The organism is Chryseobacterium sp. LAM-KRS1 (assembly GCF_013184525.1).
Taxonomy (GTDB): Bacteria; Bacteroidota; Bacteroidia; order Flavobacteriales; family Weeksellaceae; genus Chryseobacterium; species Chryseobacterium proteolyticum.
Window position 1 is genome coordinate 692,057 of sequence record NZ_JAAOIZ010000002.1, and the last position, 115,343, is coordinate 807,399.

95 protein-coding genes, 2 tRNA genes and 1 riboswitch (1 of these 98 cut by a window edge) are annotated in these 115,343 nt (G+C 34.8%); of the genes, 44 read left to right on the plus strand and 53 right to left on the minus strand.

The features are described from left to right. The first annotated feature begins 307 nt into the window (after nucleotides 1-307). The 3 genes from G9C87_RS20870 to G9C87_RS06980 all read left to right on the plus strand — a co-directional run bounded on the left by G9C87_RS20870 (nucleotide 308) and on the right by G9C87_RS06980 (nucleotide 2,049). Entirely contained in the window at nucleotides 308-406 is a 99-nt protein-coding gene (locus tag G9C87_RS20870) for a DUF6526 family protein (protein ID WP_262888814.1), read from the plus strand. Between the two features lie 46 nt (nucleotides 407-452). After that, complete coding sequence (locus G9C87_RS06975) at nucleotides 453-743, plus strand: DUF6526 family protein (protein WP_410499036.1); 291 nt, start codon at nucleotides 453-455, stop codon at nucleotides 741-743. A 202-nt stretch (nucleotides 744-945) separates the two neighbouring features. After that, nucleotides 946-2,049 carry a DNA topoisomerase IB gene (locus G9C87_RS06980; protein WP_172279495.1) on the plus strand — a complete coding sequence of 368 codons (1,104 nt, stop codon included), beginning with the start codon at nucleotides 946-948 and terminating at the stop codon, nucleotides 2,047-2,049. Between the two features lie 4 nt (nucleotides 2,050-2,053). Here the strand turns inward: G9C87_RS06980 and G9C87_RS06985 are convergent, their stop codons facing one another. After that, nucleotides 2,054-2,539, minus strand: a complete 486-nt coding sequence (locus G9C87_RS06985; RefSeq protein WP_172279496.1) for a hypothetical protein — start codon at nucleotides 2,537-2,539, stop codon at nucleotides 2,054-2,056. A 343-nt stretch (nucleotides 2,540-2,882) separates the two neighbouring features. On the opposite strand from G9C87_RS06985, the gene pruA reads away from it, so the two are divergent. Then, nucleotides 2,883-4,508, plus strand: a complete 1,626-nt coding sequence (gene pruA, locus G9C87_RS06990; RefSeq protein WP_172279497.1) for an L-glutamate gamma-semialdehyde dehydrogenase — start codon at nucleotides 2,883-2,885, stop codon at nucleotides 4,506-4,508. A gap of 73 nt (nucleotides 4,509-4,581) precedes the next feature. Here pruA and G9C87_RS06995 read toward each other — a convergent pair whose 3' ends face one another. The 10 genes from G9C87_RS06995 to G9C87_RS07040 all read right to left on the minus strand — a co-directional run bounded on the left by G9C87_RS06995 (nucleotide 4,582) and on the right by G9C87_RS07040 (nucleotide 14,444). Further along, entirely contained in the window at nucleotides 4,582-5,640 is a 1,059-nt protein-coding gene (locus tag G9C87_RS06995) for a diphosphomevalonate/mevalonate 3,5-bisphosphate decarboxylase family protein (RefSeq protein WP_172279498.1), read from the minus strand. 94 nt (nucleotides 5,641-5,734) lie between these two features. Continuing rightward, nucleotides 5,735-7,498 (minus strand): AMP-dependent synthetase/ligase, encoded by a 1,764-nt coding sequence (locus G9C87_RS07000; protein ID WP_172279499.1) that lies wholly within the window; start codon nucleotides 7,496-7,498, stop codon nucleotides 5,735-5,737. Next, nucleotides 7,499-8,512 (minus strand): NAD-dependent epimerase/dehydratase family protein, encoded by a 1,014-nt coding sequence (locus G9C87_RS07005; protein ID WP_172279500.1) that lies wholly within the window; start codon nucleotides 8,510-8,512, stop codon nucleotides 7,499-7,501. It lies immediately after the preceding gene. Between the two features lie 312 nt (nucleotides 8,513-8,824). Further along, nucleotides 8,825-9,832 (minus strand): MvdC/MvdD family ATP grasp protein, encoded by a 1,008-nt coding sequence (locus G9C87_RS07010; protein WP_172279501.1) that lies wholly within the window; start codon nucleotides 9,830-9,832, stop codon nucleotides 8,825-8,827. Beyond that, nucleotides 9,825-10,781 carry an MvdC/MvdD family ATP grasp protein gene (locus G9C87_RS07015; protein WP_172279502.1) on the minus strand — a complete coding sequence of 319 codons (957 nt, stop codon included), beginning with the start codon at nucleotides 10,779-10,781 and terminating at the stop codon, nucleotides 9,825-9,827. Before G9C87_RS07015 ends, G9C87_RS07010 begins: the two co-directional genes overlap by 8 nt. 90 nt (nucleotides 10,782-10,871) lie before the next feature. Next, nucleotides 10,872-11,075 (minus strand): microviridin/marinostatin family tricyclic proteinase inhibitor, encoded by a 204-nt coding sequence (locus G9C87_RS07020; protein WP_172279503.1) that lies wholly within the window; start codon nucleotides 11,073-11,075, stop codon nucleotides 10,872-10,874. 75 nt (nucleotides 11,076-11,150) lie between these two features. Further along, on the minus strand, nucleotides 11,151-11,402 hold the full coding sequence (locus G9C87_RS07025) for a microviridin/marinostatin family tricyclic proteinase inhibitor (protein ID WP_172279504.1): 252 nt from the start codon (nucleotides 11,400-11,402) through the stop codon (nucleotides 11,151-11,153). A 113-nt stretch (nucleotides 11,403-11,515) separates the two neighbouring features. Further along, entirely contained in the window at nucleotides 11,516-12,295 is a 780-nt protein-coding gene (locus G9C87_RS07030; RefSeq protein ID WP_172279505.1) for an alpha/beta fold hydrolase, read from the minus strand. A 79-nt stretch (nucleotides 12,296-12,374) separates the two neighbouring features. Next, the gene (locus G9C87_RS07035; protein ID WP_172279506.1) at nucleotides 12,375-13,094 is read right to left on the minus strand and encodes a pyridoxine 5'-phosphate synthase; all 720 of its coding nucleotides are present in this window, start codon (nucleotides 13,092-13,094) and stop codon (nucleotides 12,375-12,377) included. Nucleotides 13,095-13,181: 87 nt separating this feature from the next. Beyond that, nucleotides 13,182-14,444 carry a mechanosensitive ion channel family protein gene (locus G9C87_RS07040; RefSeq protein ID WP_172279507.1) on the minus strand — a complete coding sequence of 421 codons (1,263 nt, stop codon included), beginning with the start codon at nucleotides 14,442-14,444 and terminating at the stop codon, nucleotides 13,182-13,184. A 274-nt stretch (nucleotides 14,445-14,718) separates the two neighbouring features. Between G9C87_RS07040 and G9C87_RS07045 the strand changes: the two genes are divergently transcribed. The 3 genes from G9C87_RS07045 to G9C87_RS07055 all read left to right on the plus strand — a co-directional run bounded on the left by G9C87_RS07045 (nucleotide 14,719) and on the right by G9C87_RS07055 (nucleotide 16,987). Then, entirely contained in the window at nucleotides 14,719-15,906 is a 1,188-nt protein-coding gene (locus G9C87_RS07045; protein WP_172279508.1) for a carboxypeptidase-like regulatory domain-containing protein, read from the plus strand. Between the two features lie 91 nt (nucleotides 15,907-15,997). Continuing rightward, on the plus strand, nucleotides 15,998-16,489 hold the full coding sequence (locus G9C87_RS07050; protein WP_172279509.1) for a DUF456 domain-containing protein: 492 nt from the start codon (nucleotides 15,998-16,000) through the stop codon (nucleotides 16,487-16,489). A gap of 12 nt (nucleotides 16,490-16,501) precedes the next feature. Next, complete coding sequence (locus tag G9C87_RS07055) at nucleotides 16,502-16,987, plus strand: hypothetical protein (protein ID WP_172279511.1); 486 nt, start codon at nucleotides 16,502-16,504, stop codon at nucleotides 16,985-16,987. Here G9C87_RS07055 and G9C87_RS07060 read toward each other — a convergent pair. From G9C87_RS07060 to G9C87_RS07070, 3 genes are read right to left on the minus strand one after another with little or no spacing between them, the layout of a single operon-like run. Further along, complete coding sequence (locus G9C87_RS07060; protein ID WP_172279513.1) at nucleotides 16,974-17,615, minus strand: uracil-DNA glycosylase; 642 nt, start codon at nucleotides 17,613-17,615, stop codon at nucleotides 16,974-16,976. The genes G9C87_RS07055 and G9C87_RS07060 overlap by 14 nt on opposite strands. A 21-nt stretch (nucleotides 17,616-17,636) precedes the next feature. Then, the gene (locus tag G9C87_RS07065) at nucleotides 17,637-18,464 is read right to left on the minus strand and encodes a T9SS type A sorting domain-containing protein (RefSeq protein ID WP_172279515.1); all 828 of its coding nucleotides are present in this window, start codon (nucleotides 18,462-18,464) and stop codon (nucleotides 17,637-17,639) included. 37 nt (nucleotides 18,465-18,501) lie between these two features. Continuing rightward, nucleotides 18,502-19,035, minus strand: coding sequence for a GNAT family N-acetyltransferase (locus G9C87_RS07070; RefSeq protein ID WP_172279517.1), 534 nt, complete (start codon nucleotides 19,033-19,035; stop codon nucleotides 18,502-18,504). A 116-nt stretch (nucleotides 19,036-19,151) separates the two neighbouring features. Here G9C87_RS07070 and G9C87_RS07075 point away from each other — a divergent pair, with 116 nt between their 5' ends. From G9C87_RS07075 to G9C87_RS07085, 3 genes are all read left to right on the plus strand, one after another. Next, the gene (locus G9C87_RS07075) at nucleotides 19,152-21,299 is read left to right on the plus strand and encodes an endonuclease MutS2 (protein ID WP_172279519.1); all 2,148 of its coding nucleotides are present in this window, start codon (nucleotides 19,152-19,154) and stop codon (nucleotides 21,297-21,299) included. Between the two features lie 230 nt (nucleotides 21,300-21,529). Beyond that, nucleotides 21,530-22,330, plus strand: a complete 801-nt coding sequence (locus tag G9C87_RS07080; RefSeq protein ID WP_172279521.1) for a hypothetical protein — start codon at nucleotides 21,530-21,532, stop codon at nucleotides 22,328-22,330. Between the two features lie 55 nt (nucleotides 22,331-22,385). Further along, nucleotides 22,386-22,564, plus strand: a riboswitch (cobalamin riboswitch). 112 nt (nucleotides 22,565-22,676) lie between these two features. Next, entirely contained in the window at nucleotides 22,677-23,060 is a 384-nt protein-coding gene (locus tag G9C87_RS07085) for an acyl-CoA thioesterase (RefSeq protein ID WP_089027276.1), read from the plus strand. A gap of 37 nt (nucleotides 23,061-23,097) precedes the next feature. On the opposite strand, the gene G9C87_RS07090 is transcribed toward G9C87_RS07085, so the two are convergent. Next, nucleotides 23,098-23,688 carry an HD domain-containing protein gene (locus tag G9C87_RS07090; protein ID WP_172279523.1) on the minus strand — a complete coding sequence of 197 codons (591 nt, stop codon included), beginning with the start codon at nucleotides 23,686-23,688 and terminating at the stop codon, nucleotides 23,098-23,100. A 5-nt stretch (nucleotides 23,689-23,693) separates the two neighbouring features. Then, nucleotides 23,694-24,380 (minus strand): FG-GAP repeat protein, encoded by a 687-nt coding sequence (locus G9C87_RS07095; RefSeq protein WP_172279525.1) that lies wholly within the window; start codon nucleotides 24,378-24,380, stop codon nucleotides 23,694-23,696. A 293-nt stretch (nucleotides 24,381-24,673) separates the two neighbouring features. Between G9C87_RS07095 and G9C87_RS07100 the strand changes: the two genes are divergently transcribed. The 5 genes from G9C87_RS07100 to G9C87_RS07120 all read left to right on the plus strand — a co-directional run bounded on the left by G9C87_RS07100 (nucleotide 24,674) and on the right by G9C87_RS07120 (nucleotide 29,241). Further along, on the plus strand, nucleotides 24,674-25,003 hold the full coding sequence (locus tag G9C87_RS07100; RefSeq protein WP_089027279.1) for a PadR family transcriptional regulator: 330 nt from the start codon (nucleotides 24,674-24,676) through the stop codon (nucleotides 25,001-25,003). A gap of 11 nt (nucleotides 25,004-25,014) precedes the next feature. Continuing rightward, nucleotides 25,015-26,730 (plus strand): PspC domain-containing protein, encoded by a 1,716-nt coding sequence (locus tag G9C87_RS07105; protein WP_172279527.1) that lies wholly within the window; start codon nucleotides 25,015-25,017, stop codon nucleotides 26,728-26,730. 310 nt (nucleotides 26,731-27,040) lie between these two features. Beyond that, nucleotides 27,041-27,637, plus strand: a complete 597-nt coding sequence (locus tag G9C87_RS07110; protein WP_172279529.1) for a 1-acyl-sn-glycerol-3-phosphate acyltransferase — start codon at nucleotides 27,041-27,043, stop codon at nucleotides 27,635-27,637. A gap of 15 nt (nucleotides 27,638-27,652) precedes the next feature. After that, complete coding sequence (locus G9C87_RS07115; RefSeq protein WP_172279531.1) at nucleotides 27,653-28,081, plus strand: PaaI family thioesterase; 429 nt, start codon at nucleotides 27,653-27,655, stop codon at nucleotides 28,079-28,081. Nucleotides 28,082-28,266: 185 nt separating this feature from the next. Continuing rightward, the gene (locus G9C87_RS07120) at nucleotides 28,267-29,241 is read left to right on the plus strand and encodes a chorismate-binding protein (RefSeq protein WP_172279533.1); all 975 of its coding nucleotides are present in this window, start codon (nucleotides 28,267-28,269) and stop codon (nucleotides 29,239-29,241) included. A 113-nt stretch (nucleotides 29,242-29,354) separates the two neighbouring features. On the opposite strand, the gene G9C87_RS07125 is transcribed toward G9C87_RS07120, so the two are convergent. The 11 genes from G9C87_RS07125 to G9C87_RS07175 form a co-directional block, all read right to left on the minus strand. Then, on the minus strand, nucleotides 29,355-29,549 hold the full coding sequence (locus G9C87_RS07125; protein ID WP_172279535.1) for a hypothetical protein: 195 nt from the start codon (nucleotides 29,547-29,549) through the stop codon (nucleotides 29,355-29,357). A 5-nt stretch (nucleotides 29,550-29,554) separates the two neighbouring features. Further along, complete coding sequence (locus G9C87_RS07130; protein WP_172279537.1) at nucleotides 29,555-30,157, minus strand: MarC family protein; 603 nt, start codon at nucleotides 30,155-30,157, stop codon at nucleotides 29,555-29,557. A 43-nt stretch (nucleotides 30,158-30,200) separates the two neighbouring features. Further along, the gene (locus G9C87_RS07135; RefSeq protein WP_228456972.1) at nucleotides 30,201-31,901 is read right to left on the minus strand and encodes a BatD family protein; all 1,701 of its coding nucleotides are present in this window, start codon (nucleotides 31,899-31,901) and stop codon (nucleotides 30,201-30,203) included. Between the two features lie 32 nt (nucleotides 31,902-31,933). Further along, nucleotides 31,934-32,683, minus strand: a complete 750-nt coding sequence (locus tag G9C87_RS07140; protein ID WP_228456973.1) for a tetratricopeptide repeat protein — start codon at nucleotides 32,681-32,683, stop codon at nucleotides 31,934-31,936. 96 nt (nucleotides 32,684-32,779) lie between these two features. Next, on the minus strand, nucleotides 32,780-33,787 hold the full coding sequence (locus G9C87_RS07145) for a vWA domain-containing protein (RefSeq protein ID WP_172279541.1): 1,008 nt from the start codon (nucleotides 33,785-33,787) through the stop codon (nucleotides 32,780-32,782). Continuing rightward, nucleotides 33,787-34,779, minus strand: a complete 993-nt coding sequence (locus tag G9C87_RS07150) for a VWA domain-containing protein (protein ID WP_172279543.1) — start codon at nucleotides 34,777-34,779, stop codon at nucleotides 33,787-33,789. The genes G9C87_RS07145 and G9C87_RS07150 overlap by 1 nt, the downstream gene beginning before the upstream one ends. After that, the gene (locus tag G9C87_RS07155; RefSeq protein ID WP_373428024.1) at nucleotides 34,772-35,668 is read right to left on the minus strand and encodes a hypothetical protein; all 897 of its coding nucleotides are present in this window, start codon (nucleotides 35,666-35,668) and stop codon (nucleotides 34,772-34,774) included. Before G9C87_RS07155 ends, G9C87_RS07150 begins: the two co-directional genes overlap by 8 nt. 38 nt (nucleotides 35,669-35,706) lie before the next feature. Next, nucleotides 35,707-36,570, minus strand: coding sequence for a DUF58 domain-containing protein (locus G9C87_RS07160; protein ID WP_172279547.1), 864 nt, complete (start codon nucleotides 36,568-36,570; stop codon nucleotides 35,707-35,709). A 57-nt stretch (nucleotides 36,571-36,627) separates the two neighbouring features. Then, the gene (locus tag G9C87_RS07165; RefSeq protein ID WP_172279549.1) at nucleotides 36,628-37,119 is read right to left on the minus strand and encodes a GNAT family N-acetyltransferase; all 492 of its coding nucleotides are present in this window, start codon (nucleotides 37,117-37,119) and stop codon (nucleotides 36,628-36,630) included. A gap of 5 nt (nucleotides 37,120-37,124) precedes the next feature. Beyond that, a complete protein-coding gene (locus G9C87_RS07170; protein WP_172279551.1) occupies nucleotides 37,125-38,129 on the minus strand; it encodes an AAA family ATPase in 1,005 nt (334 codons plus the stop codon). 236 nt (nucleotides 38,130-38,365) lie between these two features. Further along, complete coding sequence (locus G9C87_RS07175; protein ID WP_172279553.1) at nucleotides 38,366-39,661, minus strand: hypothetical protein; 1,296 nt, start codon at nucleotides 39,659-39,661, stop codon at nucleotides 38,366-38,368. 116 nt (nucleotides 39,662-39,777) lie between these two features. On the opposite strand from G9C87_RS07175, the gene G9C87_RS07180 reads away from it, so the two are divergent. The 8 genes from G9C87_RS07180 (at nucleotide 39,778) to G9C87_RS07215 (ending at nucleotide 48,101) form a co-directional block, all read left to right on the plus strand. Beyond that, nucleotides 39,778-41,115, plus strand: coding sequence for a peptide-N-glycosidase F-related protein (locus tag G9C87_RS07180; protein WP_172279555.1), 1,338 nt, complete (start codon nucleotides 39,778-39,780; stop codon nucleotides 41,113-41,115). Nucleotides 41,116-41,295: 180 nt separating this feature from the next. After that, nucleotides 41,296-41,766: a DinB family protein gene (locus G9C87_RS07185; RefSeq protein WP_172279557.1), complete on the plus strand. Its 471-nt coding sequence runs from the start codon at nucleotides 41,296-41,298 to the stop codon at nucleotides 41,764-41,766. 1 nt (nucleotide 41,767) lies between these two features. Then, the gene (rlmB, locus tag G9C87_RS07190; protein WP_172279559.1) at nucleotides 41,768-42,526 is read left to right on the plus strand and encodes a 23S rRNA (guanosine(2251)-2'-O)-methyltransferase RlmB; all 759 of its coding nucleotides are present in this window, start codon (nucleotides 41,768-41,770) and stop codon (nucleotides 42,524-42,526) included. Nucleotides 42,527-42,529: 3 nt separating this feature from the next. Next, on the plus strand, nucleotides 42,530-42,775 hold the full coding sequence (locus G9C87_RS07195) for a hypothetical protein (protein WP_172279561.1): 246 nt from the start codon (nucleotides 42,530-42,532) through the stop codon (nucleotides 42,773-42,775). A 34-nt stretch (nucleotides 42,776-42,809) separates the two neighbouring features. After that, the gene (locus G9C87_RS07200) at nucleotides 42,810-43,856 is read left to right on the plus strand and encodes a DUF6263 family protein (RefSeq protein ID WP_172279563.1); all 1,047 of its coding nucleotides are present in this window, start codon (nucleotides 42,810-42,812) and stop codon (nucleotides 43,854-43,856) included. A 24-nt stretch (nucleotides 43,857-43,880) separates the two neighbouring features. Continuing rightward, nucleotides 43,881-44,102 carry a hypothetical protein gene (locus G9C87_RS07205; RefSeq protein ID WP_172279565.1) on the plus strand — a complete coding sequence of 74 codons (222 nt, stop codon included), beginning with the start codon at nucleotides 43,881-43,883 and terminating at the stop codon, nucleotides 44,100-44,102. A gap of 32 nt (nucleotides 44,103-44,134) precedes the next feature. Next, on the plus strand, nucleotides 44,135-46,678 hold the full coding sequence (locus tag G9C87_RS07210) for a YfhO family protein (protein WP_172279567.1): 2,544 nt from the start codon (nucleotides 44,135-44,137) through the stop codon (nucleotides 46,676-46,678). An 85-nt stretch (nucleotides 46,679-46,763) separates the two neighbouring features. Continuing rightward, nucleotides 46,764-48,101 (plus strand): glycosyl transferase family 1, encoded by a 1,338-nt coding sequence (locus G9C87_RS07215; protein ID WP_172279569.1) that lies wholly within the window; start codon nucleotides 46,764-46,766, stop codon nucleotides 48,099-48,101. On the opposite strand, the gene G9C87_RS07220 is transcribed toward G9C87_RS07215, so the two are convergent. Continuing rightward, nucleotides 48,086-48,730, minus strand: coding sequence for a hypothetical protein (locus G9C87_RS07220; protein ID WP_172279571.1), 645 nt, complete (start codon nucleotides 48,728-48,730; stop codon nucleotides 48,086-48,088). The two genes, G9C87_RS07215 and G9C87_RS07220, sit on opposite strands and share 16 nt — an antisense overlap. 65 nt (nucleotides 48,731-48,795) lie before the next feature. On the opposite strand from G9C87_RS07220, the gene G9C87_RS07225 reads away from it, so the two are divergent. After that, nucleotides 48,796-49,767, plus strand: coding sequence for a YpdA family putative bacillithiol disulfide reductase (locus G9C87_RS07225; protein ID WP_172279572.1), 972 nt, complete (start codon nucleotides 48,796-48,798; stop codon nucleotides 49,765-49,767). Between the two features lie 23 nt (nucleotides 49,768-49,790). Here G9C87_RS07225 and G9C87_RS07230 read toward each other — a convergent pair whose 3' ends face one another. Continuing rightward, nucleotides 49,791-51,821, minus strand: a complete 2,031-nt coding sequence (locus tag G9C87_RS07230) for a TonB-dependent receptor (RefSeq protein ID WP_172279574.1) — start codon at nucleotides 51,819-51,821, stop codon at nucleotides 49,791-49,793. Nucleotides 51,822-51,845: 24 nt separating this feature from the next. Beyond that, the gene (locus tag G9C87_RS07235; RefSeq protein ID WP_172279731.1) at nucleotides 51,846-53,024 is read right to left on the minus strand and encodes an MFS transporter; all 1,179 of its coding nucleotides are present in this window, start codon (nucleotides 53,022-53,024) and stop codon (nucleotides 51,846-51,848) included. Nucleotides 53,025-53,353: 329 nt separating this feature from the next. Between G9C87_RS07235 and G9C87_RS07240 the strand changes: the two genes are divergently transcribed. After that, a complete protein-coding gene (locus G9C87_RS07240; protein ID WP_172279576.1) occupies nucleotides 53,354-54,250 on the plus strand; it encodes a 3-hydroxyacyl-CoA dehydrogenase in 897 nt (298 codons plus the stop codon). Nucleotides 54,251-54,333: 83 nt separating this feature from the next. Here the strand turns inward: G9C87_RS07240 and G9C87_RS07245 are convergent, their stop codons facing one another. Next, entirely contained in the window at nucleotides 54,334-56,007 is a 1,674-nt protein-coding gene (locus tag G9C87_RS07245; RefSeq protein ID WP_172279578.1) for a glutamine--tRNA ligase/YqeY domain fusion protein, read from the minus strand. 158 nt (nucleotides 56,008-56,165) lie between these two features. Here G9C87_RS07245 and G9C87_RS07250 point away from each other — a divergent pair, with 158 nt between their 5' ends. Next, nucleotides 56,166-57,299, plus strand: coding sequence for an alpha/beta hydrolase (locus G9C87_RS07250; RefSeq protein WP_172279580.1), 1,134 nt, complete (start codon nucleotides 56,166-56,168; stop codon nucleotides 57,297-57,299). A 231-nt stretch (nucleotides 57,300-57,530) separates the two neighbouring features. On the opposite strand, the gene G9C87_RS07255 is transcribed toward G9C87_RS07250, so the two are convergent. Then, complete coding sequence (locus tag G9C87_RS07255) at nucleotides 57,531-58,535, minus strand: o-succinylbenzoate synthase (RefSeq protein ID WP_172279582.1); 1,005 nt, start codon at nucleotides 58,533-58,535, stop codon at nucleotides 57,531-57,533. Further along, on the minus strand, nucleotides 58,536-59,552 hold the full coding sequence (gene fbp / locus G9C87_RS07260) for a class 1 fructose-bisphosphatase (protein WP_172279584.1): 1,017 nt from the start codon (nucleotides 59,550-59,552) through the stop codon (nucleotides 58,536-58,538). A gap of 394 nt (nucleotides 59,553-59,946) precedes the next feature. Between fbp and G9C87_RS07265 the strand changes: the two genes are divergently transcribed. From G9C87_RS07265 to G9C87_RS07275, 3 genes are all read left to right on the plus strand, one after another. Continuing rightward, nucleotides 59,947-61,185 (plus strand): aspartate kinase, encoded by a 1,239-nt coding sequence (locus G9C87_RS07265; RefSeq protein ID WP_172279586.1) that lies wholly within the window; start codon nucleotides 59,947-59,949, stop codon nucleotides 61,183-61,185. A 22-nt stretch (nucleotides 61,186-61,207) separates the two neighbouring features. Continuing rightward, on the plus strand, nucleotides 61,208-63,049 hold the full coding sequence (locus G9C87_RS07270) for a lysophospholipid acyltransferase family protein (protein WP_172279588.1): 1,842 nt from the start codon (nucleotides 61,208-61,210) through the stop codon (nucleotides 63,047-63,049). Between the two features lie 108 nt (nucleotides 63,050-63,157). Then, a tRNA-Phe gene (locus G9C87_RS07275) sits at nucleotides 63,158-63,230 on the plus strand. A 252-nt stretch (nucleotides 63,231-63,482) separates the two neighbouring features. On the opposite strand, the gene G9C87_RS07280 is transcribed toward G9C87_RS07275, so the two are convergent. The 5 genes from G9C87_RS07280 to G9C87_RS07300 all read right to left on the minus strand — a co-directional run bounded on the left by G9C87_RS07280 (nucleotide 63,483) and on the right by G9C87_RS07300 (nucleotide 70,873). After that, on the minus strand, nucleotides 63,483-64,544 hold the full coding sequence (locus G9C87_RS07280; RefSeq protein ID WP_172279590.1) for an aldose epimerase family protein: 1,062 nt from the start codon (nucleotides 64,542-64,544) through the stop codon (nucleotides 63,483-63,485). A 4-nt stretch (nucleotides 64,545-64,548) separates the two neighbouring features. Next, complete coding sequence (locus tag G9C87_RS07285) at nucleotides 64,549-65,832, minus strand: galactokinase (protein WP_172279592.1); 1,284 nt, start codon at nucleotides 65,830-65,832, stop codon at nucleotides 64,549-64,551. A 49-nt stretch (nucleotides 65,833-65,881) separates the two neighbouring features. After that, nucleotides 65,882-66,931, minus strand: a complete 1,050-nt coding sequence (locus G9C87_RS07290; RefSeq protein WP_172279594.1) for a UDP-glucose--hexose-1-phosphate uridylyltransferase — start codon at nucleotides 66,929-66,931, stop codon at nucleotides 65,882-65,884. A gap of 16 nt (nucleotides 66,932-66,947) precedes the next feature. After that, on the minus strand, nucleotides 66,948-68,831 hold the full coding sequence (locus G9C87_RS07295; protein ID WP_172279596.1) for a beta-galactosidase: 1,884 nt from the start codon (nucleotides 68,829-68,831) through the stop codon (nucleotides 66,948-66,950). A 314-nt stretch (nucleotides 68,832-69,145) separates the two neighbouring features. Continuing rightward, a complete protein-coding gene (locus tag G9C87_RS07300) occupies nucleotides 69,146-70,873 on the minus strand; it encodes a sodium:solute symporter family transporter (RefSeq protein WP_317168541.1) in 1,728 nt (575 codons plus the stop codon). Nucleotides 70,874-71,118: 245 nt separating this feature from the next. On the opposite strand from G9C87_RS07300, the gene G9C87_RS07305 reads away from it, so the two are divergent. Next, complete coding sequence (locus tag G9C87_RS07305) at nucleotides 71,119-72,117, plus strand: GntR family transcriptional regulator (protein ID WP_172279598.1); 999 nt, start codon at nucleotides 71,119-71,121, stop codon at nucleotides 72,115-72,117. Between the two features lie 206 nt (nucleotides 72,118-72,323). Here the strand turns inward: G9C87_RS07305 and G9C87_RS07310 are convergent, their stop codons facing one another. From G9C87_RS07310 to G9C87_RS07320, 3 genes are all read right to left on the minus strand, one after another. Further along, nucleotides 72,324-76,136: a TIM-barrel domain-containing protein gene (locus G9C87_RS07310; RefSeq protein ID WP_172279600.1), complete on the minus strand. Its 3,813-nt coding sequence runs from the start codon at nucleotides 76,134-76,136 to the stop codon at nucleotides 72,324-72,326. A gap of 146 nt (nucleotides 76,137-76,282) precedes the next feature. Beyond that, on the minus strand, nucleotides 76,283-77,935 hold the full coding sequence (locus G9C87_RS07315; protein WP_172279602.1) for a RagB/SusD family nutrient uptake outer membrane protein: 1,653 nt from the start codon (nucleotides 77,933-77,935) through the stop codon (nucleotides 76,283-76,285). A 21-nt stretch (nucleotides 77,936-77,956) separates the two neighbouring features. Continuing rightward, nucleotides 77,957-80,833: a SusC/RagA family TonB-linked outer membrane protein gene (locus tag G9C87_RS07320; protein WP_172279604.1), complete on the minus strand. Its 2,877-nt coding sequence runs from the start codon at nucleotides 80,831-80,833 to the stop codon at nucleotides 77,957-77,959. Between the two features lie 861 nt (nucleotides 80,834-81,694). Here G9C87_RS07320 and G9C87_RS07325 point away from each other — a divergent pair. The 3 genes from G9C87_RS07325 to G9C87_RS07335 all read left to right on the plus strand — a co-directional run bounded on the left by G9C87_RS07325 (nucleotide 81,695) and on the right by G9C87_RS07335 (nucleotide 87,063). Next, nucleotides 81,695-84,814 carry a M60 family metallopeptidase gene (locus G9C87_RS07325; RefSeq protein ID WP_172279606.1) on the plus strand — a complete coding sequence of 1,040 codons (3,120 nt, stop codon included), beginning with the start codon at nucleotides 81,695-81,697 and terminating at the stop codon, nucleotides 84,812-84,814. Between the two features lie 674 nt (nucleotides 84,815-85,488). Beyond that, complete coding sequence (locus tag G9C87_RS07330) at nucleotides 85,489-86,835, plus strand: DUF3472 domain-containing protein (RefSeq protein ID WP_172279608.1); 1,347 nt, start codon at nucleotides 85,489-85,491, stop codon at nucleotides 86,833-86,835. Nucleotides 86,836-86,990: 155 nt separating this feature from the next. Further along, nucleotides 86,991-87,063 (plus strand) — tRNA-Phe (locus tag G9C87_RS07335). Nucleotides 87,064-87,291: 228 nt separating this feature from the next. On the opposite strand, the gene G9C87_RS07340 is transcribed toward G9C87_RS07335, so the two are convergent. After that, nucleotides 87,292-88,050: a response regulator transcription factor gene (locus tag G9C87_RS07340; protein WP_172279610.1), complete on the minus strand. Its 759-nt coding sequence runs from the start codon at nucleotides 88,048-88,050 to the stop codon at nucleotides 87,292-87,294. 372 nt (nucleotides 88,051-88,422) lie between these two features. Here G9C87_RS07340 and G9C87_RS07345 point away from each other — a divergent pair, with 372 nt between their 5' ends. The 3 genes from G9C87_RS07345 to G9C87_RS07355 all read left to right on the plus strand — a co-directional run bounded on the left by G9C87_RS07345 (nucleotide 88,423) and on the right by G9C87_RS07355 (nucleotide 92,179). Further along, a complete protein-coding gene (locus tag G9C87_RS07345; protein ID WP_172279612.1) occupies nucleotides 88,423-88,584 on the plus strand; it encodes a hypothetical protein in 162 nt (53 codons plus the stop codon). Between the two features lie 65 nt (nucleotides 88,585-88,649). Further along, complete coding sequence (locus G9C87_RS07350) at nucleotides 88,650-89,978, plus strand: hypothetical protein (RefSeq protein ID WP_172279614.1); 1,329 nt, start codon at nucleotides 88,650-88,652, stop codon at nucleotides 89,976-89,978. After that, on the plus strand, nucleotides 89,978-92,179 hold the full coding sequence (locus tag G9C87_RS07355) for a peptidase domain-containing ABC transporter (RefSeq protein ID WP_172279616.1): 2,202 nt from the start codon (nucleotides 89,978-89,980) through the stop codon (nucleotides 92,177-92,179). The genes G9C87_RS07350 and G9C87_RS07355 overlap by 1 nt, the downstream gene beginning before the upstream one ends. 49 nt (nucleotides 92,180-92,228) lie before the next feature. On the opposite strand, the gene G9C87_RS07360 is transcribed toward G9C87_RS07355, so the two are convergent. The 3 genes from G9C87_RS07360 to G9C87_RS07370 all read right to left on the minus strand — a co-directional run bounded on the left by G9C87_RS07360 (nucleotide 92,229) and on the right by G9C87_RS07370 (nucleotide 95,204). Beyond that, nucleotides 92,229-92,909 (minus strand): hypothetical protein, encoded by a 681-nt coding sequence (locus G9C87_RS07360; RefSeq protein WP_172279618.1) that lies wholly within the window; start codon nucleotides 92,907-92,909, stop codon nucleotides 92,229-92,231. A gap of 3 nt (nucleotides 92,910-92,912) precedes the next feature. Next, nucleotides 92,913-93,932 carry an alpha/beta hydrolase gene (locus G9C87_RS07365; protein WP_172279620.1) on the minus strand — a complete coding sequence of 340 codons (1,020 nt, stop codon included), beginning with the start codon at nucleotides 93,930-93,932 and terminating at the stop codon, nucleotides 92,913-92,915. A gap of 165 nt (nucleotides 93,933-94,097) precedes the next feature. Continuing rightward, complete coding sequence (locus tag G9C87_RS07370) at nucleotides 94,098-95,204, minus strand: helix-turn-helix domain-containing protein (RefSeq protein WP_172279622.1); 1,107 nt, start codon at nucleotides 95,202-95,204, stop codon at nucleotides 94,098-94,100. A 227-nt stretch (nucleotides 95,205-95,431) separates the two neighbouring features. On the opposite strand from G9C87_RS07370, the gene G9C87_RS07375 reads away from it, so the two are divergent. Genes G9C87_RS07375 through G9C87_RS07385 form a run of 3 tightly spaced genes read left to right on the plus strand, consistent with a single transcriptional unit; the run spans nucleotide 95,432 to nucleotide 97,459 of the window. Continuing rightward, nucleotides 95,432-96,607, plus strand: a complete 1,176-nt coding sequence (locus tag G9C87_RS07375) for a thioredoxin family protein (RefSeq protein WP_172279624.1) — start codon at nucleotides 95,432-95,434, stop codon at nucleotides 96,605-96,607. A gap of 8 nt (nucleotides 96,608-96,615) precedes the next feature. After that, nucleotides 96,616-97,248, plus strand: a complete 633-nt coding sequence (locus G9C87_RS07380) for a DUF3575 domain-containing protein (RefSeq protein ID WP_172279626.1) — start codon at nucleotides 96,616-96,618, stop codon at nucleotides 97,246-97,248. A gap of 4 nt (nucleotides 97,249-97,252) precedes the next feature. Continuing rightward, nucleotides 97,253-97,459, plus strand: coding sequence for a hypothetical protein (locus tag G9C87_RS07385; protein ID WP_172279628.1), 207 nt, complete (start codon nucleotides 97,253-97,255; stop codon nucleotides 97,457-97,459). Here G9C87_RS07385 and G9C87_RS07390 read toward each other — a convergent pair. After that, nucleotides 97,456-98,652 (minus strand): exo-beta-N-acetylmuramidase NamZ domain-containing protein, encoded by a 1,197-nt coding sequence (locus G9C87_RS07390; protein ID WP_172279630.1) that lies wholly within the window; start codon nucleotides 98,650-98,652, stop codon nucleotides 97,456-97,458. The genes G9C87_RS07385 and G9C87_RS07390 overlap by 4 nt on opposite strands. A 4-nt stretch (nucleotides 98,653-98,656) precedes the next feature. Here G9C87_RS07390 and G9C87_RS07395 point away from each other — a divergent pair, with 4 nt between their 5' ends. Next, nucleotides 98,657-99,886, plus strand: coding sequence for an ABC transporter permease (locus G9C87_RS07395; RefSeq protein ID WP_172279632.1), 1,230 nt, complete (start codon nucleotides 98,657-98,659; stop codon nucleotides 99,884-99,886). 124 nt (nucleotides 99,887-100,010) lie between these two features. Continuing rightward, a complete protein-coding gene (locus G9C87_RS07400; RefSeq protein ID WP_172279634.1) occupies nucleotides 100,011-100,994 on the plus strand; it encodes a PLP-dependent cysteine synthase family protein in 984 nt (327 codons plus the stop codon). 40 nt (nucleotides 100,995-101,034) lie between these two features. Here G9C87_RS07400 and G9C87_RS07405 read toward each other — a convergent pair whose 3' ends face one another. From G9C87_RS07405 to G9C87_RS07415, 3 genes are read right to left on the minus strand one after another with little or no spacing between them, the layout of a single operon-like run. Continuing rightward, nucleotides 101,035-101,559: a hypothetical protein gene (locus G9C87_RS07405; protein WP_172279636.1), complete on the minus strand. Its 525-nt coding sequence runs from the start codon at nucleotides 101,557-101,559 to the stop codon at nucleotides 101,035-101,037. A gap of 41 nt (nucleotides 101,560-101,600) precedes the next feature. Then, the gene (locus tag G9C87_RS07410) at nucleotides 101,601-101,903 is read right to left on the minus strand and encodes a chaperone modulator CbpM (protein ID WP_172279638.1); all 303 of its coding nucleotides are present in this window, start codon (nucleotides 101,901-101,903) and stop codon (nucleotides 101,601-101,603) included. Nucleotides 101,904-101,906: 3 nt separating this feature from the next. Further along, nucleotides 101,907-102,821, minus strand: coding sequence for a DnaJ C-terminal domain-containing protein (locus G9C87_RS07415; RefSeq protein WP_172279640.1), 915 nt, complete (start codon nucleotides 102,819-102,821; stop codon nucleotides 101,907-101,909). A gap of 94 nt (nucleotides 102,822-102,915) precedes the next feature. Between G9C87_RS07415 and G9C87_RS07420 the strand changes: the two genes are divergently transcribed. Next, a complete protein-coding gene (locus G9C87_RS07420) occupies nucleotides 102,916-104,121 on the plus strand; it encodes a dicarboxylate/amino acid:cation symporter (protein ID WP_172279642.1) in 1,206 nt (401 codons plus the stop codon). 71 nt (nucleotides 104,122-104,192) lie between these two features. Here G9C87_RS07420 and G9C87_RS07425 read toward each other — a convergent pair whose 3' ends face one another. Together G9C87_RS07425 and G9C87_RS07430 are read right to left on the minus strand one after the other, a co-directional pair. After that, entirely contained in the window at nucleotides 104,193-104,576 is a 384-nt protein-coding gene (locus G9C87_RS07425) for a DUF779 domain-containing protein (RefSeq protein WP_172279644.1), read from the minus strand. Between the two features lie 292 nt (nucleotides 104,577-104,868). Continuing rightward, complete coding sequence (locus G9C87_RS07430) at nucleotides 104,869-106,398, minus strand: aldehyde dehydrogenase family protein (protein WP_172279646.1); 1,530 nt, start codon at nucleotides 106,396-106,398, stop codon at nucleotides 104,869-104,871. A 177-nt stretch (nucleotides 106,399-106,575) separates the two neighbouring features. On the opposite strand from G9C87_RS07430, the gene G9C87_RS07435 reads away from it, so the two are divergent. Beyond that, the gene (locus tag G9C87_RS07435) at nucleotides 106,576-107,499 is read left to right on the plus strand and encodes a helix-turn-helix domain-containing protein (RefSeq protein WP_172279648.1); all 924 of its coding nucleotides are present in this window, start codon (nucleotides 106,576-106,578) and stop codon (nucleotides 107,497-107,499) included. A 27-nt stretch (nucleotides 107,500-107,526) separates the two neighbouring features. Continuing rightward, on the plus strand, nucleotides 107,527-108,468 hold the full coding sequence (locus tag G9C87_RS07440) for an alpha/beta hydrolase (protein ID WP_172279650.1): 942 nt from the start codon (nucleotides 107,527-107,529) through the stop codon (nucleotides 108,466-108,468). Nucleotides 108,469-108,652: 184 nt separating this feature from the next. Here the strand turns inward: G9C87_RS07440 and G9C87_RS07445 are convergent, their stop codons facing one another. After that, nucleotides 108,653-109,378: a hypothetical protein gene (locus G9C87_RS07445; protein ID WP_172279652.1), complete on the minus strand. Its 726-nt coding sequence runs from the start codon at nucleotides 109,376-109,378 to the stop codon at nucleotides 108,653-108,655. A gap of 23 nt (nucleotides 109,379-109,401) precedes the next feature. Continuing rightward, on the minus strand, nucleotides 109,402-115,343 hold the 3' portion of the coding sequence (locus G9C87_RS07450) for an RHS repeat-associated core domain-containing protein (protein WP_410499032.1). The gene runs 661 nt beyond the window's last position; 5,942 of the gene's 6,603 nt are visible here — the last part of the coding sequence; the start codon falls outside the window, past its right edge — the gene reads right to left on this strand; it ends in the stop codon at nucleotides 109,402-109,404.

Below are 115,343 nucleotides of genomic sequence, written 5' to 3' on the forward strand. Positions count from 1 at the left end.
AAAGTTACAAAAAATTTGAGCTTCCGGATTCAAATTATTAACCGTTTTTTCCCGAATTAAAGGTTATTTTTTATTTTTTCACTGATCATAAAACTGAGAGATTCTCATTCGTTTGACATAAAAGTTTCAATGTCCCGTCTACATCTGAATGATTCACAGCTAAAAAAATTTATGTAAGAAAAAAAGAATTTAATGAATACATAAAAAATAAATCATTTAAGCCAAAAACAAATACTTTAAAGCATGAAAACAACAATTATTATTAAAAATATTCTATTTTGGAAAGATTCTTGCTACATCATATCCTATGGGAAAGCAGAATTATAAAAACCACAGAAAATTTTATCCTCCACATCACTTCATTTATCTTCCTCTGCTGTTTATAGGAATGCGTAGGAATTTATAATATCTGGAATGATGGTGAGAACAAACTTACCTGGATCCTATTTTCTATAGTCATTTTTCTGATTCTCTATTTAGCCATTATGCTGCGGCAGCACTATGCACTCGGCAATCAAAACCGTATTGTAAGACTTGAATTCAGACAACGGTACTTTGAAATTTTTAATAAAAGATCCGATGAGGCTTATGAAAAATTAAGTTTCGACCAGATCGCCGCTTTGAGGTTCGCTGATGACGATGAATTTAAAGAGCTTTTGTATAAGGCTCTGAATGAAAATATTTCCGGAGATCAGATCAAGAAGTCTATCAAAAACTGGAGACCTGATCACCATAGAATTTAAATCAAACACTAAAAAAAACAATATGAAAAAATTACCCTTATACAGTATTGCAATATTCAGTTTATTGTTACTAACAAGTTGTGAAGCCGTCGAGACTATCTTTAAGGCTGGAATGTGGTGGGGAATTTTGCTCGTTGTAGCGGTTGTCGTTATTCTATTATTAATTTTTTCGAAGGGTAAAAACTCTTAACCATGCTTTATTATGGATAATGACGACTTTGAATTGATCTCCCACCTTAAACCTTCTAAGATTGTTAAGATCATGAAAGATCCGGTGGCTTCTGCAAAGGCAGTAAATCTTATTTACACCTCCGATACAGAAACCGCCGGAATTATTCGTAAAAGAAGGGGAAAAAAGTATTCGTACTTTAAAGACGGTGAACGCATTAAAGACAAAGATGAGATCACCAGGATCAATAAACTGGTAATTCCTCCTGCATGGGAAAATGTTTGGATCTGTGCCCTGGACAATGGACATCTGCAGGCTACAGGATTTGATATTAAGAAACGAAAACAGTATAAATACCATTCTTTATGGAGTGCCTTAAGGAACCACACCAAATTTTACAGGATGCTTCAGTTTGGATATGCCTTACCTGAAATCCGCCTGCATGTGGAAAAAGATCTGGCTCTGAGAAATTTTGAAAAAAGAAAAATCCTGGCTCTGATCGTAAGCCTTATGCAACGTACAAATATCAGGATTGGTAATAACGCGTATGAGAAACTATATGGCTCATTCGGTTTAACCACCTTAAAAGATAAACACGTAAAGATCAACGGGCAGAAAATGACCTTTTCTTTCAAAGGAAAAAAAGGGGTAATGCACAATGTCGATCTGAAAAGTAAAAGGCTGGCAAGACTTGTTCAGAAATGTAAAGATATTCCGGGGAAAGAGCTTTTCCAGTATTATGATGATGAGGGCAACAGACATTCCATTGATTCCGGAATGGTGAATGATTATATTAAAGAGATCAGCGGCGAAGATTTTACGGCTAAGGACTTCAGAACCTGGTCGGGGACCGTCAGTGCTTTAATCGCATTCAAAGAAATCGGCTATGCGGAAAGCAATACGGAATACAAAAGAAAAGTAAAGGAGGCATTGGATATTGTAGCTTCACACCTGGGCAACACCAGCACGGTGTGCAGAAAATACTATGTTCATCCGCTGGTGATCAACCTTTACGAAAATAATACGATTAAAAAATACCTTGACGAGCTGGAAGACATTGAAGTAAATGATGGCAAGGCGGATTTAACACAAGAAGAAAAATTAGTGCTGAAAATTCTTGAGAACGAAAAAATGTAATCCGCTACTGAGAAACAGAAGTACTCGGCGGATAATCATACTCTTTAATTTCAATAACAGACTCTTTTTCATCATATAGAACATCCAGATTACTTTCTAAGAAGGTGATCAGGCTTTCCATGCATTTTTGATTTGTTTGGGAATTTACTACAAACGGGCGATGACCAAAGGTGACTGCAATCTCTTCAGTTTTCCTGAGAATCTGATAAGTCCCTTTTACGATACTTTTACAGTCTTTCTGATTGATATTCATTTGGAAATTCTTAGCATCAACAAAGTATAAAACATCAGGCTTCATCTTATCTTTATCCAACAGGATGTGAGAATTATCAAGATCCTTTAAATTAAAATTCCATTTTGACTTTTTAAGAACATTATTCAGAAGTTCGTCTGTTGAAGATGAACTGCCAGACTGTTTTACATTTTTCTTGGTATGCTGAGCAAAAACAACCTGGGAAAAGCATAAAACGATAAAGAATATTATTTTCATAAGTTACTGCCTTAAAACACATTAAATATACTTATTCTTTCTCTTATACGGGTTTATCTTTTTGTAAAAACTCAATTCGATCATAGGATTCTGCATTATTTCAAACTGGTATAAGCCGTGTCCGGGCAATATTAATTAATATTCAAATGAGATACAAATCCTTCCCTCATTATAAAATCGAAACAAAAACCCCATAAAACGATTTATTTTCGTTGGTAAAATATCGCATTTATTATAGAGTATATGAATGTAAAGGATAATTTATAAAAACTATGGTTTATTTTTTCTTTGTCTGAATTATCGTAAATTTGTAGTACAGACTTAATTAAAACAATTAAAATATATGTCAAAAGCAATTTCGCAAGTTCCACTTGCAGTAAATGAGCCTGTAAACTCTTATGTACCAGGTTCAGCTGAAGTAAAAAGCCTTATTGCCACATACAAAAAAATGTGGGCTGAAAAGATAGAAATCCCAATGGTCATCAATGGAAAGGAAGTAAAAACTGACGAGAAAGTTCAGCTTCAGTCTCCACAGGATCATGCTCACGATTTTGGATTTTACTACAAAGGAACAATGCAACATGTGGATGATGCGATCAATGCTGCATTAGCTGCAAAAAAAGAATGGAACGAGCTTGGATGGGAGCAGCGTGCTGCAATCTTCTTAAAGGCTGCTGATCTGTTGGCAGGACCATACAGAGACGTGATCAATGCAGCAACCATGATCGGACAATCTAAAAATGTACATCAGGCTGAAATTGACTCAGCTTGTGAATTCATAGATTTCTTAAGATTCAATGTTGAATTTATGACGGAAATGTATTCTGAGCAGCCTATCTCTGACAGTGGGATCTGGAACCGTGTAGAGTACAGACCATTAGAAGGATTCTGCTTTGCAGTAACTCCGTTCAACTTTACTGCAATCTCAGGAAACCTTCCTACTTGTATGGCTATGCTTGGAAACGTAGTGGTTTGGAAACCTTCAGATAAGCAGGTGTATTCTGCAAAAGTAATCATGGATGTATTAACGGAGGCAGGTCTTCCTGCAGGGGTAATCAACATGATCTTTACAGACGGTAAGGAAACTGCTGAAAAAGTATTGGCACACCGTGATTTTGCAGGACTTCATTTTACAGGTTCTACAAAAGTTTTCCAGGGAATGTGGAAAATGATCGGAGATAATATCCATAACTACAGAACCTATCCAAGAATCGTTGGAGAAACTGGAGGTAAAGACTTTGTTATCGCTCACCCATCTGCTAACGTTGAAGCAGTAGCTACAGCTTTAGTAAGAGGAGCTTTCGAATATCAGGGACAGAAATGTTCTGCGGCTTCAAGAGCATATATTCCAAAATCTCTTTGGGCAGATGTAAAAAAAGTAATGGAAGCTCAGATGAGCACAATTAAGATCGGTTCTCCTGAAGATCCTTCAAACTTTGTCAATGCTGTTATCGATAAAAATTCTTTCGAAAAATGTAAAGGATACATCGAGAGAGCTCAAAACTCTAATGAAGCCAATGTAGTGATCGGAGGAAAATGTGATGATTCAAAAGGATGGTTTGTAAATCCAACCGTTATTGAAACTACAAATCCTCAATACGAAAGTATGGTTGAAGAAATCTTTGGCCCTATCTTAAGTATCTATGTTTACGAAGATAAAGACTGGAAAGAAACTTTACAGCTGGTGGATTCTTCATCTCCATATTCATTAACAGGTTCTGTTTTTGCTCAAGACCGTTATGCGGTAAATGAAGCTTTCAAAGCTTTAGAAAATGCTTCAGGTAACTTCTACATCAATGATAAACCAACAGGAGCTGTAGTAGGACAACAGCCTTTCGGAGGAGGTAGAGCTTCAGGAACCAATGATAAAGCAGGTTCTAAAATGAATCTTCTGAGATGGACTTCCGTAAGAAGTATCAAAGAAACTTTTGTTTCTCCTAAAGATTACAAATATCCATATTTAGGATAAAAAAATGAGTAATCATTAATATATAAAAAATGCCCGAAAGTTTTACTTCCGGGCATTTTTTGTATGATATATTTTAAAACTTCATCACATCTTTTACCACTCCGTTCTTTTGGGTATGTGGCAATAGTTCAGATTCAATAAAGGTCTTGATCTTTTCTTCAGCACCATTATTCGGAAATAACAGATGAACATTTGCTCCTGCGTCCAAAGTAAAAAATAAAGGTAACCCCGTCTCCTTTCTGAAATCCCATATTTTATTGATGACTTCCAGAGTTCCTGTTTTCATCAAGATAAATGCAGGATCGCTCATCATCATCATTGCATGAAGGGTAAGGGCCTCATGTTCAACCAATGTAATAAACCTTTCCATATCCCCGTTTTTAAGAATCTCTCTCATCGGAATAAAGTTTTCTCTTGCTTCCTGAAATCTTCTTTCTGCATAAGGATTTGTATTCATCAAACCATGACCTACTGTAGAAGAAACACTTTTCTGTCCTTCATGGATCAGCAGAACCCAGTCATTAAAATCTTTGAAAATAGCATGAATATCTTCATCCGGGTATCGGACTGCAAACAAATCGGAACTTCCCTCAACCACATCAGAACTTCCCCATACGACCAATCCGTTATACAGACTTCTGCATGCACTTCCACTTCCAATTCTGGCCAGAAATGACGCTTTGCTTAAAGATTCTTCTTCCGATCCTTTCCCCGAAAAAAGCTCATCGAGCGCCATAAGACATTTTGCAATGGCTCCAAAACCCGAAGCCGAGCTTGCAATCCCTGAACTGTGCGGAAAAGTATTTTCTGTTTTAATAATATACTTTCCTTTTAAAATCCAAGGTAAGTACTGTTCTATATTTTTAAAATATTTTTCTATTTTTTCTCCAAATTTTACCTCTTCATTTCCTGACAGAAAAGTTTGAACTGAAAAGGGCTGATCCGCTAAGAACTCTAATATTGTATTTGTTTTACAATGGTTAAGGGTATAGCTGATACTTGGGTTGGCTGGAATCTGATCTGCATATTTCCCCCAATATTTAATCAAAGCAATATTTGACGGACAGCTTTCCGAAACCGTTTGTGAAGTAACTGTATAATTTTCTTTTCCTAGAAATTCCTGTGTTGTCATAATTTAATTCAAAATGATGAAGCTTGATTTATTCCCTACGAAAAAGTTCTAAGATCAATTTGAGTATTAAAACTTCATAGGATCAAAATTTCATCTAGTACATTTTTTCAATAATATCCTCGTATTTCTTTAAAACCACATTCCTTTTAATTTTCAATGTCGGAGTAATTTCACCGGTATTGATATCGAATTCAGACGGCATTAAAGTAAACTTTTTCACTTTCTCAAAGTCCGCAAACGGCTCCTGTAATTCTTTAATTTTATCTTTATAGAGACTGATAATTTCTTCTCTTTTTACAATGTCCTCCCAGCTGGTAAAAGGAATATTGTTTTTCTTGATATAATCTTCCAAAAATTCGAAGTTTGGAACAATTAAAGCGGAGACAAACTGTCTTCCCTCAGCAATTAATATAATCTGCTGGATGTAATTGTTATTGGTCAGAAGATTTTCAATTTGCTGCGGGGCAATATATTTTCCGTTTGAGGTTTTCATCAGATCCTTGATTCTGTCGGTAATGATCAGATTTCCTTTATCATCAATCTTTCCGGCATCTCCTGTTTTGAACCATCCATCTGATGTAAATACAGCTCTGGTTTCATCCGGTTTATTGTAATACCCTTTCATAATTCCGTTTCCTGTTGCCTGGATCTCATCATTTTCCCCAATACGGATCTGAACACCTGGTAAAGGTCTTCCGCTTGTTGCGTGCTCAAAATGCGTTAAAGGAAACAGCGTCAGAGTAGCAGTCGTTTCAGTAAGCCCGTAACCAACCGTTACATGAATTCCTACAGACTCAAAAAAGCGTGTTACTTCCGGAGAAAGCGAGGCTCCTCCACAAGGTAAAAACCATAGTCTGCCACCCATCTTCTCTTTGATTTTACTAAAAACAAGCATATTGGCAATAGATTCTTTTATTTTAAGTCCTAATGGTGCAGGCTGATCATTTCTCCTTAATTCGGCAGTCTGCTTACCGGTTTCCAAAGCCCAGTTAAAGATCTTTTTCTTTAGTGAAGAGCTTTCTGTCACCATATCATTCACTCCCGCATAGATCTTCTGAAAAAACCTTGGGACCGCACACATCATAGTCGGCTTTACTTCAATCAAGGCTTTTGCTATATTTTTCGGATCCTCCAGAAAATATACTCTGGCGCCACCATATAATGAGAGTAAGCTCCAGCTTCTTTCAAAAACATGACTCAACGGCAAAAAGGCTAATGACAATTCCTCTTCAAAGTTTTTAAACCTGAAAAACTCAAAATGGGCATCAAAAGCTTTTATAAAATTCCCGTGGGTAAGCATAACTCCTTTGGGCGTTCCCGTTGTTCCCGAAGTGTAGATAAGTGTGGCAACATCTTCATATTCTTTTTTACAGAACTCCAGCTTTGCAACAGCTTTCGCAATAAAATCTTCCAGATAAGAGGCATCTTCTTTTTTAATCCACACTGACTTTTTAGAAACTACAATACTCTGAAGGCTACTGCTCTCTTTGTTTAGAAGTTCAAAACATGCATCATATTGAGCCTGATTCCCTACTAAAACAATTTTAGACTGAGAATCATTGATGATGTATTCTGCCTGCTCAGCATTATTGGTAGAATAAATAGGAACTGTAACAGCTCCGATCGACAGGGAGGCAAGATCAAAGACCATCCATTCTGCAGAATTATCGGAATAAATAGCGACCCTGTCACCCTCCTGAATTCCCACCTCTTTGAGTGCATTTGCTGTTTTAAAGATCATCTCACTGAATTTCTTCCAGCTCAACTCTTTCCAAACCTCTTTCGTTTTAAAACCAATCGCTGACTTTAACGGGTGCTTTTCTATATTTTTACTGATAATAGCCTCTGCAAGATTCATTTATTTATTCCCCTTTTTGTCGTTAATATAATTATTGAGATGAAAATCAATACTTTCCTCAATAGGAATGAACTGATAATTCAGCTTTTGCTTAATTTTTTCGTTGGAAATGGTATTAAAGGATGTGATGGATTCAATATTAGATTTTGTAACCAGCTTTAATTGTGGAATCAGCCACCCAAAAAGGATATTGGCTATTCTTCCGGCATTAAGTTCTGCTTTAGACAATATTCTGGCATTTTTCAATCCCAGTTTTTTACGAATATAATTCCCTGTTTCGGCATATCGTTTATTCTCCGAGACCAGAATAAAGCGTTCTCCAAAAATATTATTTTCCATCAGCTCTACAGAAATCCGTGCAACATCCCGGACATCCACGTAAGACGATCCCCCGGAAAAGGTAAAATTATTTTTTTCAAAAGTCGAAAAAAGTTCACCACTGCTTTGGTTCCAGTTTCCACTTCCTATGATAATTGCTGGATTGATGATGATGGTTTTCAGGCCCTCGGCTGAAGCTCTCCATACTTCCATTTCAGATAAATGTTTTGAAATGGCATAGGCAGGATGGTCAACCTTTGGATTAAAATCAGATTCTTCGTCAAGTTCCCCTTTTTCATTATAACCGTCCAAAACAGCCACAGAACTCACATGAAGAAATTTAGTAACAGACGAACCTTCACAAGCAAATAAAAGATTTTCTGTACCCTTGATATTCGTATGGTACATTTCTTTCTCATCTTGTGGATGAAAGCTTACTTTTGCAGCACAATGATACACTTCTTCTACGCCTTTCAGGGCATCTTCTAAAGAGTTCATGTCATCAAAATCTACATCTACCCATTCAATTTTATTAAAAAAATCATCAGAGTTTTCTGTATAAAACTGATATGAATGCTTTACTTCGTTTAAATTACTTGTTCTCCTTTTGGCAGCGCGTACTTTTTTTCCTTTTTTTAAAAGTTCCAAAATAATTACACGACCCAAAATTCCGGTTGCTCCCGTTACAAAAACCATCAATTATATTCCTACTTGGTTGTTGACTAAATTATAATAATATTTTTGATTCAGCAATTCTTCAATGTATTGAAAAATCATGTAAAATCATATAATGCAAATTTGCGATTTTTAAAGGACAATTTTACTTTAGTTTGTTATTTAATTACACTCAAACATTATAAGGTTATTGAAAAATACTCTTTTTCAGGTTTTGGCTAAAGCCAATTGTTTGATTAAAATGATAAAAACGGGCTAAAGCCCGTTTTTATATATTGAATTAACATGTGATGACAAATTGATAAATAGTGATTACATTAGTAATCACATATTCTAAGCTAAGACCATATTATTTCTTCGTGGTGCTTTATCACATAAAACATCAGCAATGCTCTTCGAAATAAGATTTTCTTCTGTAAGATTATCCAGCCAGAAAAATTCTCCGGCACCATTAATTTCAATAAAATAATATTCATCTTCAGGAGAAACAATGATATCCATTGCTCCATAATCAACATTATATACATCCAGAAGCTCTAAAACTTTAGCTTCAATATCTTTGGGGAGATCTGTTCTTACCCATTTATCGATCAGGTTTACACCATCCTTTCTCCAGTCTACTTTTGCATCTTCAAACTGTTGCGAATCAATTTCGAACGCATATACATCCTGCCCTACTGCGGTTACTCTTAGCTCTCTTTTCTTTTCAATTTTCTTTTGGAATTGCATAGGGCAATACAACAGCGAATCCAGATCATCCAACTTGTCCTCTTTAATCACGTTGGTAAATACAACACTTTCTACCCCATCTTCATAAATAGCAAAACCCGATTGCATCTTTCCGATAACATTCTGATGTTTCAGGATAAAATTTCTGGCTTCTTCAGGATTATTGGTAATACAGGTTTCCGGAATTTTAAATCCTATCTTATCCGCAATTTTTAACTGCTCCTCTTTACTGTCTAATCTTCTGTAAACACTTGGCTTACCCAGAGCATACACATCTATGGATTCTAAAAATCCAAAAAGGGTTGTTCGTATTTCACCCATCGCAGCACCATAGAATTTGGCATCTAGCTCTTCCTTTAGTCCATCTCCCATATTGTAAGCTCTTCTGTACCACACCGCAGCAATATCATCTAAACGATGTTTAGCATCCGGAGTTTCGAGAATACTGATCCATTTTCCATCTTGGAAAGTAGTCGACAGTTTATTTTGTAAAGGATATAAATCGACATCAAAGCGGATGACCTCAAAATTATTTTTAATAATATACTCCGTTACTTTTTGTATTGAAAAATTGTCCCCGGTATGGGTGATGATTAAAATTTTGTTATTCATTGGTTTTCATTCTTTTGATAAGGTTATCGGCAATTCTTTCCGCAATGGGAAAGTTAAGTTCTTTCTGTAACATTCCCCACTCTCCTTGTGGATTAACTTCAAGAAAATAGTAATTTTCATCTCTTCCTTTGATCATATCGATCGCTCCCATGTAGAGCCCCATTTCTTTCATCATTGAGGTAAGAGAAGACTTAATATTTTCCGGCAATTCGTAAGCTGACCATGTATAATTTCCCTGATTAACACGCCAATCGGCATGTTCACTATTATTAATTTTACCCGTAAAAAACTCACCATCAACGTACATGATCCTTAGTTCATATTCTTTTTCTATATACGGCTGAAAAATCATAGGACAATACGCAATATCTGCCATTGATTCTAAATTATCTTCTCTTATAATCGTTGTGGAGAGCATATTTTCACCTCCCATAGATTTGGCAATAACTCCATGCAGCTTTGCCACAGCTTTTCCATTACAATATGTATGAAAGAAGGCTGTAATCTCTTCTTCATCGTTTGAGAAAAGTGTTTTCGGTATTGTTAATTTATTTTTTTTAGCAATTTTCAGTTGATATAATTTGTTTCCATCCGTTTTCTTTTCAGCTTCAAAAGGATTGATCCAGGGAACATCTTCAAGAGCCGTGTAGAGATTATAACGAAGATTTCCATATTCATTGATGAAAATTTTCACATAGTCATCATCAAGCTCTTCAGGAATACTGATACGCCATCCTTTTCTATGCCACACTGCCTTGATATCGCTGGAGCGGAACGTATTTCCAAACTCGTCAGTCAATTCAAACGAATGGTCAGTAATACTAATTTTCTGAAGGTAATTCAGGTGGTCCGAATTTAGCCTGAAGTAGGGAATATTTTTAGAAGTAAGATATTCAAAGAAAATATCTATAGTATAAAAGTCATTGGAGTGCGTGATACAAAGAATCATTTTTTGTTTTTTATTAAAAAAGGAAACTTAGAGTGTAAGTTTCCTTTCTTATGATTGTTAGTATGTTTTATTTTTCTTTAAAACAATTCACTATAATGGCACTGTTGGTGCATCATCATCTCCATCTGATGGATATTTCAATGTATGAGCCATATCCAAAGTTGGTTTAGTAACAACATCTCTTTCAGGAATTGTGATATCTGGCCCACCTCCTGTTACAGATTGAGGATCTTTCAGTTGTTTTTCAAGGAATGCTGCGAAAAATGGTTTTTTCTTTGAACTCTTGTTTTTCATAATGCTTTAATTTGGTTTAACTTAGTATTTTGTTGAAATTATTATAAATGATCGATTGATATAAATGGATCTGATCTATAATTCTATATGATCTAAAGGTCCACCTTCATCACTATCAGAAGGATATTTCAAGGTTACATTATCATTTCTTACCGTAGTAACATTGTCAACCAAAACGGAAGTGATATTATCCTTGGAAGGAATCGTAATATTGTCTGAATTAGGTGAAGTAATAACTTCCCCACCTCCGGTTACTTTCTCAGGCTCTTGAATTTGCTTCTCCAAAAAAGAAGCAAAGAATGGTTTTTTTAGTTTTTTTGGTTTCATAAGTAAATATTTTTAACTTTTTTGATAAATCTAAAGTACAAAATTTCCCTTATGCAAAAAAATATATCACTCTTTTAAGAAAATTTTAACAATACAACAAACAGAGAATCAAATCAATCCAAACCCAAAAAATTCTTCACTACATGACTAAACTCTGCAGGGCTGTCAGCCTGTACCCAATGAGCTGCATTTTTAACAACGACAATTTTAGCCTTAGGAAACTGTTGTTTAATGGCAAATTCATCCTGTGGGAGAATATAATTGGATTTTTCCCCGGAAATAAATAAAGTTTCCCCCTCAAACACTCCAAATTTTATTGCATTGGATACAAACTCATTATACTTTTCGGATAAGGTCTTAAGGTTAAACCTCCAGTTTAGTTTTTTGTTATCATCCCAATATAAGTTCTTTGTTAAAAACTGAATGGTCGATTTCTCAGGAATATACTGACTAAGAACTGCTTCCACCTCATTTCTCGAGCCTACATTATTGAAATCCACCGTTTCCAATGCTTTAATAATTCCCTGATGGTGTGGAGGATATGCTTTTGGAGAAATGTCAACTACAATAAGCTTTTCTACCTTTTCCGGATACCTTATCGCAAATTGCATTACTGCTTTTCCGCCTAAAGAATGTCCCAGAACATGAGCTTTCTCTATTCCGTAATGATCCATATAATGCGCAATATCATCAGCCAGATCATCATGTGACATACTCTCCGAATGAAAACTTCTTCCATGATTTCTGAGGTCCAGTAAATGAACAGGAAGATATTCCCCTAAATCTTTTCCAAAGCTTCCCCAGTTGTCAAGCATTCCGAACAATCCGTGAAAGACCAATAAAGGAGTAGACGATTTATCCTCGCCAAATATTTTTGAATGTAAAATTTCCATAATTTTTATATTAGATATTAGGTGGTAATTGCAATGTGAAATGATGAATATTCTATTAATTCCCAAAACACAGGAAATCTTACCACTTAGCCAATCTCTTCAAATAAGCCTGAATCGTATTTTCCATACCCATATACAAAGCTTCCGAAACTAATGCATGTCCTATGGAAACTTCCAGCAAATTTGGTATCGTATCCGCAAAGTATTTTAAATTATCAAGACTAAGATCATGCCCCGCGTTAACTCCCAGGCCGAATTCGCCGGCAGCTAAAGCCGTTTCAAGATATGGCTTTATTGCCTGTTCTTTATTCGCAACATAATCCTTTGCATAAGCTTCTGTATACAATTCTATCCTGTCAGTTCCGGTTTTTGCAGCGTATTCTACTAATCCAGGATTAGGATCAAGAAAGATTGAAGTACGGATTCCTGCATTTTTAAATTCAGCAATAACATCAGTAAGAAAATCTAAGTGTTTTTTTGTATCCCAGCCGGCATTTGAAGTAATAGCATCATCTGCGTCAGGAACCAATGTTACCTGCTCGGGTTTCACTTCAAGGACCATATCGATGAAGGCACGGTGTGGATTCCCTTCAATATTGAACTCCGTAGTTACCAAAGGTTTCAGATCATAAACATCTTTTCTGGTAATGTGTCTTTCATCAGGTCGAGGATGGATGGTAATTCCCTGTCCTCCGAATTCCTGAATTTTAATTGCAGCTTCTGTTACACTTGGCAATTCGCCTCCTCTTGCATTTCTTAAAGTTGCAATTTTATTAATGTTTACACTTAGTTTTGTCATTTTTATAAGTAGATATTAGAGCTTAGATCCTAGATATCAGATAAAATCCATTGAATATCCAACATGTAAGGTCTAATCTCTTATTTATTAAACTTTCACTGCAACCTGCATTACCTGCAGGTCAAATTCTTTTGAAGCAACCAACAGATGGTCAAAAATATCTGCCTGGATTTGTTCAAAACGCTCCCATTTGGAGTCGTTGGCAAAGCAGTATATTTCCAAGGGCAGCCCATGCGGAGTAATATCCAGCTGACGAACCATCACCACTCCTTTTTGATCAATATCCGGGTCATTTTCTATATATTTCTGAGCGTAATACCTGAAGACTCCGATATTGGTAAGTTGTCGTCCGTTCACAATTTTATCATTATGAGCCAATGATTCTTTTTCCTTTCTGATTTCTATACTTTTTCCTTCCAGGTATTCGGAGATGAGATTGATATCCTTTAGACGATTGATTTCTTCATCGTTTAAAAACTTAAAAGAATTAATATTAAAATAAATTGATTTTTTTATCCTTCGGGTATTCGATTCGGACATGATCTGAAGATTTTTGATCTCGGTAGTCAGCAGATCGTAAGTAGGAATCGTAGAAACCGTTTTATCAAAATTGGTGATTTTGGTCGTTAGAAGGCTGATATCTGCTATATTACCTTCGATATTGTATTTGGGAATACCAATCCAGTCTCCCACTTTCATGTTTTTAGAAGTGGCAACATGAAGCCCTGTTACAAATCCTAAAATAGTATCTCTGAAAACAAGTACAAGTACAGCAGTGATAGCCCCCAAACTTCCCAGAATTGTTCCTCCTTTGATTCCAAAAATCACACAAATACCAACTACAGTAAGAATAAAAATTCCAAATATCTTGACCGATTCTGAAATAGCATTTAAAGCCATTATCTTATAAAAATCCTGTTTGATAACAAAATAATTCCTCAATGCTGTTAATGCCCTGAATAACATCCCGGCAATAACAAAAATGATCGCTACACTAACAATTAACCCCAATAATTCAAAACTTTTCGGATGTCTCCAAAAGACTGATTTAAGAGCATATTCAGCAAAATTCAATGCACCTAGATGAACTATTGAGTTTGTAATTCTTGACTGATAGATTGATTTTAGAACAGGATATTTTTCTTTATCAAAAAAGAATTTGAATATTGTATTGACAAGAATTTTAAAAATAAAATCTATTACATAGACAAATCCTGCCAAAAATAAAAATTTAAGGATAATCTGACAGGTAAGTACCAAGTCATTGGGCACATTTGCGCTTACAAAATAATGGATCTGATCACTTATATCCTGTAAAAAGTCTTTGGTGTCTTGTAACTCGTCTTTCATTATCGCAAATTTATGAAATTTAAGGATCATTTTAATTAAAACCTATCCATCAATTTTTATCCCAAAATGGATTTCATTTTCATTTTTAATAAAATTTCAAAATCATTATTTTAAAAAATTATTAATTTACTTAAAACATCAATAAATAGGTAAAAAATTAATTAAAAAACATTATTTAAAATAAATAATACTCAAAATTTATTATATTATATTATTTTATATTTAATTATTTATTAAATTTGGTTCAAACTAACCCCATAAAAATCAATCAGATATGAGAAAACACTACTTATTTATTTTATTGTGTGTATTCACACTGTTTATCAACTGCTCCGGAGGAGATGATTCTGCAACACCTTCCGAAAACGTTGGACCAACTGCTATAAAGACAGGAAAACTTACCGGTAAAGTGATGTCACAAAATGGCACTAAACCTATTGGAGGTGCTTCAGTTTTTACATTTGACGATCAGTATAAAATTTATTATACCACTTCAGATGCCAACGGTAACTTTACATTGGATGCTCCGGCTGGAAATCGGACTATCCACATTCAGACGGGTAATGGTAGTAATTTCCGTACGGAAATTGCTGCAACTGTAAAAGATCATGAAACCTTAAATCTCGATGTCAGCCAAACCAAGCTCAATCAGGTTGCAAAAATAGCTTATGTAAAGGGAGCGTATGATAAAATTGAGGATATCATTCAGACTTTAGGCTATAATGCCACCGAAATTACTAATGCCGATCTTGCCAACTTAACTGCTATTGCACAATATGACATTATATTTCTCAACTGTGGTTCAAGAAATAATTACTCTTCAAATCCTGGACTCTATACTGTAATTGATGCTAATCTAGCCACTTTTGTTGCTAATGGTGGGAGTATCTATGCTTCGGATTGGGATGTTTCCTATCTGGTAGGTGGAACAAGCAATACGAGTAACTGTTCAATGACCGGAGGGTTTGTTCCTGATACCAAGTTATGTTCTAAAAACATCGGAAGCACAGGTACCCTGGATGCTACGGTAAACAATGCCGGACTTACAACGGCTTTAGGATTTAATACACTTAATATCAACTATGATTTAGGGGCATGGCAAAAAATAATTAATTACGACCCTGCTTACTGGGAAGTGTTGGTTAAAGAAACCTCATCAAATGATGCCCTGATGATCAGAACCAATCATTTCACTGCAACAGGCATTCCTACCACTCCAATAGGAAACGCTCCCAATTCAACATTTGTAACGGTTTGTATTACTTTACCAGGCAACATTCAGATCAGTATTTCAGTTCCTCAGGTACTGGTTCCTTATTTGGTAGCGTTAGGGGCCACAGTAGGGCCTTGCTCGGGATCTTCAACCAGTGGGTATATTTACTATACCACTTTCCATAATCATGCTTCAGGAAACATTGGCAACGCAGGTGTAATTCTGCAATATGTAATCTTAAACTTATAGAAAATTCTCAACTTATATGAAATTCTCAACTTATATGAAAAGGTGGCTTTTTTAAGGCCACTTTTTTTATATTGCATTATATTTTTAAAGAATGGATACTACATTAATTAATATTCTTTGTCTTATTTTACTTGTCCTGGGTATACTGGGCACCTTTCTCCCCGTTCTGCCTGGACTGCTACTCAGCCTTTGCGGATTGTTGATTTACAAATTCGGTACAGATGCAGATCTACCAATGTTGTATATCTGGGTTTTCGGGATTCTTACCGCAGCTTCTGCTGTTCTAAATTATGTGATCCCGGCCAGAACCAATAAAAAATATGGTGGCACAAAATGGGGAAGCATCGGTTCAGTAGTCGGAACTATTGCAGGTATGTTTATTCCCATCCCTTTAGGATTTCTGATCGGTATGTTTGCAGGAGTATTTATTGGAGAACTTCTTCACGACAGTAAGGACATGGATAAAGCCCTTAAATCTACAAAAGGAGCCTTTATTGGATTCATATACGGTACAGGATTCAGTTTTGTGGTAGGTGTGGCAATGTTTTTGGTAGTAATATTGAATATGCTTGATTATATTTAAAAAAGAAATACCATGATATACAAAACCATTGTACTCAGTTTAGGAATGCTTGTGCTTACCAATTGTAATGCACAAAAGGGGTCTAAGCCATCCGCAGCAACCAACACAAAAGAAAAAACAATGAATAAGGAAGGAGACATTATTTACTTCAATGAGGGAGAAAACAGATTCCTCAAAGAATATCAGATGAATGTTACTTTTACCAATATTTCCGAAGACAGCCGTTGTCCGGAAGGCGTTAATTGCATTTGGGCAGGTGTCGCGGTGGCCAATGTACTGGTTATGGGGACTACAACGAGACCTGTAACGTTAACATTAGCCACAATGGATAATCCGGGAAGAAACTATGTACAATCTGCAGAATTTAATGGATATACCATCTCATTAAAAGATGTTACCCCCTATCCGACTGCACAAGAAGGAACAAAAGGACTTCCGGGAAAATACAAAATTGGAATTACCATCAAAAAAACAGGCGAAAAAACTACCACGAAATAGGTTTCTTCCCTTTTGAGATAAGATATTCATTAATTTTTGAGAAAGGCTTGCTTCCAAAAAAACCCCTGTATACGGAAAAAGGTGAAGGATGCGCCGATTTCAAAATAAAGTGCTTGGCCGGATCAATAAGTTCGGCTTTTTTTTGTGCAAAAGCTCCCCAAAGCACAAAGACTACATTTTCTTTTTTATCTGAAATCTCCTTAATGATAAAGTCTGTAAATTTTTCCCATCCCAAATCTTTATGGGAATTGGGAGAATGAGCACGTACTGTTAATGTTGCATTTAGCAACAGTACTCCCTGTTTTCCCCAATCATCCAGCTCTTTAGAAGTCCTTACTACTCCAAGGTCATCTTTCAATTCAATAAAAATGTTCTTTAGAGAAGGCGGAGCCGCCACCTGCTCTGAAACAGAAAAGCACAATCCGTTAGCCTGGTAATCATTATGATAAGGGTCCTGGCCGATAATCACCACTTCAATATCATCAAAAGGTGTAATTTCCAGTGCCCTGAAAATTTGATTTTTCGGGGGAAATACTTTGGTGGTTGCGTATTCTTGTTTTACCTTCTCCCAAAGGTTTTTAAAATATTCGGTACTTTTTATAGGTGCTAAAACTTCTGTCCAGGTCATAATAGTATTTAAGAATAATATTTAATTTTTTATTATTTTTTCGTAAGAAACAGACCCATTATATATATACTTTAAAAAATAAATCCCTTGAGGTAATAATGATATATCTATTTTACTTTTTGATATCTTAATTTCCAACTTTCTTCCATTTAAATCAAACAATTCTACATTCCTGACATCCATATGTTTAAAAAATATGTCTCCTTTTGTAGGATTTGGATATATAATTGATTTTTCATGTAATACATCATTTATTGCTAACGTAGATACATTGCAATTTTTAATAATTGTGAGGGGCGTTTCAAAATTTGATGTTTGCCAAACATTATTAATTAGGGTACACAATCCGGTAGCGTCAGTCTTAGGACGTAAAAACTGATACACAACCTCATCATTCGGAGTTTTCAACGTATATCCAAACCAAACTTTATTTCCAACACTACTATCTACAGAATTAAAAGGTATAGGTATAGTAACTTTATAATAAGAGATTAAAATACCAGCAACCGATCCTGTTTCTCCTAAAAAGATAACTGATGTTGGAATTACATCCAGATTAGATATTAAATTTCCCGGAACTCCATTTTGGTCATTATAAAGATATATTTTAGCTTGATTTACCTGCTGTGGTTGCGCACTCATAGACATAACATAGATTTCAGCAGAATCGAAATTAACAGTTGTATTATCTTCAATAGCTAAATCTATAGCATGAATAGCTTGATTAGGATGTGTTAAATTTCCACCAGAACCTATTGGTGGGGGTGAAAATACATAATTACAAGAATTTGTATTTTGCGAAAACACAGAATTAGAATATAGAATAATAAAGAGTAATATTTTTTTCATGGTTGTATAGTTTGAACAAAAAATAAAATTTATTCTTTTAACATTTAATTATATATTGTGAATTGTTATCTTTCTTTAAGCTAAAAATAATTCCCTCAGGAAAGTCTTCATCTTTTTTATCCTGTTCTAAAACAAAATTATATTTTAAAAGCAAGGTTTTTGAACTATTATTATCTTGATGGGTAGTAGCTATAATCTCCTGCAAATTTAATTCATTAAAACCAAAATGTAAAACAGCATCCAATGCTTCAGACATAATTCCCTGTCTGTGGTAGTCCGGCAAGAGCTCATAGCCTACTTCTGCTATCTTTCTGTCTTCAGAAAAATTCCACAAACATATCGTTCCGATAAGGTTGGGTTGATCTTTATATGAAATACCCAGATATACAGTTTCGTTATTTTGGGTATTTCTTTTTATCGTTAAAATAAAATCCAGTGCATCATAATTCGTTTTTGGTGAATTACGCAAGATGTATCTGTTGATTTCTTCATTGCTACGGATCCTAAGAATGTCTTCAACATCGGTTTCTTCAATATTTCTTAAAATCAAACGATTGGTTTCTATTCTCATATTTCAAATGTACTAAAACATTCATTTAAAAAAGATCAGGACCATAAAATTTTCAAAATATCTCATTTTCAAATTATCATCTCATCAAATTCACAATTTCTCACTAAATTTGCATTGTGTATATAAATAAAGAAGATTTAGACGAATTAGAATTTCCGCAATTGCTCGCGGAAATTTCTCCTTTTGCGTATTCTCCGAAAACGAGAGAAAAAATTCTTCAACTTCGTCCTATGGAAATCGACGAAGCAGAGCTTTCTTTGAAAAAAACTTCGGAATATCTTTCAAGTTTTGAAAGTTCAAATGCTATCCCATTCGATGAATATGAAGATATTGAAGCGGAACTGAAATTAATGCTGATTGAGAACTATCGACTGGAAAACAGCGCATTCATCAAGATAAAAACACTCACGGAACAAATCGGAAAGCTACAAAAGTTCTTTCCCACCATGCCGGATACTTTTCCCAATCTTCTGGAAAATGTTTCAGTTCTTGAATTTAAAAAAGAGATCATTGATAAGGTTGATAAAGTCTTCAACCGTTTTGGAGAGGTAAAAAGCGAAGCTTCACCCGTTCTAAAAACATTACGGACAGAAATTCAGCATGCCAAAAAAGCAATTCAGGAAAATTTCAACCGTGCCTTGTTCAATTATGGGCAAAGTGATTTTCTGGATGACATCCGTGAGAGTATTATAGAGGACCAAAGAGTTCTAGCAGTAAAATCTGCGTACAAAAAAAGGGTTTCCGGAAGAGTCTTAGGGCTTTCGAAAACCGGATCCATTACCTATATACAGCCGGACAGCGTAGTCAGCCACTATTTTAAATTGAAGGAAGCTGAAGAGGAGGAAAAGAAAGAAATTGATAAGATCCTGAGGAAACTTACAGCTGAATTAGCCGAATTTCAACCTCAGCTCTGGAGGTATCAAAAATACATTTTTGATCTTGATTTAACGAGGGCAAAAGCCAAATTTGCAGAATTAATCCATGGAGTACTGCCTAAAATCAACCGCCATAAAACCCTGAGATTAAGAGAAGCTTTTCATCCATTGTTATGGCTAAGGAATAAAGCAGAGAACAAAACGATCCACCCACAAACATTGAGTCTGACGGAACATAACAGGATCATCTGTATCTCCGGTCCCAATGCAGGGGGAAAGTCAATTACCTTAAAAACGGTAGGATTACTACAGCTGATGATCCAAAGTGGAATCCTCGTTCCCACTCACCCGAAATCCGAAATGTTTTTCTTTGACAAAATCATGACGGATATTGGAGACAATCAGTCTATAGAAAACCATCTTTCGACATATTCTTCGAGATTAAAGAAAATGTCCGGAATCATCAGGGAATCAGACGCCAATACGCTCCTGTTAATTGATGAGTTTGGAACAGGTTCCGATCCGGAACTAGGAGGTGCCCTGGCAGAAAGTTTCCTTGAATTTTTCTACGACAAGAAAAGTTTCGCGATTATCACCACACACTATACCAATATCAAACTGGTGATAGAACAACTTCCTAATGCTGAAAATGCGGCGATGTTATTCAATGAAGAAACTCTGGAACCGATGTACAAACTGGAGGTAGGCCAGGCTGGAAGTTCCTTTACTTTTGAAGTTGCCGAAAAGAATAAAATTCCCAGATTCATTATCCATTCTGCAAAGAAAAAGGTAGAACACGATATTGTAAACCTTGATAAAACCATTGTTAAGCTACAGCAGGAAAAATTTGAAGTTGAAAAGCTTAAAACAGATCTGGCTGAAAGAAAGGAATCGGTAGAAGATAAACGGGATAACCTTCAAAAGCTGAATGAACAACTTCAGCAAAAATTATTCAATTTTCAAAAGCTGTATGAAGAAGAACATCGGAAGCTTCAGTTCGGGAACAAAATCGAATCTTTTATCGAAAGCTACGTTAAGGGAAAATCCAGGAAGGATGTGGTAAAAGATTTCGTGAAGATTTTAGAACAGGAAAAATTCAGAAAAATAGGTGCTGATAAAGATGAAACCAAACGTCTTCAGATTGTAAAAAGAAAGATCACCCAGCAGCTGAAAAAAGATGAGGTTATTGAAAAAATCGCAGAAACCAACGAAAAAATAGAAGAAAAACGCAAAACCGATCGTGAGATCTGGATGAAAGTGGGACAACGGGTGCGTATTACAGGAAGTACCAGTGTCGGCACGATTGAAAAAATTTCAAGAAATAAAGTGATTGTCAATTATGGAACCTTTAAAACGACCATTGATGCCGATGAACTTGAAAGAATTTAAAAATTAATTTAATAATAAAGGAGAGTGCTAAAAGCACTCTCTTATTCTTTACTCTTTACTCTTCCTTCTTCCCAAAAAATTTCGCCTTACCGAATTTCTATCCTCCTCCAACCTAACAGAATAAATTTCTTTTGTAAAAACTTCCTTTAGCAAATAAAGAAGATTTAGGAAGCTATAATTATGTTCCGAAATGCTTTTAATTTATATATTTGAAGTATCAAAAATTTTTCATGATGATTTCCGTAAACAAAGCATTCTATTTATCTGCCTTCAGTTTATTTTCATTAGCCTTCCTAAAAGGGCAGCAAAAAATTCCTTTTGGAGTTGTAAAAGCAGAAGAAGGCTATGCCAATGTACGGGTGGCAAAGGATAATTACAGAAAAATTGTAGACAAAATCAGAATGCGTAAAGGGGATGTTTTTCTTTATGTAAAACCGGCTCCCGGAGAAACAGAATGGCTATGGATCAAATATCCCGATAAGCAGGATACTGAAAAGCCTTTTGTGAGATATGAAAATCTTGATAAGGAAGGTATGGTGAATAAAGACCGTGTAGCCTTTATTGATCAGTTGCCTCAATATACACCTTCCAAATCCAAAAACGGAAGATCACTCATTTTCACAGATAATAATAACCCCAAAATACCTACCGCTCAAAGCAGTAAAGTAATCATCGATATTTATCCTTCTAATGCCAGCTACCGTAAACAGGAAAAAGATACGGATGGAACGATATTAACCATTGATAAAGTTAAACCCTGGGGAATAAGCAAAGAACTTCCGGAAGGGATGACCGAAATCAAATCGATCCGGGTACAGCAGGTGGGGCGTGGCTCTGTCTTTGTGAGAGAAGCCATCAAAAATATGTTCCAGCCTACTATGGATTTCAATAACATCAGTGTAGCTGCTATTGATAATGATAATATTTTCCTTTATATGGTGAACGGATCAGGTGAAAACAGGTATACCACACTCTGGACAATCAAACAGGGCCGGGTGGCTCATCAGATTATTTTTAAAAATCCGGAATAATTCACCTTACTTCTCTGTATTATCCTTATTTTTGCACCTGAAAAAGTCTTACCACTTATTCATCACAGGAATGGGTTCTGCCTAACGCAGATTAAAAGGGAATCGTGTGAAAATCACGAGCTGTCGCGCAACTGTAAGTAACAAAAGTCTTTATGTAGGATCCACTGTGCCATGCATGGGAAGGGATTAAAGATGTTACAAGTCAGGAGACCTGCCTTTTCTTTGAACAAGAAACTTTCGCGGCCTGAAGTTTATTGATCTGATGGATGTTTTCAGGAATATACTAATTCCTGGATTATTCTGTTTATTTCAATAATTTCATCCCGCTTTAATTTAATAATGAAATATGACTACAGAAGAAAGAATTCAAGCATCTGAAACCAGAATCTTTAAAGCGGTTTTCCCCAACACAACCAATCATTACGATACCCTTTTTGGTGGTACAGCGATGCAATTGATGGATGAAGTGGCATTTATTACCGCTACCCGCTTTGCAAGAAAACGAGTGGTAACTGTAAGCAGCGACAAAATTGATTTTAAAAAGCCTATTCCTGCAGGAACTATTGTAGAATTAATAGGAACAGTTTCCCATGTCGGGACTACCAGTATGAAGGTAAACGTAGAAATTTATACAGAACAGATGTATTCGTATGAAAGAGAAAGAGCTATTGTAGGAGATTTCACTTTCGTAGCTATAGACGAATTTAAAAAGCCTGTACAGATACTATAATCAGAAAAAAACGCAAGCCTTCGGCTTGCGTTTTTATTTATCTTAAAACTTTTTCTGTTTCTAGACTTTTACTTAGTAAAAGCTGGAATGCTTCTCCCATTTCATCAGAAGCCCGGCTGATGGCATTTTCCAGCATATTCCTGATCTGGCTTTCTGTTACCTTAGCTTCTGTCCAGCTTTTTCCTGAAGTATGCGAATTCAGGATAAACGGCATGATCCTGTCTATTGCACAGGCAAAAATAGCATCAGGGGTCTGTTCTTCTTCAAATTCCAGCCACAAATTAAAGAATTCCGAACGCAAAGGTTCATCCAGAATCCCGAAAATTTTCTGGGCAGACAATTTTTCTCTTTCAAATTTGCCCACCATGGCTTTTTCGTCAAATAAAAATGTATCTCCAGCTTCTATTTCTACCAGATCGTGGATAGAAAGCATCCGTATCACCCTTAACAAATCGATATCAGCCCTGTTTTTAGCATAGGGGAAAAGTACCTGTGCTAAAATAATGATCTGCCATGAGTGTTCAGCAGTATTTTCTCTTCTTGAATCATCCGCATTATAATTCCTTCTCTGTACATTTTTTAATGCATCTACAGCGAGAATAAAATCAATTTCCTTTTGTATTTTCATGTTTCCTATTCTTTATAATATTCTTTGATTGGATATCTCTTTGTTTTTATGATCCATTTATTTTTAATCTTTTCACGTCGGGTTACTTTTACAGATTCACCATTCATGGCATCTTCTTCCAATTCAAAGACCTTGTCAAGGCCTTTTCCGGGCAGCACTCTGTATTCTGTGGTTAAATGCCAGCAGCAACCGGATTTAGAAAATGTTATGAGTCTTTTCCTTTTTAGATCTGTCTGAAACATTCCCAGATTTTCGCGGGCAAGATCAGTTAATTCCTCACTGATCACGAATTGCTTTCTTGTCGTATTATAGACATATACATCATAGGAGGGACCACCATAGCTGCTTTCATTACCATTTCGGATAGCAATATCTTCAAAACCGTCAAAATTAAAATCTTTAAATATCAGCGGGCTCTGTTCATCATAAAGCTGAATAACATTAACACTAGGTTGTTGATCCTTACCAAGGTAAAAATAAAGATCATCAGACGTGAACTCCTGTAAAGTCCGGAAGGTCCTTTTATCTTTCAGTACAATTGTACCATTTCCACTACATTTATCAGCATCACAATCCTGAACAGTGATCTCCGCATTATACAATAAGGATCCATCTTTAATTTCAAAATGCTGCTGACCGGAGCAAAAAGATCCTAAAACAATAAAGATGATCAAGATTACAGAACTATTCAAAATTATTTTTTTTGCTCAGTATACAGATGACTGAAAATTTCCATAACAAAAATAAGAATAGCCTTAAGAATGACCATCATTTATCTTCTATTTTAATTGATTTTAGTTTTCTTAAAAAAACAGATAAAATTTATTTAATTGAAAATCAGATAATTAAATAAAAATAAATAAAAATTTCACTACTTTGTATTGCATAATACCATTTTAATTACATATCTTTGTAATGTAAATAAGAATAGGTTCAACTAGCTAGGAACCGGATTCTAAATATAACTAATTAAAACCTTATTAAGATGAATACTGAAAATACCAAAGCGCAAATGCGAAAAGGGATTCTGGAATTCTGTATTTTAAGTCTTATCAATCATCGTGAAATGTATGTTTCCGACCTTATAGATGAACTAAAAAAAGGAAAACTGGATGTAGTAGAAGGCACACTCTACCCTCTTTTAACAAGATTAAAAAATGGTGAGTTTCTCTCTTACAGATGGGAAGAATCAACAGGAGGCCCACCGAGAAAATACTACCAGATTACAGAAAAAGGAAAGTTGTTTTTAGGTGAACTTCTCAATACCTGGAACGAATTAACAGATTCAGTAAACCAAATCACTCAAAAAAATTAAAAAACAAAGCTATGAACAAGACACTCTCAATAGGACTCGCAGGTTTTTCTTTTACAATAGAGGAACACGCATACATAAAGCTAAGCGATTACCTTAATGCCCTAAGAAGCTCTCTGGATGCTTCAGAAGCAGATGAGGTAATGCATGACATAGAAATAAGAATGGTTGAAATCTTCAGAGATTCATTAGGAAAAAGAGAAGTTATCAACGATACTGATGTAGAAGGAGTAATTGCACAAATCGGAACACCAGAAAAAATCGAAGAACAGGAAGAAGCATATTATTCAGAGAAAAACTCTAAAAGAACAAGCCACTCAGGTGCAGAATATTCAGACAAAAGACAATTATTCCGTGATCCTGAAAGACAAAAGATCGCCGGTGTGTGTGCAGGTCTGGCCCATTATGTAGGAATGGATATTACTGCTATGAGAGCAATCTGGCTAGGAGTATTTATCCTGGGTATATTTACAGCTGCTATATCCTCTTCACTTATTGCACTACTTTATATTATTCTGTGGATCGTACTTCCCAAAGCAGAAACTGCTGCAGATTTTTTGAAAATGAAGGGAAAGCCTATGAACTTCGACAATCTTAAAAATGAATCGAATAAGCTGGTACAATTTGCCAATGAATCTACTCAGAGAGTCGGAGAAATATACATCGAAAACAAACCTTACATTAATAATGCCGGAAGCGGGATATGGAACGTAGTGAGATATGTTCTCGGAGGAATCTTCGCACTGATCTCTTTTTCTTGTCTGATCGGAGTATTTGTAGTCTTCGGATTTATGGGAACTAATGATTTCCCTCCTATTAACGAAATGAATTTCTATTTCGATAATGACGGAATGAAATATACCATTATGGCCATGATCATTTTAGGAAGTTTAATTCCTGCCCTGTTATTTGCCTTATTAAGTATCAAATTAATTTCGCCTAAAACAAAATTAAGAAATACGGGTTGGGTTTTGGGAGCATTATTCCTTGGATTGATCGCATTATCTACTTATTTCGGAGTGAGCATGGCAAGAAAAGACATGTTTCTAAAAGGCCACAAAGAAGACACAGAAGAGGTATCTATCAATACAACATCAGACAGTGTTTATGTAGATATGAAGCAAATCGTTATTCCACAAAACTTCCTGGGATATGATGATGACCTTTATTCAGATAAAGTAAACGTTTTCCAAAAAGACTGGATCCACGTTGACGTAACAAGAAAAGCGGATATAAAAACACCTTATTTAATCATTAAAAAAGAAGCAAAGGGATATAATATTCCATTAAATGTGAGTGTTCCTGTAGAAGTAATAAATAATAAGGTAATACTGCCTAATTATATTAAATATCCATACGAACATCGTTTCAGAGATTATAATGTAGATTATGAACTTGTGGTTCCACAGAATGTAGTGGTACTTCCAATCAAAAAAGACGGAATTAATTTCGACGGGGACCTGAACGGTGACGGAATAGATGACGATGATGAAAATTCTGATGATGATCAGGCAAATATCAGAATCGAGAAAAATAAGATCTCCGTTAATGGTTCTACTATAGAGTACAACTCCAATGATAAGGATAGCATCATTATCAACGGAAAAAAAGTTCCAAACTCAAAAGCAGAAAAGATAATGGATTCCGTAAAATCTGACATCAAGAAAAAAGGTAAAGTAGACATCCAGATCAAGGATGGAAAAGACGAAATTTCCATAAAAACCAAATAATAAACTGCAGAGAGTGGCAGAAGGTGTGAATGGAAGACAACAGTTTGAAATTCACACTCTTCTTCTCTCAAAAGTGACAAAAAATATTATTTATTAGTTCTTTATGTTAAAAAATTGTCATACCTTCGTATAGTTATTTAATTCATAACCAAATCAATTAAAAAAACCTCAACCATGGTACAAGTAGCATTAGAAATTATAATGAAAATCGTAGATTTAATCAGCGGTTTATTTTAAGAGCGATAATATTTCAATATATTTGTAAAGTATAACCTTTTGGTTATACTTTTTCTGTTTTAATACGAAATCTATGAAAAAACTAATCGGCAAAATAATGTTGAAACTTATGGGTTGGAAAGTCCTGCTTCAGGGCGACGTCAACAGCCTTAACAGGTGTATTCTTGTAGTAGCACCTCATACCCATAACATGGAATACATTTTAGGGAATTTTGCTTATTGGTCTTTGGAAAAGCCATTGAAGATAATCATTAAAGATGCTCATACCAAAGGATGGTATGGCGGAATCGTGAAAGGTCTGGGAGGAATTGGTATCGACAGAAGTCAGAAAAATGATCTTGTTAATTTTGTTGCCAAGCAATTTGCAAAGGAAGATTTCAGTTTGGTTATTACTCCCGAGGGAACCAGAAGTTGGGTTCCGAAATGGAGAAAAGGTTTTTACCATATGGCTTTAGCTGCAAAAGTTCCTATTGTTCTGGCTGCCGGGGATTTTAAAAGGAAGATTATTTATCTCGGATATACGATCCCTTATGAAAGAATTGCTTCGGCTCCTTTTTCAGAAATTATGGATGAGATCCAGAATTATTATATAAAAAATGATATTGTCCCGAAAGTTCCTGCCAACTGGAATCCCAACATCATGGGAACAGAAAATGGAGCACAATCATAAAATAATTACCGCTATATGAAAGATATGACCAAAGAGGAGTTATTGAACTTTCTTAACAACTGGGGTGAAGAAACCTTAGCAAAAGCACTTGAAATAAAATTTATCGATATTGATCAGGAAAACGAAGTCCTTACGGCAACAATGCCGGTTTTACCCAGAGTACATCAGCCCTTTGGAATTCTCCACGGCGGAGCAAGTTGTGTATTAGCGGAAACGTTGGGTTCAAGCCTGTCCAATATTTTTATCGATGGTGAGAAATACTACGGTGTCGGTACCAACATTAACTCCAACCATTTAAGAAGCAAAAAAGATGGAATTATTACCGGCACGGCACGTTTCATAAGAAAAGGAAAAACAATGCATGTTTCTGAAATTGAGATCCGTGACGAAAAAGGACAACTCATCAACCACACCACAATGACCAATAACATCATCAACCGGTAATTTCGGTACTAATAAAAATACAAAGGCTCAAGTATATTTGAGTCTTTTTTATGATATAGCGCAAGAATTTCAAAAAACAATCCAATTGATTTTGACGTTTCTCAGACTAACAATACCTTTGCATAAAGGAAAAGCGGCTTAGCGTTTTTATTTTTCCTAGGCATTTTTCTAAAAGCAGCAGACTCATGATTTACTTCAAATTTCCTTTCAACGAAAAGCTATATACCACCAATAAAGAATCTTTAAAGAATTCAGTAACCGTTTATCCATTTCATAACTCAGGCCATCTCCGTTTCAAAGGTGATATCATCGAAGTCAAAGCAGAAGATTTTTATAATCGTACAATAACAGAATTTTCTTTACCCCGCGATCCCGATGGTTATACCGGCGAAACTAAAGATGAGTATCTGGATAAACTGGACAAAGTCATTAAAGTAATCAGAGAAAACCATCTCCCAAAAATTGTTCTTTCGAGAAGAAAAATTATTAAAAACTTTTCTGAAATCAATGTAAAGGAAAGTTTTAAAAATCTATGCAATGCTTATCCCAATGCTTTCAGATATGTTTTTGTGAATGGAGAGAATTCCTGGATGGGAGCTTTTTCAGAGGTATTAGGAAAGTTTGATAAAACTACCCATACTTTTGAAACCATGAGCTTAGCAGGCACACTACCGGTATCTGAAAGCTGGTCCGAAAAAGAAATTGAGGAACAAAAACCGGTTTCAAACTATATTCAGGATATTTTTGAGAAGTATGCTATATTGGGTCACATAGAAAGATCTTCAACATATGATCATATTTCAGGAAATATTAAACATCTCAGAACAGATTTTAAAGCAAAGATCAAACCTGAAGATGTAGACCATATCATTAAAGAGCTGCATCCTACTCCTGCCGTTTGTGGAATCCCTAAAGACTTCTGCAGGGAAAAGATCGAAGAATATGAAAAATTCCCCCGTGAATTTTATGCCGGGTATATCAAAATCGAGACTGAAGAAACCATACAGTATTTTGTGAATTTAAGATGTGCAAAACTTTATAGTAACTCAGTGCATTTATTTGTAGGGGGTGGAATTACGGCACAAAGCAATCCTGAAAAAGAATGGCTGGAAACGGAACTAAAGTCTGAGGCAGTACTTAAAAACCTGGTCTTATCTTAATAGATAACCCGGTGTTTTTAAAGAAAAATATCATCCTGATTAAACTCCATTTACAGCAATAAAAAAACCTCTTCAGAAATCCAAGAGGTTTATATTTTTTGTAATGATAAAGATTATTTCTTTACTCCTATCTTACTCCAGGTATTCAATACGAAAAGTAAAATGAGACCGATCACCGCGGAAGCAATTGAAAAAACAAACTTTAAGTTATCTTCAGATAAAACTTCTGACTGCCAGTCCAACGCGTAAAGATTAATTGCGATGAAAACGATAAATAGTATTAAAAATACTTTATAAAACTTCTGCATAATTCTTAAAAATTAAAATAGTTTTGCACCAATTGGGCAAAGTTAGCGGTAAATAATTTAATTGAAATAGCTAAAAGGATAATACCGAAAACTTTCTGTAGAACAGCTAATGTAGCTTCTCCCATTTTCTTCTCCAGCCACTTAGCTGATTTCAGCACCAAATATACGAAAATTGTATTGAGAATAATTCCACAGATAATATTAATATCATGAAATTCAGCTCTCAAGGATAAAGTTGTCGTTAATGTTCCTGCTCCTGCAACAAGAGGAAAAGCGATAGGAACAATAGATGCTGACTTGGCCTCCGTTGTTTTATTGATTTCAATTCCCAGGATCATTTCTATAGCAATAATGAAAATGACAAATGCCCCGGCAATGGCAAAGGAGTTAACATCCACTCCAATGAATTTAAGGATTTTATTTCCTACAAATAAAAAAACCATCATGATAATCCCTGCTGTAATTGATGCCCTTCCCGCTTCAATCTGTCCGAATTTCTGTTGAAGACTTACAACAATAGGAACCGACCCGATAATATCAATAACAGCAAAAAGAACCATAAAACAGGTTAGAACTTCTTTCAAAGAAAACTGATCAAAAATTTCCATCTTTCGTATTTAATAATTTCGCAAAAATATGAAAAATAAATAACTATTTGCTAATCTTTGAATACAAATTAACAATAGCGATCAACAGCTCATCCATTCCTTCTGATGATTTCACAGGAGAGAACTTTTCTATCTGAATCTTTTGTGATAAAGTTCTGTATTCTTCAGCAACAGCCACCCCTTTATAGCTTTCAAGGAAACTCACAAAATCTTTTGAAGAGCCCTGGAAATACTCTTTCCTTACTTCTGCATCCAGTTCATCAACCGTCTGAAAGAATTTCTGGTAGTCCTCACTGTCTTTAAGATTTTCCAGATAACTGAAATAATCATTAACATCAGTTTTAAGCCTTTGTCGTATCTCCTTTTCTGTTTCCGCTACAGATCCCAGAGGTTTTACAGCTACAGTTTCTTTAATCAATTTACGCTTTTTTTGCCAAGTCTTGAATAACAGATATAGAACAAACAAAGTAAGAAGAATAGCAATGTTCGTTAAAAGAATATTCCAGTGAAACTTATTCTTTTCTTTAACTTTAAACGTTGTCGTCTTAAGAACTGGTGTATTTACCGTTTCTAAAAGACTGTTTGTGTACTCATTTACTCTTTCAACCGTAGATCGGGCTTCCATGATCTGGTCATGGGAGAAAGCGTTTACCGATAATGTTTCCTGTCCCAGGTCTACATATTCTTTACTTGTCGGATTAAAGAATGCAAACTGTTCCGTTTTAATTGAAATGGGTCCTGCTTTCTTAGGAATAACAACATAATTTGCTAGAATTTCACCTTTAATCCCTGCTAATCCGGGAACTACCTTAGTTGTAATCTTAGGTTTAAAAACTTCATAGTCCGGAGATTCTGCAATCGTAGGTAAACTCATATCCGTTAAATTCCCTTCTCCTGAAACCTTTATGATCACATTCAACGGTTTTTTAACTTCAACTTTTTCTTTAGTTGCATTAAAAACACTCACGTTAAAGTTTCCTACTGCATTTTTAAAGCATTCCGGTGAGCCTTCAGGCAATCTTTTTACATTAAGTTTTACTTTATTGGAAAGTATTTTATTCTTATTGGCATAGCTGCTTAACGAGGCGGAAACAGAGGGAACTTCCACATATCCTGCTTCATTAGGGAATATCATAAACATGGCTAAAACCTGTGAAGCCATATTTCCATAGTCAGAAGGATCAATTTCAGATCTGTTGAAATTAATTGCGTGAACATTGATGTTTCCCTGGTTGGGAAGGCGAATATTTTTTACCCTTCTGAAATTATCAATATTTCTGGAATAAACCTTTAATACAGCAATGGTGGGCTGATCCTGATATACTTCCCTGTCTTCAATTTCCATATTAAGATATACGTCATTTGAAGCGCTGGCTACGGACTTTTTCTCCACATCCCTTACAAAAATATCGAACGGTTCGGTTTTATAGATTTTATTGTTGATGGTAACCAGTACGGAACCTATTTTTACTTTCCCTTTTTGTTTAGGCTCCAAAGCTACCCGGGTCACGTATTGTGTAATAACCGTATTGGTTTCGGGATCCATATAGCCACTGCTAACAGATCCGCTCCCCACCATATTGAATTTGGATAAGTCGGGTAAACGCAGTGGAGTCTGCTGGTTATATTCACTCCCGTTCAATTCAAGAACGATGGTGAGATTTACAATATCCTTGCTGCTATAATCCGTTTTATCAGGAGTTACGGAAATATTAACCTGTCCGTAAGAAATTACGGAAGTCAATAGAAGTATTATGTAAATCAGTTTATGTTGCATCACCAATCTTTCTCGTTGCTTTCGGGCATCGAATAAGAATCTTTATTTAAAATTCTTCTGGCGGTTTCTTTTTCTTTTTCGCTTACTTTATTTAATATTGCGTTTTCAAGATTTTTGGGCATTTTGCCTTCATTATTCTTCTTCTGGTCAGGGTTATTTCCCTGCTGGCTTTCTCCCTGATTTTGCTGGCCTTTACCTTGGTCTTGCTTTTGATCTTTTGGATTACCTTTCTGATCATCATTTTGTTGTTGGTCTTTGCCGCCACCGCCTTTTCCAGATTTATTCTGTTGATTCTTCTTTTCCTGGCTTTCTTTTTCCTTCAACTTCGCAATTTCATAATTTTTTCGAGTAGCTTCGTTATAGGGGTCCTGTTTTAAGGATTGCTTATACAATTCTGCTGCCTTATCCGGCTGGTTTGTCTGCATATAAGTGTTCCCTAAATTATAAAGAGCCGCTGCTTTATCCGGCAAGGTTTGAGAGAGCTTTTGTGCTTTTTCAAATTCAACCCTTGCCTCTTCATATTTTTTACTTTTATACAACGCATTGCCTAAATTATAATGGGCCGTAAAATCTTTATCATTGGATTTTATAGCCTCCATGTATTTAGAAGATGCTCCATCATAATTTTTACCGTTGAATTTCTGATTGCCCTCATACACCAATGTTCTGTAATTTTCCTGAGCAAACAGGGAATTTGATGTGAGAAAAGCAATTATAAACGATAAAAAAATGATTTTAGTATTCATCATATGCAAAATTATTCCTTTATATGTTAATAAACAGGCTTTTATTTGTTAAAATTCGGTTAAAGTATCTTTTAAAAATACTGGAAAAAATGGAGAAAATTAAACATTAAAATCTCTCTTTGGATTAAAAATGTAAATTAAGAAAAAAAACAATATAGATACCCCTAAAAAGTACTGATAGTAGTGATTGGCGTTTTGCGATTTCACAAGGGTTTCTGATGATGACATTTTTTTATTCAGCGCATCAATAATCCTGTCCGGAGCTTCATTAACGTTATTTCCGTCAATATATGATCCACCGGTAGATTCAGCCATTTTTTTCAAAGCGCCGGTCTGTCTTTTTGAAATAACAGTCTCTCCGGTCCTGTCGGATTTATATCCCATCAATTGTCCGAAAACATATTCCGGAACAGGAGCTCCTTCGTCGGATCCGATCCCCACGGATGTTACCATAATCCCTTCCTTATTGGCAAGCTTTATCGCAGCGTTATCATTTCCTTCGTTGTCTTCCCCGTCACTTAGTAAAACAATCTTACGGGCTCCCTTACTTACATTTTTAAACTTATTCACTGCTGCCTGCATGGCTTTCAGAAAATCCGTTCCCTGGATTTGCATGGAACTTGTTTCAATAGCATTAATATAGGTTTCAGCAGAAGTATAATCTGTGGTCAGAGGCATAATGGAAGTAGCTTCGCCTGCAAAAATTACAATCCCCACTTTATCGCTTCTCATTTTTTGCATGGTATTGATCATGAGGTTCTTTGCTTCAGTCAAGCGGTTAGGATTAATGTCTTCCGCATTCATCGAATTGGAAACATCCAAAACAAAAATGACATTATTCAATTTCTGATTGGTCTTGATTTCCTCAGAACCATTTAATAAATCGATGATCGCAAAGATTAAAAATAATGTTCCTAATAGATACAGCGTCGGGAAAATCTTTGTAAAGCCTGATTTTTTTTCGAAAAGCTCCTCATGAAACTTATGATCTGCAAAGATGATTTTCCTTTTATTCTTCCATTTAAGATAACGAACCAATAAAAATCCGAGCAGCGGCAAAAGCAACAGCAACAACAAAAACCAATAATTTCCTAAATACCAATCCATCAGCTCAAAAATTTATAAAACACCCATCTTAACAATGCATCCATAACAAGCATTCCCAAAGCGATCCAAAGAAATATTTTAAAATACTCCTGGTAATTATACAGCTTGGAAACCTTTACATCAGATTTTTCCAATTGGTTGATTTCATCATATACTTCTTCAAGACTGCTGTTTGATGTAGCCCTGAAATATTTCCCTCCCGTAGTCTGAGCAATTTCCCTTAAAACAGGTTCATCTATCTTCACCTCAGTTTCGGTAAATACAAGATCCCCAAAAATATCGGTTTGGGTAGGCATCAGTGCATATCCATTCGTTCCAATTCCTATACAATAGACCTTAATGTTATTATTCTTAGCCAGTTCAGCACCAACTTGTGTAGGCATTGCATTTTCGATCGTATTCACACCATCTGTCATAAGAATAATAATCTTACTCTTTGCCTTACTGTTTTTTAAGTGATTCACCGCTACGGAAAGCCCTTCACCGATAGCAGTTCCGGGTTGAAGCTCCAATGGATTGAGATTTTTCAATTCATCAATGACCACCTGATGATCAGAAGTTACAGGAACCTTAGTAAATGCCTCCCCCGAATAGGTAACCAGCCCTAATCTATCATTAGGTCTTTTTTCAACAAATTTTACAGCAATATCTTTCAGTGCCGTTAGACGGTCGGGAGTCAAATCTTTAGCAAGCATACTTAAAGACACATCTACGGACATCATAATATCAATTCCCTTTGTATCATCTCTATCCTGTGAAATCGTAAAGGTCCTTGGCCTTGCCATCGCAATAATAAGTGCCGAAAGTATGATATATTTTGAAATCTTAAGTAAAAAAAGCACAGCAAGAATACCACCGCTGTTATCCATATTTTTTACAGTAGGTACTTTTATACCTTTTTTCTTCTGTTTGCTCACATCCCTGAATAAAAGGGGAATAAACAATAGGAAAAGCAGCAAAAACCACGGACTATAAAACTCGAAATTAAACATCCTTTCTTAAGTTTTCAAATTCAAGATCTTTGGAAGATCTTTTTACAAATTCTCTGATATCTGCAAGATCTCTCTCCATGGTCTTCTGATCGGGGAATGTTTTAGCAAATTTCACCAGATCTCCTCTGAAAAATACCTCTTCCACTATCTTTTCATTTTCCAGAGATATGGTATTATTCTGTTTCATAAGATTCACCAGATCATCCGTAAGTAATACATCAGCTGGTAAATGATATTGTTTGGTAATAAACTTCCTGGAAATATCAATAAGTTCTACATAAAAAGAACGGTAATTGCCTTCTTCGATATATTTTTTCTTTTTAAGTGAATCCAGCTCTTTCAACGTTTGGTTTGTTGCTACCACCGGCTCACTTTTTGACTTCCTGCCCCATTTAAGGTACATAATAATCGCAATAATCAATGCAATTAATGCCAAAGCAGCCAGTATATACCATTTATAGAGCTCCCAGTAATCCCTGGTTTCCAGTTTTACTTCCTTATTCTTCATGATATCATTAATCTGATCTCCTTTTTGAGCCGTATTAATAACATCTATTTCATAGGGAATCGTCTTTAGGATTTTATCTCCCACTTTAAATTCCAATACCGGAATAGTAAATTTTCCCTCTTCAAAAACCGCAAATTCTATCTTTCTTTCATAAGTATTTGCATTCGTTCCGATGCTGTCCTTCACCTCTTCAAAATGAAATGGCAGGAGCTCATTTTTAGGAGCTGCACCTACCGGCTGATTATTGAGATTATCAATTTTGATTACAAAGTGATTAACCTCTCCCAAAGCCAGTGTCTGTTTTTCAAGGTGCGAAGAAAGTATCTGTGAAAAAGCATTAACACAGATGAGAGAACATAATATAAAAAGTATTTTTTTCAATTTCAATTCAATTTTGGCTGTAAGCCCCTTTAATTCAATTATTTCTTCTGAAAATAATTATACAATAGTTTTGAATAATCCTCACCTGCAGCTACATTCATAAAACTGGCAGAACTATTGGAAAAATCCTCTTCTATGGCCCTTACTTTCTGTTTCTGGGCTTCAGCAAAGGTATATCTCCATCTTGCATTTGAAGTATTAGCCCAAACCTGCTTCCCTGTTTCAGAATCATAAAATAATGCATAGCCTACATCCGGAATCTCGTTGTCTTTTTCATCATAAATCCTCATTCCTAACAACTGGTGTTTCTTAGAGGTCACCCTAAGCATTTTAGAATCATAAGCATCTTCAAAATCAGAGAAAAGAAACACTAATGATTTCCTCTTGAAAATGCCCATCATATATTCCAGAGCTTTATCTATTTTCGAAACTGCAGGAACATAATCTGCGGTTAAAATATTACTGATAATAGAAAGGATATGCTTTCTTCCTTTTTGCGGCGGAATGACTTTATATACTTTATCAGCAAACAGGATCAGGCCTACTTTATCATTATTTCCGGCCGCTGAGAAACCCAGACTGGCAGCGATTTCCGCCACATATTCTCTCTTTAACTGGGTTTTTGTCCCATAATCCATGGAAGCTGAAATATCGACCAAAATCATCATAGTAAGTTCACGCTCCTCTTCCATCACTTTTACAAAAGGCTCACGAAAACGGGCTGTTTTATTCCAGTCAATTCTTCTGATCTCATCTCCAAACTGATAAGGCCGGACTTCCGAAAAGGTCATCCCCTGCCCTTTAAAAGCACTGTGATATTGTCCCATCAAAGTAGCCTCCGTCTTCTTTCGGGTACGGATCTCTATTTGTTTTACTTTTTTTACAATATCTTTTATCTGCATACAATACTAGAAAATTTAACGTTCAAGGCCTGGAAGAAAATATAAAATTTTCAGCATTTAATTTTCAACTTCCTGTTGCTTATTCCAGCTTCCGTCTTTGAAATCAATCGAGACATTCAGCCACTCATTATCAAATTTAGGATGGTATTTTTTATAGAAATTAATGGCAGGCTCATTCCAATACAATACCTGAAACATCATTCCACTGTAATTATTGGATTTTCCAAATTCCACGGTTGCATCAAATAATTTTTTACCGATCTGTTTACCTCTCATCCTTTCTGTAACCACAAGATCTTCCAGATACAACCTTCTTCCCTTCCATGTTGAATATCTGTTATAGTATAAGGATATTCCGACAATTTCAGCATTTACCTCTGCTACAAAAGCTCCCCAAATAGGTGCATCTCCAAATCCGGCATCAATAAATTCTTCCAGAGTTACCGTAACTTCATGCAAAGCCTTTTCATATTCGGCAAGTTCCCTGATCAGCTCCAACATAGGAACACAATCTTCAAGGACAGCCTTTCTGATCACAACATCATTCATAAATATTAAGGTGCCTGGATTTTTGCTAAGATCCTGTTAACAATTTCTTCCGATGATATCTCTTCTGCTTCTGCTTCGAATGTTAAACCAATTCTATGTCTTAAAACATCTTTGGCCAATTCTTTTACATCTTCAGGAATCACAAAAGCCCTTCCTTTAAGAAAAGCATATGCTCTGGAAGCAATTGCTAAGTTAATGGAAGCCCTTGGAGAGGCTCCGAAGCTAATATAGTTTTTAAGATCCGCAAGACCGTAATTTTCAGGATAACGGGTGGCAAAAACCATATCAAGAATATATTTTTCGATTTTTTCATCCAGATAAATCTGGTTGATCAGTTCTTTAGCATCTACAATATCCTGCAGTGAAATGACAGGCTGAACAGATGGTTGATGAGAGGTGGAAACCATTCTCATCACCTTTCTTTCATCTTCAAATTCAGGATAATCAATTTTACATTTCAGCATAAAACGGTCGCTCTGTGCTTCAGGTAATAAATAAGTTCCCTCCTGGTCAATAGGGTTCTGGGTAGCCAATACCAAAAACGGCTTCGGAAGCTTCATCGTTTCATCTCCTATCGTCACCTGCTTCTCCTGCATTACCTCCAAAAGAGCTGACTGCACCTTGGCCGGAGCTCGGTTGATCTCATCCGCAAGCACAAAGTTGGCGAATACCGGACCTTTTTTTATAGAAAAGTCATTGTCTTTGATATTAAAAATCATGGTTCCTACCACATCCGCAGGAAGCAGATCCGGAGTAAACTGAATCCTTGAAAAATCACCGTGAACGGCATCAGCCAAAGTCTTTATCGCTAAAGTTTTAGCCAATCCAGGAACACCTTCCAACAAGACATGCCCATTTCCTAAAAGACCCACCAAAAGCCGGTCTATCATATATCCCTGTCCAATAATAACTTTATTGATTTCCTGTCTCAGAAGCGTAAACAAATAATTCTTTTCTTTTACTTTCTCCGTGAGCTGGCGAATATCTTCTGCCTGGTATGTATCTGACATAGCTTAATTTAAAATAGTTGGTAAATTTCTAATAAATACTTGCATTAATCAACATAATGAATGCCATTTTTGAGTTAAAGTTTGTTAAATATTTTCGGGATTTAACGGGACATTCAGAATAATTGCAAACGATGTTTACTTTACATAAAAAGAATTAAAACAAATAACGAAAAATAATCATCAATACAAGCTTACAAATTCTGATCTAATTCATTGCCAAAGAATATCTTTATGTGCTAAAGTTTGGTAATCGTAATGGTAAAAATATCTTCAGGTGCATCTACCGTTTCTTCATAAGATCCTATGTTTATATAATAATCTGTTCCTGCGACTGTGGGGATCGTAATTGTTTCTGCAGTACCACCACCTCCATTATCAACTGTATTTACGCAAACAAGATTATTGCAGTTTCCATTATAAACTCCAATCTGAGGGTCAAAAGTACTACCCGAAGGCATTGTTGCCTTAATTGTATACTGACTTCCATCTCCTGTAAACTTAAACCAGGTTCCATCATTCATTGCATCAGAACATACATTTATATTACCGGCATTGTTAGTTGCAGATACAGCGTCATTCTGTGTATAGGTATAAGGAAAAGAAGAAGCCAATAAAGCACCAGAACAGGCATCGTTTACTGGTATCGGAGGAACTGTTTTAAAAGCTATATCAGTACAAGCAGATGAGTTTACACCGGCCGAAACAGAGGTCACTCTTAAATAATAATTTACACCTGGATTAAGCGGTATTGATGGAGAAAAATCAGTAGCCGTTACCACTTGTTGATTAATAACATCCACACCTCCAGGAGTAGTCCCTATTGACACTCTATAAGAATCTGCTCCGGAAACAGGAAACCATTTAATAGCCGGAGACAAAGGAATGGATTGGGCATTATTTATAGGATATACAACAAAAGGGCAAGCAGGCGTAGTACTGGATGTTAATCCTAAAATTGTTATTGCCGATTTGTAATTTGCTCTTATTCCTCCTGGTGGAGATACAGGGTCTATAACCATCTGGTCCCCTTTATAATAAAGGGTTGAGTTTGGAATATGGTCATAAACATGAAAAACTTCATCAAAATTATTAATGTCAATACTCTGAGAATTCTCTTTTGCAGCAATAACTAAATTATCAACATTATTATAAGCAAATGGTGTAGTAAAAGAGATTTCAACCTTACCATTATTATTAGTTACAGTACCTGCGAAAACCTGAGTTAGCTGTGAAGCAGGAATCCAATCCGTACCAGATATGAATGCAGTTTTTGTCGTATGCCCCAGATAGACGGTCCAGTTCGAAGAATCTGCAATAGTTGCTGACGAGTCTAAATAAAAAGCAAGCCCTGTGATGTTACCTGCAGAATTGGCATTTATTTCCTGTTTAGGGTAAAGCTGCTGCACATACGAATAAGAAAAAAAACTACTTATTGGTGCAGTTCCCACATTGGTACTTCCTATATTTAAATTTATCTGAGCATTAAACAGCAACACTGCCAATAACAAAGGGAAAAGTAAAATTTTCTTCATATTTAATAAAGTTAATCTGGTATTTATTGCTAATTTAACATTAAAGTTTTAATTTTTCCAATAAATGTGATTATTTAACCTTACATCTTAATATATTTGTAGTAAACACCAATCATATGCACAAAAAACTATTTTTTTTAAGCCTACTTTTTGCGGGTCTTCTTAAATCACAAACAACAACGGTAACCAATGTGATTTCACAGGCCGTTTATTATGATGGTTATGCTACACCTGTATCCAATCCTGTACCTACCGGACTTATAAGACTATCCAATACCCGATACGCTAGAAAGCTTACGGATATCGAGCTTAATTCTTTTAAGGCCAAAATTGCAATGCGCGTAACCATAGGTGCTTTATGCGACAACTATGATCGTTTGGGAAGTGTTTATTTAGCCATGGTTCCTAAAAATCAGCCGACCTATACGGTAAATGACACCAACGTAAAAAGAATTGAAGTGGGAAGATATATTACTCCGTTCATGAATAAAAACCGTTCTCCTCTGGAAGTTCCTTACACTTACGATTTAAGTAATATGTACAGTGTATTTCATGACGATTCTCTGCGCAACATGTACGATATGTATATGGAACTGGATGTATTTGGAGTTCCTTATGCAGCTCAAACCCAGGTTGCAGGGTGCGCAGGTAGAATTGATGTTTTCTCAGGCACATTGACTTTTTTCTCAACAAATACAGGAGCTACTCCTTCTGATTACAATAGTCTGGTACCACTATTGACATATAGCAGACTTAATAACTACAACAGCACCGATGTGGTTGGTGAAACGGTTAGGTTGGTCAATTTTAATCTGCCAGCTCCAATTAGTGATGCACGGTTCTTTATAATTTCTACACCTCATGGAGCCAATAGCGGTGGCGAGGAATATGTAAGGAGGCAAAATTATACCTATCTGGATAATGTACAAATGCTCACTTACACTCCGGGAGGAATTTCATGTGAACCTTACAGAGTATATAATACACAAGGCAACGGAATCTATGGCTCTACTCCTAAAACTTTTGCCGACTGGACTTCTTGGAACAACTGGTGTCCGGGCAATTCAGTTCCTGTAAGAGGGTTTACAGTTCCAAATATAACTGCAGGAAACCATACGCTTAAACATAGCATTCCCACAGCCGTTTTCAATCAGCAGCAAGGAGATGTGTATCTTTCCGTGTACGTTCAGGGAAAAAGCAACACCACTTTAAACATTAATGATGTAAAAACAACAGACGTAACCATTTACCCAAATCCTACAGCTGATTTCGTTATTATAAAATCAGTATCTGGAGTGAGTTCAGTAAAAGTTTTCGGTATTGATGGTAAAAAGGTATCAGAAGCTTACGAAGAAAATAAGATCAATCTCTCCGGGCTTATATCCGGCGCTTATTTCTTACATATCACTTTGAAAGATGGAACAGCCTTTACCCATAAGATTGTCAAAAGATAAAAAGATAAAAACAAAAAATAAAATCCTCCTTTATTCATTTTAAAGGAGGATTTTTTCTAAAGTAGAAAATAATAAACTCCATATTCAATAGGTTTTAAAAACTTTTGCTTTAATCCTCCGACCAAAAAATTGTCATTTCCAGTTTATTAAACTATTTTTGGAGATTAAAATTTTTGTAAAATGAATTATCATTTTCAGGCTCACAGACAGGTAAGGAGAAACCTTTTGGATATACTGCAAAACACCTCTCATGAAGATCTTTTGCTGATTCCGGACGGTTTCAACAATAATATGTATTGGAATATTGCACATACCGTTGCTACCCAGCAGCTTTTGCATTATTATCTGAGTGGCAACCCTTTCAGGATTGATAAATACTGGATTGAAACATATAAAAAAGGAACGCTGCCTAACCTGAACGTTCAAAAGTCGGAAGTTGAAGATTTAGAGTTTCTATTAACTGAAACTTCAAAGATTTTAATGAAGGATTATGACAGTGATTTCTTTTCGGATTATACACCTTATACCACAAGTTTTGGAATGGATCTGAAGAGCATTCAGGATGCAATTATTTTTAATAATATGCATGAAAGCCTGCATTATGGTTACCTTTTGGCACAAAAAAGAGCAATTTTAGGAGAAAAATATTAAAATGACAGATAAGAAAGACGATTTTATTTTCGGACTGCGTCCGGTAATTGAAGCTATTGAAGCGGGAAAAACTATTGACAAAATCTTTTTGCAGAATGCATTGCAAGGTCCTATTTATGCTGAACTGAAAACAATTTTAGCTCAAAATAAAATACGTCCCAATTACGTTCCAATTGAAAAGCTTAACCGCTTTACAAGAAAAAACCACCAGGGAGTTGTCGCTTTTATTTCAGATGTTCCGTTCCATAAAGTAGAAGACATAGTACCCCAATTATTTGAAGAGGGAAAAACTCCTTTTCTATTAATCCTGGATCGATTAACTGATGTAAGAAATTTTGGTGCTATATGCAGAACAGCAGAATGCGTAGGAATTGACGCTGTGATCATTCCGGAAAAAGGTGCATCCCCTATTAATTCTGATGCCATTAAAACTTCAGCAGGTGCTATTTATAATGTGAAAATTTGTAAAGAGGCCAATCTTGCTCATACTGTAGACTTTCTTCAGCAAAGCGGAATTGCTGTATATTCAGCAACAGAAAAGGCACAAAAGCTAATCTATGATGTAAGCTTTACAGAGCCTTGTGCTATTGTAATGGGGAACGAGGAAACTGGAATTTCCAAAGAAGTATTACACCATTCCGATGAAAAAATAAAATTACCTATAGAAGGAAAAACCCAATCTTTAAATGTTTCTGTTGCCTGTGGTGCGATTTTATATGAAGCTGTAAGACAGAAAATGGCTGTCTCTCCAAATCTTTAATCCATGAAAACAATTCCGGGAACAACGTACAGGTACTCTAATGCGGGGAAACAATTTGTCGGCAATATTCCTGAAAAGATTTACCGTACAAACTATGAAAATCTTTTTTCAGAATATATTACCGGTCCGTTAAATATAAAGCAATCGATAGTTGGCACGAACTCTGCTGACTTATTAACCGGCTATAACGAAAAATGGATGATAATATCTATACCAGGAGTAACTGTAAGGATATTGCAGACAAAATAAATAAAAACAGTAGTAAAAAATTAAAATAAATTAAATGAAAAACATAGCAGCAATAGCGCTAATATCCATAGCATTGGTTTCGTGTAAAAAGGAAACAAAAAAAATTACAAAAGTAGATCCCAAAACAGGAAAGACCGTTACAGTGGAAGTTCCGGCTGATTCACTTGCAAAAGTTGCAGAAAATGCTGCAATTAAAGATTCTGCAGGAATTTATACCCAGACTTTTAAACTTGAAAAAGGAAAAACCTATCCTTTAACAACATATCAGAGGGATGTAAAAACAATGACAGATCCTCAGGGGAAAACATTGAACGGAACAAGTGAATCCACAGATGAGATGAGTTTTACTGTAAATGACGTTAAAAACAATATTTACGACATTACACTTAATCTTATTTCCAAAAGAAATTCGCAAACAGCAGAAGGAAAAACTATTGTAGTTGATACTAAACAGCCTATTCCTAAAGAAGACGACCTTAAAATGATCTGGAACATCAACAGGGCATTGACAAGCAATAAACTAAACATGAAAATGGATACAAAAGGAAATGTAATTTCCATTACCGGTTTTGAACCAGTTTATACAAAAGTTTCCAATGCAGTAGGTACTATCGTAAAGGATGCCAATCAGAAAGCTAGTGTTGTAGCAAGTCTGAAGGAAAGTTTTAACGAAAAAGTATTGAAAGACCAGTTCAGCAAAAACCTTACAATTATACCTAAAAAGGGTGTTAAAATAGGTGAAAAATGGACCAATACTGAAAATGCTGATCCTACCGGTAAGATTAAAGTGACTTCAAATTATGTATTAAAAAGTGTTGGAAATGGGGTTGCTGAGATTGGCGTAACAGGTGGAATTCCTAAAAAGACCGATAAACAGGCCCAGGGAGCAATGACTCACAGCATCAGCAGTGAGCTGGTACAGAACGGTACTATAAAGTTTGATGAAAATACAGGATGGATCAACAACCAGAATATTACAGTAAAAACAACGCAGATAGAAACCATTTCGGATGGAAAACAATCTCAATCCATGAAAAGCGTTTCCAATTCTTCTGTAATGGTAAATCCATCTGCTAAATAATTGAGGCTTATAAAATAAAAAAATATGAAGTGGATTCTTGAGCTAGTACTTACAGCTATTATTCTTTTCTTTGTCTGGAATATCCTTAGAAGGCTTTTTTTTAAGACTTTTTACAGTTACCGTTTCAACAATAACAATAATAAACAGCAGCAGGATATACAAAACTCAAAAAAGAATGCAAAGATCAATTGGGACGCAGAAACTGTGGACTACGAGGAAGTAAAAGAAACGAAGGATAAAAGGTAAAAATTCCAAGAAAATAAAAGATAATAACCAGCATGGCGAAAAATAAAAACTTAATTTATATTGCAATTTCATTAGTTGTATTTATAGTTTTAGCATTTTTATATTCCACTCCTGTTTTTACGGGAAAGCAACTTTTCCAGCATGACATTGTTCAGTACCGGGGAGGAGCAAAAGAACTTCTTGATTACAGAGCTAATAATGATAAAGAAACTTACTGGAGTGATTCCATGTTTGGGGGAATGCCTACCTACCAGATGGGTAGCCAGTTTAAGGGGGATATCATAAAAAAAATAGACAGTAATCTGAATTTCCTGCCAAGACCTGTTAACTATCTTTTTTTACTTTTTGCAGGATTTTTCCTTTTGGGAATGGTGGTGGTGAGAAACTGGAAGTACGCTCTGCTGGGGGCTACTTTTTTTGGTCTCTCAACTTATTTTTATATTATCATTGCAGCAGGACATAATGGTAAAGTAAATACGATTGAGTATTTTGCGCCTCTTTTAGCAGGTATATTACTGGTGTACATCAGAAAAAAGTATATTACCGGATTTATCGTAACCACCCTGTTTATGGGACTTCAGATTGCTGCCAACCATCCACAGATGACCTACTATCTGTTCCTTGCATTAGGATTCCTCTTTATATCTGAATTGGTACGGGTTATCAAAAAGAAAACCTCGATGAAGCACTTTATTGTTTCTTCGGCTATTATAGCAGTATCATGTATCATCGGTGTGGGAATGAATTCGCAAAGGATCATGGCCAATTCCGAGTATATTAAAGAAACTGTACGCGGTAAACAAATCTTAAATACAGAAAATCATACTGCCGGAAAATCCGGAATGGATAAAGAAAGTATGCTAATGTGGAGCTACGGAAGACTGGAAACACTGAACCTTTTTATTCCAAGATTAATGGGTGGTGGAAGCCAGGAACCTGAGGCTAAAGAGATAATGAACCACATTCAGGAGATGATTCAGGAAAATGTTTCCTCTCAGGCAGAAATGGACAGAATTTCCAAAGGATTTGCAAGTGTTACATACTGGGGTGACCAACCCGGAACTTCGGGACCTGCCTATCAGGGAGCTATTGTTTGTTTTTTAGCTATTTTAGGATTCTTTTTTGCCGGAAAAAAATACCGCTACTGGATTTTAGGGGCTTCTATACTGACTATTCTGCTTGCATGGGGAAGCAACTTTATGCCATTGTCGGACTTCTTTATAGACTACGTTCCGTTTTACAATAAATTCAGAGCACCATCTTCCATTCTTGTTATTGTCGAGCTCTTATTCCCGTTAATTGCAATTATTGGTTTGTATAAATTCTTTACAGATGAAAAATTGACAGAAGAATATAAAAAGAAAATTCTTTTTTATGTGAGTGGTGGGACATTAGGTTTGCTATTAATTCTTTTAATTTTTGGAAAGAGCATTCTTGGCTTTGCTACGGACAATGAAAAATTGTATTTCCCTCCTTTCCTATTAGATTATCTGGTAGATGAAAGATTCAAATTATTTAAAGTTGATGCATTAAAAGCATTTATCTATGTAGCAATAGCTGCTTTGGCTTTATTCCTCACGATGAAGAAAAAGCTAAATCAGAATATCGCATTGGTCATTATAGGTGTTGTAAGCTTATTTGACCTATGGACTGTAAACAAACGCTATCTGAATGACGACAATTATGTAGATAAAGTATTTGCAGAAAATCCTTTTCAGACGGAAAGCTCGGATCTTCTTGCTGAAAAAGTACAGGCAAATCCAAATCTTGGTTCTATTCTGGCCAATGTGAATGTCAACAAAACATTGGAAACCATTGCTGAAAAAGACAAAACACACTACAGGATTTTCAATAATATTCTTGGAACTTTCAGTGAAACGAATACTTCTTATTTCAAATCTTCAATTGGTGGTTATCATGCGGTAAAACTAAGAAGATACGATGATGTGATCAATGAATATTTCCAGATTATGGATTCTGTAAAAGTTCCTAATATGCTCAACCTTTTAAATGCAAAATACTGGGTTGTAGGGGGACCGGAAAAACCTCAGGTCATTCCTAATACAAAAGCTAATGGAAATGCATGGTTCGTATCAGAAGTTAAAGTGGCCAATACTCCGAACGAAGAACTAAAGCTGATCGGAGAGGTTGACACTAAAAAAATTGCAATTATAGGAAAAGAAGACGGTAAACCTTTTTTAGAAAGAGATAAATTTATCCTACCCGATTCTACAGCATTCATTAATCTAACCAAATATCAGCCTAACGAATTAGAGTTTAAATCTAAATCTAAAACACCACAATTGGCGGTATTCTCAGAAATTTACTATCCTCACGGATGGAAAATGTTTATCGACGAAAAAGAAGTCCCTTACATCAAGGCAGATTATCTTCTTCGTGCGGTTCAGGTTCCTGCAGGGGAACATCATATCAGAATGGTCTTTGAACCTGAAGTGATCGAAAAAGGAAAATGGATTTCTTTATTTTGCTTCGGATTATTTATCGCATTAAGTGCCTTTGGGATTTTCTGGATGAATAAAAAGAAGAAGGAAGCCTTAACCGAGGAAAAAGTTTAAATTATTTTTATACCTGGTCATCTTAATCATGGGTTAAAAAAACACATTAAGATGACCGGCATTTATCTCTGCAATATTTCCATCCATGGAAGAGAAGAAAGTCCTTATTATTACTTATTACTGGCCTCCCGCAGGAGGTCCTGGTGTTCAGAGGTGGTTGAAGTTCGCAAAATATTTACCTGATTTTGGGTGGAAACCTATTATTTACACTCCGGAAAATCCGAGTTACCCTTTATTGGATGAAAGCTTGCTGAAAGAAGTTCCAAGAGACCTGAAAATTGTAAAAACAACAATCTGGGAACCTTACCAGCTTGCTGAAAAACTAAATAAAAGTAATAAGAAGTTTAAGGCCGGCCAATTTGATGTAGGCAAGAACCAAAGCTGGAAATCTAAGCTTTCCATTTGGGTAAGGGGAAACTTTTTCATTCCTGATGCAAGAGTTTTTTGGGTAAAACCATCGGTTAAATTCCTGGAACATTATATAAAAGAAAACAAAATTGATTTCATTGTAACTTCAGGTCCTCCCCATTCTTTACATCTTATAGGCTTACAACTTAAAAAGAAGTTTTCCACACTAAAATGGATTGCAGATTTCAGGGATCCATGGACAGAAATCTCCTATTATAAGCATCTAAAACTTACCAAAAGATCTGATCAGAAACACAGAAAACTGGAAAGTGAAGTTTTCAGAAATGCAGACATTACTCTTGCAACCAGTTATACAGATGCTGAAAATTTCCGAAAAAATGGTGCTAATGCAGTTTGCATTACAAATGGATTCGATGAAAGTGATGCTGTATCTGTTGAACAAAATCTCGAAATTCCACAATCACAAAATACTAAGACAGAGGATAATCAAACACATTTCACCTTGAGCTACATTGGTGTTCTGGAACAGCTTCGTAACCCTGAAAATTTATGGACGGTCCTGGATCATCTTATAGAAACAGATTCATCATTTGCCCAACATTTTATATTAAAATTCGCAGGAAGAATCGATGACAGGATTCTTGAAACCTTAAACAATTCCAGTTTAAAAAAACACATTCATGATTTGGGATACCTTTCTCATGAAAAAGCCATTGAAGAAATGAAATCTTCAGACATGCTTTTAATCACGAATTTTCCTAACGAATCTTCCAAAGGAATTATTCCCGGAAAAATATTTGAATACCTGGCTACCGGCAAACAGATCATTTCGTTTGGTCCTGCCGATGCTGATGTATCAAAAATATTGGATGATACAAATGCAGGAAAGCACTTCAGTTATCAGGATTCGGATAACATAAAAGACTTTATACTTGAAAAATACACGTTGTGGAAAAAAGGAAATCTTCTCGAAAACACTCAAAATATTGAACAGTTCTCAAGAAGAAATCTTGCTAAAAATTTATCTGAAATATTGGATCAGACAGTCCACTGATCATTAATTACAGCTATTATATAATATTTGCCTTCAAACTCTTCATATACAAAACGAAGAGTCTTCCAGTCCATTTCCCCGTATTTTTCTGTTCCTTTAATATAATTCTCTGTGAAATCATGGCCGGGGTAAATTTCTTTTAAATTATTAAGAGAATTTCCTCCACCCTGAAATTCATTAAAAGAATAAGTGGAATGTGTAAAATCTTTTGAGAAAACCCATTTTTCAAGGTAATCCTTTATAGTCTCTTTATACAGTTCTCCTGATCCATCATGAGATCCCCATGTAAACTGCGTTTTCGTTTGAACATACTTTTCAAAGTCGGCTTTGGAAAAATGTTTATCATCTTTGATATCTACAAAAGCATACATAGAAAAACGAATCCCTTTCTGGGGATGGATGAACTCTGAAAATTTCTGATAATCCTTGTTTTTTAAGGCTTGCAGAATTTCATCATTTGTTTTCTTTATGATATCTTTCTTTTCTGCCTCACTCATTTTCGGAACAGCAACAGTGTCGGTTTTCACGTGGCCAGCAGAGTCTGTTGTATTTATGGTAGGATTTGCTGTATTCTTTTTACAAGCTACAAGGCTTATGATCAATAATAGTGGAATGAATAACTTCTTCATCTTTTTTAATGTTAATTACAGAAAATCACCAAAACTAATGCCAGAAAAATAAGTAAATTTGTTATATGGAAGTTTTAGATATCCTCATTATCGGAGGAGGACCTATCGGATTGAATTGTGCCTTAGAGGCGCAAAAAAACAATCTCTCTTACATCATTATCGAAAAAGGAACAATTGTCAACTCCCTGTACAATTATCCTTTGTATATGCGTTTTTTTTCTACAGCTGAAAAACTGGAAATTGCCGAAATTCCGTTTATATCAGCGGCTCCTAAACCAGGCAGGCAGGAAGCTCTGGAATATTACCAGGGAATCACGAGACAGAAGAACCTCAACATTCATCTTTATGAAAAAGTGATCAGAGTTTCTAAAAAAAATGAGATTTTTGAGATTGAATCTTCCAAATCCATATACTATGCGAGGAATGTGATCATTTCAACCGGATTTTACGACATCCCTAACCTGATGAATATTCCCGGGGAAGACTTACAGAAAGTCAGACATTACTATTCCGAACCTTATCCGTATGCCAAGCAAAAGATTGTTGTTGTAGGTTCAAGCAATTCAGCTGTAGATGCCGCGCTGGAAACATACCGCAAGGGCGCGGAGGTTACCATGATCATACGCCAATCCGAAATATCGAAAAGTGTAAAATATTGGGTAAAACCCGATATTGAAAACAGGATTGCAGAAGGAAGTATTACCGCTCATTTTAATTCTGAATTGATAGAAATCAAAGAACATAGCGTTGTATTTAAAGATAAAAACGGAGAGATCAATGAAATTCAAAATAACTTTGTTCTCGCTATGACCGGATATCTGCCGGACTTTGGTTTCCTGATCAATGCAGGAATTGAGCTCCAGGGAGAATGTCTCAATCCTGTATACGACTCTGAAACCATGGAAACAAATATTCAAAACCTCTATCTTGCAGGCGTGGTTTGTGGTGGAAAAGACACGCATTTATGGTTTATTGAAAACTCAAGGTTCCACGCTGATATGATTATAAAGAATATCCTAAAAACAAGGGAAAATTAATAGCTTAAATTTTCGGCAATATTTCAAAAGTCAGCCTTTACACCCAAAATAAAATTCCGTCGGGCAGCAGGATTATAAAAACGATTTCCAAAAGCATTGGTATCAAATCCCAAAACATAATCTGTATTGTAAAGATTTTGAATCTGAAGGTATACGTTCAGCTTAGTCTTTTCAAAATAGACGGGAATTCCCAGTTGTATATTTCCAACGATACTAGATTCAGACCAGACAGAATTGGCGTCATTTAAAGGAATCTTCGAAGTATAGAAATGAGAATAATCTACAGAAACTTTCCTTAACACAATAAAATTAAATAAACTGCTTATCGTAGTTGACGGAACACCCGTTACATCATTTCCGGAAAAATTCTGGTTTCCCTGCGCATAATTTTCAAACCTGAACCGGTAAAAACTACCTGAAAATCTGAACTTAAACCTGTTAAAAATAGTATTATTTACATTAAAGCCTTTTGATTCTATCAAGACTTCTACCCCTCTTTGCTTGATATTTCCCTGATTAATAAAAAACTCCTCGCCTTTCTCATTCTGTCTCCTTACAATAGCATCCATCATCCGAAAATCGAAATAGTTCCCTTCCATAAATAAAAAATTACCGAACTGCTTACGGATTCCAATTTCCTTATTCCATCCATATTCAGGAACAAGGTCCAGATTAAATTCCTGATTAGAAGAACGGATTTCTTCATTAGTAGGTGCTGAATTTCCTTTCCCGATCTTAGCTCTTACTGAAAGTCCTTTTTCCAAAACATAAGTAAGCCCGATATTGGGAAGCCATTGTTTTCTGAAATGTACTTTTCCACTGCCTGTTCCTGGATAAAGCCTTTCCCATTCATAAGAATTGGCGTTCAGGCTAACAGATATATCCGTATATAATCTCTCATTAAAATTTAGTTTCTGGGACAGAAAATAAAATCCGGAAGTATTCTTAAGGTTATCAAAATTTTGAAAGTCTTTTTTTATTCCATTAATATTGTCAAAGTTTCTGACCATTATCGAATTGCTACCTCCTTCAAATCCTAAGCGCCATTCTGCTGTAATCTTATTCCAGTGTTCTTCATAATTGAGGTGTGTCCTTATGGCAAAGTTTTTTTCAAATCTCCTTTCATAATTGGTAATAAAAGGATTTGAAAAATCTACATAAGAGCCCTGCATCATTATAAAATGGGAAAATTTAGGACTCAAGCTGAATTGATTTGAAACACCTGCCAGTAACATTTTATTCCGTATGCCTGCGTCTTGTTCCACGGCACCGGGAAGTGTGGAAGTTGCCGGCCTTGCCTGTTTCCTATCTCTTTGCATCTGCTCTAAAGTAAGTCCTCCGGGAGTTTGGTAGTCCAGATCTGAAAACAGAACCATCGCATTCATAGTCGCTTTCTCACTATATTGAAAATGGTCTTTAAAAAAAAATTGTTTTCTTTCGATGGCTGATTGCTGACGGTAAGAATCACTCCGATAATAATTTTGAAAAACTTCGAGAAAATGTTTTCCAAGCTGTTTTGAAAAATCAAAGCTTTGATTCAATGTTCCGTAACTGCCTATTGAAATATTTGCTGATGTATTTTCGGAAGACCTCGTTTTAAGAAGAAGGGTTCCGCCTGTAGCTGCACCATAATCTCCACCCTCTGGTCCTTTGTAGATCTCCATCCTGTTAATAAGTTCAGGAGAAATAATATTAAAATAGGTATTTCCCGATGCGTCAGAAAGGATAAAATCATCAAGATATACTTTAATATTACGTACCCCAAATGGAGACCTCAGCGTACTGCCACGAACAGAAATCCTGTAACTTCCCGGGGAACGCTCTTCCATTCTTGCTCCGGCAATTTGATTAATCGATTCCAGAAGCCGTTCGGGTGTATTCTGGCTCAAAAGATCTTGAGTAATGACAGCAACAGATTTTGTCGAACGTAAGTATGAAGATGGTTTTTTATAGGCATCAATTTTGACTTCCGAAATCAATTCAGCAGAATCTCTTATTTGGGAAGAGAAAAATGAACTGCAAATGATAAAGAATAAAAAACTGATCCTCACCATTCTACAAATCTAATAAATGATTTCTTAATCAGCCTCTTCTTTCGATTTTTTTTCAGATAACATCCATGGAACAATAAAATAAAAAGCAACTGCAATAAGAGCAGCGAGGGTTCCTGTTCCCAACCATAAAACCTTAAATCCCAGTTTCTCTGCAATCAAAGTTCCTACATAGGGAGTAACAATAAAAGCTATAGAAAATGATATCCCGTTCAATCCCATATAAGCACCTTTATTATTAGAACCTGACCTTAAAGCTGTAATCGTAGACATAAAAGGTAAAGTCCAAATTTCACCGACGCATAGCATTGTCATGGAAATAAGCAACGTTAGCATTGTGTAATCAAAAGCAAGCATCGCGTATGAAAATCCACAGAGCAAAGTTCCTACCAGCATCGTGATTCCCAAGGTGAAATATTTCTCAGCAATCTGAACAAAAGCCATTTCAAGCAATACAATCAGGAAACCGCTATATCCTAAAAGATATCCTATATGTTCCTGGCTAAGGTGAGCTGTATCCTTATAAAATATCGTAAGTGTGCTGAAAAGCTGGAAAAAACATATCGCAAACAACATACAGAAGAAACAATACAGCAGAAACTTTCCGTCCCGGTAAGGAGATCCTTCTTTAACATGAACGGTGCTTTTTTTCATGTTTTGGGCTTTCCTCAGGGCTAATGTATTTCTCTTTTTAAAGAACACAATATAAGTGATACCAGCTATTAATGCAGCCAAGGCATTACTGTAAAAAAGAAATTCATAAGAAATGGCCGATAAAATACCTCCTAAAGCCGGTCCTATAGAAAACCCCAGATTCACGGCCATTCTGTTTAAGGAAAATGCCCGGGTAATATTTTCAGGTCTTGCATATTTGGTGATTGCTACCGAATTGGCAGGACGAAACGTTTCACTTACAATACTTTGTGCAAGGATAATCCCCGCTAATCCAACCTCGGTCGTAAAAAGAGGAATCATACAAAACAAAGGTACGCTAAGGAGCAAACTTAGACTTTGAACTCTATACTCTCCGATCTTATCCGTGATCATTCCTCCCAGCCATGAACCCAATACCGACCCAATTCCAAAAAAACTCAAAACAACACCTGAGTTCTCTATGCTGAAATGTAAATGCGCAGTCATATACACTCCTAAAAATGGGAGTACCATTGATCCGGCACGATTGATGAGCATTACCAACGCCAGCATCCAGCTTTCTTGAGACAGTCCTTTAAAAGAACTTGTATAGATCTTAATTAATTTCACGGGAATAAATTCTTGGGAACGGTTTTCGAAGACACAAAATTAGGCAAATTAAGTCAGAGCATGGTCCTTAAATTTATTTTCTCTGAAAAATAATTGAATCCCCGATTGCAGGAACCATTCAATATAAAAATAATTCAATTGATAATCCAACGGGTTCCTTTACAAATTTTGTAAATTGCAGATAAACCTTGTTGAACAAATACTAATGTAAATCAACAATTTTTCACTATCCAAATTAATTCCATTATTAATGACCACCAAAACAAAATTGTATGAATTTTAAAAATGTAACTGTTGCGGGCAGTGGTGTATTGGGATACCAAATCGCTTTCCAGGCAGCTTTCCATGGTTTTAATGTAACCGTTTATGATATCAGTGACGAAATTTTAGAAAAGGCAAAGGAAAAATTCAATATACTCAGTGAAGCTTTTACAAAAGACTTAAAAGCAACAAAAAACCAGCTGGACACAGCATTTAAAAATCTTACTTATACATCTGATTTGGCAGCATCTGTACAAAATGCAGACCTTTTGATAGAAGCCGTACCCGAAAACCCGAAAATTAAAATCGCTTTTTACAGGAGTGTAGCAAAATTAGCTCCTGAAAAAACCGTCTTCGCAACGAATTCGTCATCATTACTACCCAGTCAGTTTGCTAAAAAAACAGGAAGACCGGAAAAGTTTATTGCACTACATTTTGCCAATGAAATCTGGAAACATAACACAGCAGAAGTTATGGGACATCCGGGGACCTCTTCTAAAGTGTTTGATGATATCATGGAATTTGCAAAAGCCATTGGAATGGTCGCATTACCTATTTATAAAGAACAACCCGGCTATATTGTCAACTCATTGTTGATGCCGTTACTAAGCTCTGCATTGGAATTATGGGTAAATAAAGTATCAGATATCAAAACTATTGATAAAACATGGATGGTGGCCACCGGAGCACCAATGGGTCCTTTTGGGATACTGGATGTTGTAGGCATTACTACTGTTTATAATATTAATAAAATTGCAGCAGATTCTTCCAGATCACCTGTAATGCTTAAAATATCAAAAAAATTAAAAAAGGAATATATTGATAAAGGAAAATTAGGTGCTATAAGCGGTAAAGGCTTTTACAACTATCCCAATCCGGCGTACGGGAAAAAAAATTTCCTGAAGTAGTTTCTCTCATTCTTATACGGATAAAACAATAATAAAAAACAGGATCTATTTTGTAGATCCTGTTTTTTTATATGATTAGAAACTTATTCTGGTTTATAAGAATCTTTCAGTGTCACGGTACGGTTAAATACCAGGTTCTCTTCAGTAGAATCCTGATCTTTCGTAAAATATCCGATTCTCTGGAATTGAAGCGGCTCTCCTACTGCAACATCTTTAAGGCCGGGCTCCGCAAAACCTTGAATAACAGAAACAGATTCAGGGTTCACAAAGTTAAGGAAGTCCACATCTTTTTCTGCATCAGGTTGCTCAACGGTAAATAGCTGATCATAAATTCTTACCTCCACCGGAATTGCATGGTTTGCTGATACCCAATGTAAGGTTCCTTTTACTTTTCTCAAGCTTTCTTCTGTTCCGCTTCCTGACTTGCTCTTTTCATCATACGTTGCATAGATGGTCGTAATCTCTCCGTTTTCATCTTTCTCTACTCTTTCAGCTTTGATGATATATGCAGATTTCAAACGAACCTCACCTCCTAATTTTAACCTGAAGAATTTATTATTTGCTTCTTCTTTAAAATCTTCACGTTCAATATATAGTTCTCGTGAGAAAGGAATTTCTCTCGTTCCGGCATTTTCCTGCTCCGGATTGTTTTCAGTCTCCAACCACTCTTCTTTACCTTCCGGATAGTTTTCAATCACTAATTTTACAGGATCAACAACGGCCATAACACGTTTAGCTACTTTATTCAGGTCCTCACGAACGCAGAAATCCAATAGCTGAATCTCAATAAGGTTTTCTCTTTTGGCTACTCCTACTTTTTCAATAAAATTCCTAATGGATGTAGGGGTAAATCCTTTTCTTCGCATTCCTGAAATTGTAGGCATTCTTGGGTCATCCCATCCTGTTACTACTTTTTCAGCAACTAATCTCTGTAGCTTTCTTTTGGATGTAATCATATAGGATACATTCATCCTTGCAAATTCTCTCTGCTTCGGAGCTACTTTAGGCTCTTCATATACCTGATCCAGATACCAGTTATACAATGGTCTGTGATTTTCAAACTCCAAAGAACATAAAGAATGTGACACTTGTTCCAAATAATCTGACTCTCCATGAGCCCAGTCATACATCGGATAGATTTTCCAGTCTGTTCCTGTTCTGTGGTGAGGTCTTTTCAGAATTCTGTACATTACAGGATCACGCATATTCATATTAGGAGAAACCATATCAATTTTTGCACGAAGAGACATCGTACCTTCTTCAAACTCTCCGTTTTTCATTCTCTCGAATAAATCCAGAGATTCTTCAACAGGACGGTTTCTGAAAGGGCTTTCCACTCCGGGTTCAGTTGGATTTTTTCTTTGTTCTGTAATCACTTCAGACGGTTGCTCGTCCACATATGCTTTTCCTTCTTTGATTAATCTTACGGCCCAGTCATAGAGCTGCTGGAAGTAGTCAGATGCGTACAATTCTTTATCCCATTTGAAACCTAGCCATTCTACATCTTTTTTAATAGAATCTACAAATTCCTGTTCTTCTTTTTCAGGATTTGTATCGTCGAAACGAAGGTTTACAGGAGCGTTGTATTTTTCTCCCAGTCCAAAGTTGATGCAGATGGCTTTGGTGTGCCCTACATGTAAATAACCATTTGGTTCTGGGGGAAAACGGAAACGGATTTGATCTCTGTTCAAACCATTTGCCAAATCATCTTCTATAATTTGTTCAATAAAATTGAGCGATTTTTTTTCTTCTTCCATTATTTAATTAAAAGTTAAAAGTTATATTTTAAATATAACCCATTCGCAAATTTAGCGAAAATTTAGGGTTTATGAAAGGGCTGATTTAAAAGCATATTGACTAAAAATCCAATATTTTTTCCGAAATTTATACCACTAAAACCTATCACAAAATCATTATGGCTGTTTATATCTTAAGTAACAGGAAGATCGTCCGTCATAAAAACGAAACCGTTGATTCATTTTCCAATGATGAATATTCCATTCCTAATTTCAGAATCGCAAAATGTGATTTTACCAATTATAAGGAACCAACTGCTCAGGAAAAGAGAAAAAAAAATTACACCAACAGGAATATATTAAATTATCAGCTTTTTTCAGAACCTGAAAAACAAGGATACCAGGAAGTTCTTGATGTTTTATTAAGCGAAAAAAATATCAAAAAATCAAAAGTTACAGCCGATAACCTGGGAGGAACCCAAAGGATGTTTTATGAATTGTATAAAAACATGTCTTCTACCAAATCCAGAAGTGACGTTTTAATATTTATCCATGGTTATGCCTACGATTTCGACGATGAACTGGAAGCTATTATTGATCTGAAAAAACTGTTTATCGATAGTCCGGAATCTCCAGTTGAGCATATCCTGTTTGTGAGCTGGCCGGCTTCAAGCAGTATTGTTCCGCTTACCTACTTTGACGATAAAGCATCCAGCATTAATTCCGGAACCTCATTAATGAGGCTGTTCTATTTTTACACTCAGTTCCTAAAGGATATTTTTTCCAACCGGGATTTAGCTCCATGTAACCAGAGAATTCATCTGATGGCTCATTCCTTGGGAAACAGGGTGCTTCAAAGTATGCTGTACAGTCTTAAAAGCGAAAATATTCTGAGAGTAATTGATCAGGTTCTTTTATTGAATGCTGATGTAACCTATAAAGTATTTGAAGACTCTGAGGACTCCTTTAACAAACTTCCTTTGCTTGCTAATCGCGTTTCAATTTATTTAAACCGAAAAGATGCCGTTCTGGGAATTTCCCAATTTACCAAAAATATTCTCACTCCGAGATTGGGAAAAAACGGCCCCAGTGATATTGAAAAATTTAAAGATATTGTGTCTATTGTAGACTGTACCTTTATTGAGAACGACCTCAAAGATGGTTTAAAATTTGAGCTAGGAAACCACTGGGGATATCTCTCTAGTTCACAGGTACAAAATGACATTTTTCAGACCCTGAACGGAGTTGATAGAAACCTCATTACCAATAGAATAAGCAATTATGAAAATATTTTCACAATTGTATCAAAATAGTGACTTATACAAAATTAACAATAAAATAACAGAACAATAATTGCGAAAAATTCAATTTGGCACGAAGATTGCTTATATCTAAAGATAGAGAATTAATTAAAATTTCCGGTCATGAAAAAGTTTAAAGAAAAGGTTTCTATTTTAATAGAAAACATCAAAAAAACGATTTTCATAAATGATGAAGTTTAATCAATGTACACCAACAGAAAATAACACAATTTCATGTTGAAATCATGCTTTAAAAAGCAAGCGTTCCCCAATTAGTTCCAAATGATTGTCAAAATTATTAGTAAATAAGCCTCCGGTTCCTAAACCTTGAGGCATTTTACTATTTTTAGTATAGGTATACTGGGCTATTGCATTTAATCCTATATTACTTTCCAGCGCCGAAGTTATCCACCATCCTATATTATTTTGTTCTGCAAGAGAAATCCATTCGTCAGATCCCGAAAAACCTCCAATCAAAGACGGTTTAAGAATAATATATTGCGGTTTAATTGCTTCCAGTAGTTTATTCTTTTCGCCGGTATCAACAATTCCGATCAATTCCTCGTCCAGAGCAATTGGTGTTGGTGTATCGCTGCACAACATGGCCATATCATTCCAATTTCCAGCCTTAATAGGCTGTTCTATAGAATGAATACGTAAATCCGATAGCTGTTTTAAAACAGTCTTTGCTTCTCGTGTATTGAATCCTCCGTTCGCATCAACCCGCAATTCCAAACTGCTTTCCGGAAATTTCTTTCTCAATTTTTTCAGCACTTCATGTTCGGATTCCCAATCAACCCCTATTTTCAATTTAATGCAATGGAAACCTTTTTCAAGTTTTTCCCGGATCTGTTCTTCCATAAACCCGACATCTCCCATCCAGATCAGCCCATTGATCGTAATGGGAATCTGCCCCTGTGTAAATTGACTGGGAAAATACAGATGTCCTCCATTCTTTAAATTAAGGATAGCCTGCTCGTATCCAATCCAGATGGATGGAAATTCTATTAACTCTTCTCTTAAGAATTCAGCAGTCTGCCCGATATTCTCACAAAGCCATTTGAGTTTTTCTTCATAATCTGGTCTGTCATCAAAGCTTAGCCCCCTGAAAACGGCACACTCTCCCACTCCCTTTCTATCATTTTCCGAAATTTCAAGAATAAAAGTTTCTTTTTCATGCAAAACGCCACGAGATGTTCCACTCGGGCGTTTGAATTTTAATAAATATCTGAAGTATTTTGCGATCATTTATTTCACATTATCTATTCGCATAAATTCCTCTGCTTTTTCTACCATAGCAACACTTCCACAGAAAAATGGAATTCTCTGATGAAGTTCTGTAGGCTCAACTTCCAGAATTCTTCTGAATCCATCCGTTGCTTTTCCACCAGCCTGCTCAGCAAGGAATGCCATAGGATTACATTCATAAAGCAGCCTTAGTTTACCATTAGGAGCTTGTGAATAAGAAGGATAAATATAAATCCCTCCTTTCAGCATATTTCTATGGAAATCAGCAACAAGAGAACCAATATATCTTGATGTGTAAGGGCGGTCACCTTCTTCCATCTGACAATATTTCAGATAGTTTTTAACTCCCTGAGGGAATTTGATATAGTTTCCTTCGTTGATAGAATAAATTTTCCCCGTTGCCGGAAATTTCATATTGGGATGAGAAAGATAATAAGTACCCAGAGAAGGATCCAAAGTAAATCCGTTCACTCCGTTTCCGGTGGTATATACAATCATTGTAGAAGATCCGTAAATTACATAACCTGCTGCAATCTGGTTCACTCCTTTCTGAAGAAAATCTTCTAACTGAACAGGTGTGCCCGGCTCAGAAACTCTTCTGTAAATAGAAAAAATAGTTCCCACAGAAACATTCACATCAATATTTGAAGAACCATCAAGAGGGTCAATCAAAACTACATACTTGCTAAGATGCCCATTTCCTACACATTTAATATCAATAAAGTCATCATTTTCTTCGGAAGCAATTCCACAAACTACCTCTCTTTGCGATAATGCCGTGATGAATATCTCATTAGCAAGGACATCCAGCTTCTGCTGCTCTTCCCCCTGAATATTCTCATTACCTGCTTTTCCAATGATATCTGCAATTCCTGCTTTATTTACTTCTCTGTTTACAACTTTTGAAGCCAATCTTATAGCACTTAGAAGTCGGGAAAGTTCCCCTGTAGAATACTGAAAATCTTCTTGTTTATCTATAATAAATTCTCCTAAAGTCTGCAACGATTGATCTGACATATTTTACTTTTTACGATTTGCCCAAATTTCGTAAAATTTATTACAATCTAAAAAAAATTCTTTCAAAAGACATTACAACCTGTATATCAAAAACATACAACATAACAAACATAACATATTGTCTTTAACCTTTGTATAATTGATTCCCGTTTTTGCTCCCAGCTAAATTTCATCAATTCACACTATTATTAACAATATAGCATCATTACGTCGAGATAATATTAATAAATCTGGAATAATATTGCATAAAATCCATTCATCTTATCATTTATCATAAAAATCTTTATCTCATCCTACCCTTCGGGTATTTCATATCTCATTGTAAATTTATAATTTTGACCTCCGTAAAAAACTCAACTATTTTTTATCTAACAATTTTATTTTTAATATTTTAATGAAAATTTTCAAGTTTGGTGGAGCATCTGTAAAAGATGCTGAAAGCGTAAAGAATGTGTCAATGGTTTTAAAAAGCCAGGGATTTGCCAAATGTTTGCTGGTAATTTCAGCAATGGGCAAAACGACGAATGAATTGGAAAAGGTTGTGGAGCTTTATTTCAAGAAGGAAAACTATCAAACTGAAATTAAGATTATTAAACAGAAACATATTGAAATTGCTGAAGGGCTTTTTCAGGAAAATCATCCTGTATTTGCAGAAATCAATTTATTTTTTGACGACCTTGATTCTTTTTTAAGAAGAAATAAATCGCCTAATTACAATTTCGTTTACGATCAGGTAGTGAGCTGTGGAGAAATGATTTCTACAAAGATAGTAAGTGAATATCTGAATGAAATACAGTTTATCAATCAGTGGCTGGATGCCAGAGATTATATTAAAACAGATAATTCTTACAGGGATGGTAATGTAGACTGGAAAAAAACAGAGGAATTTATTTCTACCCTGAATTCTGAAATTTGTTATGTAACGCAAGGATTTATTGGATCCGATGAAAATAACTTCACGGTAACATTAGGAAGAGAGGGTTCAGATTATTCTGCTGCTATTTTTGCTTATTGTATGAATGCAGAGGCAATGACCATATGGAAAGATGTACCAGGCGTAATGACAGGGGACCCGAGAAAATTTAAGGATGTTACCCTTCTTTCCAATATTTCATATGAAGAAGCAATCGAAATGGCTTATTACGGAGCGAGTGTAATTCACCCGAAAACCCTTCAACCACTACAGCAAAAAAGCATTCCTTTCTACGTAAAATCTTTTGTAGATCCTACAAAAGAAGGAACAAAAGTAGGAGCTTCAGAAAAAAACCAGCACGAAGAAACATATATTTTAAAAGAAAATCAGAATCTTTTAAAAATATCTACAAGGGATTTTTCATTTATTGCAGAAGATCACATGAGTCAAATCTTCAGTCTTTTGTCAAGACATAAAATTAAAGTTTCCTTGATGCAGAATTCTGCAATTTCACTAGCTTTATGTTTGGAAGATAAATTCAATGCAATTGATAAGCTGAATGAAGAACTACAGAAAGATTTCAGAACTGATGTAGTTAAAAATGTGTCCTTATTCACTGTAAGAAATGCGAAGATGGATAACATTGATAAATTTTACCAGGAAAAAAGTGTATTATTGGAACAGATTTCAAAGAATACGCTTCAGATGGTAACACAATAAATATAATTGCGACTAAACACATATGAGCTTAATTTCGAAAAACGATTTAATCCAGGCTTCCGGCTTAAGTAAAATAGGGTTCCTAAAGAATCCTGTGGCATCTGCTATCATGAGCGTTGCTAAAATAAATGAAGTCAATAAACTATATGATAAACTAAAAGACAAGGAAGGTAAAGACTTTTTCGATTCATTTGTGAGGGAAAGAAACTTAAGCTATATTGCTTTTGAAGAAGATTTGGCTAAAATTCCCAAAACAGGTCCATTTATTTTGGTATCCAATCATCCTCTTGGAGCAATTGATGGGATATTGATGTGCAAAATATTAACAGAAGTGCGTCCGGATTTCAAAGTAATGGGTAATTTTCTACTGGAGAAAATAAAACCAATGGAACCGTATGTAATTTCTGTAAATCCATTTGAAAACAGAAAAGGTGCTTACAGCAGCTCTTCCGGAATGCGTGAAACTTTAAAACATCTTGAAAATGGAGGATGTGTAGGTATTTTTCCAGCTGGTGAGGTTTCCAATAAAAACAATCCTTATAGTGAGATTTTGGATAAGGAGTGGGAAAAGCCCGCTCTAAAACTGATCAAAATGGCAAAAGTACCGGTTGTGCCCATGTATTTTCATGCAAAAAACAGTACTTTATTTTATCAGGTCGCAAAGATCCATGCTAATTTACAAACCCTGATGTTACCATCAGAAATGATGAATGACAGGGAAAAACCTATCCGTATCAGAATCGGTAAACCGATTGCGGTAAAGGCGATGGATGAAATGGAGACCATCGAAGAGCTGGGTGAGTTTTTAAAGCGTAAAGTTTATATGATGAAATCTTACTACGAAAAGAGAAAATCATTAGCGCAGGTTATCAACCTGCAAAACCTATCGTTAAAATTCCCTTTACTTAAAGAAGAAAATATTGTACAGAATATTATTGATGAAACTCCCAAAGAAAATATTCTTTCTGACATCAATAAGCTGAGAGGTACGGATAAAATGCTTTTCAGTAATGGCAATTACGAAATCTATTTTACAACCTACGAAGAAATTCCTTCCGTAATGAGGGAAATAGGCAGACAAAGGGAACTTACATTCCGTGCTGTAGGAGAAGGCAGCAATCTCCCTTTTGATCTTGATGAATACGATAAACATTATCACCATCTTTTTCTTTGGGACAATACGGCGGAGACACTTGTCGGAGCTTACAGGATGGCTTTGGGTAAAGATGTCATGAAAAAATATGGCATCAAAGGATTCTATACCAGTTCACTTTTTGAATTTGAACAGGATATCCATCCGTTCTTCAAAAAGGTTATTGAAATGGGGAGAGCCTATATCTGCCAGGAATATCAACAGAAACCTCTTCCACTTTTTTTATTGTGGCGGGGAATTGTTCATGTATGCCTGAGAAATTCTGATCATAAGTTCCTGATGGGTGGCGTGAGTATTTCCAATAAATTCTCCGAATTTTCAAAGTCTTTAATGATTGAGTTCATGCGCTCAAATTATTATGACGGAGCCGTTGCCCAATACATTACTCCGAGAAACGAATACAAGGTAAAGCTTAGAGACCGCGACAAAAATATCTTTTTCGAGGAGATGGAATCCGATCTTAATAAGCTTGACAAAATCATTGATGATCTTGAACCGGAATTAAGATTACCTGTTCTGATCAAAAAATACATAAAGCAAAACGCAAAAGTAATCGCATTCAATGTGGATCCAAACTTCAATGATGCTATTGATGGACTAATGTATATTCGAATCAGTGATCTTCCGGAAAGCACGATTAAGCCGGTACTGGAAGAAATGAGTGAACAAATCAGAAAAGAGCAGGAAAATAATCCGGCTGAGAATCAGTAGGTTTTGTTATTCACAGAAAAAAAACGCCTTAATACTTGCGTCATATACTAAAACTTACTACTTTTGCATCACTTTAAAACAACGAAGTAAGACAAACAAAAATATAATGGTTTCTTAGCTCAGTTGGTAGAGCAATGGATTGAAAATCCATGTGTCCCTGGTTCGATTCCTGGAGAAACCACAAACCACCTTTTATAAGGTGGTTTTTGTTTTTATCTAATGCTCAATTTTTAGTATTCTGAAGTATATCGTTTTCCCCTATAATGATTCCTTCCAGAAATAAAGGGGAAAATTTTACTGATTTCATATCTTGATCAAAATATGGCATTAAGATTGAGCTTGTAAAGTTTGAACAGAAGGTTTTGAAGTGTTGTTCTTGAAACCAGTAAGCTTCCCAAAAAATCCATCAACCCATTTTTGACTATAAATCTAATTATTTGGTGTCAATAATTGAGAATTTGTAAATAGTTGAATGTTTATATACACTTCTGGGAGTTAGTACTGGTGATGGAAAATGAGATTGATTAATTGCGTCGGGAAAGTTTTGCGTTTCCAAACAAAACGACTCTCTTTCCTGGTATATGTGATCCTCTTTTCCTTTTTCGTTTTTTATCCAATTGGCAGTATATAATTGTGAGCCCGGCATAGTGGTAAATACTTCCATTTTTCTACCCGACTCTGGCTCTATAACGGTAGCTACTAACTCTAACCTATATATACCATGTCTTAAAACAAAATTATGATCATATCCATTAGCAATAGCAAGTTGATCATGATCACTATCAATTCTGTCTCCAATACATGTCAGGGAGGTAAAATCAAACGGGGTATTTTTTACAGCTAAGATCTCGCCCGTTGGTTCATGATTTTTTGTAAGAGGAGTGTAAAAATCAGCCTCGATCTGCAATTGGTGGTTATTTATTGTTCCACTACCTTCTCCTGCCAAATTAAAATAAGAGTGATTCACAAGGCTGAGTATAGTTTCCTGATCTGTTGTTCCTGAATAATCTAATCTTAATTCATTATTTTCATTAATAGAATAGGTTACTGTTACAGTTACTGTACCCGGATAACCCTCATCCCCGTCAGGAGAAGTATATTGAAAGGTCACTTTTGAGGCGGAAGTCTCTTTAACATCCCATATTTTCTTATCAAAACCAATCAAACCACCGTGCAAATGATTACTCCCATCGTTAACTGTTAATGAGTATTTTTTTCTATTTAATGTAAATTTTCCTTTTTTGATACGATTAGCATATCTACCGCAAATAGCTCCTTGATAAAGTTTATTATTATCAATATATTCTTGTGCTGTATTATATCCTTGTACCACATCTGTCAATTTCCCCTCTTTATCTTTAACATTAATACTAACTATGATTGCACCATAATTAGTTATCTGTACAATCATCCCATTCTTATTTTTCAAAGTGAATAATTGTACTTTCTGATTATTGTGAACTGTATTAAAAGCCACTTCACTGATGATACTCATTATTTCAAAAATCTAATTTGACGGCTCCTTTTTGCCTAATAAATAAAGGATGGCAAGAACCAGCACCAAATAAATGATTTAAAGTTGTAATGTATCTTTCAAGCAAATCTTCAGGAACAAAAGCTTGTATGGTTCCTGCGAATCCTCCTCCATGCACACGCCAAGCTCCACTACCTTTTAATACTACTTCGCTATATGCCAATCCCAATGAAACTGCTTGTTCTTTTATGTTACTTGATACATAAACATTTTGATTGTACATATATGAACTATGCCCAGAATCTATTACCAATTGTAAAAATTTTTTAAAATCATTCTTCTCTAATGCCATTACTTCATCTACTACCCGGTCATTTTCGCATTCAAAATGAATTGCTCTTAAAATAGCCCGATCTCCCACTTTCTGACGGATCGAAGGTGCAATATCCATTACTTTTTCCAAAGTAGTTTCTCTCAGCACACCGCATCCTAAATGGGTTGCAACGTCTTTCATCTCTTTAGGTAAAACAGCATATTCATTATTCAAATTGGTATGATCCCCTCGGGAATCTGTAATTACTAAAGAAAAGCCGGTAGATTCAAAATCAAAATCTACTTTTTTAACAATAGGATTTGCTATATCAGCAAAATCAATGGATACCAATCCTCCTACCGAACAAGCTACCTGATCCATTAATCCACAAGGTTTTCCAAAGAAAACATTTTCTGCATATTGTCCTACACGAGCATTTAAGATGGGATCTAATTTACCTTCGTTAAATAAATGACTAACAATTACCCCAATTAATACTTCAAATGATGCAGACGAACTTAATCCTGAACCTTTAGGAACACATCCATCAATTACGGCATCGAATCCTCCTATTCCATATCCCAATTCCTTTAATCGAGCATTAATTCCGCGAACAAGAGCATCTGGAGTTAAAAATTCATTTTCGTTGGGAGCAAGATGATTTAAATCTACTTCAAATGATTGATAGCCTGAAGATTCAATCCGGATTATATTTGAATTATTTTTAGCTGCAATGGCAATATTATCTAAGTTTACCGCACCCGCTAATACGCGACCATGATTATGGTCTGTATGATTACCTCCAATTTCGGTTCTTCCCGGTGCGCTGAAAACAGAAATCTCTTTATCCCCAAAAACTTCTTTGAAACGGGACAATGTTTTGGTATACCGGACTGCTTGCTGATGTAATAATTCTGAATTCCGCCCATATAATTCTCTAAAAAGGGGGATATTACCATCTTTAATTATAGAATAAATATATTTAATATTTGACATTTTATTTGTATCCAATTTATAAAACAGTCTATTTTTATTAAGAGCTATTTTATTTAATTTTATAATGAATTGTTGAACTTTTTTTAAGAATGTCTGCGCTTTGTTCCGGAGTAATATCTCTTTGTGCTTCTGCCAGCATTTCATATCCTACCATAAATTTCTTCACACTAGCTGAGCGAAGTAAGGGGGGATAAAAATGCATATGAAAATGCCATTCCTCATGTGATTCTAGATCTGTAGGTGCCTGATGTATTCCGGCAGAATAAGGGAAGGAAGTAGAGAAAATATTATCGTATTTCACAGTTAAATCTTTCAATATTTGAGCAAATAAAACTTGATCTTCATGTGAAAAAGCCAGTAGGCTATTTAAAGGCATTTTACTAATAATCATTGTTTCAAATGGCCACGTTGCCCAAAATGGAACCAAGGCCACAAAAGCTTCATTTTCTAATATAATTCGCTCATTAATTCCTATTTCCCTTTGAAGATAATCAGACAGAAGGGTTGTTCCATGTTTATCATAATAGTTCTTCAAATTTTGTTGTGTTCTAGCTACCTGGGAAGGAATAGATAACTGTGCCCAAATCTGCCCATGAGGATGAGGATTACTACAGCCCATAATTGCCCCTTTATTTTCAAAAATCTGAACATGATTAATGTAATCTAGCATTCCCAGATTCTGATACTCTTCTTTCCAGACAGACACAACGTTTGTAATTGCTTCTACAGACATTTCAGGAAGAGTCAATGAATGGTCATGTGAAAAGCAAATTACACGATTAATTCCTCTTTCAGGTTCAGTTTTAAATAATTCATCCTCGGTTTTATCAAAGGTTACTCCTTCGCTCAATAAAGCTCCAAAATCATTATCGAATACATACACACCCTCATACCGGGGGTTTTGGACTCCGTTAACTCTTGAATTTCCCGGGCATAAATAACATTCGGGGTCATATTGATTTTGAACGTTTGGCAATGGTTCTTCCTGTTGTCCTTGCCATGGCCGCTTTGCTCTTTGTGGTGATACTAAAACCCATTCATCCAATAAAGGATTATATCTTCTATGTGGATGATCTTTGCTGTTAAATGAACTACTCATATTGAGTTTCTTTATATCAGTTTAGACCTTTTTCAGGGTTTAACTTGTCCAAAATAGGTTCGGTTAATGTATTTAATTCTGTATTAATTTTATTATTTTTCTGTTCAAAAATAATAATCTCATTATCACCATTTTTTAAATAACACCCAGGTAAATATAATGTCTGTTGTGGTCCTACTGACCAATACCTTCCTAAATTAATTCCATTAACAAATACAATTCCTTTTCCAAAAGGCCGCATATCCAAGAAAGTATCTCCCACTTTTGATACATTAAAATTTCCTTTGTAGATAGCTGGTCTATTCTCTTTTAGATCTGATTTTTGTTTTGCATCAATTACCGGAGCCTTTTCAAAAGGAAGTCCATACATCTCCCAATCTCCGGTGATTTTTCGGTCATTAATAAATACAGGAGAAATAATTCCTTTTGTATTTTTATTAATAGCAGCTCCGTAGTTAATTCTTCCCATGTTTTCTACCAAAATGTCTAATTTTCCATTGAAGGGTATATTAACTTCACATTCGTATTTTTTATAATAACGATTAAGCTCTCCAACTTTTTCTCCATTCACATAAACAATCGCATAATCTCTTAATCCATCAAGTTTTAAAGTTCCTTTAATTGGTTGATTAAAGTTTTTGCTGTACCAGACATAGCCATACCCCTGATTTAATTGCTCAAAAGTCAAAGGATTATCATTAATTACTGGCTTTACATTATTTTTTAAATTTTCTAAATCTATTGCCTGAGACAATTTAATACCCTGAATCTGAATGACTGGAATTTTTGCAGGAATAGGAGGCGTAGAAGAATTTTTTAATAATTCTCTTAATTTCAAATACTTTTCAGTCTCCCAACCTGCCTCAGTAATGGGAGCATCATAATCATAACTGGTCATACTCGGTTGTATGTCATGATCTTTATCGTAATTAGCTCCAGAGGTAAACCCAAAGTTAGTTCCTCCATGCACCATGTAAATATTAAAGGAAATATCGTTATTCATGAATTTTTCAATATGGCTTTTTACTCTTTCCGCGGCTTTACGAGGGAAAGGTTCTGCCCAATGATCTAACCACCCGGGATAGTATTCCGCTACCATAAAAGGACCTTCTCCGTTATGAAATTTCTTTACCTCTTTCTTAATATTTTCTGGATCTTCGTCTCCATTTGCAGTTGGCAAAGCGCCGGGCAAAGCACCTCCTTCAAATAACCAGTCTCCATCTGAAGTAAAAAACTCCATCCCTTTGAAACCAACTTCTTTTAATTGATCAAATACAGATGAACTATATTTTTTATGATCTTCCATTTTAATATCTTCCCGTTGACTAACGAAAGATCCAAATTCATTTTCTCCCTGCACCATTACAATAGGACCACCATTAACAATCAGATAAGGTTTTACAACCTTATAAAGTTCTGTGAAATATGCTTTTGTTGAATGTAAAAAAGGAGTATTGTATTCTCTGATTTTCATATCCTTGTCATTTTGCAAAAACCAAGGATAACCTCCGAATTCCCATTCTGCACACACATAAGGTCCCGGGCGAAGAATTACCATTAAGCCTTCTTCTTTTGCTATTTTTAAGAATTCAGATAAGTTTCGGTTCCCGGTTTGAAAATCCCACTTTCCAGGAGCTATTTCATGATAATTCCAAAATACGTATGTCGCTATTGTATTTAGTCCCATCGCTTTAACCATTTTTAAGCGATGTCTCCAATAATCATGAGGAATTCTGGCATAATGAATCTCACCTGAATGCAATTTAACTGCCTGTCCGTTAAATTTAAATTCTCCATTCTCGATTTTGAAAGATTCGTATTTAATAGGTTTCTGTTGTGCATTTATCGAACTTGCCCCTACTAAGCACAAGGCTAAAATTATATTTTTAATAAGCTTCATCGTAATGTATTATAAATCTAGTTTAGTTAATAAAATAAATTTATAAATTTACCAGACACTACCATACTAGTTCCTACCGGTTTTTGTAGCTTTACTACCAGTTTAAAATTTGGAAATATATCGAGGTTTATTAAAATAATTCGCGATTCTGTTCTACCCAAATACCAACAGATTATAAATTCCATTGAGCAAGCTCTTGCTCAACAACTGCTAAAAGATGAAAAACTACTTTCTATAAAGGTGTTTATGTAATAAATTTTGCAAAAAATCAAATTTCTCATTTTCCTCAAATACAAAACTCAAAATTATTTCTATTACCAAAAACGAACATATATAGCAGTTAGAAGTAATAAAATAATGACAATCAGGAATAATGTTCTATTGTCCACACTGAACATATTTTTGTCTGTGACAAAAGCCTTTGGATTTACTTTTGGCTCAAAAAGACTTAAGAGAATCATTACAACTGCGGTAATGAAAAATGACCAACCCATATTGATAAGGAAAGGAATCTCTGTAATGGTTTTCACCACACCGTTTTCCAATTTTTCATAAGTGAATGCTGTATAAATCCATGTTTCTTTTCCAAACAAGCCAACTGCAAAGCTGTTAAAGAAAATAGATAATAAAAAACCAAGAATAACTCCAACAATAGCAGCGGTTCCGGTAGTTCTTTTCCAAAACATTCCTAAAATAAACATAGCAAATACACCCGGACTGATAAAACCAGTATATTTTTGTATAAATGTGAAACCGCCTTCTCCACCGATTCCCAAAATATCCGTCCATGTAAATACCAAAGCAATAAGCATCGCCACTATAATTACCCACCGTCCTGTTCTTACCATTTGGATTTCAGAGGTGTTGGTGTTTAAATATTTTTTATAAATATCTAAAGTGAAAATTGTGGATATACTATTTACTTTTCCAGCAAGTGATGCGACTATTGCAGCTGTTAAAGCAGCAACCGCAAGACCTTTAAGCCCAGATGGAAGCAACCCCAATATTGCAGAATAAGCACTATCTTTTACTCCATTAAAACTTGACAAATGACCTTTTGTAAAGAGTACATAAGCTGCAATCCCAGGAAGTACAACAATTACAGGCATAAAAAGTTTTAAAAATCCTGCAAATAAAATTCCTGTTCTTGCTGTTTTCAAATCTGCTCCTAATGCTCTTTGGGTAATGTATTGGTTACATCCCCAATAATTAAGTTGTACAATCCATTGTCCAGCAAAATACATCGCTAAGCCTGGCAAAACCACATATTTCTGTACCGCTAAATTTTCCGGCATTGATAAAGAAGTTGTTGTTATTTGTGGTTTATTTAGAATGAGTTTGAAATGTCCCGGAGCTTCTTTCAAAAGGGTATCTAAACCCGTTAAGGCATTTCCAATAGCAGCACCATTAATTCTTTGATCCACGACCTGTAATGCCATATAAACTGTAGCAAAACCACCAATAACAAGAACTGCTACTTGAATAACATCCGTGTAGCCAATGACTTTCATTCCCCCCAATCCAATAAACAAAGCCATTAGTAAAAGTGCAATCATGATGATATGCAGGTGGCCTCCACCAAGCAATGAATCAATAGCTACAGCTCCTAAATAAAGAATAGAAGTAAGATTAACAATTACATACAAAAATAGCCAAAAAACAGCCATAATAAGGGAAACAGACTTATTATATCGTGTTTCCAAAAACTGGGGCATCGTATAAATCTTATTTTTGAGATAAATCGGAATAAACCATACTGCAATAATGATTAGAGCAATTGCAGCCAGCCATTCGTAGACGGCAACAGCTACTCCTATGAAGAAGCCTTCTCCACTCATCCCAATAAATTGTTCTGCCGAAATATTAGATGCAATCAAGCTCGCTCCAATTGCCCACCACGTAAGTGAGCCTTCTGCAAGGAAATAATCTTTACTTCCTGTCATTTTTGATTTCTTTCGCTTGTATATCCATAAGCCATATGCTGTTACAACCGAAAAATACATTAGAAATATAACAAAATCAAGAGTCGAAAGTTTTTCCACGCTTAAAAATTTTTATAGTAAGTTTATCATAGATTTGTACACTTTTCAGCACTTTTATATACTTTAAAGTATTTAATAATTTAGCGTCCCTAATAGATCATTTAAAATAAAATTGAATCTTTTTCATCAAAATCACACAAAAGGAAACATTATCTTACCAAATATATAAATTTGGAAAACGCATCCATACTTGTTCCTACCAGTTTTTGTATATTCACCACTAGTTTTAAAAAATTGGAAATATCATGAAACTTATTAAAATAACTCCCGATTCGGTTATCCCTAAATACCAACAGATTATAAATTCCATTGAACAGGCTCTTGCTCAGCAACTGCTAAAAAAAAATGACAAGCTACCTTCCATAAATAAAGTATGCATGGAATTTGGTATTTCTAGAGACACCGTTCTATATGCATACGAAACATTGAAAAAGAGAGGAATAGTAAATGCCATTTTAGGTAAAGGGTACTACATAAAAAGTACTGATTGGGATTTTGAAGAGCGAATTTTTCTATTATTTGATGAGCTTAATGCTTTCAAGGAAACACTATATAATTCATTTTTGGAAGAGTTACAACAAAGATCTAATATCCATGTTTTTTTTCACTACTTCAATATAGATGTCTTCAAGAAGTTAATCGAAGAAAATAATGGAAACTACACAAAGTACATAATTATGCCGGGCAATATGAATAATACGGCGCCCATTATTAAGATGCTTCCAAAGAAGGATGTTTATATATTAGATCAAACCAATTTACATTTAAGAGAATATTCATCAGTCTATCAGAATTTCGCAAAAGACATGTATAATGGTCTATCAAAAGCGAAAGCTTTGCTTAAAGCGCACCAGAGACTGATTCTTATTTTTCCAGGAGAAAAAGAACCTATAGGTATGGTAGAAGGATTTACTAGTTTTTGTGAGCAGCATAAAAAGAAACATATCATTATCAATAACTTTACCGACGAGGAAATACTGGATGGAGATGTATTCATAATTCCTGATGATAAACACTTGGTAAATGTTATTAAACAATCTAAAAAGCAGAAACTAAAGATTAAAAAGGATTTCGGAATTATCTCCTACAACGAAACACCTCTTAAAGGTATTGTAGAAAGTGGTATTACTACAATTTCCACGGATTTTTGGCAAATGGGAAAGATCTTAGCAGAAATGATTCTTAATTCCAAACAAGAAAGGATCGAAAATGCGTCTGATCTAATTATCAGGAATTCCTTATAAATGATTTGAATTAATATTTTTACCTGAAATTATTTAAAAAAAATACAAACAAAAGCTAAATAGGGAATCATTCTGAACGAATTTATGCTTGTTTTTGAAAAAAGGCTCAGATTCTAAAATCCAAGCCTTGACTTTTTAACTTACTCATATCGTGAGATGTTGTCAAAAAATGTAAATTCTTTCTTTTGCTTTAAATAATTTCGTAATTAAAAGTTAATAGAGTTCAGTGTTTTATCAACAAGTAATCCTTTACTCGCTTTTATATTAAATGATCCGTTTCGTTTTGCTTTAAATTTAATAATGAATAAATCCGTTGTGCCTTCTAAAGGAAGTTTTTGTCCTACATTGACCAGCGTAGGATATAATACCTTTTCTTTGTTGGTATGCAGTCTGTCATAAGTCAAATTTTCCATTTGTCCGATATTTAATGGGGTAATTCCTATATATTCCAATTCTTCCTGTTTATACGGAATAGCGAAACTCAATGCATTTACAGATTTCAGATTACTACCTTTTACTACTACTTCAATGATATCATTCTTAGCATATTGTTGTTTTGAGGCAGAGGCTGTAATGCTACCTTGCAGTGGTTTTAATTCTTCATCATTTACTCCTCCATCTATTTTCGTAGCGACGTTAGAAATATCAAATGCATCAATGAAACCATTTTTATTTATATCTCCGTTGCTAATATATCCTTCAAAATCAGAATCTCCTTTTCTCAAACCTGTATAATTAATATATGAAGTAAAATCATTCATATCAATTTTCTGATCATTGTTGATATCGCCGGGAAGCAAGCTTGAAGACCCTGGAACTTTGAATACATATAATTCGTTTCCACTTCCAAAGTTTTTGAAAGCATTGCTTACTACAATCTTCATAAATCGTGTAGTTGGATGTGTGGCGAAATCTAAAGATTTACTTTTGTTATTTCTATCCCATGTAAAAGAGCCAAGTTCTATCCAATCTTTTTTATTATCACTATACGAAATTTTACCATTCATCCATATTCCGTTGTAACCACTGTTTCTAGGAGTATATTCTAATTTGCTTATGGTATTAATAGAACCTAAATCTAAAATTATCTCAAAAGGGACTTTGCTTTTTTCATAATCTGAGTGCCAGCCTGTGCTCACATCCTGATCAAAAAGATTCTCTAGTCCTTCTCCTTCCTGACTTGGAATTGTGGCTGTGGCTTTTATGCCTTTAATTACAAATTCATAAGGGTTTTTATTGGTCTGGGATGAAAAAGGAACCCAATCAGAAGTATTTGTTTTATTTACGGCTCTTAATTTGAAATCATATTTCGTTTCAGGATCTAATCCTTCAAATAAGAAAGAGGTATCTTTTATATTACTATATACCATATTATTATATAGTATTTCGTAATAATCAGCATTAGGAATTGTATTCCACGATGGTAATATAGAATATGCGGTGTTTGTATTTTCTGAAGTGATTGGTTTCAAAGCTTCTGCAAATGCTCCGGAATTCTTTTTTAGTTGATTAGAATTAATAAATTGGTAGTCTTTAATGACAAGCTCTACTTTGTTTTTGCTAACATCTGTGATTCCTGATTTTACCCACAATTGTGGATTTCGAGAAATCGAAACCTTTGAAAATTCAGAATCTTTTGTAGAAAAATTATTGAATTCAGGTTTACTATTGTAAAAATATACGTTTGTAGCATTATTGAATTCATCTAAAGTATTTACTATATTCAGTTTTATATTTTTACCTCCAATAGAAAGCTTTACACCGGATGGTTTCTTAGTAACATTGATTCTAAATTCTGTCATTTTTTCTTTTTCAAAGCCATTAAAGTTACCTTGAGTAGAAGAGATGCTTATTGTTGCAGTATTTTTTACAACATTACTTTCTATAAGAGTGCTTACAGATTCTTTTTTCATGTAATTTTCGGTTACGCCATCGTCATCATATTCTATAAAACTGGATTTGCCTGAAGGATATACCTCATAAATTCTTAATTTTTTATTGATTTGATGAATGTTGTTATTGGCATTTACCATCGGAATAATAGCACCTGGTTTCACAAATAGAGGGAGTTTCCAAATTGGGGCATCGAAATGATTTAAAACAATCCCTCCTTCATAAGTTTGCCCTGTAAAGTAATCAATCCAATTTCCTTTAGGAAGGTAAATATTATTTCTAATATCATTTCCTTCTTTATCCGTTTTTGTAGCCTGATATACTGGAGCTACTAAGAAATAAGGTCCATACTGATACTGGTATTGAGTAGATTTTCCTAGGGTATATTCATTCGCTTCATCTAAAAACATTGCTCTGATCATTGGCAATCCCTCTACAGCTTCCTTCGCTATACTATAGCTATAAGGAAGCAGACTGGATTTCAATTTTAAATAGTTCCTGTTAATAGAAGCCGCAGACTCACCCAAAGCATGGGGATACTTTTCGTTTGTTCCCCAGCCGTCCATGTTTAACTGCATAGGAGTAAAGGTCTTCCATTGGAAATCCCTTGTATTAACGATTGGGTTTTTCCCTCCAAAAATACCATCCATATCCGAAGTAATGTTAGGCTGGCCAGACAAACCAGAACCTATATAGGTAGGAATGTGAAATCTGATGTATTCCCACTCCCCTCCGGTTTGGTCTCCTGTCCAAATACCTGCATATCGTTGTGAACCAGCCCAACCGTCTAACGAAATGATGAAAGGACGACTTCCGTTTCCATAGCGCGGTATTATTTGGGCTACATCTGAAATACCATTCAGTCCGAATGAATAGCCAGGACCTACCCAGGCAACATCCGTTTTTAGTACTCTTACACCTGCGTCACCTACTTCCTTTATGATATCTCTCTGTAAAAGAGCATTTATACCATCTTTAGGGTGCAAATCTGATTGAGTCCATAACCCTATTTCTACACCGTTTTTTCTGGCATAATTTCCGAGAGATTTCAAGTTAGCTATATTGCCATCCAAGGTTTCTGTCTGCCCGTATCCAGCACTGTAACCATCATTTGGCAATATCCACCCCAAAGGCATATCTGTATTTTTATAACGGTCTATCACTGCTCTGGCAGAAAACTGATAGTTATTTTTTTCTCCATTTAAAGATTCTTTAACCCCTCCATTGTCTTTTTGGCTCTCTTTATATCTTTTTCCGTCTTCAAATAGGATTCCTTTATCATCTTCTTTCCAATAATCTCTATTGTAGGCATTAAGATGTCCTTCATAAAAACCAAATTTGGGTAAAAGTACAGGGTTTCCTGTGAGCTGGTAAAAATCATTCAACAAAGATTTAGGTTGATCATTTACCATAAAGAAAACATCCAGGTAATTAATCTCATGAGCCAGTTTCACTTCATTTTTATTTTGTTTACCGAAATCATAATATCCTTTTTTGAAAGTATGCCACATAAAACCATACCCATTTGTAGACCAATAATAAGGATTTGGAGATGCAACACCACCATCAGTCCAGTTATTTTGATTCACAATAAAGATGGTATTTCCTTTATGAGAAAATCGACCGTTTTGTACTCCGCCTCCATAGAAATATTCATCCTTTCCTTGAGATAAAGTAAGCACTGCTTCTTTAGAATTAAATTCAATGGGAGCAACAAAAGAAAATATCTCTTTATTAAGGCTCAAGTTGAATACTTTAAATAAAGAAGTTGCTTTTTCAATTTCTATTTTAATTTTACTGGTGGAAATAGAAACAGTGTGCGGTAAATTGTTGACAGCAATTTCTTTTACTTTTCTTCTGGGCTGATCTACCAAAATCTGAGCAGGAGGTATCGCTTCAGGATTTCTTACTTCTCCTCCTTTGGGATCGAAAAATAATCGAAAAATATTTTCTCCATAAAAATCTATTGTCATTTTTTTGTTATCAGAGAGCAAAACTTCTACTGAAGTTTCTCCTTTCTTAGAAACATTTTCAATTTTTTGAGCCTGAATTTTTCCAATGAAGAAAAAAAGAAAAGAGCTCAGTAGTAAAATCTTTTGAATTTTTGAATTTAAAACGGCATCCATTTACCTTGATTTATTTATTAATTACATTTTACACTACTCTAAGAAATAAGATCGATATAAGATAAAATTAACTGTAGCTTTCTGTGATATTAAGAATTTCAAAAATAGTTTTTTATCAAGTAATAACTATAGTCATTTATATAAAATTAATATCCTTTTGCTGCTTGAGCTTCTTTTAGTTTCGGATTTAAATCCACAGCTTTTTGGGGATAAGGAAATCTGTAAAATCTATTATCCCAAACTCTTGTTGCAACCTGCGTATTAGTAATATCATAAACGGTTTTCATTACATTTGGGGCAATCTTCCATCTCCTGATATCATAAAATCTGTGGCCTTCATTTGCCAGTTCTATCCTTCTTTCATTTCTGATAATTTCTCTTAAGGTTTCTTTTGTCTGTGTGTTGCTAACCCCTACCATACCTGCTCTGCCTCTAATCTGATTTAATGCATCATAGATTGAAGGATCTGGACCAAAAAATTCATTTCTTGCTTCGGCATATATAAGTAATACTTCTGCATAACGGATAAGCATAAAATTGTTGCTCATATTTAAATTCTCGTCCAATGAGCCATAATCCGCCATTTTTTTATAATTATAGCCTATCTTGGACGTATTGTTTGCACCTTCATTCCATTTGAACAGTGTACTTGTCCCAAAACCTTTTAAGTAAGACCAGGGCCCATCTGGATGCATTATACTTGCATATAAACGGGTATCTCTGTTTTTAAATTCATCCAGATAGGCATTATTTGGGTTACCATGATTATAATTTGAAGCTCTTGTAGCATTAGAAGGAGGTGTAAATGCCGTTCCATCTTTGTTCCAATAGGCATTTACTAAATCAATTGTTGGTGTTACAGAACTCCATCCACTCTCTTCATTTGGCAATAAGAAAAGGGCCATGCTATTACTAAATACTCCTTTAGAGTCCGGTACAAATTGAGCTTCTAAAATTGATTCTTTGTTGCCATTATTTTTAGCCCAGAACAATGCTTGATAATTGCTCAATCCTCTATAAAAATTATCTTTATCTGTTGCAGAGGTAAAGGTAACAAAGCTATCATAATTTGTACTTGTGTCTACTAAAGTTGTAGTGAAAAGATTATAAGTACCGGAGTTAATTACTGATTGAGCAGCTTCATAAGCTTCTTTATATTTTCCTGTGTATAAATATATCCTTGCCTTAAATGCCAATACTGCTCCTTTTGTTATTCTGCCTTTATCCTGGCCGGAGGGGTAGGCAGTTGGTAAATCATTTTCTATAGCATTTAATTCACTGATTACAAAATTATCAATTTGAGTTTCAGAAATAGGAGTTAGGGTGGATCCATCCAATTCACCTGATTTTTGTACGAGTGGAAGAGCTCCAAAACGTTGTGATAAATCAAAATAATTAAAAGCTCTTATAAACCTGGCTTCTGCTTTATATCTACCAGCTAAATTTTTGTCCATTGGGATCTCATCAATTTTTTCCAAAAAAGTATTGGCTCTTCTAATTGTAGTAAAATCATATCCGAAATCTATAGAAGGAAGTATGTTTCCCGCAGAAGCATCTACTGCAGTTGTTTCCCAGGGATATTGAGCAAATGAATTATCGGTAAAACTATCGTTATATAAATTGCTGTAAGCGGCATCAGAAAAATATTTGTAAATACCATTTAATGCCATGGTTGCGTCTTTTTCCGTCTTCCAAAATGTTTCTTCCGATACTTTATCTTCCGGAAACCTATCTAAATTACAAGAACTAGTCACTATAGCCAGGGAAGCTGATAGTAATATAATTTTTATCTTTTTCATTTTCAGATGTTTAATTTTAAATTAAAAAGTTGCATTGATACCAAAGGATATGGTTTTTAAATATGGATATGTTGAACGGCTACTGGGCATTTCAGGATCAAAATCTTTCATTCGTTTATCTCCTCTCAATGTAAAGTAATTCTCTAAGTTGGCATATATTCTGAATTTTGTCAGTCCTATGCGGCTAATTGTTTCCTTAGGAATAGAATATCCCAAAGTAATAGACTTAATTCTAAAGTAACTTGCATCAAAAAGCCAATAATCTGAAATAACACCTATATTTTGAGTTCCTCCCCCTGATGGCAGTATTCTAGGATACAGGGCATTAGGATTCGGGTTTTCCGGAGTCCATCTGTTATCTGAAACATATTGTTTTGCACCGGCACCATTAAAAAATGCCTGAGAAGATTCTTTATCCAGATATACCTTAACATTAGCTACCCCCTGACCCACTACGCTAAGATCAAAATTTTTATATCTACCCCCTATACTTAGACCATAGGTAAGACTTGGAACATCATTTCCTATTACTGTTCTATCTTTTTCATCAACAACTCCATCTCCATTAATATCTACATATTTTATATCACCAACTTGAGAGCTACTATATAATTTAGGATAATTATTGTTGATATCTTCTTGAGTTAGGAGACCTGCAGTCTTATATCCGTAGAAATCACCAATTGAGCCTCCTACTTGTGTTATCCAATAATCATTATATAAGGTCTTACTATTGATGAGTGAAAGAATATTATTTCGGTTTTTAGCAAAATTTGCATTGATGTAAAAGTCCCCATTTTCAAAATTTTTATTATATCCCAAAGTAATTTCTATCCCTTTATTTTCCACATTACCCGCATTAATGGGCGGTGCTTGGTTTTCTGCTACACCAGTTTCATATTCTAATTGGTTGCTCATTAATGCACCTTTTGTAAGACGGTTATATAAATCTACCGAGAAAGTGAAGGCATTATTGAATAAAGATCCGTCCAGACCTATATTTTTGGTAACAATTGTTTCCCAGCCTATGCCCAAAAATCCAAGCTTACCCGGTACCACTCCCCCTACTATAGTATTCCCCAAAACTGTAGAAGTATTATCCATATAGGTCTGATTGTCATAATAACCAATGGTATTGATAGATCCGGTGCTGCCATAAGAACCTCTTAATTTTAGTGTATTGATAAAACTCAGGTTTTTTATGAAATTCTCCTTATCTAATCTCCAGGAAGCCATAATTGCAGGAAAATATCCCCATCTATTTTCTTTGGCAAAACGTGAGGATGCATCTGCCCTTATGATACCTTCTAAAAAATATTTTTCCTGATAATTATAATTGATACGAGCGAAAACAGACTGGAAAGCATATTGCTGAGTATTAGAATTTAATTCATCCAAGGTTCCGTCAAGGGTACTAAGAGCACTTAAAGAATGTAATCCATCTTTTGGTATATTGGATTTTTTACCAGATATGGATCTAGTTGTATAGTCTTCGTACGAAGTACCTCCCAACAATTTAAAATAATGTGATGATATGTTTTTTTCATAACTTATCAGGACCTGAGTATTAAGTAATTCATCAGAATTCCAGGACTCAGAATAGTTATTAATTGCTCTCGCAGTTGAACTAATAGGAACATTAGTTAAAAAATTGTATACGGGGTTTAGTGTATTTACAAAAGTCCCTAAACGATAGTTCCAATTTGAATAGTTAATTTGAGCATTTACATTTAATCCTTTTACAGGAGTGTAATTGGCAGATAATGCCCCCATAAATTTTTGATCATTTGACTTAGAATCTCCTCCCTCTACATTGTTTCTTACAGGATTGGTATTTGCAAATGTATTATCTACTTTACCCGCATTAACAGATCCCCACCATCCATTGGATTGTCTTAATACCATAGTAGGAGTTATTCTTGCTAATTCTCCAGTATTAATAACACCGCCCTGATCATTGATCATTTGTTTGATAAATGATATATTAGAATTTACTGTAAGTTTATCACTCAATTTAGAGGATGTATTTGTCCTAAAAGAATATCTATCCATACTCTTTGTAGGTGATAGAGACTCCTGTTTCAAATACCCTAAACTTGCGAAATAACGAGTTTTATCTCCACCTGATATATTTATCTCATTATTAAGCACATTTGCCATTCTTCGATAAGTTGCTTTATACCAGTCTGTGTTTGGGTATCTGTCGGTGTCTGTACCGGCAGCTGTAAGATTTATTTGATCTTGCGTATATTGAGAAAAATGACCAACATTATTATTAGCGTTATAATATGCTTCATTTTTCAGTTTCATATATTCAACAGCATCTACATACTTAGGCAAATAGGTGGGCGTCTGATAACCATTATACATATTATAACCTATACTCATCTTACCTCCACCGCCTTTTTTAGTCTCAACAAGAACAACCCCATAGCCAGCTCTTGCACCATAGATAGATGCTGAAGCATCTTTTAAAATGCTTATATTTTCAATATCAGCTGGGCTTAATCTGGAAAAATCTGCAGCACTAGAGGGAATACCATCTATAATATAGAGTGGAGAATTACCCGCAACACTCCTTCCCCTTACATTCAAGGTAGGAACAGAACCTACATCTCCCAAAGAAGACTTAATTGTAACTCCTGGTAAAGCACCTTGCAGACTTGCTGTTAAGCTTGTTGTTGGGCGATCCTGTAGTATCTTTTTATCAACAGAAGCTATAGATCCGGAAACAGTTCCTTTTTTCTGTTTTCCGAATCCTACTAAAACAATTTCTTCCAGATCTTTTACTTTTTTAGAGGTAGAGTCCGAAGGTTTGTTTTTAGTTTTTTGTGCATCCACTAATGTAATAGATGACATTAAAATTGCACTCAAAATACAAATTGTAGTTTTCTTCATATTTTATTGACTTTTATAACAATATTATCCAGATGATGTTGAATTCTAAAACCGTATCACTTACCATTTTTTCCAGGCAAAAACAAAAAAATGGTGATCTTCCATATTTTACAGTATCCGGCACAAATGGAAAATATGTAAAGTGAAACCTCCCGATTATATCCAAATACACTATATACCCTCTTCTTATTTCCTTTTCTGAATGTGAACTAACTATTACTTTAATATTAACCCTGTGTAACCCAAATGTATAGTTTTACACCATTCCTCCATACTGGTAGCCACCAGTTTTTATCCCTTTACCACCAGTTTGAAAATCATTTGAATACGGCCTTATTAAGAAGCTCTTAGAAATTGGTTATAAATTGGCAGCCATGCCTATTGCTTCTCTATTTTTCAAGAGAAAAAACCCATTTACATATTGATTTTTTCCATTACAAAAGTGTTTTCAATTTGTCATTCATGGATCACTATCAAATATTAAAACGAATTTTTTAAAGGTTAAAAATCTTTATAAGCATGTTTAGAATTAATTTTCAAAGCGTCTTAAATAAGTCAACTGGTAGTGAACATTCAAAAACAGGTAGGTACTAGTTTGTGCAATTACTTTAATTGTTAATTTTGGAAAGGAGGTTTTTAGTTCAGATATATCGCAAACTTAACAGGAGTGTAATAGAAGTATTTATCTGTAAAAAGTCTTTTTAGGATAAAGTTTTGAGCTATCAACTCACAAATAGTGGATAATTAATATCTGGGAAGATTGCTTAATACAATTACTATTCAAAAACAAATCAAAGCTGGATTTGTCTAACAGCTATAGATTATTACTTTGTTATTTTTTTAATCAAAAATCTACACCAAATGAAAAACAATTATTTTATTCTCTCATTTCTACTCGTTTTACAGACAGCTTTCGCACAGCAGTATAAGATGCCTGTAGCATATGTAAATTCGTTACAGCCCGCACAATCAGGACAGGAGGCTGGACAGAGTATTGATAATAATGTGAATACTCTTTATCATTCTCAATATAATTTGAGCACAGCACTTCCGGACCAGTTAAATTTCAAATTTTCCAACCGGGTAAAAAGTATAAAAAGGTTAGTCTACAAACCTAGAACAACGGGCCCAAACGGAATCTGGACAAGTGTGAAAGTTTCTTATTCTACCCAATCCGATCCTACAGTTTTTATAACAGCAACCGGGGTTATTTCCTGGGCAGCTGATAATACGGCAAAAACTATAGATTTGCCGACAGCAATAGTTCATCCTGCTGTTATTAGGATTGATGTCCTCAGTGCCCAAAATAATTTTTCAAGTTGTGCTGAGATGGAATTTTATTCTACAGAACAGATGGATCCTGTACAAACAGAATGTACACTGGCAACCAATGAGTTTTCAGCTTATGCAGATATCCCAGTATTGCCTCAGGTGGCAGGATCTTCGGCCTCAAGTTTCCAATCGGGAGAAAATATAGAGAAATCCTTTGATGGTGATGTAAGTACACTTTATCATTGTAGTTGGAATGCAACAGCAGCTACTTTTCCTATTTCTCTGATTTACAAGTTTAATGGACAAACAGCTATAAATTATTTAAGGTACACACCCAGACAGGATGGCGGACCAAACGGACTTTTTGGAAATGTAAAAATAAGTTATAATACAATTTCTAATCCAGCATACATTACTATTTCTACTCAAAATTTTGGGCAGACATCTGCAATAAAAACGGTAAATTTTCCTTCCGCCATTACTCCTTTAACTATAAAAATTGAAGTTCTTGATGGTAAAAATAACTTTGCAAGCTGTGCCGAAATGGAATTTTTTCAGGCGAGTTCTAATAGTTTTGATCCTTCAGCTTATTCAAATATTTTTAATGATTCTATTTTCAGTGCTTTAAAAACAAATGTAACCCAGCAGGATATTGATGCCATTTCCTCACCTTTCATAAAAGGATTAGCTCAGTGTTTATTTAATAATACCTACAATAAAAAATATAGGGTACAGACTTTTACGGCATACAAGACAATTGAATCAATAAATACCCAATATAAAATTGGAAATTATAACGGATATGAAAACCCTACAGGGATAGCATTTCAGCCTAATACCACTGCTATTGTTTTTGCGAAAGATATTACCTCTGAAAACAAAGTTTACTTAAAAATAAGAGATTTTGCTACTGAAGGGGCGTCCCCTGAAAAAACATACGAACTAAAAAATGGAATAAATATCCTCGCTATTGCTAATACAGGTTTGGGATATATTTCATATTACACTGATAATGTAAATGCCGCCCCGGTAACTGTAAATATCACAGCAGGTATTGTAAATGGTATTTATAAAAAAGGTACAACCCCTACAGAATGGGCAGAAATGCTGACTAATGATGTCTATCCAAAAATTGATATAGAAGGTTATTATACAAAACTGGTTACCAATAAGTCTGCGGTAAGCAATTTCCATTTCACAACCGCCCAGCCTTTGATAGATAAGTATGATGCAATTGCCAAGTCTGAAAGAGAAATGATGGGCTTCTATAAATTCAATAAAAACTTTAAAAACAGGCAGCTTGTTTATATGGAATCTACAGGAGGATGGTTTGCAGGAGGTTTAGGAGTTCATTTAGATCTTACTTGGGGATTATCCAATTCAACCTCAGCATCAGGACTTGATATTTGGGGTGTGGGACATGAATTAGGTCATATCAACCAGGTAAGGCCAGGATTAAAATGGGTTGGTACAACAGAAATCACTAACAATTTATACTCATTGTGGGCCTATTATAATATGTACTTACCTACAGGGAGTAACAGATTTACAAGGCTGGAAGGTGAAATTGCCGATAAAACGGCCTTTCCTAAAGTGGCTGGAAACAGATTTGGAGAAATTATTATTCAGACACAAATTAACGGGAAGAGTATTATGGATCAATTCAGAACAGATTATGTGAATCCCGCTGATGCGAATTTCAGAAGCCTTATTCCATTTTGGCAATTAGAATTGTATTATCAAGTGGCAGGCGCTTCAAAAGGTGCTGCAACCCTTGCATTTGATTCAGATATGTCTGATGAAGATACCCCTACAGTTACCCCTACAGGTCCGGGAGTAGATTATGCACATTGGTTTGCTACAGTAGCTGAGAAAGTAAGAAATACAAACGAAAGCCAGTTTACCCAAGGGCAATTGGTGATGAATTTTGTAAAAAATGCCTGTGACGCCGTACAAGAGGACCTTACGGATTTCTTCACTAGCACCGGTTTTTTAAAGCCAATAAACGGTACCATATCAGATTACACCAATGCTCAAATGACAATTACCCAAAGCATGATTGATGATGTGAAAAGCTATGTCCTGGCAAAGGGATATGCCAAACCTGTATCTCCGGTCATCAATTATCTTTCAGCGAATAGTGTAAATGCATTCAAGAATATGCAGCCTGTTTCAGGGATTACGGGTGTTGGTGCACAGATCACAACCAATACACAAGGACAGTTCTTATTGGTAGATAATTCTAAATGGAGTAATGCTGTTGCCTTTGAAACCTATAATTCAAGTAGCCAGCTAATCAGTGTTTCTATTGTAGGAACAGGAGATACTACATTGACAAATACTTATGTAGATTATCCTTCGAACGCAATGAAGGTGTATGCCGTGGGATACAATGGACAAAAAATACTGGTTTATCCGGCAATTACATTAGTTGTTGATGATATTAAGAAAAATAATAATGAATTTACTGTTTATCCGAATCCTTTAAAAAATGGCCAAAAATTAGTTATTGATTTTAAAAATTCAAAAGAAAATCTGAAAGCAGGATTGTATGATTTGACTGGGAAGCCACTTATTTTAGCAAAAGGCTCTTTAAGAGAGATAAATAAGGAAATTAACGATAAAATTCAAGATTTGAAAACAGGAATTTATGTTGTTTCAATAAATGATGGAACCAATACCTATCAATCTAAGATTATTAAAGAATAATATTCTTTATAAGCTTTACAATCCAGCAAATTGTTACAGTGTATAATATTTAAAAATAAATGAATGCTTGAAACGATTGCCGAAGATTGTTGATTAGTAAAAAGTTTATTTTTTATACTGCCCAGCATATTATTGTCAGCAAATAAGTAAATATCAATTTTTATTTAATATCAGTTTATAGTTAGTATTACAAAATTGGTGTAAATAAACTTATAGCATTTTGTATTAATTTAATCAAAATGATAGCCATCAGTAAGTAAACTGGATAAATTAACACTTTAAAATGGTTGAAATAAATATCTGATTATGTTGTAAATCCCTTTGTTTTGTACAAAACAAAGGGATTTAACCATGGTTAAAAATACATAAATTACTACTATAATTATTTCTTCTGGAAAACAACCTATGATAAGCCTCTATTTAAAGAAAAATTTACAAAATCGGTGGTTTATGGGGATATCTAATGAGTCTTAATGTCTCCTCTAAACTTCTTTAATACATGTCTGATTCCTGAAAAGACAAAGTATAAAATCTTTAAAATTAAACAACTGCACTAACAACTTTTTAATATTATAAATTTAGATTTTTATTTAATCTACAATATGTGAAATAAACTTTTATTATATCCATAAAAAAATTAAATTAGTAGACGTAAACCAAATTACAAACATATTATGAGGACAAAAAAATTAACAAATACCTTTTTAGGTGTTGCCCTACTTATTTTTCAGTCGTGTGCAGAAACCACTGTAGTAGCGGAGGACACTGTTACTACACAAAAAAGCGCTTCAGCTTTAAAAACCACGTCTTCCTTCAATGTTCCGGTCGCAGGAAATTCTTTTATAACAGTAAAGCCTTCGGGTGCATCCGAAGTTATTACTTCTACAAAATTGGGTAACTGGACTAATTCCAACACTGTGATCAGTACTTATTTCAAGGTGGGCAATACCGGAGCCTTACATATCGGACTAAAAGCTTCTGTACCTTCCGGTACCAGCACAGTAAAAGTAACAATCGGTAATACATCCAAAAATGTTACTTTAACTGGATCAGCTTATACGGATTATTCTGTTGGAGATTTTACTATTTCCTCTCCGGGTTATGTAAAAGTTGACCTTCAGGGCGTCACCAAAACAGGCGGATACTTTGCAGATGTTACGGATATTACTTTCAGTGGAGCAGCTTCTACCGGAACCAATATTTACAGTAATGATCCTTCCTACTATTATTGGGCACGCAGAGGGCCATCCTGCCATCTTAACTATACAGTTCCGACTACCAATAATGTAAGTTACTACTATAATGAAGTAACAGTTCCCGTAGGAGAAGATAAGATAGGCTCTTACTTTATGGCAAATGGCTTTAGTGCCGGCTATTTTGGGATGCAGGTGAACTCTGCTACAGAAAGGAGAATTCTCTTCTCTGTATGGAGTCCATTTGAGACAGATGATCCGAATAATGTTCCTCCTGACCATAAAATCATTTTAAACAGAGCCGGAACCGGAGTAACAGTTGGAGAATTCGGCAATGAAGGTTCTGGAGGCCAAAGCTATTATAAATACAACTGGACAGCAGGACAAACCTATAAATTCCTGTTAAAAGGAGAACCGGATGGTAGTGGAAAAACGGATTTTACAGCCTGGTTCTTATCGCCTGATACCACAACATGGAAACTTATTGCCAGCTGGAAGAGACCTCAAACCAGCACTTATCTTAAGAGCTTCTACAGTTTTGTTGAAAATTTTAATCCGGAGAATGGATATCAGGGACGAAAAGCAGAATTCAAAAATCAATGGGCAAGAACTTCGGATGGCAACTGGATCGCTATTTCAGGAGCAAAATTCAGTGTAGACAATACCTACAATGCACAACAAAGAATAGATGCAATGGGAGGAACGAGTGGCAATGCTTTCTTTTTACAAAATGGAGGATTCTTTAATACTGTTGTTGCGCCTGGCTCTCAATTTTCTGTTACTGCGCCTACCCAGGCTCCGAATATCAATTTTTCGACACTTCCGTAAAATTACAACATAAAAATAATCAGCCAGTTAGTTTTAAACAAAACGAAAACTGGCTTTTTTATTTTATTTATTTTCGGTTTTTATTGCATGGTAAGCTAAAAATTACTATTTTTGCACCCACTTTAAACAACGAAGTAACACAAAACTATCATATTGGTTTCTTAGCTCAGTTGGTAGAGCAATGGATTGAAAATCCATGTGTCCCTGGTTCGATTCCTGGAGAAACCACAAAACCACCTTTTTTAAGGTGGTTTTTTTTGCTTGTATTTCAAGATTACTCTGAAATAATACCATTATCATTTAGGATTTCAAAACCTAAAACAACAAAAGGCACTTTCCTTTTCTTTAATCTTTCATATAGGAAAACAACTCTTAACTTTCCCCGGAAGATTTTTACTATAAAAAGTTTACTAATAAGATAAGTGTGATATAATAAAATTTCAATTCGATATTCTTTTACAACAATTTATTATTCGTTACGAAAGCTAAAGCTTCTGAGATATTACTTACCTGCATTTTTTCAAACAACTTTCTTCGATAAAACTTAATGGTATCCGGTGATACAAAAATTTTCTCTGCAATCTTATTGATTGTATAACCCTGTGCATAATATCGCAAAACATCCATTTCCCTTTCTGTTAACTTAATCTTTTCCTCATTTCTCCACATTTCTCTTTGAGTATCATACCACCAATAATCATTTGTCCCCTGCCTTGAAATAGTTATATTTCCGGAATCCGTATTTGTGGACAAAGAAACCACTCCCATAGCTTTCCATATTTTTCCTTCATCGGTTAAAAAGAGAGGAGTCAGTTTTTGATTAACCAGGATGGCTTTATTATTATTCAACAGATGAATATCATATGAAAGCGTGTAGTATTTTCTTTCTTCTGCAGGAATTCTCTCATAAAATTCAGAACCGAGCCTATTGATCTTCGATAATAAATCAGCATCACTTTTCTGAACATATTTAAAATAAAAGTCATACCCCATTTTTTTAACCTCTTCGGGGGTATTACCACAAAGGAATAATGGATTCTCAGAAACGTATTCAAAATTTCTTTTTTGATAATCAATAATGAACACGCTCATATAAATTGCCCTTGATAATGCATCTGTTACCTCAAGATAATTATTCACTGGTAAAGACTCTTCATTTGAAGCCTCTTTCATTGCAGGTTCAGCAAAAAAGAAGCCATTAACATTTTCACTCATAAATTTAAATTTGGTTATTGTTTTTCATATATACGATTAATTTAAATATCATTTTTACACTAAAGTGTAGTATTTAATTAAATCAATCCGTATAAATTTATGAAAAATAATTCCCACGACAAAGACATCTATGTAAAAATAATTACCTGTTAAACAGGAGGTTATTATGTGAAATTATTTCAATAAAAAAGGAATTAAATAACTTCAGAATATTTCTAATTATAGAGAGAAATAATCATTAAAAGCAAAACAGTCTTTCTTTAAATTTTAAAAGGGAGATGTGAACAATACTTTCTTGCAAGAAGAGACCAACGAAGGAACTAATGTCTATAAACTTTGAGCCACATAAAATCATTTTAAAAATTTATTATCATGAAAAAAGCAAATTTTAACGCAAAAGAGTTTTTGAAAGTAAGAGACCTTTCTCCACTAGAACAAAACAAAGTAAGAGGTGGATTCGGAGCACAAGAAGCTGACAACGTAGTTGTACGTCAAGTACGTCAAGTAGTACAAGTGGTACAGGTAGTTTCTTAAATATTACCAGGCAACAGAGGATATCCATTCTCTGTTGCTTTTTTATTTCAAAAACTTATAATACTATGGAAACAAATTTCAACAAAGAATTTTGGGAGAATTTCATCAATATCAATAAAAATTTCACACAGACATGTGTGGTTAAAGATGTAATCCCAGAAGATTTAATCAAAAAACTGAAGGAGGCCGTTGTCGATGGACTGATCAACAGATTTAAAACTAAAGATCACGATGGCTTCAGACTTTACTTCCCTTCACAAGGAAAAGGAAAGGAGAACAATGATTTTGTTGATGAAATATATAAAAATCCTCCTTTTGAAAATGAAGAAATTATAGAATATTGTAACCGGGTTTTCAAAGAGAAGTTCGGACTAATCGTCAATTTTCTTGAAAAACACTCAGATTACATATCAAAGGAACTTAGACTTATTACTCAACCTTTATTGGAAATTATTGGTATTCCGGCGACAGGAGTAGATGTGACGGTATTTATAGGAAACTACGGATGGACTCCCTTAGGAATACATCAGGATCATAAAGGTGAAAATGTGCTACACTTCCACTTAGGTCCCGGTGAAAAAACAATGTACATATGGGATCAGGAAAAATACAAAGACCTTACCGGTACAAAACACAATAATTTTGATATAGATCCTCTGCTTGAACATGCCGAAAGATATGATTTTGGAGCAGGAGACCTATTCTTTATGCCATGGAATAAATTTCATATCGGCAAAAGTGATGATCTTTCCGTTGGTGTAACATTTTGGTTTAATAACCCGTCGAAAGTTAAATTTTTTGACAGAGTACTCAATACTTTTTACACCAACTATCTGGATATTAATAAAGACGTTATTGAACCTCAGCATAACTATTTAGAAAATCATCAGACATTTGAAGAGTTTCTTTCCCTTTTAAAACTAGACGAAGACTTGTTAAAAGGATCTACTGAATCGTTTTTTAAATATCTGTATGATGAATACAAACACAGTTTACTTAGCAATGCAGGATGGCAGGCTCCTCCACAAACAAGAGAATTAGAAGATAAATATGATATAGATAACTACGAATTTTTACTTGAAAAAGAAATTCATGCTTGTGAACCATTTAAAATGATTTATAATGTGGATGAAAATAAAGACACATTCTATCTTTTTGTGAGAGGTTCTAAAATAGAAATGAGATATCATCCTGAATTAAAAAATATAGTAGATAATCTAAATACCCATAAAAACTGGAGAGTTTCCGAATTGTTAAAAGATCTGGAAACAGATTGGCCTATTGAAGCCGGACTCTATTTCCTTTCCATGATCTATAACAAAAGAGGAATTGAAATTGTAGGCGAAAAGAGAACAGTGAAACAAACAGAGGATATATTATTAGAAGAAAAGTAATGAAATTTATTCCTCAACATGATAAAATGGACTGTGGTCCATCATGTTTAGCTATGATAACGGCTTATTATGGCAAAGCATATGGACTACAGTACTTACGTGACCATTGCTTTATTTCAAGGGAAGGTGTTTCTATTTTAAGCATGAACAATGCAGCATCTAAACTTGGGTTTAAAACTTTAGTAACACAACTTTCAATTGGGGATTTAAAAAATGAATTCTTACCATGTGTTATACATTGGAACCAAAATCACTTTGTCGTTCTCACCAAAATTTCGAAATATTTTTACAATAAAGAGAAAATTTACACAATTGCCGATCCCGCCCATGGGATCATTAAATTACCTGAAACCGAATTTAAAAAGGCCTGGCTGAAAAACTCTGATAAAGGCATCGTTTTGCTATTGGAGCCTACAGAAACTTTTTTCCAGAATAACAATATTAAAGATAAAAAAGTATCATTACAATATATTTATCAGTACCTAAGCCCACATAAAAAACAATTTATCTGGCTTTCTTTTATCCTTCTTCTTGGAACACTAGCTACTCTGGCTTTTCCTATATTAACCCAGAAGCTAATTGATGACGGTGTCAACAAGAAAAACCTTAACATTATTACCTACATTCTTCTCGCTCAACTGGCATTTTTTCTTGGGAATATCATATTAGGAGTTTTCCGCAACTGGATTATGCTAAGCGTTGGAAGTAAATTAAATATTAAAATCATTTCCGAATTTCTTAAAAAACTGATGAGCCTTCCGATCAAATTTTTTGATACTAAATTCATGGGTGATTTCAATCAAAGAATACAAGATCACGAGCGGATAGAACTTTTTCTTACCTCTCAAAGTTTATCAACATTATTCTCAATGATTACCTTTTCGGTATTTTTTGTGGTTCTTTGGACATATGATTTCAGAATTCTTGCTACCTATTTTATATTAACCATAATATCAGTTGTATGGTCCTTATATTGGTTAAAAAAAATAAAATCGTTAGATTATTTCAGATTTCGTGAAAAAAGTGAAAATCAGGAATCCATTTACGAAATCATTAATGGAATTTCTGAGATGAAACTTAATCAGTTCGAAGAGCACAAACGTAAAGAATGGGAAGAAATCCAACAAAAATTATTTAAAGTAAATATCAGAATTCTAAAACTTGATCAAATCCAGCTTTCAGGATTCGAATTCATCAATCAGCTAAAAAACATTATTGTTACTTTCCTCGCTGCCTCTTTTGTGGTGAAGGGACATATGACACTGGGGGCTTTACTGAGTGTATCTTACATTATTGGACAAATGAATTCTCCGGTTAACCAATTGATTAGTTTTTTTAAATCTTTACAGGACGCTAAACTAAGTTTATCGCGTTTAAATGAAGTTCAAAATCACCCGGAAGAAGAACAGGAAGACTTGCTTCCGTTAATGAATGAAAAATATACCACCCAAAACGGAATTGAAAAAGGAATTTATTTTAAGAATGTTTCTTTTCAATATGAGGGACCTCAATCACCGTTTGTTCTCAAGAATATTGATCTTTTTATTCCCCAAGGAAAAGTTACCGCTATTGTCGGAGCAAGTGGTAGTGGCAAAACAACATTAATGAAATTATTATTGAAGTTCTATGAACCGACCTCTGGTGATATTTATTTTAATCACTCTAATTTAAAAGAAATATCGCCAAAAAATTTAAGAAAAAACTGTGGAGTGGTTATGCAGGACGGATATATTTTTTCTGATACTATTGAAAGAAACATTGCAACCGGAGAAGAAATTCCAGATGACGATGTACTCAATTTCGCCCTTAAAACTGCGAATATTAAATCATTTGTAGATGAACTTCCTTTAGGATTAAACACAAAGATCGGAGCTTCAGGAAATGGAATTTCCGGTGGACAAAAACAAAGGATACTGATTGCAAGAGCAGTTTATAAACAACCCTATTTTGTCTTCTTTGATGAGGCCACCTCAGCTCTGGACGCAGAAAACGAAAAGGTAATCCATGATCATTTACAGGAATTCTTTAAAGGCAAAACTGTTTTAATTATTGCACACAGGCTTTCAACTGTTAAAAATGCAGATCAAATCATTGTTTTGAAAAAGGGAGAGATCGTAGAACAAGGCAACCACCAATCATTGGTGGAAAAAAAATCTGATTATTTTAATCTGGTTAAAAACCAACTTGAACTGGGAGCATAATTAGCTACTGACAATAGTAAAATGCCGGATTAAAATCCGGCATTAACACTTAAAAAGGCAACTTGTAATTATATCCAACTTGTAAAAGATATGGCAGTTGTGGTTTCGTTTTCAAATCCTGAGAAACAATACCCCCTATTTTCAGATATATTTCCTGGTTGCTGAATGTATATCCTCCTTGTATGGCAGCATAAAAGTTTCCTCCGGTCGCCGGTTCATACCAGCCATCTTTTACTGCCGGATAAATTTCTCTATAGTGATCGGAATGTTTGAAATGAGTAACAATGGCTTTATCAAAGCCAATTTCTAACGCTCCAAACCATCTCCGTCTGTAATACCCAATTGTTCCGGACATATCCACCCCAAAATTCAGAAGCTGAACATTCTCGTTTTCAAACTTCCGGAAAACTCCCTGAACTTTTGTTGAAAACTGGAAATCCCTAACTTTCACCCATCTCACATGAGCTCCTGCTTTTGTTTTAAAATCATCAAATAAATCTTCACCAGCCGGTGTGGAGACCTCAATATTTACAATTGTGGGAAACAACTTATCATGAAATTTATATCCGTATCCTAGCCCCAGAATAGCACCATATTCGGCACCAATGTTTGCATTAAGAATATGCCTTTCTCCATTTTCAAGCCCAGCCCAGTTAACCGTTTGTGATTTCACAACATTACAGATCAGTATAAAAAAAGTTATTTTTATATATAGTTTATTATTTTTCATTTGTTAAAGGTTGTTGATAAAATTGATAATTTTAGGCTTGGTCTGGGAATTCCACGCATTCTGATTGGTAATAATACCATCATGTCCAACACCGGAAACCTTAACCTTTTCCACATGATTATAATCTGAAGTAATTTTCTGTGCCCAGGAATCAGGATAAGCTTTATTTCTTTCACTGTAAAAGAACAACACAGGAGCATTGTAATTCTGCAACCCCTTAGAAAAATCGGAATTGTATTCCTCTCCTACATCAAATAATGCATCCATAATTACAGCCCCACTTCTCCAGCTCATGCCGGGATCAAAATCCCCCTCACCAGTAATATCGTTTTTCGATGTCAGCATAGACATTTTATAATCCAATATTTCGTGCTGATCCTCCTTCCCCGATATAAACTGATCAATATAGGCTGCATCATTCAAAATCTCACTCCAGAGTTTAAATGATCTGGACTCTTTTACATAGTCAGTAATATCATCCCATTTCAATCCGCCCGGTTCGCATAAAACAATCCCCTGAACAGCGTTTGGATACTTTCCCACATATCCTGAAGCCAGTATGGCTCCCCAGGAATGCCCTAATAAGATTACTTTTTGATTAGAGCTTTTACGATAATAAGCTATTACTGAAGATAATTCGTCATACATAAGATCAATAGCTCCCGCTCCTAATGATTTATATGAATTCTTAGGAAAACGCTGGGAAAGACCAGAACCTCTCTGATCATAAAAAACGACTCTGTATCCTTTATTAGCGAGATCTTTACAATTTAATAAATATCTGTAATCACCTCCGGGTCCTCCATGGATAGCAATAATTAGAGTCCCATTTTCAGGGCCGAATGCTTCGGAATGGAGCAGAGAGCCATTCACGCGTATTGATGGTAATGAAGAATCCTGATCAACTGTCTTAGGAACTAAGTTTCCGGGTTCATCAATTGTTCTTCCATCAGTACAGGAGAACAGTAATGCAAAAATTGTAAAAGAGGTCAGTAACCCTCTTTTTTTTCTCAATGTTGTCATAGTTTGGGTTTAAAATATTGATGCAAAGATTCATCAAACCCAAAAGCTATACGCCCCAACAGGAAAGCTGACCCAAGAAAAACAACCAATATAAAAACCTGATTACCAATATTATATGAAACATGAAACCATTCCCTGGAAGATGAAACTATAAAAAGATAAGAATTACAGCTTTTTTTGGTATTCAGTAGGGGTAATACCCGTATATTTTTTAAAATTCCGGTTGAAGGATGTTTTGGAATTAAAACCACATTCAAAGGCAATAGCCAGAAAAGTATATTGCCTGCTTTCCGGTTCCGAAATTTTGTGCAAAAACTCTTCTATCCTCTTTTCATTAATTAATTCGTAGAAGTTTTTATTTTCCTTAGAATTAATTACCTGGGAAAGATAGTTCGGATGGACTTTAAGCAACTGAGACAATTCATTTAAGGTGAGATTGGGATTTATGAACGGTTTTTCTTCGCTTAAAACCTCAAGTAATCTGCAATGGATATCATCAATATTTTCCTGTGTTAATCCTGATTTTTGATACTTTTTATCTTCACCAATTGCTATTGGAGATCTAAGTACTTCTGTCAGGCTTTCTTCAGCAGTAAAAAATGAATTAGAATGATTGAAAACCTGTACCTGCTTGATCCCGAAATATCCCAACCACATGATAAAAACAGCAACTGCACCATAAATAATATTTGCATTGTCATTCCAAAGAACCAATCCCCAGATCAGCCCAATCCAGATAATAAGATACAACAACCACTTAAAGTTTATTTTTTCTGTATTTGAAAACTGCTGGACCATATTTTTGCGGAATCTATATAAAATAAATAAAGAAATGATCACATAAATGATTCCTGAAATGTATATACCATATAGCCTGAAAAGCAATTCAATCTCGAATTCCCTTCCCTCATGTTTAAAAATACTAACCCTTTCATCAAAGGGTGCCATATAAAATGAAAGAAAAGATAAATTACATATCACAAAAGGTAAAAAATGTAACAGCTGTACTGCTGAAAAAGGTTTAGGAGAAGTTTGTTTTCTTACATAGAGGTATAAAAACGGTCCATAAAGTAACGGTAGTGTAAAACCTAAAAGTATAAAAGAAGGATATTCTTTATACTGATGAGTAAGAAAGAGATAATGTGTTAATAAATTGACACCAATTGTAAATAACCATCCACATAAAATAAAATCAGCAGAGCTTTTATTCCGTTTTGTAAGCAAAAGAAATGTCAAAAAGAAAGCAATAAAAACCCCGGAAAGATAAAGCATAAACAGCTTCAGTTTTTTAGTTAATAGTCCAATAAATTATAATCATCTAATTCACAAAAATAAAGAATAACTTCTATTGAATGATATTAAATAAGACAGGATACAGAAAACAAGTTTTACAATTGATTAATTTAGTTCTTAAAATTAGTTAATGTCCTCTATCTGGCCTTCTCATTTTCAATCTATCTCTTGAAAATTAACTATCTTCGCCTACAAATTTTAATCGAATGAAGAAGATTATCTCCGGATTATTTGTTTTTTTCACTGTAATTCTTTTTGCGCAGGAATCCATCCAGTTTCAGGATATCCCTTTTAAAGATCTAATTGCCAAAGCTAAGAAAGAAAACAAAATAGTTTTCATTGATGCTTACGCTTCATGGTGTGGCCCTTGTAAACTGATGGAGAAAAATGTATTTACAAAGAAATCGGTGGGAGATTATTATAACGCCAATTTTGTAAATGCAAGATTTGATATGGAGAAAGGAGAAGGAAGAGAAATTGCCGCCAAATACGGAGTTCGTTCCTATCCGACTTACTTGTTTCTGAACGGTGATGGGGAGCTGATCTCTCAAAATCTCGGTTATATGGAAGAAAGTGTTTTCTTAACAATGGCACAGGACATCAATTCGCCCAATAATAAAAAAGGATCCCTAAAAGATCGTTTTGCATCGGGTGAAAAAGACCCTGAATTTTTGATCAACGTAATGAAATTAAATTCTACTTCAGATTTTGATTTTGCAAAAAAAGCCTCTGAAAGATATTTTGAAAATAAAAAGAAAACTGAAGAACTGTCTAAAGATGACATTGGATTTCTTTTATTCTTTTTAAAATCCGTTGAGGATCCTAATTATAAAATTTTCGCTTCCAGAAAATCAGAAATTATCAAATATCTTCCTGAGGAAACCTATAAAGAATTTGATCATCAGCTTATTTTATCAAAAGTAGTAGCCGAATCAATTGACGACAAAAATAAGAGGGTAAATGATGACTATTTTATGAAAACAGCAGAACCCCTGGTTGGGAAATATGAGGCTGAAATTAAGCTGAATCAGACTAAACTTAGTTATTATGAACAAAATAATAATTTTCCTGAATATGAAAAAGCAGCTTTAGCATATTACAAAAATTCTGATTCCTTTGAGCCTAATCAATTACTTAAAGCCGCGTGGATATTCTCCGAGCATGTAAAAACGACATCTTCATTAAAGAAAGCGGTTGAATGGGCAGAGAAATCTGTTATGAGAGGAGAGACTTCTGAAAACACCTTTATTCTGGCAAAGCTCTATTTCTTAACAGGAAATAAAGATATGGCAAAAACGTATGCTGAAATGTCGAAAAATATGGCTGTTCAATCCAATAAAGACGCAACTTTGGCTGAAGGATTGCTTAAACAAATCAAATAAACTTCAGAATGAAATATAAATTGTTGGTAAGTTTTATGAGTCTGTTTTCACTAGGAAATTTGAACGCCCAGGAACAAGAACAGGCTACAGAAAGGGGGAAAAGTTTATACGTAAAAGGCAATGCCCTTTTTCTTCCAATAGGAGTTCTAAACGGAGGATTAGAATATCAGCTTAGTAAAAAATATACTTTACAGGGTGATGTATTTGTTTCTCCATGGAAATCTTTCGCCGGACATGAATTTCAGTATTATTCTGTTTCCTTAGAGGGTAGATATTATTTTGATGAAGCTTTCAAACACTGGTATGTGGGTGCCAACCTTGCAGCATCTTCTTTTGTATTGCAAAAATGGAATTACTGGGGTTCCGGCACATACACCAATGACAGAGGCGAAAAATACAAAAAGTCCAATCTGTATCAAAAAGGAGTTTCACTGATCATTGGAGTTACTGCGGGTTACCAGTTTCAGCTTTCAGAAAACTGGAATCTGGATGTTTATGCAACTGTTGGAACCTCTCAGGATTTTTATAAGGGCTATGACCGCACCACAGGAAAACGCTATGATGTAGCTACCGGATTTAATAAAAGTGGTGAAATATTACCATATAGAGGCGGCATAATGATTTCTTACAAAATAAAATAACACGATGAAACTATTTGGAAAAAATCACATTATTATATTGGTTATCACCTTTGTTATCCTTTTTTTAATGAATTACATTGGAAATGATGCCCCAGACAAATTACAAAGGGCAATAATGACCGCTTCAGCAGGAGTAATAGGCTTAACAATGGGGCTTTTTATCCTTAATAAAGGTAAAAATGACAAAAACCCACCACAAGATTTCGATTAGTTTTCGTACACCACGTATTTAGATCTGATTTTCTCAAACTTTTCTAAATCTGACTTCCACGAAGCCTTTATTTCTTGTATTGATTTACCGGCAATAATTTGTTTTCTTAATTCATCAGTTCCGGATAAAGTATCGAACCATAAGTTTTTAAGAAAGAAATCCTGCTGAGGATTCTTATAATTTTTATAAGCTTTGATCACCCATTCCAGATTAAGTTCCCTCAAATCATTCGGATACTCAGATAAATTTTCTCCATAACATAATTGCCCGTTCAGGAATGGATCTTTTGCCCCGAAATTAGGCTTTGGAGTAAACTGGTAAGGAAGACTTTTTGTCCAGGGAGAACCATATACCTGAAAGGGAGTATCTGTACCTCTTCCTACAGAAACCTGTGTTCCTTCAAAAAAACATAAACTCGGATATAAATTTATTGCTTTATCATTAGGTAAGTTGGGAGATGGCTTATCAGAAATAGCATATCGCAGCTTTTTATGATAATTCTTCATAGGAACCAAAATATATTTTGCCTCCATTCCATTCTTCAGCCATTTTTCACCGTTGACCATTTTTCCATACTCACCAATGGTTAAACCATAGACAACCGGAACTTCATGCATTCCCACAAAACTAGCCCATTTCTTTTTTAAAACAGGTCCATCAATATATCCATCGTGAGGATTAGGCCTGTCCAATACCATTATCTCAACATTATTTTCGGCTCCGGCCTCCATAAGGTAGCTTAACGTTGAAATATAAGTATAGAATCTGACGCCGACATCCTGAATATCAAACACTACAATATCAATTCCTTTTAACTGTTCAGGTTTCGGCTTTTTATTACTTCCATATAAAGAAACAATAGGCACACCTGTTTTTGAGTCTACTCCATTTTTAACAGTTTCACCAGCATCAGCATTTCCCCTAAAGCCATGCTCAGGGGCAAAAATAGCTTTTATCTTAATCCCGTTTTTTACTAAAAAATCGACCAGGTGAGTACGATCTTTCATCAAACCCGTTTGGTTGGTAACAATACCAATTGTTTTTCCCTTTAGCAGCGGTAAATAAACTTCCGGCTGGTCGGCACCGGTCTTAAAACCATCTTTTGTTTGATTCTGAGAATAATATTGATTGAATACTCCTAAAAAAATTAGGCAAATAAGAAGTAAATTTTTAATTTTGAAATCTAAATTCATAAGCTTGAACTTTCCTTTATATTTCTCTAGAAAAATAGCGTTTTCCAAAGATAACAAAAATAATCTTTCAAGGGTTATCATCTTCATAGGCAGGCTTTCTGTAGCTTTAGGAATCATTGTATCATTGATTACCGTATCTACAGGATTTGGCTCAAAAAAAGCTATTAAAGAAAGACTGGCAGATTTCAGCGGACATATTACCGTAAAGTCCACACGATCTAATTCTTCATACAATACTTCTGTACTTGATAAGCAGGGTTTAAATATTCAGAAAATAAAAGCACTTCCGGATGTTGAAAGTGTTCAGAAATATGCTATGGTTACAGGAATTATGCGGAATGAGCATAATTTTGCAGGCATTATTTTCAAAGGTGTAGGCAAGGACTTTGACAGTGCCCGTTTTAAAAAATTTCTCGTTGCCGGCACAACACCCAAAGTAACGGAGGTCGGCTATAACCATGGGGTAACTATTTCACAAAAGATCGCGAATGACCTTCATTTAAAAGTGAAAGACAGTATTGTTACCATATTTTCAAAGGCGGATCAGAAACCTATTTATCGAAAATTTGAAGTTGTGGGAATTTACCGAACGGACATCAAAATGATTGATGAACAATTTGTGATCGGTGGAATCAACCATGTGAGAAAAATTCAGGATATGAAACCGGATGACATTGGTGGTCTGGATATCTTCTTTAAAAATGTAAATGATATCGATAGTGATTTCCCGGAAATTGAAAAGCTTATCGGCTATAAAAATTACGCGGAAAAAGCGACAGAAAAATTCCCACAGATTACAGACTGGATCAGCATTTTTGATACCAATATTGCATTGATCATTATTATCATGCTTATTGTTGTCATCATTAATATCATCATGGTTCTTTTGATCCTTATCATTGAAAGAACCAATTCAATCGGTCTCTTAAAAACCTTAGGAGCTAGCAATTCCCAGATCAGGGCTACATTCATTAATTATACTCTAATAATAATGGTTCCGGGGCTTTTATACGGAAATATTATAGGACTTGGTCTCTTACTTTTACAGAAGTTTTTTGGAATTATAAAGCTGAATCCTGAAAATTATTATGTAAGTACAGTTCCCGTAGACCTTAACCCTATTGCTATTATATCAATTTCTGTAGGAATTTTAATTATATCGGCACTGGCATTGATCGTTCCAAGTTATCTGATCAGCAAGATTTCACCGGTTAAAGCGATCAAATACAATTAATTTCAGATCGTTTATTCTTCCCAATTGAGGTAATATACTTTATCTGTTAATAGTTCATTTTACGTGTGGCCAAACTTCATAAATAATTTTAAAGCTGTATCTTTGCAAGGCTTATAAATTATGTATGAAATACGCAAAAAATATTCTTGAAACTATCGGAAATACTCCATTAGTAAAACTTAACAAAGTTTTGGGCGAGGATTTCCCTGCATTAGTTTTAGCCAAAGTAGAAACTTTCAACCCGGGAAATTCCGTAAAAGACAGAATGGCCGTTAAAATGATCGAAGATGCCGAAAAAGATGGCAGATTAAAACCGGGCGGAACAATCATTGAGGGAACTTCCGGAAATACAGGAATGGGATTGGCTCTTGCCGCTATCATCAAGGGGTACAAATGTATTTTTGTAACCAATTCCAAACAATCTAAAGAAAAATGTGATATTTTACGTGCTGTAGGAGCAGAAGTTATTGTTTGTCCTACAGATGTGAAGCCTACGGACCCTCGTTCTTATTATTCGGTTTCAAAAAGATTAGCCAAAGAAACTGAAAACGGATGGTATGTGAATCAATATGATAATTTATCCAACCGAGCAGCACATTATGAATCTACTGCTCCTGAAATCTGGGAACAAACAGAAGGAAAACTTACTCATTTTGTAGTCGGAGCCGGAACAGGAGGCACCATTACAGGATGTGGAACGTTCTTCAAAGAAAAAAATGAAAATATAAAAGTAATTGGTGTTGATACTTATGGTTCTATTTTAAAAGAATTCCATGAGACCGGTGAACTTCACTATGATCACGCATATACCTACATTACTGAAGGAATTGGAGAAGATATTATTCCTGAAAATTATGATATGTCGGTTATCGATCATTTTGAAAAAGTAACGGATAAAGATGGTGCCATTTATGCAAGAAAGCTTGCAAAAGAAGAAGGAATTTTCTGTGGATATTCAGCAGGAAGTGCTATATCAGCATTGGTACAAATGAAAGATCAGTTTACCAAAGATGACGTGATTGTTGTTTTACTCCATGACCATGGTTCAAGATATGTAGGTAAAATCTACAATGATGAATGGATGAAGGAAATGGGCTGGCTAGACTAAAAGGCAAATAAAAAAATCAGAGCGATCTGCTCTGATTTTTTTATTTAATATTTTTCTTTATTACTTGTTTCAATACGCTGTAATCCTGTTCACTCATTGACTTTGCAGGAAACATATAATTGTATTTACCTTCCATCGAAATATAGTCTTCATGGGTTTCTGCAGTTACAAATTCACTCCACCTGCTGAGTTCATGCTGCTCATTAAGATTAACATTGAAAGTTTCATTATTGAATCTTATCTCATAAATACCCGCATTCTCAAGTGATTTCAGATATCTTTTGACCTGTTTTTTCCATCTGGACACCTTATTGATGCTTACCGAAAGATATACAGCACAAAGAAGAAAAACAAAACTTATAAAATATAGAATTCCAAAGCTTTCTTTACTTAAATTTTCTTTTAAGGAAAATGTAATCAGAAAAATCAGAGCGACAACAATAGTGATAATGGTTTTACTTCTGGTCTCCGATGAGAAAAACAAACTTCCCTGGTTTCCTTTAAAGTAGATCTCTTCAAAATCTTTTCTGTTTACATGTAGCTTGATCACTTTCTCGTCACCCATTGTATAAAAAATTTAATTTGTTTACAGATTGCAAAACTAAATTAAATATCCTCATATCGATCACTTATTGCAGAAAGTTTGGCCAGTAGGTCTCTATTTTTTTGCTTAAGATCAGTCATTTTCTGAAGCATATCATTAATAACTTCTAAACCAGGAAGGTTTATTTCCAGATCATAATGCCAATTCGTGAATCTTTCAAAAGCAGGTAAATCTTCATACATCAAATAGCGCACATCATTTTCAGTCTGTACCTCAAGTAAGCCGCAGTCTACCAGCTCATCAAAGAAAGTAATTTCTATATTATATATTTTTACGAGTTCTTCCCGTGATATTCTCTCTTCCATGATCTAAGAATTTTTAAGTTGTTCAAAAAGTTCTTTTTGTTTCTCAGTAAGGTTTGTTGGCAGCTTCACTTCATATGTTACGAACAGGTCCCCAAATTGACCTTCTTTTTTATATACGGGAAACCCTTTTCCTTTCAACCTCACCGTTAATCCACTTTGAGTCTCAGGTTTAACCTTTAAATTAACGCTTCCGTCCAGGGTATTTACTTTTACATCACCACCCAAAACAGCTGTATAAAGATCTACAGTAACCTTCGTTTTAAGATCATCTCCTACCCTCTCAAAATCAGGATCAGGTGAGATATTAAATGTAATGTACAAATCTCCCGAAGGACCTCCATTGATACCTGGGTTTCCGTGACCCTTTAATTTGATCTGCTGACCATCATAAACTCCGGCGGGAATTGTAATCCGTACTTTTTTGCCATTAATCTCAAACGTTTGGGGATGTGTTTTGGCAGCATCTCTAAGATGTAAATTAAGCTCAGCCTGCACATCCTGTCCTTTAAATTTCCCGGAAGCACTACCTCGGGAGCTTCTTCCGAAACCTCCGCCTTGTCCAAACATACTCTGGAAAAAATCTGAAAAGTCCTCTCCTTCTCCAAAATCTGCACCGGAGAATCCACCACTGTAACCTTGCCCTTGATTTTGATATTGTCTTTGTTGCTGTTGAGCCTTTTCATATTCCTCACCATGTTTCCAGTTTTCTCCGTACTTATCATATTTGCTTCGGTTTTCCGGATTACTGAGAACCTCATTCGCTTCATTCAGTTCCTTGAATTTTCTCTCAGCCTCTTTGTCATCGGGATTAAGATCGGGATGTAATTTCCGAGCCAGCTTTCGGTATGCTTTTTTGATATCTTCCTGCGATGCTTTTTTATCTACCCCCAGAATTTTATAGTAATCTATATAAGCCATAGAAACGTTTATTTACTCAAATTTAAAAAATTTAACCCTGAAAATTATACAATAATATGTTAAAAATAAGCCTATCTTTGGTAAAAAGCAATACATGAAAGAAGTATTTAAAAACTACTCTGGAATTTTATTTTTACTCTTGGGAATCATAGTTGGAAGTATTATCGGGATCACTGCTCCCGATTTTGTAGGTTATATAAAACCGCTTGGAGACATTTTTCTTAATTTACTTTTTGTAAGCGTTGTTCCATTGGTATTTTTTGCTGTGTCTAATTCTATAGCATCTTTAGAGCAACAATCAAAATTTGGAAAGATCATTGCGATGATGTCGTTTACCTTTCTATTTTTTATATTAACAGCAGCTGTTTTTACCATTATTGCTGTTTATCTTTTTCCTATGTCTCCTATTTCAGGAAGTTCACAGATCATTTCTGAAGGTAATGACAATGAAACCTGGGGAAACAGGATTGTAAGTTTCTTTACAGTTGGTGAATTCACAGAGCTGTTTTCCAGAAAGAATATGCTCGCCCTGCTAATATTTGCTTTTTTAACAGGTTTTGCGGCAAGAAAAACCGGAGAAACCGGCCAGCCATTCAGACTTTTCCTTGCTTCAGGATACGAGGTCATGAAAGAGCTGCTTTTACTGGTTATGAAGCTTGCTCCGATCGGGCTCGGGGCTTATTTTGCCTATCAGGTTGCTACTGTGGGTCCACAGCTTTTTGGTTTTTACGGAAAGCCACTAGGTATCTACTACATCGTGGGAACCATCTATTTCTTTTTATTTTTCACACTATATACCTTCATGGCCAACGGGCGAAAAGGGGTCAAGGATTTCTGGACGAATGCGCCCTATCCTACGCTAACTGCTCTAAGTACTTGCAGTAGCTTTGCAACAATGCCTGCAAATTTGCAAGCAGCTTCGAAGATCGGAATACCAAGTTCTATTGCGAATCTCGTTATTCCGATTGGAACTACTTTACATAAAAACGGATCATCCATATCTTCAATCATCAAGATTTATGTCGCATTTCTAATTATCGGAAAAGATTTTTTTGAACCTTCCAATCTGATTTTAGCTTTGGGAATTACAGTATTTGTAAGTATTGTTGAGGGAGGGATTCCTAATGGCGGTTATATTGGTGAACTGTTGATGATTTCCGTATATAAATTACCTCATGAAGCGATTCCTGCAGTAATGATTATCGGGACTCTGGTAGATCCATTAGCTACTGTTTTAAATGCCGTGGGAAATGTTGTCGCAGCGATGTTTGTCAATAGATTCGTAAAAGTAGAAGTCTGAGCAGTTTAAATATGAATGAATATCAAAAATTAATTTCTTCCCTTTTGCAGATTTTATAGATCAATCGAAATTTATTCACTTCGCTTTACCGGCTCCAGATTTTTGTATTCTTCAGGAGTAAAAAGCTTGTAATGTACTTTAAATGTTTTTCCTAAAGGTGTTTCCAGAGAAAAACCACCTGGTCCGAAACCATCTACAACATCTAATGTAAAGTGAGAATATTTCCAATACTCAAACAAATCGCGATCGATCCAAAATTCATGTCTGTTAATCTTACCTATCATAGCATCATTCATTCTTGGAAAAAATCCTCCTTTTTCAAAACATTGAGGCTGAGTACCTTCACAACAACCGCCTGCCTGATAAAACATCAGGTCTCCATATTTTTCTTCTAGCTGCCAGATAACTTCAAGCGCTTTTTCCGTAGCAGATAACCTGGATATTTGGGGTTCCATTTCTGTAGGTTTTTAAGTTGATTTTTATACTGCAATAAACTACCAATTTTTCATGTAAGATTGTTAGTAAAGATCATCATTTACTCTTAGATTATTCAAAAAACCTGACAAAAATGTCAGGTTACCTAAACTTAAGTATTAATCATAGGATGGCGAAAAAATTCTCCCTCATAAGTTTATTAATAATGAGCCTTATGGAACGGATACGAAACATGATAGTGTCAGATTAGGCCTGCCGTTTTGCTCCGCTTAAATAACGGAACAAACGGACATGCCCTGATGTTAAAAAAAATTAAAAGAACCCTAATTTGTTTTTGTTGTAAGAGATCAACATATTTTTAGTCTGGCGATAATGGTCCAGCATCATTTTATGATTCTCCCTTCCAATTCCGGATTGTTTGTATCCTCCAAAAGGTGCTCCTGCAGGATAAGAATGATACTGATTGACCCATACTCTTCCTGCCTGGATCTTACGGGGCACATTATACAATTGATGTGCATCTCTTGTCCATACTCCTGCACCAAGACCATAAATCGTATCATTAGCAATCTTTATTGCTTCTTCCTCATCTTTAAAAGTGGTAAAAGCTAAAACAGGCCCGAAAATTTCTTCCTGGAAAATCCTCATTCTATTATTACCTTTAAAAATTGTGGGTTGAATGTAGTATCCATCTTCTAAACCTTCCCCGACATTATTTACATCACCACCCACAAGAACTTCAGCACCTTCTTCTTTCCCTAATTTGATATAGGACAATATTTTATCTTTCTGAATCTGGGAAGCCTGGGCACCCATCATTACGGTTTTATCTAAAGGGTTTCCCACTTTAATCGCTTTTACTCGTTCAATGACTTTTGCTATAAAAGCATCAGCAATATCTTCCTGAACCAGTAACCTTGAAGGACAAGTACAAATCTCTCCCTGATTAAGAGCAAAAAGAACAGCACCTTCAATAGCTTTATCTAAAAACTCATCATCCGCATCCATTACAGAACTGAAGAAAACATTCGGAGATTTACCTCCAAGTTCCAGGGTAACTGGAATGATATTTTCAGTTGCATACTGCATCACCAGACGTCCTGTAGCTGTAGAGCCTGTAAAAGCTGCTTTTGAAACTTTAGGATTGGTTACCAAAGCCCGGCCAAGCTCTGCCCCGAAACCGTTTACGATATTCACTACCCCGGCAGGTAGCAAATCACCGATTATTTCCATTAAAACCATGATAGAAACAGGAGTACTTTCTGCCGGTTTTAATACTACGCAATTTCCAGCTGCCAATGCAGGGGCCAATTTCCAGATTGCCATTAATAAAGGAAAATTCCATGGAATGATTTGTGCGATAACTCCCAGGGGTTCATGTACGATAAGAGAAACGGTATCTTTATCCAATTCATTGTGAGAGCCTTCTTCTGCACGGACTACAGAAGCGAAGTACCTGAAATGATCTACTACTAAAGGTAAATCTGCAGCAAGGGTTTCCCTCACAGCTTTACCGTTGTCGATAGTTTCTACTGTTGCCAGGTATTCAAGGTTCTGCTCTATTCTGTCTGCAATCTTGTTTAAAATAATACTTCGTTCCGTTGAAGAGGTATCCTTCCAGGTTTGAAATGCCTTGTGAGCCGCGTCTACCGCTAATTCTAAATCTTCCTTGGAGGAATGAGCCGCTTGGGTAAAGTTTTTTCCGTTAACTGGAGAAACTACATCAAAATATTGTCCGTTCACCGGAGGTGTAAACTGACCATTAATATAATTATCATATTTACTTTTGAAATCAGGCCACTGTAAAACAGTTTCTGATTTTTGTTCTGTTATTGTGCTCATATCGTATTGTTTTTAATTTCTGTTAAGCCAAATTACATTTCCCCAATAAGAACAGATAGCATAATCCTACAAAAAAACTTCAAAATAGTATTCGCCAGGAATTTTATACTTTTTTAACAATACCTCGATTTTATATTTTCTTATATTTGATAGAATGGGTTTTAAAAATGTATAGAAATGAATGATAATAAGTTTTTATTAAATACTCCTGATCTGAAAAAAGAAAATCAGCTGATGAGCCTTGTTGAAAACCAAACGAAATTCAATCTCAACAATTGTGAGTTCAGTATCTATGAAACCCATAAAACTGCTTTTGGTGTAAAACTTCATTTTGATACCATTGCGTTTACCGCTATGCTAAGAGGAAAAAAGCATATGAAACTGGAAAATAAAACAGGGTACTTTGATTATTTTCCAGGAGAGAGCATACTGGTAGCACCAGGAGAAACAATGATTATTGATTTTCCTGAGGCTGATGAAACTCCATCACAGTGTATTTCATTAAGTCTTAATCCTGATTTTATAGAAGATTCGCTTAACCATTTAAATTACACATTGCCAAAGGTGGATGAAACTTCTCAATGGAATATTCAGCTGGATGAGTATTTTCTATTCAATAATAAATCTCTGGCTTCCGCTACCAACAATATCATGAGAATCGCTATGGATGATAATTCTCAAAAAGACATCATGGCTGATTTTGCCCTGAAGGAACTTTTGATAAGATTGATGCAGACCCAGGCCAGAGGTATGGTAGAGAAGAATATCGCAAAAAATAAATCGAGAATAGGTTTTGCCGTCGATTATATCAAAAAAAATCTTCATCAGAAACTTTCCATTGACAGCATTGCTAAACTTGCTTATGTCAGCAAATCAAATTTCTTTAAAATGTTTAAAGATGAACTAGGTACTTCACCCAATGATTTCATTTTACAAGAGCGAATCAACCGGGCTAAAGAATTATTGGCTACTCAGAATAGCATTAAAGAAACCGCTTATCAAACGGGTTTTTCAGATACAAATTATTTTACAAGAGTATTCAAACAACTTGTGGGAGTAACCCCAAAGACTTATCAGAATAAGGTTATATTCTTTGAATAAAAATCTTATTTCTTTTAGAAATATGACATGAAACGACTATTCGCCTTCGCGACCATATTACTTTTCTCAAGTAGTAAATACAATTCCCAAACTTCTACAAACAAGTTTGAGATTTCATCCGATCTGGAGCAAATTTCCTTATGGGTAAAAAGCAATATGCCTGATCAACTGGGTAGTAGAAATGCAGAAATGATAACTAATAAAGGATCTGTCACTCATGTTTCTGATCCAAGGTTAATTATTCATCGACCTAAAAACCCAAATGGTACAGCTATTTTAGTTATTAGCGGTGGCGGATATGCTCACATCGAATTAGGAAAAGAAAGCACACCAACTTCGAAATGGCTGCAGTCAGAAGGGATAACTGCGTTTGAACTTATTTATAGATTACCACAAGAAGGTTGGAAAACGATCGATGTTCCTTTTGAAGATGCACAAAGAGCTATGCGAATAATCAGAAGTTCAGCCAAAAATTATGGTATAGATCCTCATAAAATTGGCATCTTAGGGTTCTCAGCCGGTGGACATTTAGCCGGAATGATTGCCACGCAACCTAATAAGATGTTTTATAAACCCGTCGACGATATAGATTCTCTATCTGCAAGACCCGATTTTGTAGGATTGATTTATCCGGTTATTTCAATGCTTCCTCCCAATAATAAAACCCATGCTTTTAAGAGTATTCTTGGGAAAAATCCATCAACTTCCGAGGAAATAGAATTCTCTGTGGAAAGGCAGGTGAATAGTCAAACACCACCAACTTTTTTAGCACAAGCAATTGATGATCCTATTTCTCCTGTGGAGAATAGTATATTAATGGATGATGCATTAAAGAAGGTGAATGTTCCTGTTGAAATGCATTTGTTTAAGAATGGAGGACATGGTTGGGGAATGGGAAAGAAAGGGAGTGAGGTTGCGGCGTGGTCGGTTTTTTTTAGGGAGTGGGTGGAGATTCTTTGTAATAAGTGATAAAAATTTCTTTATGAACATAAGACTATTATTAAATAACAACACATTTCTTATAAAACTTTTATAGTTACATTTAGATATATAATAATCTTTACACCTAAAATAATTATTATTTTATTATAAATAAAAAACAACTCAAAATTTGAGTTGTTTTTTATTTATAATATCGCTTTATTTTAGAACATTAAAAATTATAAGACATTTTAAAATTCACAATATTACTTTCAATATTACCAGAAAAAAATATATAATCTTTTAATTGACTCTTTTGCATTATAGTTAAATTACTATAAATACTTTCATTAATACAAGTTTGCAAAGAGAATTGATAAGTCTTATTATTCTCAATTGGATAAGAATATGAACTTGGAAACAATTCATTTAAGTTATATTTTATAGGATTAAAATATTTTGAAAAAATTATTTCTTGTCTTCCATCAAGTAATATTAAATTTGACATTAAATATTTATTTATTTGTACCTTTTCAATACTAAGCCCTTTAAGTCTATTATCTTTTATCCATTTATCTAATTTCTTTTTTTTATTGTTATTAAATACCCTAAGCTTTCTATTATATTTACCCATAAGCGTAACGTGTCCGTAATTAATTCCTGTACCTTCTAAATAAACATCATTATATTTAAACATTGGTAACAGTCCTAAGTCTGGATAAAATTCAATCAAATTAAAGTTAGAACATACTTCATCTGGCATATAATTTTTAAAACCGGTGGTATCAATTGGCACTAGATATTTTTGGTCTGACTCATTAATAACCTTTACAATAAGTTTATATTTTTTTTCATTGATAAATGATTGATCATTTTCAATAACGTTTAGCTCAATTCTAATCTGAGAATAAAAAAAACTAAATATAAATATGAAAAAGGGCAATAATATTTTTTTCATTATTTCTTATACTAAATTGAATATTAAGGATTAATTACTGAATTTTTTAACTTTATCAAATTGTTATAAACTTTAGCAACACCCTCTTTGTTCATTGGAACAATATATGGCTTTAAACGTTCATTAAGATTAATATTATTTCCCATATCAATTTCCCAAGTATACGATCTGTATTCTTTATAAAAGCCATATCCATGTGAACCTAAAGTAGTCTTTCCTAAAATACTTATAACAATATTATAATTATAAATAGAATCAAATACGTGTAACATTTCATGCCCCAATGTGTAGGCATAGTCTAATTTTGTACCTATTGTTGTTCCATTAATTTCAATAACATTTGTGTTTCCAACTTGCTGACCATCTGCGCCAACTAAAGTATCATTCCGAGAAAAAACTGATTTAGTTTTATTTCTTAAGTTTTTTAAAGTAGGAAGTTTTTCGGTAAGAGTAACATAATCCTCATAAGTTGCTTTATCACCCGCCTCCATTCCAGTTCCTTTAAATTCATCTCTAAGCTGACTTTTCAGAGGGTCATTCATCTTATGGGCAAGATAATTAAATGTAGTAACTACAAGTCCTTGTCCAGCTCCCATCCAAAAGTTCCCCCCCCCAAGTACAGAACCTACACCTCCACTTACAGCACCATTTAATAGGGCAAACCCTTTGTTATTTAGTATACTGTTAGGATTTACATTTTTTATTGCAAAATCTAACAAATCATTAGAAACACTTGCAAATACTCCACTTAGTGCACCACTTAAGAAATTTCCACCCTGCACAAAAGATAGTGCACCTTGTGTAATGGCATGCGCGCCAGCCCTTGCTATAACAGTTCCTACTTTCCCTAATGATGTTGCTATTTTTGTGGCTTCACCACAAGAGTTAATAAATATTGATCCGACTCCAAAAGTTGCAGCTGCAGAAATAGTAGCCATTATTACGGATTGAAACATGCTACCAAAGTTGATGGGCCTGTTTAAATAATAATCTGTAGCAACCGAAGTAAATATAGCTACTGCAGCAGCAATTATAAACGATTCTGCCAAACCAAAGCTTTCTCCACTTGGATCATTAAATAATAGTGGATTATTTAATACATACCCATATTTATTATAGTTTTGGGTATTTGTTGGATCTTGAATATTCTCATCAGCATTTAAAAATCTTCTTAGTAATGGATCATACAATCTTCCATTCATGTGGACAATTCCCACCTCCGGAAAATACTCATGACTAGTATACCCTCTGTCTACTAATAGCCCACCGCTTGCAATAAAACTATTGATAAGATCACGATCTGTCAATGTTTGTTTAGTTGCTTTCTTGAAGTGGGTTATATTACCCCAGGCATCAAAATGTCTCTGTTCCAATTTATTTCCAGCTTCATCACTAATGGCCAGGATACTTCCTAAATAATCCTTATGTAAAAATTTGTAGGAACCTGTCGATTCTTCATAACTCTTAACATAAATAATATTGCTTTCATAGGGAGTCCCTGCAATATAAAGAACGTGCTTCTCTTTCCCGTTAGTATTATCCACTTGTATTTCAAAACTTCCATCTTCATTATAGAATTTGGTAAACCTGCCATCCATATCTGCGTTAAAGTTTCCACCATAGGTAACTCTTTGTCTCATACTTGTCAGTCCGTATTGGAAAGCTACATCCCCTTTTTCACCATCTATAAATACAGGATCATTATTTTCATTGTAGTTAATACTTTGGACAAGATCATTATTATAGTTTTGAGTTCCTGTTGCATTAAGAGTCATTCCTGTTGGTTGATAAATCTTGGAAGAATTCCCATACTTAATGGTTCCTACCTGATCATTCTCTAAAATTCGTCCTTTAATATCATAAACATTTCTGCTAGTTTGTGGTTTAACACCGTTAACAGGATCTGTCCAATTGATCAAACGGTTATTATCATCATAATCAAAGGTTTCAATTATATTAAAGTCGCCTCCTGTTGTCCTGCTTTTAAGTTCATTCTTAATAGCATCAAAAGAATATGAGATTTGCAGAATTCCTGGCTTTATCTGTGACGAATGATTGATATTGGTAAGGAATCCATTAGTACCATATGTGTTACTTACATCCGCAGCACCTAACTTAGCAGTTAATACCTGTCCTTTTGCATTAGCGCTTTTTAATTCCCATAAAATTTTCCCCGAATTCACATCCTTAACCTGATAAAGTTCCCCATTCCAGGCATTGTACATATTTTGTATCTGCACCTTGGTAAGAACTCCAGAGGAATAAAGGCTCTTTTCATAAGAAACAACTCTTCCTTTGTCGTCATAGGTTAATCCTTTCTGCATAAAGTACCTACCATTACTGTTTTCGGATGCAGACAATAATCTTCCCTGAGGGTCATAAAGAACATTTGAACTATAAGCTTTTCCTTTAGATGTTCCACTTTTAGAAATTACCCTTCCTTTATCATCATAAGTGAAAGAAATCATTTTATTAGTAGACTGACCAGCATCTGCAGTAGATATTTCTTTTTGTGTAATAAGCTGTCCAAGATTATTATATGTAAATTCCTTAGTTCCTTTCGGGCTAATGGTTTTCTTTAGCTGTCCAAAGACATCATACTCATATTTGTAAGTTCCGTTAGAAGGATCATTGAATTCGGATTTTCTTCCCCAGGCATCATATTTTGTTGTTACAATATTTTCAGCATACTTTGCTTGCGTTTGTTCTCCTGCAGCATTATATGAGAAATTAATTGTTCCTCCTTTATCGGTACTTGAAATCACATTTTCTAAAGCATCTGTTACCTTTATTGTAGTCCTTTGATAACCATTTAACTCTTTTTCGATGGTTGTTAAACCCGAAATTGTAGTTTCCGTTTGTTTACCATTGAATGAGGTTACTGTTACTTTAGCAGGAAATACAGAATCATCATACGTAAAAGTATTCCATAAAGTTGCACCTTGAGTACTAAAATAGGGTTCACTTTCACTTGCCTTTCTACCTAATTCATCAAATAAAGTATCTACTGAAACAAACTGACCTTGCCCAAAAGCTTTTGATGAGCTTATAATAGTCTGACCTAATAAATTAGTGTACGTAATAGACTGATTTCCATTAGGTGAATATTTTGTTACTTTAGTCCCTGAAACTGGAGTGGGAGTCGGAGGTATAGAAATCCCATAAGTCAATTCATAAGTGTAGGTTGTTGTTCCTTCAAGATTATTTTTTGTTGTAAGCAATTTTCCCCAGTTATCATAAGTATTAGTAATGGTATTTCCTAAAGGATCTGTTTGGGTAAGAATTTGCCCCCAGTCATTATAAGTAATATTAGTTTCTAACCCAAGATTATTAGTATTTTTAATACTAAATCTACCCTTGCTATCATATTCAGATTTTGTAGTTCGGGTTTGAGAATCTGCACTACTATTAATAACTTTTTGAATAACATTACCAAACCCATCATAATTATAGGTTTCTTGAAAATATCCCGTGTTGTCTCGACTCCAAGTTTTTAGGGTTTTTAGAAGATTATTTTCATAAACATATTCTTCTTTTACAGATTTGATATCACCATATGCCTTTACTGTTGATATTTTCGTCTTAGGCTTACCGATACTGTAATTACTTCCAGAAGATAAATTAGAGGGATAATATTCTATTTCAGAAGTTGAAATAGCAAAACCATTATTTACATTATCTGTAGATTTTGTCGGAAAATATAGGTCATTGTAAGTTTCAACAGTATGCACTGTTTTTATATTCTTTAAGAAATCCTTACTTATTGTAATATAGGGATTTATTGCAGTAACAATTTTAGGTTTATCCACATCTGCAACAGTTGTAATAACAGCCCCATTTAACAATTTATCTATCTTATAATCGTACTGTTTAAATGATAATAATTGGGTATTTGTTAATGAGATATCAGTAGGGAATATTTTCGATTCGTCCGTAGTTCTTATACTCCAATCCTTAAATGGCAACCCTTCATTACTTGGGTTTATTTCAGAACCACTCCATATTTTAGTATTCTCAAATCCATTAGCAAAGAATGTAGATCTGGCAACTTGTCTAAAACCGATCATTCCTTTACCAGCTAAATTACCAATTAAGTCTCGATATCTGAATTCCTGAATTCTTCCTCCCTGAATCAGCTTAGAGACCACATTATAGTTAATATTTTCTAAAATATTTGCATAAGGATAGGATATGGGATTTGTACTGTAGTAAGATTTATAAATAATACCATTGACTAAATTAGAGTATTCTATATTCGTTTGTATTCCTCCCTGAGCTATCGATTGAATTTTTGAAGCAACATTAAGTCTTCCTCCTAAATCCCATGTAATCAGCTTTGTCTTATGTATAATTACAAATTCTGTATTCATTTGAGCAATACGGTAAGAACCAAATAAAGGCATATAATGCTCACCATACATTGAATAATTTAATGTTTCGCTCTCTATATTTAATTCAACAGGAGTAATATTATAGGCATTTGAAAATATTGGTTTACCATTAATATCTACTCCATCATTTCTTAAATAATTAAAACCGTAACTTGAATCAGGATTATTCCAATCAGTCCATCCATCCCTAAACCAAACCTGTGATTCAAAGATCATTAAGTCACTTTTTCCATCTTTATTCAAGTCAGATGTAGAATATGTTCTTAAAGTACTCCTATTTTTTCTTGGAGCTCCTTGTTGTGTAGGCTTGTATAAATACAAATTAGAATAGTAAAATTCCTTAAAACCTTTTCCCGTTGAAACATACATTTTCCAATCCGAAGAGTCAACTCCTACAGGAGCTAAGATATCCATTTTACCATCACCATTAAAGTCACCAAACTGTCTTCCGTCAGATTGAATTTGAATAGAAGACTGTACCTTTAGTTCGAAATCTTTTGATGTTTCGTTAAAGGAGTAAATGTTACTTCCATTGGATAAATTTATTAGATCCGATTTTCCATCTCCATCGAAGTCTCCAATAGTATATAGTGAAGAATCGTAAGCAGATAATTTATTAAAATTGGTCTTGGTATCAACATAAAAATAAGCCTCTCCGCTACTGGTACTGGTACGTGTTTGATTGGATCCATAATAATCTTCACAATCACATTGTGTTGCTCCTTCCACTCGAAGTAAGAGTTCGGAAATTCCATCTCCATTAAAATCTCCTTCTTTTCCTACCATACCAACAGAAAATCCCGAATTACACATATTTTGATTATATGCAGGGATGCATGGCGCTTCGGCAAATATACTTTGAGGTATATTATCTAATACAAAGGAATTATACTTTTCAAGTATGTTGCTTGGATTTAAAGCATAATAATTTATTGTGATTTTTTTATTTAAATAATCATACACATATGTTGCAAATGATTGCCTATCTAAAAGGACATTATTTTTGGGTGTATTAATTACAGATAAAAATTCTCCTTCGTAAGAGATATTAATAAAATTATTACTCCCATCTAATCTTCCTAGCATTAATGTAGTTCCTTTTAAGAAATCTAGTTTACCATCCCCATTGAAATCTCCAGTAATTATATTGTCTCCATAAATATCATCATATCTTGAATTTGAATTAATTACATTTGTTCCAACTGGACTATTTTCATTATTAAAAACAACTGGATTTGCTGGAAGATCTTTAGAATTAAATTCAGTTATCTTTTTTACAAATTGATATTTTGTAGAGTTATTTTCATAATCAATACTATATCTTTTGAATTGCTTACCGTTTGTTTTTACAATAATCTCTTTTAGTAATTTATTTTGAACAAAACGTGCTCCATTTATATAAGATTCCTCAGCGACATCTCTTGTAATATAATTTAATATAACTTCATTAAAATCTGCTTTGTTAATCAATTGATTACCTCCCCATGTTATAGATGTCAAAACAGCTACATTATTTTCTTGATTATATTTATAGTTAATAGAATTTCCCTGTGCATCTTGCCATTTTATTATAT

What these genes read in the sequence shown, in the direction of transcription:
- G9C87_RS20870 (WP_262888814.1), top strand. Translation starts at nt 308, where the DNA reads ATGGGAAAGCAGAATTATAAAAACCACAGAAAATTTTATCCTCCACAT.
- G9C87_RS06980 (WP_172279495.1), top strand. Translation starts at nt 946, where the DNA reads ATGGATAATGACGACTTTGAATTGATCTCCCACCTTAAACCTTCTAAG.
- G9C87_RS06985 (WP_172279496.1), bottom strand. Translation starts at nt 2,539, where the DNA reads ATGAAAATAATATTCTTTATCGTTTTATGCTTTTCCCAGGTTGTTTTT.
- pruA (WP_172279497.1), top strand. Translation starts at nt 2,883, where the DNA reads ATGTCAAAAGCAATTTCGCAAGTTCCACTTGCAGTAAATGAGCCTGTA.
- G9C87_RS06995 (WP_172279498.1), bottom strand. Translation starts at nt 5,640, where the DNA reads ATGACAACACAGGAATTTCTAGGAAAAGAAAATTATACAGTTACTTCA.
- G9C87_RS07000 (WP_172279499.1), bottom strand. Translation starts at nt 7,498, where the DNA reads ATGAATCTTGCAGAGGCTATTATCAGTAAAAATATAGAAAAGCACCCG.
- G9C87_RS07005 (WP_172279500.1), bottom strand. Translation starts at nt 8,512, where the DNA reads ATGGTTTTTGTAACGGGAGCAACCGGAATTTTGGGTCGTGTAATTATT.
- G9C87_RS07010 (WP_172279501.1), bottom strand. Translation starts at nt 9,832, where the DNA reads ATGAATAACAAAATTTTAATCATCACCCATACCGGGGACAATTTTTCA.
- G9C87_RS07015 (WP_172279502.1), bottom strand. Translation starts at nt 10,781, where the DNA reads ATGATTCTTTGTATCACGCACTCCAATGACTTTTATACTATAGATATT.
- G9C87_RS07020 (WP_172279503.1), bottom strand. Translation starts at nt 11,075, where the DNA reads ATGAAAAACAAGAGTTCAAAGAAAAAACCATTTTTCGCAGCATTCCTT.
- G9C87_RS07025 (WP_172279504.1), bottom strand. Translation starts at nt 11,402, where the DNA reads ATGAAACCAAAAAAACTAAAAAAACCATTCTTTGCTTCTTTTTTGGAG.
- G9C87_RS07030 (WP_172279505.1), bottom strand. Translation starts at nt 12,295, where the DNA reads ATGGAAATTTTACATTCAAAAATATTTGGCGAGGATAAATCGTCTACT.
- G9C87_RS07035 (WP_172279506.1), bottom strand. Translation starts at nt 13,094, where the DNA reads ATGACAAAACTAAGTGTAAACATTAATAAAATTGCAACTTTAAGAAAT.
- G9C87_RS07040 (WP_172279507.1), bottom strand. Translation starts at nt 14,444, where the DNA reads ATGAAAGACGAGTTACAAGACACCAAAGACTTTTTACAGGATATAAGT.
- G9C87_RS07045 (WP_172279508.1), top strand. Translation starts at nt 14,719, where the DNA reads ATGAGAAAACACTACTTATTTATTTTATTGTGTGTATTCACACTGTTT.
- G9C87_RS07050 (WP_172279509.1), top strand. Translation starts at nt 15,998, where the DNA reads ATGGATACTACATTAATTAATATTCTTTGTCTTATTTTACTTGTCCTG.
- G9C87_RS07055 (WP_172279511.1), top strand. Translation starts at nt 16,502, where the DNA reads ATGATATACAAAACCATTGTACTCAGTTTAGGAATGCTTGTGCTTACC.
- G9C87_RS07060 (WP_172279513.1), bottom strand. Translation starts at nt 17,615, where the DNA reads ATGACCTGGACAGAAGTTTTAGCACCTATAAAAAGTACCGAATATTTT.
- G9C87_RS07065 (WP_172279515.1), bottom strand. Translation starts at nt 18,464, where the DNA reads ATGAAAAAAATATTACTCTTTATTATTCTATATTCTAATTCTGTGTTT.
- G9C87_RS07070 (WP_172279517.1), bottom strand. Translation starts at nt 19,035, where the DNA reads ATGAGAATAGAAACCAATCGTTTGATTTTAAGAAATATTGAAGAAACC.
- G9C87_RS07080 (WP_172279521.1), top strand. Translation starts at nt 21,530, where the DNA reads ATGATGATTTCCGTAAACAAAGCATTCTATTTATCTGCCTTCAGTTTA.
- G9C87_RS07085 (WP_089027276.1), top strand. Translation starts at nt 22,677, where the DNA reads ATGACTACAGAAGAAAGAATTCAAGCATCTGAAACCAGAATCTTTAAA.
- G9C87_RS07090 (WP_172279523.1), bottom strand. Translation starts at nt 23,688, where the DNA reads ATGAAAATACAAAAGGAAATTGATTTTATTCTCGCTGTAGATGCATTA.
- G9C87_RS07100 (WP_089027279.1), top strand. Translation starts at nt 24,674, where the DNA reads ATGAATACTGAAAATACCAAAGCGCAAATGCGAAAAGGGATTCTGGAA.
- G9C87_RS07105 (WP_172279527.1), top strand. Translation starts at nt 25,015, where the DNA reads ATGAACAAGACACTCTCAATAGGACTCGCAGGTTTTTCTTTTACAATA.
- G9C87_RS07110 (WP_172279529.1), top strand. Translation starts at nt 27,041, where the DNA reads ATGAAAAAACTAATCGGCAAAATAATGTTGAAACTTATGGGTTGGAAA.
- G9C87_RS07115 (WP_172279531.1), top strand. Translation starts at nt 27,653, where the DNA reads ATGAAAGATATGACCAAAGAGGAGTTATTGAACTTTCTTAACAACTGG.
- G9C87_RS07120 (WP_172279533.1), top strand. Translation starts at nt 28,267, where the DNA reads ATGATTTACTTCAAATTTCCTTTCAACGAAAAGCTATATACCACCAAT.
- G9C87_RS07125 (WP_172279535.1), bottom strand. Translation starts at nt 29,549, where the DNA reads ATGCAGAAGTTTTATAAAGTATTTTTAATACTATTTATCGTTTTCATC.
- G9C87_RS07130 (WP_172279537.1), bottom strand. Translation starts at nt 30,157, where the DNA reads ATGGAAATTTTTGATCAGTTTTCTTTGAAAGAAGTTCTAACCTGTTTT.
- G9C87_RS07140 (WP_228456973.1), bottom strand. Translation starts at nt 32,683, where the DNA reads ATGATGAATACTAAAATCATTTTTTTATCGTTTATAATTGCTTTTCTC.
- G9C87_RS07145 (WP_172279541.1), bottom strand. Translation starts at nt 33,787, where the DNA reads ATGGATTGGTATTTAGGAAATTATTGGTTTTTGTTGTTGCTGTTGCTT.
- G9C87_RS07150 (WP_172279543.1), bottom strand. Translation starts at nt 34,779, where the DNA reads ATGTTTAATTTCGAGTTTTATAGTCCGTGGTTTTTGCTGCTTTTCCTA.
- G9C87_RS07160 (WP_172279547.1), bottom strand. Translation starts at nt 36,570, where the DNA reads ATGCAGATAAAAGATATTGTAAAAAAAGTAAAACAAATAGAGATCCGT.
- G9C87_RS07165 (WP_172279549.1), bottom strand. Translation starts at nt 37,119, where the DNA reads ATGAATGATGTTGTGATCAGAAAGGCTGTCCTTGAAGATTGTGTTCCT.
- G9C87_RS07170 (WP_172279551.1), bottom strand. Translation starts at nt 38,129, where the DNA reads ATGTCAGATACATACCAGGCAGAAGATATTCGCCAGCTCACGGAGAAA.
- G9C87_RS07175 (WP_172279553.1), bottom strand. Translation starts at nt 39,661, where the DNA reads ATGAAGAAAATTTTACTTTTCCCTTTGTTATTGGCAGTGTTGCTGTTT.
- G9C87_RS07180 (WP_172279555.1), top strand. Translation starts at nt 39,778, where the DNA reads ATGCACAAAAAACTATTTTTTTTAAGCCTACTTTTTGCGGGTCTTCTT.
- G9C87_RS07185 (WP_172279557.1), top strand. Translation starts at nt 41,296, where the DNA reads ATGAATTATCATTTTCAGGCTCACAGACAGGTAAGGAGAAACCTTTTG.
- rlmB (WP_172279559.1), top strand. Translation starts at nt 41,768, where the DNA reads ATGACAGATAAGAAAGACGATTTTATTTTCGGACTGCGTCCGGTAATT.
- G9C87_RS07195 (WP_172279561.1), top strand. Translation starts at nt 42,530, where the DNA reads ATGAAAACAATTCCGGGAACAACGTACAGGTACTCTAATGCGGGGAAA.
- G9C87_RS07200 (WP_172279563.1), top strand. Translation starts at nt 42,810, where the DNA reads ATGAAAAACATAGCAGCAATAGCGCTAATATCCATAGCATTGGTTTCG.
- G9C87_RS07205 (WP_172279565.1), top strand. Translation starts at nt 43,881, where the DNA reads ATGAAGTGGATTCTTGAGCTAGTACTTACAGCTATTATTCTTTTCTTT.
- G9C87_RS07210 (WP_172279567.1), top strand. Translation starts at nt 44,135, where the DNA reads ATGGCGAAAAATAAAAACTTAATTTATATTGCAATTTCATTAGTTGTA.
- G9C87_RS07215 (WP_172279569.1), top strand. Translation starts at nt 46,764, where the DNA reads ATGGAAGAGAAGAAAGTCCTTATTATTACTTATTACTGGCCTCCCGCA.
- G9C87_RS07220 (WP_172279571.1), bottom strand. Translation starts at nt 48,730, where the DNA reads ATGAAGAAGTTATTCATTCCACTATTATTGATCATAAGCCTTGTAGCT.
- G9C87_RS07225 (WP_172279572.1), top strand. Translation starts at nt 48,796, where the DNA reads ATGGAAGTTTTAGATATCCTCATTATCGGAGGAGGACCTATCGGATTG.
- G9C87_RS07230 (WP_172279574.1), bottom strand. Translation starts at nt 51,821, where the DNA reads ATGGTGAGGATCAGTTTTTTATTCTTTATCATTTGCAGTTCATTTTTC.
- G9C87_RS07235 (WP_172279731.1), bottom strand. Translation starts at nt 53,024, where the DNA reads ATGCTGGCGTTGGTAATGCTCATCAATCGTGCCGGATCAATGGTACTC.
- G9C87_RS07240 (WP_172279576.1), top strand. Translation starts at nt 53,354, where the DNA reads ATGAATTTTAAAAATGTAACTGTTGCGGGCAGTGGTGTATTGGGATAC.
- G9C87_RS07245 (WP_172279578.1), bottom strand. Translation starts at nt 56,007, where the DNA reads ATGGAAGAAGAAAAAAAATCGCTCAATTTTATTGAACAAATTATAGAA.
- G9C87_RS07250 (WP_172279580.1), top strand. Translation starts at nt 56,166, where the DNA reads ATGGCTGTTTATATCTTAAGTAACAGGAAGATCGTCCGTCATAAAAAC.
- G9C87_RS07255 (WP_172279582.1), bottom strand. Translation starts at nt 58,535, where the DNA reads ATGATCGCAAAATACTTCAGATATTTATTAAAATTCAAACGCCCGAGT.
- fbp (WP_172279584.1), bottom strand. Translation starts at nt 59,552, where the DNA reads ATGTCAGATCAATCGTTGCAGACTTTAGGAGAATTTATTATAGATAAA.
- G9C87_RS07265 (WP_172279586.1), top strand. Translation starts at nt 59,947, where the DNA reads ATGAAAATTTTCAAGTTTGGTGGAGCATCTGTAAAAGATGCTGAAAGC.
- G9C87_RS07270 (WP_172279588.1), top strand. Translation starts at nt 61,208, where the DNA reads ATGAGCTTAATTTCGAAAAACGATTTAATCCAGGCTTCCGGCTTAAGT.
- G9C87_RS07280 (WP_172279590.1), bottom strand. Translation starts at nt 64,544, where the DNA reads ATGAGTATCATCAGTGAAGTGGCTTTTAATACAGTTCACAATAATCAG.
- G9C87_RS07285 (WP_172279592.1), bottom strand. Translation starts at nt 65,832, where the DNA reads ATGTCAAATATTAAATATATTTATTCTATAATTAAAGATGGTAATATC.
- G9C87_RS07290 (WP_172279594.1), bottom strand. Translation starts at nt 66,931, where the DNA reads ATGAGTAGTTCATTTAACAGCAAAGATCATCCACATAGAAGATATAAT.
- G9C87_RS07295 (WP_172279596.1), bottom strand. Translation starts at nt 68,831, where the DNA reads ATGAAGCTTATTAAAAATATAATTTTAGCCTTGTGCTTAGTAGGGGCA.
- G9C87_RS07305 (WP_172279598.1), top strand. Translation starts at nt 71,119, where the DNA reads ATGAAACTTATTAAAATAACTCCCGATTCGGTTATCCCTAAATACCAA.
- G9C87_RS07310 (WP_172279600.1), bottom strand. Translation starts at nt 76,136, where the DNA reads ATGGATGCCGTTTTAAATTCAAAAATTCAAAAGATTTTACTACTGAGC.
- G9C87_RS07315 (WP_172279602.1), bottom strand. Translation starts at nt 77,935, where the DNA reads ATGAAAAAGATAAAAATTATATTACTATCAGCTTCCCTGGCTATAGTG.
- G9C87_RS07320 (WP_172279604.1), bottom strand. Translation starts at nt 80,833, where the DNA reads ATGAAGAAAACTACAATTTGTATTTTGAGTGCAATTTTAATGTCATCT.
- G9C87_RS07325 (WP_172279606.1), top strand. Translation starts at nt 81,695, where the DNA reads ATGAAAAACAATTATTTTATTCTCTCATTTCTACTCGTTTTACAGACA.
- G9C87_RS07330 (WP_172279608.1), top strand. Translation starts at nt 85,489, where the DNA reads ATGAGGACAAAAAAATTAACAAATACCTTTTTAGGTGTTGCCCTACTT.
- G9C87_RS07340 (WP_172279610.1), bottom strand. Translation starts at nt 88,050, where the DNA reads ATGAGTGAAAATGTTAATGGCTTCTTTTTTGCTGAACCTGCAATGAAA.
- G9C87_RS07345 (WP_172279612.1), top strand. Translation starts at nt 88,423, where the DNA reads ATGAAAAAAGCAAATTTTAACGCAAAAGAGTTTTTGAAAGTAAGAGAC.
- G9C87_RS07350 (WP_172279614.1), top strand. Translation starts at nt 88,650, where the DNA reads ATGGAAACAAATTTCAACAAAGAATTTTGGGAGAATTTCATCAATATC.
- G9C87_RS07355 (WP_172279616.1), top strand. Translation starts at nt 89,978, where the DNA reads ATGAAATTTATTCCTCAACATGATAAAATGGACTGTGGTCCATCATGT.
- G9C87_RS07360 (WP_172279618.1), bottom strand. Translation starts at nt 92,909, where the DNA reads ATGAAAAATAATAAACTATATATAAAAATAACTTTTTTTATACTGATC.
- G9C87_RS07365 (WP_172279620.1), bottom strand. Translation starts at nt 93,932, where the DNA reads ATGACAACATTGAGAAAAAAAAGAGGGTTACTGACCTCTTTTACAATT.
- G9C87_RS07370 (WP_172279622.1), bottom strand. Translation starts at nt 95,204, where the DNA reads ATGCTTTATCTTTCCGGGGTTTTTATTGCTTTCTTTTTGACATTTCTT.
- G9C87_RS07375 (WP_172279624.1), top strand. Translation starts at nt 95,432, where the DNA reads ATGAAGAAGATTATCTCCGGATTATTTGTTTTTTTCACTGTAATTCTT.
- G9C87_RS07380 (WP_172279626.1), top strand. Translation starts at nt 96,616, where the DNA reads ATGAAATATAAATTGTTGGTAAGTTTTATGAGTCTGTTTTCACTAGGA.
- G9C87_RS07385 (WP_172279628.1), top strand. Translation starts at nt 97,253, where the DNA reads ATGAAACTATTTGGAAAAAATCACATTATTATATTGGTTATCACCTTT.
- G9C87_RS07390 (WP_172279630.1), bottom strand. Translation starts at nt 98,652, where the DNA reads ATGAATTTAGATTTCAAAATTAAAAATTTACTTCTTATTTGCCTAATT.
- G9C87_RS07400 (WP_172279634.1), top strand. Translation starts at nt 100,011, where the DNA reads ATGAAATACGCAAAAAATATTCTTGAAACTATCGGAAATACTCCATTA.
- G9C87_RS07405 (WP_172279636.1), bottom strand. Translation starts at nt 101,559, where the DNA reads ATGGGTGACGAGAAAGTGATCAAGCTACATGTAAACAGAAAAGATTTT.
- G9C87_RS07410 (WP_172279638.1), bottom strand. Translation starts at nt 101,903, where the DNA reads ATGGAAGAGAGAATATCACGGGAAGAACTCGTAAAAATATATAATATA.
- G9C87_RS07415 (WP_172279640.1), bottom strand. Translation starts at nt 102,821, where the DNA reads ATGGCTTATATAGATTACTATAAAATTCTGGGGGTAGATAAAAAAGCA.
- G9C87_RS07420 (WP_172279642.1), top strand. Translation starts at nt 102,916, where the DNA reads ATGAAAGAAGTATTTAAAAACTACTCTGGAATTTTATTTTTACTCTTG.
- G9C87_RS07425 (WP_172279644.1), bottom strand. Translation starts at nt 104,576, where the DNA reads ATGGAACCCCAAATATCCAGGTTATCTGCTACGGAAAAAGCGCTTGAA.
- G9C87_RS07430 (WP_172279646.1), bottom strand. Translation starts at nt 106,398, where the DNA reads ATGAGCACAATAACAGAACAAAAATCAGAAACTGTTTTACAGTGGCCT.
- G9C87_RS07435 (WP_172279648.1), top strand. Translation starts at nt 106,576, where the DNA reads ATGAATGATAATAAGTTTTTATTAAATACTCCTGATCTGAAAAAAGAA.
- G9C87_RS07440 (WP_172279650.1), top strand. Translation starts at nt 107,527, where the DNA reads ATGAAACGACTATTCGCCTTCGCGACCATATTACTTTTCTCAAGTAGT.
- G9C87_RS07445 (WP_172279652.1), bottom strand. Translation starts at nt 109,378, where the DNA reads ATGAAAAAAATATTATTGCCCTTTTTCATATTTATATTTAGTTTTTTT.